This window comes from Ensifer sesbaniae (genome assembly GCF_013283665.1).
Lineage (GTDB): Bacteria > Pseudomonadota > Alphaproteobacteria > Rhizobiales > Rhizobiaceae > Ensifer > Ensifer sesbaniae.
Genome location: NZ_JABEKU010000002.1, coordinates 1,938,346 through 2,051,213 on the forward strand (window position 1 = coordinate 1,938,346; position 112,868 = coordinate 2,051,213).

105 protein-coding genes and 3 pseudogenes (2 of these 108 only partly in view) are annotated in these 112,868 nt (G+C 62.1%); 72 read left to right on the plus strand and 36 right to left on the minus strand.

Going from position 1 to position 112,868, the window contains the following annotated elements:
- The 5 genes from BHMPCIPO_RS26770 to BHMPCIPO_RS26790 all read left to right on the plus strand — a co-directional run.
- Window positions 1-921, plus strand: the 3' portion of a protein-coding gene (locus BHMPCIPO_RS26770; protein WP_210266655.1) for a spermidine synthase family protein. The gene continues 1,590 nt to the left of window position 1, outside the view; the window shows 921 of its 2,511 coding nt (coding positions 1,591-2,511); its start codon lies beyond the left edge, outside the window; it ends in the stop codon at window positions 919-921.
- Between the two features lie 221 nt (window positions 922-1,142).
- Window positions 1,143-1,391: a hypothetical protein gene (locus tag BHMPCIPO_RS26775; protein ID WP_173519760.1), complete on the plus strand. Its 249-nt coding sequence runs from the start codon at window positions 1,143-1,145 to the stop codon at window positions 1,389-1,391.
- 230 nt (window positions 1,392-1,621) lie between these two features.
- Entirely contained in the window at window positions 1,622-2,278 is a 657-nt protein-coding gene (locus BHMPCIPO_RS26780; protein ID WP_173519761.1) for an ABC transporter ATP-binding protein, read from the plus strand.
- A complete protein-coding gene (locus tag BHMPCIPO_RS26785; protein WP_173519762.1) occupies window positions 2,275-4,686 on the plus strand; it encodes an ABC transporter permease in 2,412 nt (803 codons plus the stop codon). Before BHMPCIPO_RS26780 ends, BHMPCIPO_RS26785 begins: the two co-directional genes overlap by 4 nt.
- A complete protein-coding gene (locus BHMPCIPO_RS26790) occupies window positions 4,676-5,749 on the plus strand; it encodes a lipocalin-like domain-containing protein (RefSeq protein WP_173519763.1) in 1,074 nt (357 codons plus the stop codon). Before BHMPCIPO_RS26785 ends, BHMPCIPO_RS26790 begins: the two co-directional genes overlap by 11 nt.
- Window positions 5,750-6,247: 498 nt before the next feature.
- On the opposite strand, the gene BHMPCIPO_RS26795 is transcribed toward BHMPCIPO_RS26790, so the two are convergent.
- Together BHMPCIPO_RS26795 and BHMPCIPO_RS26800 are read right to left on the minus strand one after the other, a co-directional pair.
- Window positions 6,248-6,721 (minus strand): YbhB/YbcL family Raf kinase inhibitor-like protein, encoded by a 474-nt coding sequence (locus BHMPCIPO_RS26795; protein ID WP_173519764.1) that lies wholly within the window; start codon window positions 6,719-6,721, stop codon window positions 6,248-6,250.
- A 759-nt stretch (window positions 6,722-7,480) separates the two neighbouring features.
- The gene (locus BHMPCIPO_RS26800) at window positions 7,481-8,176 is read right to left on the minus strand and encodes a glutathione S-transferase family protein (RefSeq protein WP_173519765.1); all 696 of its coding nucleotides are present in this window, start codon (window positions 8,174-8,176) and stop codon (window positions 7,481-7,483) included.
- Between the two features lie 378 nt (window positions 8,177-8,554).
- On the opposite strand from BHMPCIPO_RS26800, the gene BHMPCIPO_RS26805 reads away from it, so the two are divergent.
- Window positions 8,555-9,589, plus strand: coding sequence for an AraC family transcriptional regulator (locus BHMPCIPO_RS26805; protein ID WP_173519766.1), 1,035 nt, complete (start codon window positions 8,555-8,557; stop codon window positions 9,587-9,589).
- An 87-nt stretch (window positions 9,590-9,676) separates the two neighbouring features.
- On the opposite strand, the gene BHMPCIPO_RS26810 is transcribed toward BHMPCIPO_RS26805, so the two are convergent.
- From BHMPCIPO_RS26810 to BHMPCIPO_RS26815, 3 genes and pseudogenes are all read right to left on the minus strand, one after another.
- Window positions 9,677-10,309 carry a tyrosine-type recombinase/integrase gene (locus tag BHMPCIPO_RS26810; RefSeq protein WP_173519767.1) on the minus strand — a complete coding sequence of 211 codons (633 nt, stop codon included), beginning with the start codon at window positions 10,307-10,309 and terminating at the stop codon, window positions 9,677-9,679.
- A gap of 247 nt (window positions 10,310-10,556) precedes the next feature.
- A pseudogene (locus BHMPCIPO_RS33165) lies at window positions 10,557-10,649 on the minus strand (alpha/beta fold hydrolase); the annotation flags it as partial.
- A 165-nt stretch (window positions 10,650-10,814) separates the two neighbouring features.
- Window positions 10,815-11,465 carry a hydrolase gene (locus BHMPCIPO_RS26815; protein ID WP_173519768.1) on the minus strand — a complete coding sequence of 217 codons (651 nt, stop codon included), beginning with the start codon at window positions 11,463-11,465 and terminating at the stop codon, window positions 10,815-10,817.
- 154 nt (window positions 11,466-11,619) lie between these two features.
- Between BHMPCIPO_RS26815 and BHMPCIPO_RS26820 the strand changes: the two genes are divergently transcribed.
- Window positions 11,620-12,513 carry a LysR family transcriptional regulator gene (locus BHMPCIPO_RS26820; protein WP_173519769.1) on the plus strand — a complete coding sequence of 298 codons (894 nt, stop codon included), beginning with the start codon at window positions 11,620-11,622 and terminating at the stop codon, window positions 12,511-12,513.
- Window positions 12,514-12,861: 348 nt separating this feature from the next.
- On the opposite strand, the gene BHMPCIPO_RS26825 is transcribed toward BHMPCIPO_RS26820, so the two are convergent.
- The 3 genes from BHMPCIPO_RS26825 to BHMPCIPO_RS26835 form a co-directional block, all read right to left on the minus strand.
- On the minus strand, window positions 12,862-13,524 hold the full coding sequence (locus BHMPCIPO_RS26825; protein WP_173519770.1) for a hypothetical protein: 663 nt from the start codon (window positions 13,522-13,524) through the stop codon (window positions 12,862-12,864).
- Between the two features lie 557 nt (window positions 13,525-14,081).
- Entirely contained in the window at window positions 14,082-15,332 is a 1,251-nt protein-coding gene (locus BHMPCIPO_RS26830; RefSeq protein ID WP_173519771.1) for a bifunctional alpha/beta hydrolase/OsmC family protein, read from the minus strand.
- 691 nt (window positions 15,333-16,023) lie between these two features.
- Window positions 16,024-16,782 carry a sulfite exporter TauE/SafE family protein gene (locus BHMPCIPO_RS26835; RefSeq protein ID WP_173519772.1) on the minus strand — a complete coding sequence of 253 codons (759 nt, stop codon included), beginning with the start codon at window positions 16,780-16,782 and terminating at the stop codon, window positions 16,024-16,026.
- A gap of 126 nt (window positions 16,783-16,908) precedes the next feature.
- Between BHMPCIPO_RS26835 and BHMPCIPO_RS26840 the strand changes: the two genes are divergently transcribed.
- The 3 genes and pseudogenes from BHMPCIPO_RS26840 (at window position 16,909) to BHMPCIPO_RS26850 (ending at window position 23,218) form a co-directional block, all read left to right on the plus strand.
- Window positions 16,909-18,252 carry an aminotransferase-like domain-containing protein gene (locus BHMPCIPO_RS26840; RefSeq protein WP_173519773.1) on the plus strand — a complete coding sequence of 448 codons (1,344 nt, stop codon included), beginning with the start codon at window positions 16,909-16,911 and terminating at the stop codon, window positions 18,250-18,252.
- A 692-nt stretch (window positions 18,253-18,944) separates the two neighbouring features.
- Window positions 18,945-19,854: pseudogene (locus tag BHMPCIPO_RS26845) on the plus strand (nucleotidyltransferase and HEPN domain-containing protein).
- Between the two features lie 481 nt (window positions 19,855-20,335).
- Window positions 20,336-23,218: a DNA translocase FtsK gene (locus tag BHMPCIPO_RS26850; RefSeq protein WP_173519774.1), complete on the plus strand. Its 2,883-nt coding sequence runs from the start codon at window positions 20,336-20,338 to the stop codon at window positions 23,216-23,218.
- Between the two features lie 182 nt (window positions 23,219-23,400).
- On the opposite strand, the gene BHMPCIPO_RS26855 is transcribed toward BHMPCIPO_RS26850, so the two are convergent.
- The 6 genes from BHMPCIPO_RS26855 to BHMPCIPO_RS26875 form a co-directional block, all read right to left on the minus strand.
- Window positions 23,401-24,279 carry an SDR family NAD(P)-dependent oxidoreductase gene (locus BHMPCIPO_RS26855; protein ID WP_173519775.1) on the minus strand — a complete coding sequence of 293 codons (879 nt, stop codon included), beginning with the start codon at window positions 24,277-24,279 and terminating at the stop codon, window positions 23,401-23,403.
- Window positions 24,276-25,058, minus strand: coding sequence for a hypothetical protein (locus BHMPCIPO_RS26860; RefSeq protein WP_173520201.1), 783 nt, complete (start codon window positions 25,056-25,058; stop codon window positions 24,276-24,278). The genes BHMPCIPO_RS26855 and BHMPCIPO_RS26860 overlap by 4 nt, the downstream gene beginning before the upstream one ends.
- 10 nt (window positions 25,059-25,068) lie before the next feature.
- Window positions 25,069-25,656, minus strand: a complete 588-nt coding sequence (locus tag BHMPCIPO_RS26865; RefSeq protein ID WP_173520202.1) for a protein-S-isoprenylcysteine O-methyltransferase — start codon at window positions 25,654-25,656, stop codon at window positions 25,069-25,071.
- A gap of 227 nt (window positions 25,657-25,883) precedes the next feature.
- The gene (locus BHMPCIPO_RS26870; protein WP_173519776.1) at window positions 25,884-26,456 is read right to left on the minus strand and encodes a hypothetical protein; all 573 of its coding nucleotides are present in this window, start codon (window positions 26,454-26,456) and stop codon (window positions 25,884-25,886) included.
- Between the two features lie 152 nt (window positions 26,457-26,608).
- Window positions 26,609-26,740: an ABC transporter gene (locus BHMPCIPO_RS33170; RefSeq protein WP_077963089.1), complete on the minus strand. Its 132-nt coding sequence runs from the start codon at window positions 26,738-26,740 to the stop codon at window positions 26,609-26,611.
- A gap of 190 nt (window positions 26,741-26,930) precedes the next feature.
- Entirely contained in the window at window positions 26,931-27,518 is a 588-nt protein-coding gene (locus BHMPCIPO_RS26875) for a L,D-transpeptidase (protein ID WP_173519777.1), read from the minus strand.
- A 338-nt stretch (window positions 27,519-27,856) separates the two neighbouring features.
- On the opposite strand from BHMPCIPO_RS26875, the gene BHMPCIPO_RS26880 reads away from it, so the two are divergent.
- The 18 genes from BHMPCIPO_RS26880 (at window position 27,857) to BHMPCIPO_RS26965 (ending at window position 49,338) form a co-directional block, all read left to right on the plus strand.
- Window positions 27,857-28,612, plus strand: coding sequence for an SDR family NAD(P)-dependent oxidoreductase (locus BHMPCIPO_RS26880; protein WP_173519778.1), 756 nt, complete (start codon window positions 27,857-27,859; stop codon window positions 28,610-28,612).
- 166 nt (window positions 28,613-28,778) lie between these two features.
- Window positions 28,779-29,843 (plus strand): LacI family DNA-binding transcriptional regulator, encoded by a 1,065-nt coding sequence (locus tag BHMPCIPO_RS26885; RefSeq protein WP_246304575.1) that lies wholly within the window; start codon window positions 28,779-28,781, stop codon window positions 29,841-29,843.
- A 25-nt stretch (window positions 29,844-29,868) separates the two neighbouring features.
- Window positions 29,869-30,615, plus strand: coding sequence for a transporter substrate-binding domain-containing protein (locus BHMPCIPO_RS26890; protein ID WP_173519779.1), 747 nt, complete (start codon window positions 29,869-29,871; stop codon window positions 30,613-30,615).
- 80 nt (window positions 30,616-30,695) lie between these two features.
- On the plus strand, window positions 30,696-32,351 hold the full coding sequence (locus tag BHMPCIPO_RS26895) for an amino acid ABC transporter permease (RefSeq protein ID WP_173519780.1): 1,656 nt from the start codon (window positions 30,696-30,698) through the stop codon (window positions 32,349-32,351).
- Between the two features lie 10 nt (window positions 32,352-32,361).
- The gene (locus BHMPCIPO_RS26900) at window positions 32,362-33,021 is read left to right on the plus strand and encodes an SDR family oxidoreductase (RefSeq protein ID WP_173520204.1); all 660 of its coding nucleotides are present in this window, start codon (window positions 32,362-32,364) and stop codon (window positions 33,019-33,021) included.
- Window positions 33,022-33,035: 14 nt separating this feature from the next.
- Window positions 33,036-36,068 carry an aminotransferase class III-fold pyridoxal phosphate-dependent enzyme gene (locus BHMPCIPO_RS26905; RefSeq protein ID WP_173519781.1) on the plus strand — a complete coding sequence of 1,011 codons (3,033 nt, stop codon included), beginning with the start codon at window positions 33,036-33,038 and terminating at the stop codon, window positions 36,066-36,068.
- Between the two features lie 181 nt (window positions 36,069-36,249).
- Entirely contained in the window at window positions 36,250-37,398 is a 1,149-nt protein-coding gene (locus tag BHMPCIPO_RS26910; protein WP_173519782.1) for an ABC transporter ATP-binding protein, read from the plus strand.
- Window positions 37,399-37,418: 20 nt separating this feature from the next.
- Window positions 37,419-38,648 carry an ABC transporter substrate-binding protein gene (locus BHMPCIPO_RS26915; RefSeq protein WP_173519783.1) on the plus strand — a complete coding sequence of 410 codons (1,230 nt, stop codon included), beginning with the start codon at window positions 37,419-37,421 and terminating at the stop codon, window positions 38,646-38,648.
- Window positions 38,649-38,667: 19 nt separating this feature from the next.
- Window positions 38,668-39,624: a carbohydrate ABC transporter permease gene (locus BHMPCIPO_RS26920; RefSeq protein ID WP_173519784.1), complete on the plus strand. Its 957-nt coding sequence runs from the start codon at window positions 38,668-38,670 to the stop codon at window positions 39,622-39,624.
- Window positions 39,617-40,429, plus strand: a complete 813-nt coding sequence (locus tag BHMPCIPO_RS26925; RefSeq protein WP_173519785.1) for a carbohydrate ABC transporter permease — start codon at window positions 39,617-39,619, stop codon at window positions 40,427-40,429. Before BHMPCIPO_RS26920 ends, BHMPCIPO_RS26925 begins: the two co-directional genes overlap by 8 nt.
- 4 nt (window positions 40,430-40,433) lie before the next feature.
- Window positions 40,434-42,137: an amylo-alpha-1,6-glucosidase gene (locus BHMPCIPO_RS26930; RefSeq protein ID WP_173519786.1), complete on the plus strand. Its 1,704-nt coding sequence runs from the start codon at window positions 40,434-40,436 to the stop codon at window positions 42,135-42,137.
- Window positions 42,138-42,221: 84 nt separating this feature from the next.
- Window positions 42,222-43,256, plus strand: a complete 1,035-nt coding sequence (locus tag BHMPCIPO_RS26935; RefSeq protein WP_173519787.1) for a LacI family DNA-binding transcriptional regulator — start codon at window positions 42,222-42,224, stop codon at window positions 43,254-43,256.
- Between the two features lie 120 nt (window positions 43,257-43,376).
- Complete coding sequence (locus BHMPCIPO_RS26940) at window positions 43,377-45,389, plus strand: beta-galactosidase (protein ID WP_173520205.1); 2,013 nt, start codon at window positions 43,377-43,379, stop codon at window positions 45,387-45,389.
- 260 nt (window positions 45,390-45,649) lie between these two features.
- The gene (locus BHMPCIPO_RS26945) at window positions 45,650-46,399 is read left to right on the plus strand and encodes a GntR family transcriptional regulator (RefSeq protein ID WP_173519788.1); all 750 of its coding nucleotides are present in this window, start codon (window positions 45,650-45,652) and stop codon (window positions 46,397-46,399) included.
- A gap of 4 nt (window positions 46,400-46,403) precedes the next feature.
- Window positions 46,404-47,189 (plus strand): transporter substrate-binding domain-containing protein, encoded by a 786-nt coding sequence (locus BHMPCIPO_RS26950; RefSeq protein WP_173519789.1) that lies wholly within the window; start codon window positions 46,404-46,406, stop codon window positions 47,187-47,189.
- Window positions 47,190-47,307: 118 nt separating this feature from the next.
- The gene (locus tag BHMPCIPO_RS26955) at window positions 47,308-47,979 is read left to right on the plus strand and encodes an amino acid ABC transporter permease (protein ID WP_173519790.1); all 672 of its coding nucleotides are present in this window, start codon (window positions 47,308-47,310) and stop codon (window positions 47,977-47,979) included.
- Window positions 47,976-48,635: an amino acid ABC transporter permease gene (locus BHMPCIPO_RS26960; protein WP_173519791.1), complete on the plus strand. Its 660-nt coding sequence runs from the start codon at window positions 47,976-47,978 to the stop codon at window positions 48,633-48,635. Before BHMPCIPO_RS26955 ends, BHMPCIPO_RS26960 begins: the two co-directional genes overlap by 4 nt.
- Window positions 48,613-49,338, plus strand: coding sequence for an amino acid ABC transporter ATP-binding protein (locus BHMPCIPO_RS26965; RefSeq protein ID WP_173519792.1), 726 nt, complete (start codon window positions 48,613-48,615; stop codon window positions 49,336-49,338). The genes BHMPCIPO_RS26960 and BHMPCIPO_RS26965 overlap by 23 nt, the downstream gene beginning before the upstream one ends.
- Window positions 49,339-49,415: 77 nt before the next feature.
- Here the strand turns inward: BHMPCIPO_RS26965 and pcaF are convergent, their stop codons facing one another.
- The 3 genes from pcaF to BHMPCIPO_RS26980 are packed head-to-tail and all read right to left on the minus strand — an operon-like array spanning window position 49,416 to window position 52,276.
- On the minus strand, window positions 49,416-50,621 hold the full coding sequence (pcaF, locus tag BHMPCIPO_RS26970; protein ID WP_173519793.1) for a 3-oxoadipyl-CoA thiolase: 1,206 nt from the start codon (window positions 50,619-50,621) through the stop codon (window positions 49,416-49,418).
- A complete protein-coding gene (locus BHMPCIPO_RS26975) occupies window positions 50,621-51,403 on the minus strand; it encodes a CoA-transferase subunit beta (RefSeq protein WP_173519794.1) in 783 nt (260 codons plus the stop codon). The genes pcaF and BHMPCIPO_RS26975 overlap by 1 nt, the downstream gene beginning before the upstream one ends.
- A gap of 12 nt (window positions 51,404-51,415) precedes the next feature.
- Entirely contained in the window at window positions 51,416-52,276 is an 861-nt protein-coding gene (locus BHMPCIPO_RS26980; RefSeq protein ID WP_173519795.1) for a CoA transferase subunit A, read from the minus strand.
- 177 nt (window positions 52,277-52,453) lie between these two features.
- On the opposite strand from BHMPCIPO_RS26980, the gene BHMPCIPO_RS26985 reads away from it, so the two are divergent.
- Complete coding sequence (locus BHMPCIPO_RS26985) at window positions 52,454-53,209, plus strand: IclR family transcriptional regulator (RefSeq protein WP_173519796.1); 756 nt, start codon at window positions 52,454-52,456, stop codon at window positions 53,207-53,209.
- Window positions 53,210-53,297: 88 nt separating this feature from the next.
- Window positions 53,298-53,960 (plus strand): sulfite oxidase-like oxidoreductase, encoded by a 663-nt coding sequence (locus BHMPCIPO_RS26990; RefSeq protein WP_173519797.1) that lies wholly within the window; start codon window positions 53,298-53,300, stop codon window positions 53,958-53,960.
- A 467-nt stretch (window positions 53,961-54,427) separates the two neighbouring features.
- On the opposite strand, the gene BHMPCIPO_RS26995 is transcribed toward BHMPCIPO_RS26990, so the two are convergent.
- Complete coding sequence (locus BHMPCIPO_RS26995; protein WP_173519798.1) at window positions 54,428-55,876, minus strand: NCS1 family nucleobase:cation symporter-1; 1,449 nt, start codon at window positions 55,874-55,876, stop codon at window positions 54,428-54,430.
- Window positions 55,877-56,086: 210 nt separating this feature from the next.
- Between BHMPCIPO_RS26995 and vapB the strand changes: the two genes are divergently transcribed.
- Together vapB and vapC are read left to right on the plus strand one after the other, a co-directional pair.
- Complete coding sequence (gene vapB / locus BHMPCIPO_RS27000) at window positions 56,087-56,320, plus strand: type II toxin-antitoxin system VapB family antitoxin (RefSeq protein WP_173519799.1); 234 nt, start codon at window positions 56,087-56,089, stop codon at window positions 56,318-56,320.
- On the plus strand, window positions 56,320-56,730 hold the full coding sequence (gene vapC / locus BHMPCIPO_RS27005; protein WP_173519800.1) for a type II toxin-antitoxin system tRNA(fMet)-specific endonuclease VapC: 411 nt from the start codon (window positions 56,320-56,322) through the stop codon (window positions 56,728-56,730). The genes vapB and vapC overlap by 1 nt, the downstream gene beginning before the upstream one ends.
- Window positions 56,731-56,760: 30 nt before the next feature.
- Here vapC and BHMPCIPO_RS27010 read toward each other — a convergent pair whose 3' ends face one another.
- Window positions 56,761-57,648 (minus strand): helix-turn-helix domain-containing protein, encoded by an 888-nt coding sequence (locus BHMPCIPO_RS27010; protein ID WP_173519801.1) that lies wholly within the window; start codon window positions 57,646-57,648, stop codon window positions 56,761-56,763.
- 128 nt (window positions 57,649-57,776) lie between these two features.
- Here BHMPCIPO_RS27010 and pobA point away from each other — a divergent pair, with 128 nt between their 5' ends.
- Window positions 57,777-58,949: a 4-hydroxybenzoate 3-monooxygenase gene (gene pobA / locus BHMPCIPO_RS27015; protein WP_173519802.1), complete on the plus strand. Its 1,173-nt coding sequence runs from the start codon at window positions 57,777-57,779 to the stop codon at window positions 58,947-58,949.
- Here pobA and BHMPCIPO_RS27020 read toward each other — a convergent pair.
- Window positions 58,943-59,485, minus strand: a complete 543-nt coding sequence (locus BHMPCIPO_RS27020; RefSeq protein WP_173519803.1) for a GNAT family N-acetyltransferase — start codon at window positions 59,483-59,485, stop codon at window positions 58,943-58,945. The genes pobA and BHMPCIPO_RS27020 overlap by 7 nt on opposite strands.
- A gap of 73 nt (window positions 59,486-59,558) precedes the next feature.
- The gene (locus BHMPCIPO_RS27025; protein ID WP_173519804.1) at window positions 59,559-60,473 is read right to left on the minus strand and encodes a LysR substrate-binding domain-containing protein; all 915 of its coding nucleotides are present in this window, start codon (window positions 60,471-60,473) and stop codon (window positions 59,559-59,561) included.
- Window positions 60,474-60,773: 300 nt separating this feature from the next.
- Here BHMPCIPO_RS27025 and BHMPCIPO_RS33175 point away from each other — a divergent pair.
- A pseudogene (locus tag BHMPCIPO_RS33175) lies at window positions 60,774-60,839 on the plus strand (twin-arginine translocation signal domain-containing protein); the annotation flags it as partial.
- A gap of 14 nt (window positions 60,840-60,853) precedes the next feature.
- Here BHMPCIPO_RS33175 and BHMPCIPO_RS33180 read toward each other — a convergent pair.
- Entirely contained in the window at window positions 60,854-61,045 is a 192-nt protein-coding gene (locus BHMPCIPO_RS33180) for a hypothetical protein (protein WP_246304713.1), read from the minus strand.
- Between BHMPCIPO_RS33180 and BHMPCIPO_RS27035 the strand changes: the two genes are divergently transcribed.
- From BHMPCIPO_RS27035 to BHMPCIPO_RS27100, 14 genes are all read left to right on the plus strand, one after another.
- On the plus strand, window positions 61,044-61,412 hold the full coding sequence (locus BHMPCIPO_RS27035) for a TOBE domain-containing protein (RefSeq protein WP_173519805.1): 369 nt from the start codon (window positions 61,044-61,046) through the stop codon (window positions 61,410-61,412). The genes BHMPCIPO_RS33180 and BHMPCIPO_RS27035 overlap by 2 nt on opposite strands.
- On the plus strand, window positions 61,403-62,512 hold the full coding sequence (locus BHMPCIPO_RS27040) for an NAD/NADP-dependent octopine/nopaline dehydrogenase family protein (RefSeq protein WP_210266658.1): 1,110 nt from the start codon (window positions 61,403-61,405) through the stop codon (window positions 62,510-62,512). The genes BHMPCIPO_RS27035 and BHMPCIPO_RS27040 overlap by 10 nt, the downstream gene beginning before the upstream one ends.
- On the plus strand, window positions 62,513-63,700 hold the full coding sequence (locus BHMPCIPO_RS27045; protein WP_173519807.1) for a glycine C-acetyltransferase: 1,188 nt from the start codon (window positions 62,513-62,515) through the stop codon (window positions 63,698-63,700). It begins immediately after the preceding gene.
- A gap of 12 nt (window positions 63,701-63,712) precedes the next feature.
- Entirely contained in the window at window positions 63,713-64,747 is a 1,035-nt protein-coding gene (tdh, locus tag BHMPCIPO_RS27050) for an L-threonine 3-dehydrogenase (protein WP_173519808.1), read from the plus strand.
- Window positions 64,748-64,869: 122 nt separating this feature from the next.
- Window positions 64,870-65,865 (plus strand): LysR family transcriptional regulator, encoded by a 996-nt coding sequence (locus BHMPCIPO_RS27055; RefSeq protein ID WP_173519809.1) that lies wholly within the window; start codon window positions 64,870-64,872, stop codon window positions 65,863-65,865.
- Between the two features lie 61 nt (window positions 65,866-65,926).
- Window positions 65,927-67,027: an extracellular solute-binding protein gene (locus tag BHMPCIPO_RS27060; protein WP_173519810.1), complete on the plus strand. Its 1,101-nt coding sequence runs from the start codon at window positions 65,927-65,929 to the stop codon at window positions 67,025-67,027.
- Window positions 67,028-67,103: 76 nt separating this feature from the next.
- A complete protein-coding gene (locus BHMPCIPO_RS27065) occupies window positions 67,104-68,084 on the plus strand; it encodes an ABC transporter permease (protein WP_173519811.1) in 981 nt (326 codons plus the stop codon).
- 10 nt (window positions 68,085-68,094) lie between these two features.
- Window positions 68,095-68,886 carry an ABC transporter permease gene (locus tag BHMPCIPO_RS27070; RefSeq protein WP_173519812.1) on the plus strand — a complete coding sequence of 264 codons (792 nt, stop codon included), beginning with the start codon at window positions 68,095-68,097 and terminating at the stop codon, window positions 68,884-68,886.
- A 5-nt stretch (window positions 68,887-68,891) separates the two neighbouring features.
- Entirely contained in the window at window positions 68,892-69,962 is a 1,071-nt protein-coding gene (locus BHMPCIPO_RS27075) for an ABC transporter ATP-binding protein (RefSeq protein WP_173519813.1), read from the plus strand.
- A gap of 14 nt (window positions 69,963-69,976) precedes the next feature.
- On the plus strand, window positions 69,977-71,446 hold the full coding sequence (locus tag BHMPCIPO_RS27080; RefSeq protein WP_173519814.1) for an NAD(P)-binding domain-containing protein: 1,470 nt from the start codon (window positions 69,977-69,979) through the stop codon (window positions 71,444-71,446).
- 27 nt (window positions 71,447-71,473) lie between these two features.
- A complete protein-coding gene (locus BHMPCIPO_RS27085) occupies window positions 71,474-71,974 on the plus strand; it encodes a CMD domain-containing protein (protein ID WP_173519815.1) in 501 nt (166 codons plus the stop codon).
- Between the two features lies 1 nt (window position 71,975).
- Window positions 71,976-72,554, plus strand: a complete 579-nt coding sequence (locus BHMPCIPO_RS27090; protein WP_173519816.1) for a peroxidase-related enzyme — start codon at window positions 71,976-71,978, stop codon at window positions 72,552-72,554.
- A 30-nt stretch (window positions 72,555-72,584) separates the two neighbouring features.
- Window positions 72,585-73,904, plus strand: a complete 1,320-nt coding sequence (locus BHMPCIPO_RS27095; protein WP_173519817.1) for an MATE family efflux transporter — start codon at window positions 72,585-72,587, stop codon at window positions 73,902-73,904.
- Window positions 73,905-74,507: a hypothetical protein gene (locus BHMPCIPO_RS27100; protein ID WP_173519818.1), complete on the plus strand. Its 603-nt coding sequence runs from the start codon at window positions 73,905-73,907 to the stop codon at window positions 74,505-74,507.
- A gap of 87 nt (window positions 74,508-74,594) precedes the next feature.
- On the opposite strand, the gene pcaQ is transcribed toward BHMPCIPO_RS27100, so the two are convergent.
- A complete protein-coding gene (gene pcaQ / locus BHMPCIPO_RS27105; protein ID WP_173519819.1) occupies window positions 74,595-75,521 on the minus strand; it encodes a pca operon transcription factor PcaQ in 927 nt (308 codons plus the stop codon).
- Window positions 75,522-75,614: 93 nt separating this feature from the next.
- On the opposite strand from pcaQ, the gene pcaD reads away from it, so the two are divergent.
- The 5 genes from pcaD (at window position 75,615) to BHMPCIPO_RS27130 (ending at window position 79,346) form a co-directional block, all read left to right on the plus strand.
- Window positions 75,615-76,427 carry a 3-oxoadipate enol-lactonase gene (gene pcaD, locus BHMPCIPO_RS27110; RefSeq protein WP_173519820.1) on the plus strand — a complete coding sequence of 271 codons (813 nt, stop codon included), beginning with the start codon at window positions 75,615-75,617 and terminating at the stop codon, window positions 76,425-76,427.
- A complete protein-coding gene (pcaC, locus tag BHMPCIPO_RS27115) occupies window positions 76,420-76,824 on the plus strand; it encodes a 4-carboxymuconolactone decarboxylase (RefSeq protein WP_173519821.1) in 405 nt (134 codons plus the stop codon). The genes pcaD and pcaC overlap by 8 nt, the downstream gene beginning before the upstream one ends.
- 12 nt (window positions 76,825-76,836) lie before the next feature.
- On the plus strand, window positions 76,837-77,586 hold the full coding sequence (gene pcaH, locus BHMPCIPO_RS27120; protein ID WP_173519822.1) for a protocatechuate 3,4-dioxygenase subunit beta: 750 nt from the start codon (window positions 76,837-76,839) through the stop codon (window positions 77,584-77,586).
- On the plus strand, window positions 77,586-78,200 hold the full coding sequence (gene pcaG / locus BHMPCIPO_RS27125) for a protocatechuate 3,4-dioxygenase subunit alpha (RefSeq protein ID WP_173519823.1): 615 nt from the start codon (window positions 77,586-77,588) through the stop codon (window positions 78,198-78,200). Before pcaH ends, pcaG begins: the two co-directional genes overlap by 1 nt.
- 90 nt (window positions 78,201-78,290) lie before the next feature.
- A complete protein-coding gene (locus tag BHMPCIPO_RS27130; protein WP_173519824.1) occupies window positions 78,291-79,346 on the plus strand; it encodes a 3-carboxy-cis,cis-muconate cycloisomerase in 1,056 nt (351 codons plus the stop codon).
- Between the two features lie 21 nt (window positions 79,347-79,367).
- Here the strand turns inward: BHMPCIPO_RS27130 and BHMPCIPO_RS27135 are convergent, their stop codons facing one another.
- Window positions 79,368-80,105 carry a FadR/GntR family transcriptional regulator gene (locus BHMPCIPO_RS27135; protein WP_173519825.1) on the minus strand — a complete coding sequence of 246 codons (738 nt, stop codon included), beginning with the start codon at window positions 80,103-80,105 and terminating at the stop codon, window positions 79,368-79,370.
- 87 nt (window positions 80,106-80,192) lie between these two features.
- Entirely contained in the window at window positions 80,193-80,987 is a 795-nt protein-coding gene (locus BHMPCIPO_RS27140; protein WP_173519826.1) for an NAD-dependent epimerase/dehydratase family protein, read from the minus strand.
- 283 nt (window positions 80,988-81,270) lie between these two features.
- Between BHMPCIPO_RS27140 and kdgD the strand changes: the two genes are divergently transcribed.
- The 6 genes from kdgD (at window position 81,271) to BHMPCIPO_RS27170 (ending at window position 87,206) form a co-directional block, all read left to right on the plus strand.
- On the plus strand, window positions 81,271-82,182 hold the full coding sequence (gene kdgD, locus BHMPCIPO_RS27145; RefSeq protein WP_173519827.1) for a 5-dehydro-4-deoxyglucarate dehydratase: 912 nt from the start codon (window positions 81,271-81,273) through the stop codon (window positions 82,180-82,182).
- A 19-nt stretch (window positions 82,183-82,201) separates the two neighbouring features.
- Complete coding sequence (locus BHMPCIPO_RS27150) at window positions 82,202-83,344, plus strand: mandelate racemase/muconate lactonizing enzyme family protein (protein ID WP_173519828.1); 1,143 nt, start codon at window positions 82,202-82,204, stop codon at window positions 83,342-83,344.
- Window positions 83,341-84,213, plus strand: a complete 873-nt coding sequence (locus BHMPCIPO_RS27155) for an amidohydrolase family protein (protein WP_246304577.1) — start codon at window positions 83,341-83,343, stop codon at window positions 84,211-84,213. Before BHMPCIPO_RS27150 ends, BHMPCIPO_RS27155 begins: the two co-directional genes overlap by 4 nt.
- A 129-nt stretch (window positions 84,214-84,342) precedes the next feature.
- Entirely contained in the window at window positions 84,343-85,320 is a 978-nt protein-coding gene (locus BHMPCIPO_RS27160; protein ID WP_173519829.1) for a TRAP transporter substrate-binding protein, read from the plus strand.
- 83 nt (window positions 85,321-85,403) lie between these two features.
- The gene (locus BHMPCIPO_RS27165) at window positions 85,404-85,925 is read left to right on the plus strand and encodes a TRAP transporter small permease (RefSeq protein ID WP_173519830.1); all 522 of its coding nucleotides are present in this window, start codon (window positions 85,404-85,406) and stop codon (window positions 85,923-85,925) included.
- Window positions 85,926-87,206 carry a TRAP transporter large permease gene (locus BHMPCIPO_RS27170; RefSeq protein ID WP_173519831.1) on the plus strand — a complete coding sequence of 427 codons (1,281 nt, stop codon included), beginning with the start codon at window positions 85,926-85,928 and terminating at the stop codon, window positions 87,204-87,206.
- A 168-nt stretch (window positions 87,207-87,374) separates the two neighbouring features.
- Here BHMPCIPO_RS27170 and BHMPCIPO_RS27175 read toward each other — a convergent pair whose 3' ends face one another.
- From BHMPCIPO_RS27175 to BHMPCIPO_RS27185, 3 genes are all read right to left on the minus strand, one after another.
- Window positions 87,375-87,707 carry a hypothetical protein gene (locus BHMPCIPO_RS27175; protein WP_210266659.1) on the minus strand — a complete coding sequence of 111 codons (333 nt, stop codon included), beginning with the start codon at window positions 87,705-87,707 and terminating at the stop codon, window positions 87,375-87,377.
- Window positions 87,708-87,737: 30 nt separating this feature from the next.
- Complete coding sequence (locus tag BHMPCIPO_RS27180; RefSeq protein WP_173519833.1) at window positions 87,738-88,334, minus strand: flavin reductase family protein; 597 nt, start codon at window positions 88,332-88,334, stop codon at window positions 87,738-87,740.
- A gap of 247 nt (window positions 88,335-88,581) precedes the next feature.
- Window positions 88,582-89,190, minus strand: coding sequence for a superoxide dismutase (locus tag BHMPCIPO_RS27185; protein ID WP_173519834.1), 609 nt, complete (start codon window positions 89,188-89,190; stop codon window positions 88,582-88,584).
- A 167-nt stretch (window positions 89,191-89,357) separates the two neighbouring features.
- Here BHMPCIPO_RS27185 and BHMPCIPO_RS27190 point away from each other — a divergent pair, with 167 nt between their 5' ends.
- Window positions 89,358-89,969, plus strand: a complete 612-nt coding sequence (locus BHMPCIPO_RS27190) for a helix-turn-helix transcriptional regulator (protein ID WP_210266660.1) — start codon at window positions 89,358-89,360, stop codon at window positions 89,967-89,969.
- A 66-nt stretch (window positions 89,970-90,035) separates the two neighbouring features.
- Here BHMPCIPO_RS27190 and BHMPCIPO_RS27195 read toward each other — a convergent pair whose 3' ends face one another.
- The 5 genes from BHMPCIPO_RS27195 to BHMPCIPO_RS27215 all read right to left on the minus strand — a co-directional run bounded on the left by BHMPCIPO_RS27195 (window position 90,036) and on the right by BHMPCIPO_RS27215 (window position 93,282).
- Entirely contained in the window at window positions 90,036-90,803 is a 768-nt protein-coding gene (locus tag BHMPCIPO_RS27195; RefSeq protein WP_173519836.1) for a 3-hydroxyacyl-CoA dehydrogenase, read from the minus strand.
- Between the two features lie 289 nt (window positions 90,804-91,092).
- Window positions 91,093-91,413 (minus strand): FliM/FliN family flagellar motor switch protein, encoded by a 321-nt coding sequence (locus BHMPCIPO_RS27200; protein WP_173519837.1) that lies wholly within the window; start codon window positions 91,411-91,413, stop codon window positions 91,093-91,095.
- Between the two features lie 155 nt (window positions 91,414-91,568).
- Complete coding sequence (locus BHMPCIPO_RS27205) at window positions 91,569-92,090, minus strand: hypothetical protein (RefSeq protein ID WP_173519838.1); 522 nt, start codon at window positions 92,088-92,090, stop codon at window positions 91,569-91,571.
- Window positions 92,091-92,221: 131 nt separating this feature from the next.
- Complete coding sequence (locus BHMPCIPO_RS27210) at window positions 92,222-92,491, minus strand: hypothetical protein (RefSeq protein WP_173519839.1); 270 nt, start codon at window positions 92,489-92,491, stop codon at window positions 92,222-92,224.
- Window positions 92,488-93,282, minus strand: coding sequence for a DUF899 domain-containing protein (locus tag BHMPCIPO_RS27215; RefSeq protein ID WP_173519840.1), 795 nt, complete (start codon window positions 93,280-93,282; stop codon window positions 92,488-92,490). Before BHMPCIPO_RS27215 ends, BHMPCIPO_RS27210 begins: the two co-directional genes overlap by 4 nt.
- Before the next feature lie 472 nt (window positions 93,283-93,754).
- Between BHMPCIPO_RS27215 and BHMPCIPO_RS27220 the strand changes: the two genes are divergently transcribed.
- The 5 genes from BHMPCIPO_RS27220 to BHMPCIPO_RS27240 all read left to right on the plus strand — a co-directional run bounded on the left by BHMPCIPO_RS27220 (window position 93,755) and on the right by BHMPCIPO_RS27240 (window position 98,438).
- Window positions 93,755-94,927 (plus strand): ABC transporter substrate-binding protein, encoded by a 1,173-nt coding sequence (locus BHMPCIPO_RS27220; protein ID WP_173519841.1) that lies wholly within the window; start codon window positions 93,755-93,757, stop codon window positions 94,925-94,927.
- A gap of 182 nt (window positions 94,928-95,109) precedes the next feature.
- Window positions 95,110-95,976: a branched-chain amino acid ABC transporter permease gene (locus BHMPCIPO_RS27225; protein ID WP_173519842.1), complete on the plus strand. Its 867-nt coding sequence runs from the start codon at window positions 95,110-95,112 to the stop codon at window positions 95,974-95,976.
- Window positions 95,973-96,977: a branched-chain amino acid ABC transporter permease gene (locus BHMPCIPO_RS27230; RefSeq protein WP_173519843.1), complete on the plus strand. Its 1,005-nt coding sequence runs from the start codon at window positions 95,973-95,975 to the stop codon at window positions 96,975-96,977. Before BHMPCIPO_RS27225 ends, BHMPCIPO_RS27230 begins: the two co-directional genes overlap by 4 nt.
- The gene (locus BHMPCIPO_RS27235; RefSeq protein WP_173519844.1) at window positions 96,977-97,741 is read left to right on the plus strand and encodes an ABC transporter ATP-binding protein; all 765 of its coding nucleotides are present in this window, start codon (window positions 96,977-96,979) and stop codon (window positions 97,739-97,741) included. Before BHMPCIPO_RS27230 ends, BHMPCIPO_RS27235 begins: the two co-directional genes overlap by 1 nt.
- A complete protein-coding gene (locus BHMPCIPO_RS27240) occupies window positions 97,722-98,438 on the plus strand; it encodes an ABC transporter ATP-binding protein (RefSeq protein ID WP_173519845.1) in 717 nt (238 codons plus the stop codon). Before BHMPCIPO_RS27235 ends, BHMPCIPO_RS27240 begins: the two co-directional genes overlap by 20 nt.
- A gap of 8 nt (window positions 98,439-98,446) precedes the next feature.
- Here BHMPCIPO_RS27240 and BHMPCIPO_RS27245 read toward each other — a convergent pair whose 3' ends face one another.
- The 3 genes from BHMPCIPO_RS27245 to BHMPCIPO_RS27255 form a co-directional block, all read right to left on the minus strand.
- A complete protein-coding gene (locus BHMPCIPO_RS27245; protein WP_312033067.1) occupies window positions 98,447-100,435 on the minus strand; it encodes a CHASE2 domain-containing protein in 1,989 nt (662 codons plus the stop codon).
- Between the two features lie 17 nt (window positions 100,436-100,452).
- Window positions 100,453-104,094 carry a FecR domain-containing protein gene (locus tag BHMPCIPO_RS27250; protein ID WP_173519846.1) on the minus strand — a complete coding sequence of 1,214 codons (3,642 nt, stop codon included), beginning with the start codon at window positions 104,092-104,094 and terminating at the stop codon, window positions 100,453-100,455.
- Between the two features lie 338 nt (window positions 104,095-104,432).
- Window positions 104,433-105,119: a GntR family transcriptional regulator gene (locus tag BHMPCIPO_RS27255; RefSeq protein ID WP_173519847.1), complete on the minus strand. Its 687-nt coding sequence runs from the start codon at window positions 105,117-105,119 to the stop codon at window positions 104,433-104,435.
- Between the two features lie 202 nt (window positions 105,120-105,321).
- Between BHMPCIPO_RS27255 and BHMPCIPO_RS27260 the strand changes: the two genes are divergently transcribed.
- From BHMPCIPO_RS27260 to BHMPCIPO_RS27290, 7 genes are all read left to right on the plus strand, one after another.
- Window positions 105,322-106,365, plus strand: a complete 1,044-nt coding sequence (locus tag BHMPCIPO_RS27260; RefSeq protein ID WP_173519848.1) for a 4-hydroxythreonine-4-phosphate dehydrogenase PdxA — start codon at window positions 105,322-105,324, stop codon at window positions 106,363-106,365.
- Window positions 106,366-106,439: 74 nt separating this feature from the next.
- The gene (locus tag BHMPCIPO_RS27265) at window positions 106,440-107,426 is read left to right on the plus strand and encodes a tripartite tricarboxylate transporter substrate binding protein (protein WP_173519849.1); all 987 of its coding nucleotides are present in this window, start codon (window positions 106,440-106,442) and stop codon (window positions 107,424-107,426) included.
- Window positions 107,427-107,585: 159 nt separating this feature from the next.
- Entirely contained in the window at window positions 107,586-108,086 is a 501-nt protein-coding gene (locus tag BHMPCIPO_RS27270) for a tripartite tricarboxylate transporter TctB family protein (protein ID WP_173519850.1), read from the plus strand.
- Window positions 108,087-108,215: 129 nt separating this feature from the next.
- A complete protein-coding gene (locus tag BHMPCIPO_RS27275) occupies window positions 108,216-109,754 on the plus strand; it encodes a tripartite tricarboxylate transporter permease (protein ID WP_173519851.1) in 1,539 nt (512 codons plus the stop codon).
- 46 nt (window positions 109,755-109,800) lie between these two features.
- A complete protein-coding gene (locus BHMPCIPO_RS27280) occupies window positions 109,801-110,736 on the plus strand; it encodes a sugar phosphate isomerase/epimerase family protein (protein ID WP_173519852.1) in 936 nt (311 codons plus the stop codon).
- A gap of 11 nt (window positions 110,737-110,747) precedes the next feature.
- On the plus strand, window positions 110,748-112,466 hold the full coding sequence (locus tag BHMPCIPO_RS27285) for a dihydroxyacetone kinase family protein (RefSeq protein WP_173519853.1): 1,719 nt from the start codon (window positions 110,748-110,750) through the stop codon (window positions 112,464-112,466).
- A 337-nt stretch (window positions 112,467-112,803) separates the two neighbouring features.
- Window positions 112,804-112,868, plus strand: partial view of a DUF992 domain-containing protein gene (locus BHMPCIPO_RS27290; protein ID WP_173519854.1) — the beginning only. 460 nt of this gene lie beyond the right edge of the window; 65 of the gene's 525 nt are visible here — the first part of the coding sequence; its start codon is at window positions 112,804-112,806; its stop codon lies off the right edge, out of view.

Below are 112,868 nucleotides of genomic sequence, written 5' to 3' on the forward strand. Positions count from 1 at the left end.
CTCGCTCTCATCGGCCCTGAGAGAGCCGACTTCACCGAGCGCTACAAGTTCAACATCGTGCCGGCCACTGACAATAAGCCCTATTTCTTCGACTTTTTCCGTTGGCAAGCCCTGCCCGAACTCCTGAAGCTGCGCACTCAAGGAGGGGCAGCGATGCTCGACTGGGGCTACCTGATCCTGGCGGCGACGCTCGTGCAGGCCGCGATCATAAGTGCCGTCCTGATCCTGCTGCCGCTCTGGCTTCGCCGGCGCGCGCTCGGGAGTGCCGTACCCCGGCTGCGCTTCGGGCTTTATTTTTTTGCCTTGGGCCTAGCCTTCCTGTTCATCGAGATCGCCTTCATCCAGCGCTTCGTGCTGTTCCTCGGCCACCCGCTCTACGCCGTCGCTGTTGTGCTTGCGGGTTTCCTTGTCTTCGCAGGTCTCGGTAGCACCCTGGCCGCACGCTGGGTGGTGGCGGTCGGAAGCGGATCGGCAGTGCGCGGCATAACCCTCGCTGTCGTGGTGATCGCATTCCTGGCTGGGAGCTACCTGCTCGCGCTGCCCGTGATATTCGAACGGCTGCTGATACTTCCGGATGCCGCGAAGATCGCAATCGCGCTCCTCCTCATAGCGCCGCTCGCTGTCTTCATGGGCATGCCGTTCCCCCTCGGCCTCGGCCACATCGGCGCATGCTCGGAGGAATTTCTTCCCTGGGCGTGGGGGATCAATGGCTGTGCGTCGGTGCTGAGCGCGATCCTCGCCGCACTGCTTGCAACGCATATCGGGTTCACGGGTGTCGTGACTATAGCCACGATCCTTTATCTTGCCGCGCCGGCTTTACTCGCCGGGTCGTGGTATCGACACGATCAGCGGACGTCGCAAGGCTCTATTTCAAATCTGAACCGTTCGCGAGATAAGCGGAATGGCCCCTCCCGCAACTGATGTTGGCACACCGTTCGATGCCAATCGCGGCGTGCGACGTAAGCTTGTGCAAACAGGTGGAAGGCGCCTCAAGCAGTCGAACGGCGTCCAAGACACGAGGCGAGGGGGCCGTGCACCCCTTTCTTCTCGCCCACCCTCAGCTATTTGTCCAAGAAAGATCCCGCTCGGCTAGCAGAAGGCGTGGTTCATTGCCTTTCGGCCCAGAGAACGGCGAGAGCGCCATGCAAGTTCAGGTCGAAACCTTCGTGGACGAAGGTGGTGTCAAGAAGCTCCGACGATTTTACCTCAACGGCCGGCAGATCGATGTGGTCGAAAACCTCGATCAGTGGCATGGCGCCGATTACCGCTACTTCAAGGTCAGGGGCAGCGAGGGTGACGTTTACATTTTGTATCTGGACGAATTTCTTACGCAGTGGGCGCTGACGATGTATCAACGTTCGCAACCGCCGGACTCCCGCGGCACCCTATGACACATTGTCGGCTTTTCAAGTGGGGCATCAGCCCGGTCCGGGCCCCGGGGTCAAGCTCATCCCCGAACAAGCGGTAAGACGGCCGAAAACAGTTTTGTATCCTTCGGGAGACGAGCCGTTTGCGATGAACCTGACGTACGACTCGGTCAGTATTCGCATCTCCGCACTGTCGGCCTTTCCAAGCGGCCGTGGAGAATTAAATATGTGCTATCGTCCTGATCTTGGCCGCCATGGTGATCGCTCTCCGCAACGTTAGAAAATCCTATGAGACTGCCGAAGGGCGGCTCGAAGTGTTGAGAGGGGTCAATCTCGATCTCGACCAAGGAGACAGCGTTGCCCTGACAGGGGAGTCGGGTAGCGGAAAGAGCACCCTCCTGCATCTCGTAGCCGGTCTCGACCGTCCGGATTCAGGCGAGATCGTGATCGGGGGCCGAGACATCTCCAAGCTGAATGACCGGGAACGCGCTGCTTACAGGCGAACAGAAGTCGGCCTCGTATTTCAGCAGTTCAATCTTGTCCCGTCACTAGACGTGGCCGCGAACATCGCGTTCCATGCCAAGCTAGCGGGGCGCCATGATCCCCCGTGGGAAAATGAACTCGTGGCCCGCCTCGGAATCGGGACATTGCTGACCAGATATCCTGAGCAGCTTTCCATCGGACAACAGCAGCGGGTGGCGGTCGGACGAACCCTTGCCGCGCGTCCCGGCCTAGTCCTGGCGGACGAACCCACAGGAAACCTGGACGAGGCCAATGGAGACGCTGTCCTGGAACTGATGCTCTCGCTGTCGAAGGGAACCGGATCGACACTGCTCCTGGTGACACACTCGCAAAGACTGGCGGATAGGCTCGACCGGCAGCTGCATTTGCGGTCCGGGAAGATCGAATGAAGATGTGGACCGCAGCCACGGCACTTCTGTCCCACTGGCGACGACGACCGCTGCAGCTCGGCACTCTCTTGTCCGGCCTGGCGCTGGCAACGGCCCTGTGGACCGGAGTGCAGGCGATCAACGCAGAAGCCCGCGCGAGCTACAGCCGCGCCGCGGCTGTGCTCGACCAGAACGGATTGGCGAACCTGGTTTCTCCAAACGGCAGCCCGATTCCTCAATCCGCCTTCGTGCGGCTCAGGCGGGCGGGCTGGAACGTATCACCAGTTTTGGAGGGAGACTATCGGTTCGGTGTCACCCGGTTAAAGGTGATCGGCATCGAGCCACTGACGATGCCCGCGCAGACTAACACCGTCGATCTGGGAATTGGCGGAGACTTGCTTTCCTTCATCACGCCGCCGGGCATGTTGGTCGTCTCTCCCGCAACAGCGGAGAAATTGCGCGGACAGACCGACCTCGCGCTGCGTATTTCGGATCGGATGCTGGACGGCGCCGCCTTCATCGATATCGGTATGGCCCAGAGGCTATTGAGAAGAGAGGGCGAACTCAGTCGGATTGTGATCGCCGAAAACCAACGTTCCGGTCTGGAACCACTTGAGAAGGTTGTTCCAACGCTCTCAGTTCGCGAGCCGAATGCAGAAACCGACGTCGAGCATCTAACCGAGAGTTTCCATCTCAATTTGACGGCCTTCGGTTTTCTCGCCTTCGCGGTGGGGCTGTTCATTGTGTATTCGACGATCGGTCTTGCCTTCGAGCAACGGCGGCCGACCTTCAGAACGCTTCGCTGCCTCGGCGTTTCGTTGCGTGCGCTTGCCGTTCTGCTGCTCGCCGAGCTTGTCTTTTTCGCGCTTTCCGCCGGGGCAGTCGGCGTCGCGATCGGATATCTGGTCGCGTCGCTGTTGCTGCCCGGAGTGGCCGCAACCCTGGAAGGACTCTACGGAGCCAGCGTGCCTGGCACGCTTTCCCTGCGTCCGGAGTGGTGGATTTCTGGTTTTGCCATCGCGGTGGCCGGAACATTGGTTTCGTCGGCACAGAGCATGTTGCGCTTGACGAGGGTGCCTTTGCTCGCGGCGGCCCAGCCCCAGACCTGGGGGCGATCGTGGCAAGCGGGGCGGCGGTTTCAGGTACTAGCCGCAGCCGTTTTGCTAGCCCTTTCGGGAACTCTTCTTCTGTGGGCTGAAGGACTCGCGGCGGGCTTTGCCATACTTGGCTGCCTTCTGCTCGGGGCGTCGCTGCTTCTCCCCACCGTGCTCTCTGGATTCTTCACCGTGATGCAGCGGACGTCTTCGTGCGCGCTTGTCAGGTGGTTCTGGGCGGATGCGCGGCAGCAACTCCCCGGACTTTCCCTTGCGCTCATGGCGTTGCTTCTTGCGCTGGCGGCAAACGTCGGCGTTGGAACCATGGTGTCGAGCTTCCGTCTCACGTTCGTCGGCTGGCTCGACCAACGCCTCGCCGCCGAGCTTTACGTCGCGGCCCGGAATGAGGGCGAGGCAGACAGGCTCAGGACATGGCTTGCAACGAAGGTGGATTCGTTGTTGCCGATCTCCAGCGTAGATGCCGAGATCCGGGGGCAACCGATGCAGATCTTCGGTGTCGTTGACGATCCGACCTACAGGAAGCACTGGCCCCTGATCATTGGCATGCCGGACGTCTGGGATCGGGTGGCGTCCGGTCAAGGCGTACTGGTCAACGAACAGTTTTGGAGGCGGGACCAGCTCCGCATCGGCGATCAGCTAGAACTGGCGGGTGACTGGAGGGCGGCGGTTGTCGGGGTCTATTCGGATTACGGAAACCCAAAGGGCCAGGTCATCGCCGGATTAAACGCCCTTACCTCTCGCTACCCGCAAGTCTCGCGCCTGCGCTACGGTCTGCGGATCCAGCCTGATCAGGTCGCGGACCTACGATCAAGGCTCTCGGACGAATTCGGCCTACCACCCGGTAACGTCGTCGATCAAGCGGCACTGAAGGAACAGTCACGGCGGATCTTCGATCGCACATTCCTGGTTACGGGCGCGTTGAACATTTTCACGCTCGGGGTTGCGGCATTGGCTATGTTCTCGAGCCTCTTCACGCTTTCGGAAATGCGCCTCCCGCAGCTTGCGCCCGTGTGGGCCCTGGGGGTCACGAGACGCGATCTCGCTCTTCTTGAAGTTCTAAGGACGCTGGTGCTCTGGCTGGCGACATTTATTGCCGCTCTGCCCCTCGGTCTGGCGCTGGCGTGGGTGCTTCTCGCGGTGGTGAACGTCGAAGCTTTCGGCTGGCGTCTGCCTATGTATATCTTTCCTTACGAGTGGATCAGGCTCGGACTCGTCGCACTCGCCGCTGCGGTCGTTTCCGCGTTGATTCCGCTTCGCCGACTGACAGGACTCGCGCCATCGGAACTTCTGAAGGTATTCGCCAATGAGCGTTAGATCGATTGCGATCGCTTTTGCGGTGACGACCATGGTCAGCTTGTCCGGAAGCCATGCGGCCTCCGAGGGCTTTGGTGACCTCGGCTCGCCGGCGGAAGGATTTTCGGTGCCACGGCCCGGCCTGCTGTTTCGTTTCCCCGCCGACCACGGCCCACATCCGGACTTCCGGATCGAGTGGTGGTACCTGACGGCCAATCTTGAGGCCCCTGACGGAACTCAATACGGAGCGCAGTGGACCCTTTTCCGGTCAGCGCTGGCTCCGGGTGAGGCCAGAGAGTGGTCGAGCCCACAGCTCTGGATGGGGCATGCAGCCGTCACCTCTTCAAAGGACCACTTCGTCTCAGAACGTATGTCCCGCGGGGGAGTGGGGCAGGCTGGAGTTGTCGCGGAGCCGTTTTCCGCCTGGATCGATGACTGGCAGATGAAGGGACAAGCCGCCCCGGGAGCGGACCAATTGGCCGACCTCAGCCTGTCTGCGACGGCAGAGGAATTCGGCTATGAACTCCGCCTTTCGGCGACCGGTCCGCTGGTGCCACAGGGCGACAACGGCTATTCGCTGAAATCAGCGAAGGGACAGGCCAGCTACTACTATTCGCAACCATTCTATGCGGTCACCGGCTCGCTTTCGCTACCGGCCGGCAATGTAGAGGTGACGGGGAAGGCTTGGCTTGACCGCGAGTGGTCGTCACAGCCGCTCGCGGAAGACCAGATCGGTTGGGATTGGTTCTCGCTGCATCTCGATACAGGCGAGAAGCTCATGGGCTTCCGTCTCAGAGATGAAGGAGAGGGATACACCTCCGCCACCTGGGTCACTGCCGACGGGCGACCGGATCCCTTGCCCGCGGCGGCTCTCAAGATCGTTCCCGTGCGAACCGCGAAAGTCGCAGGGCGCCAAATTCCTGTTTCTTGGAATGTCCGGATTCCCAGTCGCGGCTTTGACGTCACAACCCAGCCTCTGAACGATCATGCGTGGATGTCAACGTCGGTACCGTATTGGGAAGGCCCGATCGTCTTCGACGGCAGCGTCAGTGGCAGGGGCTACCTGGAGATGACCGGGTACTAGCCCAAACCACAGGCTACAGCGCCGCGCGTCTTATCAGACGCGCAAAGGTCGCTGTAGGACTTTGATTTGCTGCATGTCTTCGTCCTTAAATCGAGGTCGATTCAAGGAGACATGCAGTAGCAGGAGGGGCAGGAGGCAGTTTCTATCGCACCGCCGGGCCTGCGGAGGGTTGCGGCATGCGCAATGGTTTCATCCCAGGAACGGTGCTTCACGTAGATGGCGATCAGCGCCTGGTCTGACCTCGGAGGTGTTCTCTGGTGATGCAGAGGAAAGCGTGTGTCACCGGGAATTGAATACGGCGGTGCCGCCACTCATCGTCACAGGTGTTGTCCGGCCCATACCACCCATGGAACGACGACACGGGCTGTTGCGTTAGCGATGTATGTCTTCCAGATTTGGAGCTTTGTTTTCAATAACGGATCAAATCATAGAGGCAGCATTTTCCAATAGATCAATCGGCGACAAGGTATGTCGAGTGCATCGGTCGACGCATATCGGTCACTTCCCTGTTTTGCCATAGGTGCCGACCAGCTCGGTTCCGGCAATGACGTGATCGCGCATTTGCGCTTCAATTTGGTCCTTGCTAGCCGCCGCCGATAGGGTGAGCCGGTCATCGAGTGCGTAGAGCTTGAAGAAGTAGCGGTGCACACCGATCGGAGGACAAGGGCCGCCATACGCATTGCTGTTCCACCCATTCCTCGCTGTCTGGGCGCCTGATGGCAGTTGCGAAATCCCTTCCACAAGCCCCTTCAGGTCGGGGGGCAGATTGAAAACAATCCAGTGTATCCATGTCATCTTCGGATGAGCAGGATCCGGTGCGTCCGGGTCGTCGACGATCAATACAAGGCTTTTGGTTCCGTTCGGAACGTCTGTCCATTCGAGAGGCGGGGAAATACCTTGCCCTTCGCAGGTGTAGCGCCTGGGAATGGTTCCGCCATTGTTAAAGGCGGGCGATGCGATAGTGAACGCCATATGGAGCCTCGGCGAATTCACGAAACCGTTTCGTTGCCCCTCACGATATACCCTTGCCCACGTAATCTGTGGGCGTCTCCAGACCAGTAACAGCATCGGCCTATTGGTGCGCGATGTCCAGGGCGTCGACCCGAAACCTATAACGACACGCTTGCCTGCGTCAGCAAAATTAGCGCGAATGTCTGTCGATTATATCGGACATTTTCATAGGATCTTGGATGGACGAGGATGCCAACGCCCAACATATCGTGGGAGCGCAAATAGCTCCTTCGAATTGCGGGTTACGGTTCGAAACGCTTCAAGGCGAGGGATCGGAGAGATCCGAACTGAGCGGCATGTTGCCGGCTTCCAATCATCGCAGGCGGATGGAGTGTTCGCGTTACCGCCTTTGATCTGAACGTCCGTAAGCGGGAAGAACGGATCCTTAGTCGGCACGAATCCGAGCGTCTCAGTTGGGGCCGACTGCTGACTGTCCGCTGTCAGGTAAACTTGAGGGAGAGGGGCCATTCACACGGGTAAGGCTGACGGTATGCTCCGACTCCGGGTCGCCGCTCGCGTGTGCAGCTTCAAACCCTCCACGTGTCAACGGCCGGAGTAAATCCGGAGCCACTTGAGGCGCACGCATGCGGTTGCCCGGAGGAGTAGCTCAAGCGTGGTCTCATGCGTGCGGCGCGGTATTGCCGGATATTTCAGCCTGCCTCTCGGGCGCAGCTATGCTCGAGACGGTATTCTCCGAACCCGGGCGTGAAGGCGACATGCCTATGCGGCACGGGCCGCAGCTTGCGCTATCAATTCCTCGTCCTTGGCCACGCCCCGCTTGAAAGCGTCCCTGTTCACCAGTTTTCCGATATAGTCGAGAAACGTCTGACGCGGAGGTAGGGTCTGGAGGCCGAGGCCCCAGCCGAGATGCGAGCCGATATAGATGTCTGCAGCTGTGAATCGATCGCCTGCGATGAAAGGATGCGCCTGGACCGCGCGTTCCAGTTCATCCAGCGTCCGCTCATAGCTGCCGTAGCCGAAGAAGAACTCCTGCTCCGGTGCTGGCACGAATTTGGCGCGGTGATTGGTGACGGCCTGTTCGATCGGACCGGCGGCGAAGAACATCCAGCGATAATAATCGGCACGCTCTTCCGCGGTAGGCGCCAGACCGGCTTGCGGAAAGGTTTCTGCGAGATAGGCGATGATTGCGCCGCTTTCGGCCACGGCGTGGCCGTCATGCACGATCGCAGGCACCTTGCCCATGGGATTGACCTGCGTGAAGAAGCGGACTCGCTCGTCATTGGGATCGCCAGACACCGGTCGTTCAAGAGCCGCCCCGCCCCACGCGTCGAATGCGCTGGTCTTCTGGTAATCGATGACCACCGTCTCGTAGGGCTGGCCGATTTCCTCCAGCATCCAGCGTACAATGCGGCCGCGGGAATTGGGATTGGTGTAAAATGTGAGCGTCACGTTCAAATCTCCTGATTGATGGCTGTTCCGGATCGGCTCCCTTGCTTGTGATGTTGCAGGGCTGCCGGGTCGACATTTCGCTGTTGCCGGGTGCAGTGTTCAACACCGGCACCACAAGAGCAGAAGATAAGGACAGAACGCAGTGCGCGCACTAGCAGACGGCGCCAACGGACTTGCGAAAAGCGCCAAAAGCGCTACCGTATACGCCAGCCAGTGTGTAGCACTTGCGCCGTCCGTACGCCGGGCGCTAGCCCCGAGATGTGCCTTGAAAAGCGCAATTGCCGCGGTGTGATTTGGCCGATGGCGTCATGCCGCCGCAGGGCAAGGCATGCCGTAGGCCATTCCGCCACCTGCGATCTCCAACTGGAGTAAAGAGAGATAGCCATGACCAAAGTGCCTTCTGACCGATGCAAATTGCCGAGGCCATTCTGGCAATCGCTAGAACAACTGGGACTGCGGCCTTCAGCGGTCCTGCGACATGCCAGGCTTCCTGCGACGCTTCATCTCGACAATTCCGCCGTCATCAGCACGACACAGTTTTTCGCAATCTGGAATGCCATAGAGGCGCTCTCCGAGGACCCCGCCTTCAGCATCAGGATGGTGAGCGAGACCAGCACCGCCAATCACAAGCTTGCATTTCTGGTGGCGTCCTACGCTGCCGACTTTCGGGACGGCATGGCGCGGATCGCCCGCTTCAACCGCCTGTGCAGCCCTGACCGCCTTTGTTTCGAGGAGCGCGACGGCAAAGTGGCCGTGACGATCGAGTGGCCTGGGGGCACCGAACCGGAGCCGCCGCTGTCGGTGGACGCAAGCTTTGCCCTTTTGCTGGAACTCGGCCGACGCGGCACTGGCCGTCACCTGCGGCCAATCTCGGTGGAATTGCGGCGGCCAAATCCCGGAACGGACAAGCACGGCATTTTCTTCGATTGTCCGATCCATTTCGGGGCGAAACGTGATCGCATGGTGCTGAATGCGCCGGACCTCGACCTGCCATTTCCTGGGCACAACCCCGAACTGCTCCTGATGCTAACCCCCGCGCTGGCAAACGCAGTGCGTGAGATTGAGGCGCGGGCCACACTCGGTGACCTAGTAAAAGGCGCATTGAAGCGCGCCATGGCCAGTGGGCGCCCGGACGTTGGAGCCGTGGCGCACGAACTGGGGCTGAGCGAGCGCACCCTCCAGCGGCGTATTACCGCGGAAGGCACGACATTCCGTGCTCTTCTGACCGAAGCCAGACAGGAACTCGGTTCCCAGCTTCTCTCCGATCCCTCGATTGACATAGAGGAAGTGGCCTTCCTGCTCGGATACCAGGACACCAATTCGTTCTATCGTGCGTTCCGTGAGTGGGAAAACATGACGCCCGGCCAGTGGCGTCGGATCATGTCCCCATCGACAATGGCTGTTTCGGACGACAGTTAAGCAGAGATCAGCCGCTCGATCGAACTGCTAAAACGGAAACATTCTCCCCAATAGGTGCGGCCCCGCGGAGTGCGGGGTCGCCCTCGGTCAAATCTCTGTATGCTCCGCTAGTTCTAGCGCATCCTCGATGTCCACACCAAGGTACCTGACTGTGTTCTCGATCTTGGTATGTCCGAGCAGGATCTGGATTGCACGAAGATTGCCCGTCGCTTTGTAGATCATCGCGGCCTTCGTGCGTCGAAGCGAGTGTGTGCCGTAGTCTTCGCGTCTTAGCCCAATTGCAGTCACCCACTCATCGACCAATCGGGCATACTGGCGAGTGCTGAGATGATCGGCATGATCAACTCGACTGGGAAAGGCGTAGTCGTCAATTGTTCCGCCTCTCCGTTCAAGCCATGCAAGCAGGCTTGCCCTGACTTCGGCCGTGATCTCGAACTGTACGGGACGACCGGTCTTTTGCTGGACGACCATGGCGCGGCTTCGAATTTCTTGACCTGTGACGAGGGTTCCGATTTTTATCTTAACAAGATCGCAGCCTCGGAGCTTACTGTCGATTGCGAGATCAAACAGCGCGCGATCTCTCATGCGTCTTTCCCGATCGAGGAAGAAGCGGATCGCCCAAATCTGTCGCTGCTTTAAAGGCCACTTGACGCCGACCTTTCGGCCCGCGTTCCAAGCCGGTCGTCCCAGTGCGTTTGGATCATATTGTGCAACACCCATTTTTGTTCTCCTTTGACCAAACTTGGCCGCGTGAAGAACTCGAGAGAACAGTGAGGGGGCCGATGGCAGACCGTCTGGTTTCGGTCCCAGTAATAAAATTAGCTGACAAACGCGCAGTGAGGCCACTATGAGCGCAGCGCTTCTGTAGTGCGAGATGGAGTTCTTGTGCTCCACCGACGCACGCACACCTTTTCAAGCGTCGACTCGAACTGCGGGACGGGGCCGGGAGCCACGCCCCGCAGCCACTTCAGTTCGTGATGAACTCCAGAAGGTCGGCGTTCAGCACATCAGCGTTCACTGTCAGCATCCCGTGCGAGAAACCGGGATAGGTCTTCAGAGCCGTTTCGGCGGCAGGCTTCACCGGCTGCCGGATCGGCCGGGGCCAGCATCTGCGCCATAGCATTCATCGCTGACATCACATGGCGTCCTGTGAGGTGAGGATGGCGAGGGCCGGCAAACGGATCGATTCCGACCCTCACCGGAATGCTCGCCATGCCGGCCCGGGTCAGCCTTCGCTCGGCACCGGCGTGTTGAGAAGCTGCTGCTCCCAAAGATACGCGATGCCGCTGCCGCCGAAGTGCTGGATGAGAATATCGGTCAGCTCCTCGACATGCTCGGTGCGCGCCCAATCGCGTTGCCATTCGCCAGCGAGCGCCATCACGGTCATCACGTTCGCGCCGGCCGCGGCCATGCGCTGGATGGCAACTTCGTGAGACTCCTTCGAAATCCCGCCCGACGCGTCGGTGATCACGGTCACGTCCCAGCCTTCGCCGGCGGCCTGGATGACAGGCATTGCGACGCAGACCTCGGTCCACAGGCCGGCGATGATCAGTTGCTTGCGGCCGGTCGCCTTGACGACGTTCACCACATTCTCGTCCTGCCAGGTGTTCACCCAGGTGCGATCGATGACTTCCTGGTCCGGAAATACGTCGGTGATCTGCTTAAAGAGAAGTCCACCGCGCGCCGCGATCACGCTGGTGAGAATGGTCGGAACATTGAAGGCTTTTGCTAGCTTCGCCAGCGCGGTCGTGTTGTTGACCACCATATGCGGATCGTGGCTGTTCAGGTTCGCGAGTTGATAAGGTTGGTGATCGATCAGAACGAGGACCGAATCTTCGGGACGAAGAAGCGAATCGAGGCCGTTACGAGGGGTCATCAAGACTTCCTTTCTCTGCCGCTATGGACGGCGATCGGTTCACGGGAGACATGCGCCAGCGGGCGACGTTGCCTGGACGCAATTTGCTGTTCCTTTTGGTGGTGCGGTAGTGCCATAGTCGGGCAAGCTGTGTCGCGAAATAAGGAACGCCGGAATGGACATCGAAGACCTACAGACATTCGTCGCAGTGGCCGATGCCGGGGGCGTATCGGCCGCCGCGCGCCGGCTTGGCGTCTCCAAATCGATCGTCAGCCGGCGACTCTTCCGGGTCGAAGCGGAGCTTGGCGTCCAGCTTCTTGCACGAACGACCCGCGGCGCCGCGCTCACGGAAGCGGGAATCACGTTCAGGGACCATGCGGCCAGAGCCAGCGCCGAGATCGACACCGCCAAGGAAACGATCCTCCCCACCGGTGAGTTGCGCGGCCGCCTGAGGGTTGCCATGCCGCTTACGTTCGGCCCGACCCACTTCGCTCCCGTGCTTGCGGACATGGCGCGCCAGCACCCGCAGCTTCACATCCATACCTCCTACAGCGATCGCTTCGTCGATCTCATCGCAGAGGGTTTTGATTGCGCGATTCGGGGTGCCTACCTCCAAGACTCAAACCTGATCGCGAAGCGCGTCGGGCCGATCCATGGAAAGCTTGTCGCCAGCCCGGATTACATCAAAGCGCACGGGTCACCTGAGACCCTGGACGAACTCGTCACTCATCAGGCCCTCATGCAGGGAACGGAAGCCTGGCAGTTCATGGATGGCGACAAGATCGTCACGGTTCAGCCGCAGGGCAGGTTCAAGGCCGACAGCGCTACGGCGCTTGCCGCTGCGGCGGCGGCAGGTCTCGGCATCGCCTGGCTCCCCGATTGCATCACATATGAATATGTGGCCTCCGGCGCTCTGGTCCCGATCATGACACGCTATCCGGTCCCTCCGGGGGCGGCGTATGTCGTCCGCCCGCCGGGTCAGCATCCCACGCGGAAAGTGCGTGTGCTTACCGAAATGCTGACTGAGTACTTCAAACGGAACCCGGACGTTTGGGGTCTCGACCGTTAAAAAACGAACGGGGCGAAGACTTATCAAAGAATTGCGTTCGACGGTCGCTCTACTGCGAGCCGCCGAGCGTGACGACATTGCCCACACGTTCCACTTACTGCGACACAGCTTTCGCTGGGCTCCGGACCTGAGGCTGCCTTCTTATGCAATGGTTGACTGGCCGTTTTCGGGACGAAACCCAATCGACCTCAACGACTGGCGTGGGGGCGCACACCGGCCGAGGTCGGTGCTCGCGTTCGGCCGAGCTGGTCAAGCGCGAGTGTGCCTCAGTTGTCTTTTCGACCTCGCGAGATGCGGCCGCCGCTGGCGACGGTGAGTTCACCAGGATGACGTGCGTTAAAGAACCCCTCAATCTGCCTGCATGTAATCCGCCACGCTGTAGCAATGGCTCGCCTGATAGGCGTTCCGCCCGCGGTTCATGTGCGTCAGGTTGAACGTGCGAATGGCGCGCACCACGCGGCGGCTCCCGAGGAGTTTGCGGATCGAGACAGAGCCGCGCACATTGATGCCGAAAATGTCCGCACCACGCGGGAAGAAATAACTGACGTCCTCTGGCATCGCGACGCTTTGCTCGAGAAAGGGTTCGTCCACCCGGCTCGGCGTTGCTGAACGATCTGTAGTGAAATCCGAAAGATGCACGATGAATCTGGCGCGGATATCCTCGCCTTGAGCATAGAGCGTGAAAAGCTCCATCCAGCTCGCATTGACGCGTATGAGCGGCTTGTCCGAGGTCGACGGCAGACAGGAAACCGACCAGTAGTAGCGCTCGGTCTTGCGCAGCAAGGGAATGCAGTTTGGACCGTATAGCCCGAGAATCTCCAGCACTTCCCCCGCTTGCGGGCGACTAAGTAGCTTCTCAAATCGAGCGACATATTTGAAGCGCTGTTCCAGGGACCCTGAGCGGTCGCCCGCGTCCGGCAAGTCGATCTTGCCCGCTATCCAATCGCGCTGCTGCTCAAGATCAAGGAATTGCCGCACACCGGTGGTTCTGGGGCGAGAAGGCGTGTCCATGTCAGGCACCCTGCGAAATTCGTGTGCTCGTCATCGGCCGACTCCTGTGTAGTCGCTTGGGCGGTTGCGATTCTAAGCATCGCGCCCAATGCGCCTCCGAATGATACGTCGCGGACGGAGAATTTGGAACGGCTGCGCGACCACGAGGAGAAAGTCGCCTCACCGTTCGCTGCCTTCGCAACGGCTTGACTTCAAGGCTGATGTTGCCGGCTCTGCGGAGCGGCCGCTTCTGGGATCAGAGTTCGATCTACACGATGGCCGCAATGGTGAAGGTTTTTCGATGCGGGCCGCTGCGTGAGGGTGGCGGCTGGGCCTGCGTCGGCCCGCGTTGAAAAACCTCCCAAGGAGGAAGCCGCGGGGGCTGGGTGGAAGGCGGAAGTTGGCGCGCAAGTTGCTGAGCGACGCAATGCGCGCCAAAAAGCCAATGCTGCGAAAAGAGCGGAATCGCCCTCGTTATCCAAGAATCGCTCAAGATATCCTGCAGCCGTTTCGGCTCCCATTCAGAGCCTAATCGTTGAGACACGCGAGGACATGGCCAGCTCAAGAGCCCGTTCATGCTATCGCCCCGTCATTCGGGGCCCTGATTTCACGACGGTTTTTATCTTCGCCACGGCTTCGAGCGTGCGATGGACCGGGCATTTGCCGGCAATTTCGACGATCTTGCCGCGAAGCTCCTCCGATACCTCGCCGTCGACGGAGATGACGCGCTCGAAATGGTCGATCCTGGCGCTGCCGCTGCGCTCCGACTCTGTGCATTCCTCGCAGTCCTTGGCGTGGATCTTGGCATGTGAGACGTCGACGCCGATGCGGCCGAGCGCGAGCCCCTTGTGCTCGGCATAGAGGCGCAGCGTCATCGAGGTGCAGGCGCCAAGCGCGATCGACAGGAAATCATAGGGTGACGGGCCGGAATCGAGACCGCCCACGGTTTCGGGTTCGTCGGCGAAAAGCCGATGGCCGCCGGCCTGAACCGCGTTCTGGAACTTGCCTTCGCCCGTCTCCATCACCCTGACATGTTCGATTGGCTGCGTGCCCTGCGGCGTGTCGGCGGCGAGATAGCGCGTCAGCCATCCCGAAATGATCCGGCCGGCGAAGGCTGCGTCCTCAGGGTCGGTGAGCAGGTGGTCGGCCTTGTCCAGCGAAACGAAGCTCTTGGGATGCTTGGCCGCGAGGAAGATTTCGGTGGCGTTCTCGATCCCGACCGTCTGGTCCAGCGGCGCGTGAAGGACGAGGAGCGGCTTTTTCAGGCTGGCAACGGCATCCTTGATGCGCTGCCCGCGCGCGTCTTCGACGAATTGCTTTTTTATAAGGAACGTGCGCCCGGCAAGATCGACATCTGCCTCGCCGCTCCTCTCGATCTCCTCAAGGCTCGTTCCGAAGTTCTTCAACACGTGGCCGACATCGGCCGGCGCGCCGATGGTGGCCACGGCGCGCACTTCGGGAATGTCCCCGGCGACGGCGAGAACCGCTGCACCGCCGAGCGAGTGGCCGATCAGCAACGACGGTGCCTCATAGTGTTGGCGCAGATAGTCGGCGGCCGAAAGCAGGTCGGCGACATTGGACGAGAAGTTTGTCGAGGCGAATTCGCCCTCGCTCGATCCTAATCCCGTGAAATCGAACCGCAGGACGGCGATGCCTTCGCGCGCAAGCTCGGCCGCAACGCGGCGCGCCGACGCCAGATCCTTGGAACAGGTGAAGCAATGGGCAAATATTGCGTAGGCACGTAATGGCCCGTTGGGCAGATCGAGGCGGGCGGCAAGGATTGCGCCGGAATGACCGGGAAATTGGAGCCGTTGCGTGTTGAAAGACATGGTGCGCTCCTTTGCTGTGAAGGAAATGCTCATTCTACATCCCCAAGGGACCTACAACTTTGCGCGTCTTTTCAGGCGCCACCATACACGACGGCGCCTACCGTTGGACCCCGTGTGACAAGCAAGGGCATGGGAGTCGAAACGCGTCGATCGCAGCTTCCGAGGTAAGCTCTGGAAGTGGCGCAAACCTGCAGCTCGGCGCCATCTATGCATGTCCGCTTCTAGGATACCACCGTGCTCTGCTCAGTGTCCGACTTGAGGGCGCAATGCTGTCGTTTGCAGACCTAAGCGTGGACGCGCCTTACGGGCCGGACAGAACTGTGCTTCCAAGAGCCTTGCAAGCCTTGTTGCTGTGATGTTCGCCCTTTGGGCCACGAAGATCGGATAATGTATCAAGTGGAAGCGCGTCACTTCCGTGTCCCGCTTCACAGCTCCACGTCGACATGAAGACTGAGGGCATTTCCGAAAGGACCTCGTCCCTTATCGAACTGCGTCGAACACGCCAGCCGTCATCCATAGTCCCTGGAATGATTGAGTGATTCTCCGAGAAGGAGGGCTATTTGCTCTGTCGCGCACCTCCGCTTCCCGCTTCCCGCCAGGCTGCCAATCGACGATTGTACCGACAAAACGAGCGTGTGTCGGCGAAACGCATAATTATTATGAGGCACGATGCGACACAGGCGGCCTGAATTCAGGCGACGTATCCAGAAACGCCGTCCCATAACAATTTCAACGCTGTCACGACCAGAAGCCCGTAACAGGCGCGATAGACCTGGCGCTGGTCCAGCACCCCGTGCAGCCGCCAGCCCGACCACACCCCGATCGGAATGGTGAGGAGGCACAGCACCATCAGTTTCCAAGTCGCGGCCGATGGCTGCGCCAGGAGCAACCAGGGCACGAGCTTGGTCGCGTTGCCGACGGTAAAGAACAGGCTCGTGGTTCCCGCATAGATTTCCTTGCTGAGGCCGAGCGGCAGCAGATACATCGCCAGCGGCGGCCCGCCCGAGTGGGCCACCATGGTGGTGATCCCCGAGGTGAAGCCGGCGGCAACGGCCTTTGGCCCCGAACGCGGATGAGGCGTCACCTCGGCGCCCCGGATCAGCCAGAGGCCGACAAAGGCGAGAGTAATCGCCGCCATCAAAATTGCGATGGCCCGATGATCGAGGGCTCGGAACACGAAATAACCAATCCCGATACCGGTCACCAGCCCGGGAACAAGCAGCACAAGGTCCGGCTTCGACCAGGTTGAGGGCTTCCAGTAACGCAGTGCGTAGACGTCCATAGCGATGAACAACGGCGCGAGCAGACCGCCGGCCGCAACCGGATCCATCACGATCGACAGCAGCGGGACGCCGATGATGGCGAAGCCGCCGCCAAATGCGCCGCGCATGAAGCTGATCAGAAACACGCCGGCAAAGGCAACGAGAATGGTCGCAAGGGTCAGCTCCATGGCAATGGCTCCGCGTTAACGCCCGCGACGCTGAGCGTCTGCGTTTTCAATACAAATGGGTTGATAGGAGAAGAATGATCGCAGATAATACTCGGTGCAATCGAAACATTGTACTCGGAGCAATAAATGTCGAACTCCGACTATATCAGGCTGGCCGACGCCATCGCTGCAGAGATCGCGAACGGCACGCTCAAACCGGGCGACCGCCTGCCGCCGCAGCGCCGCTTTGCCTATGAGCACAAGATTGCCGCCTCGACGGCGAGCCGTGTCTTTTCGGAATTGCTGCGTCGCGGCCTTGTTGTGGGGGAAGTGGGCCGAGGCACGTTCGTGTCGGGTGAGCCCCGGCGCGGCGCGGAGGCGCTCGGCGAACCGCGTGGCATCCGGATAGACTTGGAATTCAACTATCCAATTCTGCCCGAACAGACTGCGCTGATCGGGAGGAGCCTCGCGGGCTTGGAAAAGCTCGCGGCCCTCGACGTTGCGTTGCGGCAGGTAACCAGCACCGGAACGGCCGCGGAGCGAAGCGTGGCCGCCGAATTTCTGTCACGAGGCGGATGGTCCCCAACGACCGAGCAGCTCGTTTTTACCGGCAACGGTCGGCAGGCCATTGGCGCGGCGCTCGCCGCCCTCGTTCCGACCGGCGGCCGATGCGGCGTGGAGGCGTTGACCTATCCCTTCATCAAGGGGATTGCCGTCCGGTTGGGCATCATGCTGGTGCCACTAGCGATGGACGAGGACGGCGTGCGGCCGGACTCGGTGCTGAAGGCGCACCAGGAGGCCCGGCTCTCGGCGATTTACGTCCAGCCGGCGGCGCAGAACCCGCTCGGCACGACGATGTCTCCGGCGCGGCGAAGCGATCTGATCCGGGTCGTCGAAGCCCTCGACCTCCCGGTCATCGAGGATCGCGTCTACAGTTTTCTCGAGGACGACCTGCCGCTCGCCGCGCTCGCGCCGGAATCGTGCGTCGTCGTCGACAGCCTGTCCAAGCGGGTCGCGCCGGGCCTGTCGCTCGGATTCATCGTCCCGCCGCTGCGCTTGCGTGAGAGCATGATGGCATCGGTGCGTTCCGGCGGCTGGTCCACGTCGGGCCTTGCCTTCGCCGCAGCGCTGCGGATGATGGGCGATGGCACCGTTGCCGAGCTGGTCAGGTTGAAGCGGCTTGACGCGCGTTCCCGGCAGAAACTCGCGGCCGACCGCCTCTCTGGCTTCGAAGTGCAGGCGAACCGGAACTGCTTCCACCTTTGGCTCACGCTGCCACCCCACTGGCGTTCGCAAAGTTTCGTCGTTGCTGCCGCCAGGCGCGATATCGCATTGACTCCCTCCACGACCTTCGCGGTCATGCCCGGCCATGCGCCAAATGCTGTCAGACTGGCGCTGGCGACCCCTACGATGGACCAACTCGATAGCGGTCTGCGCACGTTGGCCGGATTGTTGAATGCGAGAGAGGAAGACCTCTATTCTACGGAATAGTGGCTCTGAGCTGCCTCCTGTAGATATGCGGCGGTGGCGCAACGTGGGCCCGAAGAACGCATGGGAAAGGGAAGATTTGTCGCACTCTTAGATGAATCCAATGTCATCGAGGCCGATCGATACCATCCGGCCGATGCTCAAAAAGAGCCATTGGACGGACCTTTGCCGATGGCGAAACCGAAATCGCCCCATTTCTTGCATGCCGGGTATTCTGTCGTTTGGCACCCAACCATAAGAATGCGGCCGTTTCTTTCTTGGTTGGCATTTAATTTGAGATTCCGTCGGTGTCACGCTGTTGACCGTTGACGAACTGGTCGGGCAGTATCCGGCCCCCATTCGCTGCGTGCAAAAGTAGCTCGAAGTCGCTGCCCGCCCAATCGGCGCGAGCCGGTGTTGATGACTTCCGGCGTGTTCATGTTTCCCTCGGCTGTGCCGCAGCGTGGGCGCTTCCAGGAGGTTCATTTTACCCTTGCGATTGCACCGAGCTGGGCGCGCGGCGCGATTTTGCGCCCGCGGCGTTACGGCACCCAGACGTTCTGCTTGCTTGGTCACGATGTTCCGGCTGGCTTAAGGTTGAATTGCGCGCGGTCGAGGAGGCTTAAGAGACGCTGACCTGGGCCACCGATCGCAGGCGTGTCTTACTCATAATTCCTGTAGTAGACGACGAGTCGTCTTTATCCTATCGGTTGCATATGAAAGCGAGCCTCGAACATCTGCCCGAGAAGAAGCAGCGCGAGCTTGCCCGCGTTGTGGAGATCATCCACGAGGAGTTTGCCGATACGCTCGAGGGTGGCTCGGCCGACTTCAAGAAGTGTGGGCGGATCCTGAAGATCATCCTCTTCGGCTCCTACGCCCGCGGCACCTTTGTTGACGAACCGCATACGATGAAGGGCTATCGCTCGGATTACGATATCCTCGTCATCGTCAATTCGAAGAAGCTCGCAGAACCGCAATACTGACAAGGCGACCGACCGTCTGATTTGGGACAAGGGCGTCTCGACGCCGGTTGGGCTGATCATCCATGGCGCCCGGGAGGTGAACAACTTCCTTGCGGACGGACAGTATATCTTCGTCGACATTCTGCGCGAGGGCATTGTGCTCTACGAACTCGATGACCGGCCGCTGGCCGAGCCGAAACGACTCTCGCCGGCCGACGCGCTTAGGGTGGCGAACGAGCATTTCGAAAGACAATATGCGAGCGCGAATTACTTTTGTCAGTTGGCTCGATACGCCATCTCTGACAAGCAACGAAATCACGCAGCGTTTAATTTGCACCAAGCAGTAGAGACTGCCTATTCCTGCGTGCTCCTCACCCTTACCAACTACAGCCCGCCGTCGCACAACCTCAAATTTCTCCGCGGTCTCGCCGAGGATCGTGATCGGCGGCTCGTCGAGGCCTGGCCGCGCGATCAGCACCGCTTCAGCGCCTGGTACAACATTTCGAACGAAGCTTATGTGAAGGCACGCTACTCCAAGCACTTCGAGATCACCGAGGAAGGGCTCAGCTGGCTTCTCGAGCGGACCGAGCATCTCCTTCGCCTCGTCGAGACGATCTGTCAGGAGCGGCTGACCGAGCTGGCTCGGGCAGCGGACGCCACCTGAGCCCTCGTCTTGGTCGGATGGTCGGGTCGATGGTTCGACCGCGCGATCATGCAAGGCATCGTCACTCCCGACGATCTTCTCTTCAGGGTAGGCCGCTTCCATCGGCAATCGCAACCGCGATCGGTTTCGGGAAATTCAGCGGCGCAAGGAGGCAGGCGGTGAGAGACTGCAATCCCGCCATTCAACTGCGCGTCGGCCCGATTCGTTTTCCCGGTGGCACTGATAGCGCGCCACCACATGCGCTGGCCCCATGCGCCAGTTTGGCTTTCCTCCAGAAATATTTTTCTTCTCAGTGACCGCGGCGACGGAACGCCGCGGGGCCCATTGGGGCGCCGGGCGTTGAGGACGTTTCTCGCCTCGGGGAAGGCGGCTATAGACCCCGGCTGTCGGCTCGATACGGGGCGTTGGAAGGGACTTGTTAACCTTCATTTCCTATCGCTTAGAAGGCCCCGCGGCGATGTCTCTAGCTCTTCCAGGACCCATGCGTATTCCCAGGACAAACTTCTCACAGGCTGCTTTGCATGATGCAAACCAGGCGGATTATTTCGATGGTCCGCATGACGATGCGTTGAGCGGTATGCCCACCCATGAGGCGGAAACCGCCGACCCCTATCAGTTGTACGAGGCGCCGGCGGCGCCCCGCCGTCCGGCCAACCAGCAGGCCGAAACGTTTGGCCGCGCGACGCGCCTTTATGGTCAGGGCTCGGCCTATGCGCCGGCACAGGTGACCGCGACGACCAGCGAGCCGCTGCCGACGTTGTCGGAGATTGCCGGCCACTATGGCGATTCGACCTGGGAGAGCCATTTCTTCCTGGCGCCGAACGTCCGCTTCACCCGTACGCCGGAGCGCGAATTCATGAAGCGGCGCGCGCCGCAGGTCGGGGAACGCGAAACCGCCACCGGCGAAACGTCGGCGGCCGAAGTCGACGCGGCAACCGTCGAGGTGGTGGTGGAGCCTGTGCCAGCTTCTGCCGAAGTAATCGAGCTCGCCGTGACGGTACCGGCCGAACCGGTGCAGACGGAAGCATCCGCTCCTGCTGTTGGCGCCGGGCCGCGGGCCGAGGTCACACTGCCGTCCTATAGCCCATCCGAACTGTTGCGCATGCTGACCAACCAGCTCCCGACCTGGACCGCGGCACAGAACACGATCGAGCCGGCGATGCTCGAGCGCGCCGAGGCTCCGGCCGATGACAGCGTCTCGCTTGCGCCGGTTCTCACGACGCCGATCGTCGTTTCCGAACCTGTCGCGGAAGTTCAGCCCGCGCCCGCTCCAGAACCGGCCAGCCCGGCTGCCGATCATAGCGCCGTGCGTTCGAGCTTCCTGTCCGACTTCGCTTTCTTCGAATTCGGCCCGGCCGATGATGTCCAAATCGCTGCCGAGGAAGCCACGCACCCAAAGCCCTTCGTCGAGACCCCTGCGCCCGTGCAGATTGCGCCGTTGCCCCCTCCCGTTGCTACTGTCCCGTCTGCACCGGTGCGTCCGGTCGAAATCCGCCGCATGCCGCCGACGGCGATCACTTCGCTGTTTCGCGTCGTCGATGTCCGCGGCGCGAAGGCAGAGGATGTTCCAGCTCCGTTGCAGCCTGCTGTCGCCGCCGAGCCCCTTACGGCGATTGCTCCGGCCCCCGCTGCGATTGCCGAGACACCTGCGGTCGTCGTTACCACCGAACCGGAAATCATCGATGCCGAACCGGTCGAAATCGAGCAGCCGGCGCCGGTCGCCTCCAAGGCGGCGATCACCATGCCGGCCCAGGTCACGCGTGCGCCGAGTGCCTTGCCGCCCATTGGCACCACCGATCGCGCCTCGAGCGCCGACAGCTACGAGTTCCCGTCCGAAGACTTGTTGCAGGAAGCGCCAGTCGGCCAGGGCTTCTTCATGACCCAGGAGCAGCTCGAACAGAATGCTGGTCTGCTCGAAAGCGTGCTAGAGGACTTCGGCGTCAAGGGGGAGATCATCCATGTTCGCCCTGGCCCGGTCGTCACCCTCTATGAATTCGAGCCGGCACCCGGTGTGAAATCGTCCCGCGTCATCAACCTCGCAGACGATATCGCCCGCTCCATGTCGGCGCTTTCGGCCCGCGTCGCGGTTGTCCCCGGGCGCAACGTCATCGGCATCGAACTGCCGAACGCCACCCGCGAGACCGTTTATTTCCGCGAGCTGATCGAATCCGTCGATTTCCGCAAGACTGGCTACAAGCTGGCACTCTGCCTCGGCAAGACCATCGGCGGTGAGCCTGTCATCGCCGAGCTTGCGAAGATGCCGCACCTGCTCGTCGCCGGCACCACCGGCTCGGGCAAGTCGGTGGCGATCAACACGATGATCCTGTCGCTGCTCTACCGGTTGAAGCCTGAAGAGTGCCGTCTGATCATGGTCGATCCGAAGATGCTCGAGCTCTCCGTCTATGACGGCATCCCGCACCTGCTCACCCCCGTCGTTACCGACCCGAAAAAGGCCGTGATGGCGCTGAAATGGGCCGTGCGCGAGATGGAAGACCGGTACCGGAAGATGTCCAGGCTCGGTGTGCGCAACATCGACGGCTACAACCAGCGCGCCGCTGCCGCCCGCGAAAAGGGTGAGCCCGTGATGTGCACGGTTCAGACCGGCTTCGAGAAGGGCACCGGCGAGCCGCTGTTCGAGCAGCAGGAAATGGATCTGGCGCCGATGCCCTATATCGTCGTCATCGTCGACGAGATGGCCGACCTGATGATGGTCGCCGGCAAAGAGATCGAAGGCGCGATCCAGCGCCTGGCGCAGATGGCGCGTGCCGCCGGTATCCACCTGATCATGGCGACGCAGCGTCCGTCGGTCGACGTCATCACCGGCACGATCAAGGCGAACTTCCCGACCCGCATCTCGTTCCAGGTCACCTCGAAGATCGACAGCCGCACGATCCTCGGCGAACAGGGTGCCGAACAACTGCTCGGCCAAGGCGACATGCTGCACATGCAGGGCGGTGGACGCATCGCCCGCGTCCACGGTCCCTTCGTCTCCGACCTGGAGGTCGAACACGTGGTCGCGCATCTGAAGACCCAAGGGCGTCCGGAATACCTCGAGACCGTCACGGCCGACGAGGAGGAAGAGGAGCCCCAGGAAGAGACCCCCATTTTCGACAAGAGCGCGCTTGCCTCCGAAGACGGCAACGAACTCTACGACCAGGCGGTCAAGGTGGTCCTGCGCGACAAGAAGTGCTCGACTTCCTACATTCAGCGCCGCCTCGGCGTCGGCTACAATCGTGCCGCTTCGCTGGTCGAACGCATGGAAAAGGAAGGCCTCGTCGGTCCCGCCAACCATGTCGGCAAGCGCGAGATCATCTACGGCAACCGCGATCACATGAGTGCGCCCGACAACGACGACATGGATTGATTGGGGTTCGCCTTCCGCAACCGGTGTCGATTTGAAGCGCTCCGTGTTCCCGCAGTGCGGCGACACGGAGCGCTTCTTTGTTCTTCTTATACCTTAGATATCCGGTTGGCGGCCTGTCGCGCAAAGGTGCGCGACGGTATTGCGATAGCGACGCGCTTGTCTGCGCGGTCCACACGGACGGATCAAGCCGAGGCTGTCCCGCTTTTGGGGTGGCCTGCGCGGCAGCAGTTCTTGAGCATCCTGCCGGATCCGCAAGGGCAGGGGTCGTTGCCGCGCAATTGCAGCCGGCCGACCAGCGGCAATAACGCCGCAGAGGGAAGTATTCCCGCCGTCAAGATCGCCAGTTTCGCGGAAATGCCGGGAATGACCAGCCGCCGGCGTGCTTTGAAGCCTCGCCAGGCGCATATTGCCACATATTCCGGAGTGACTTTTGGCAAAACCTTGAACAATGCAGCCCTATTGGCGCCAGACTTTTCGAGGAATTCGGTCGATACCGGCCCCGGCGCAACGCAGGTCACCGCTACGCCCGCCTTTCGGGTCTCCTGATGCAGTGCTGCGGAAAAGGAGTGCACGAATGCCTTGCTTGCATAATACATCGCCATGTACGGGCCGGGGACGAAACTGGCAACCGAAGCCAGGTTGATGACGCCACCACGGCGTCGTGCCACCATGCCAGGCAACAGGCGCAATGTCAGGTCAGCCAGGGCGCGAATGTTGACGTCGATCATTCCAATCTGGTCAGCAATTGGCAAAGCAGTCGCCCCGCCGCGCAACCCGTAGCCGGCACTATTGACGAGAACGTCGCAGACGAGGTCTCGGCTTGACAGGAATTCTTCCAGGTCCGTCGTTGCGTCGTCTGAGGTGAGGTCGAGCGCAAGGGCGAATGCCGTGCCGCCCGCCTGCACGATCGTGGTTTCCACCGCTCGCAGGTTTTCCATCGATCGCGCGATCAGGACGACGGGTGAACCGTCCCGTGCGGCAAGCTCGGCAATTGCTCTGCCTATGCCCCTGGACGCTCCGACGACGACGATTGCCGGCTGTGGCTTTTGATCTGACGTCATGCCGACGACTCCGACGCCGCAATTGGCGGGATTCCAACTTCGGACAGGCTCGCCACTTCCTCAGCGACCTCTCCGTTCAGTATTTCTTCGAAACGAACTAAGGCACGCGCCACGTTGGCTCCGTCCATGACGCGATGATCATAGTGAATGCGCACAGTGACCGATCCGTCCTCGCCGATCGGTCCATAGTTGAGGAGCGTCGTGAGCGGCGTCAGCGGATTGAGCGACTCGGCGCCGAGACCGGAATAGACAGACAACTGAAAGGTGCCGAATCGATGACCCCGTTGACGTCCCATGTTCAGACTGAGCCACATCAGCAGCCGTCGCAGCGGCGTCGGCAACCGCGCAATCTTCAGTGCGCGTCGGAACTCCCGGATCTCAAGCACCGGACGTGATCGCGCCTCCTGGAGCAAGACGCTCAACTCGGGAATGGACCGGCGCTCCGGCGTTTTGATCGTACTGAGAAGCACAACCTTTTCACCCTCGTGTTCGCGCTCATGCGCAATGGACGCAATGCTTCCCGGGTATTCATAGAGCTGCGTTTTCGGCAGCTTGACATAAGCCCGACGAAACTCCGGGAGCTCCCTCGAAAGAAGCCCATAACCTTTGAGAAAGAGGACCGTCCATGACGGGCGTTCTGACTGGCTGATCCTGGCGCTCTGCAGCGCGCGGATGTTCATTTGCCTTTGTACCGTAACCCGCGGCACGGCTATCGAAAACCTCATGAGATCCCCGACAAGGCGTCGTCCTGCAGAAAGCTTGACCGGTCGGCCCCGCATCATGCCACCTCTAATAAAGATAGGGTATTATCCGCTTCGTCCTGTCCATGTAGGCGCGATATTCAGGACCGAAGAATTCCAGCATCAGGCGCTCCTCCTTGCCCACGCGCAAGAAAAAAAGCAAAGCGAAGCCGAGGATGCCCGCAAGCCCAACCACCCAGTTTGACAGCAAAAACATCTGGCCGATTCCCATGAGCAGGAAACTCGTATACATCGGGTGGCGCACGAGGGCGTAGGGCCCATTGCTGATCAACTGATGCTTTTCGCGAATCTCCAGCGAGATCGACCAGTTGCGGCCGAGTGCCTTGTGGGTCCGACGGAATGTCCACAGCGCCATGGCAAAGATGAGCGCGCCAAGGCCCACCATCCATGGAAGTGCGGGATAGTCGGCAAATCTCGGGATTCCCGTTGCAACATAAAGCCCAGGCACAATGGCAAGGCCCAGCAGGGCGGCGGCCAGGCCCACAGTATCGGTTGGTGAGCGCCGACTGCTCATCACCCGTACACGCCTTGCGCGGCGCTCGAATGGGTAGCGGACAACATACCAAGCCACAATGCCTATGACCCAGAGGATTTCGCCGATGGAGGCGACGGATATGTTCACGTTGAACCACCTAAGTTCCCGCTGCGGTGCTGAACGCCGCTGCGGTTGTCAAGTACAAACGGCATGATCGCTCCCGCCTGACACGTGCCGGTGCTGCAGTCGCGAGGCACAATGGCTTGGTCGGATTTCGATCGCCGTTTACGGGCATAAAGGGCAACTGTTGGCGGCGCAATCGTTCTTTGGGCATCTGATAAGACGCGCGGCGCTGGGGCAGGTCAAATTCAACCGCCGTTCATTTCGCGAAGCCTTGTAATGAATTGCTGCGGTCTGAGCCAGATGCCGGGAGTCTTGTAGCCCATGGAGCGCGCGATGTCGGCCACAAAGGCATTGCAGTTGTAGAGCGACGCATGCCAGAATTTGGCTTCGCCTTTGAGCTTTCGGATCTTGGCGACGACGTCCCGATACTCCGGTTCGGTCAACATGACGCGCCAACTTGCAGACCGGTACTGTTCCTCCAGGTCCCCGTCGCTCGCGCCGGTTTCAGCCGGGACGGGCAGAACATGGCCGAGAACGTAGGGAGCGGTATCGTTTGTTGCCGGGGCAAGTCCGGCAACCTCCGGATTGACCATTGCCCCCGACTTGCTGAGGCGGCCGAAAACCACATAGGAGTGGCCGTAGCTGAGCGCATAACGAGAGCGAAATTCGATGAAATAGCCCTGTTCGCGCTGCTGTGTCGCGCTGCCCGCAACGCTTGAGACAAACCGTGGCTGAGGACTCTTATCTTGCGATTGACATGCCGTAACCGCCAATGCGGCCAAGACAGCGAACGAAATACGACCTCGTGAACGCTTCATTACTGCGCCATATCTCCCGAATTCTGATGAGCCTTTGGATTTGCCACTTTAGGGGGCGTTCCGATCTCCCGTGCTGCGACGTGTGACCGGGCCGGCCACGATCAGATAGGGCGGGAAGGACCGTGAGGCCCTCCCCGAACTAAGGTCTGTAACTATTTGTAAACGGGCGCTGGTTCTTCGGCCACTGGTGGCGGCGCCTTGCCTTTTCCTTTGCCGATGGTCCCGCAGGCGGCGAGGCTGGCAACCGAAAGCAACGCAACTGTAACGATTAGAATTCTGCTCATCAATAAGTCCTTTCCTCTCTGGTCGGAATGGGTATTCGAAGGCAACATTCATAGTATTAGTGGCAATTCAAGATTCGGCCTAGTGCGGAAAGGGCACACTGGTCATCCGGTTTATCGTTACCGAATTTTAAACAGTGCGCCAAAAGCATGTCGGCCTTACCCCAATACCGCAGTCAGATAGAGTACGCCATCAAATGATCAATACCGGAGTTCCAATTGGCGTTCGGGAATAAAGATCGACGATATCATTATTCGTCAGTCGGATGCAGCCATTGGAAACGGCCTGCCCAATGGTCCAAGGCGCATTCGTGCCGTGGAGGCGGAACTTGGTATCCTGCCCATTGCGATAAAGGTACAACGCTGACGCCCCCAACGGGTTGTGCGGGCCGCCGGAAACGCCACCAGCGTATTGCGCCAGTTCCGGTTTGCGTCGGATCATGCTTGCGGTCGGCGTCCATGATGGCCATTCGGCCTTTCGGCCGACGACGGCCCGTCCCTTGAGTGTAAGCCCCTCTTCACCGACGCCAATGCCATAGCGCATCGCCCAACCACCATCTTCAATCGCATAGAGATAGCGCTGGGTTGTGTCGACGAGGATAGTTCCCGCGGGCTCATCGCCTTCAAAGCGCACGTGCCGTCGTCGGTAGCGAGGGTCCACGCCGGGGGTTCCGCCGTACAAGGATGGAAGGGAAACGCCCTGCCAGCTTGAACTGCACCCGGTCAGCAGAGCAAGGCTGCCGATGACCAGGGCTCTCCGTGTAATGCGGTGATTGTCCATCTTTACCTGCTGAGAAAAATGGTCCCCTCGACTCGCTTTTAACATGACAATATTTTGCAGCCAAGTTCCAATCAGTCAAACCAATAGCGGCGATAGGATAGATGCCTGAACGGTCGTCGCTTTTTGCTTGCGCCGTGGGGAAAATCACTGAAAAGATTGTATATTCTTTAGGAGGACCGAGGCGTTATGGTATGAATTGCCTCAAAGAATATCGCCATTCTGCGTGTTATTTCGGTCGGATAGCTGGAAAGTTGTTGCCTCCCAAATGAAGGTCATGAAATGACTTGCGATGTCGTGCGCGCTCGATTAGTCGGAGCGTGACAGTTAGGAATGATAGAATGAATCTAGGCTTCGCTGGCAAGGTTGCGGTCGTAACCGGCGCAGGTTCCGGAATTGGCGCAGCCGTGTGTCGGCAACTCGCGGCAGAGGGGGCGGAAGTGATCGCTGCCGATGTCGATGCTGACGCTGTGCGTCTGGTCGCCGAGGATATCCGCTCGAAGGGGGGCAAGGCCCATAACGTCGCGGTCGACGTTGCCGATGCGGTCGCTGTGGAGAAGCTGGTGGCGTTTGCCCTGCAGACCTGTGGCGGCTTACATCTGGCGGTCAACAATGCCGGGGTCGAGGGCGTCCGCAAGGCGACAGCCGACTACCCGATTGATGGTTGGCACGCATTGATGAACGTCAATCTGCACGGCGTTTTCTACTGTATGAAGTACGAGCTCGCGGCCATGTCAGGGTGCGGAGGGGGCGCTATCGTCAATACGGCTTCCATTCTCGGCTCGGTTGCTCTGCCGACTGCCGCCGCCTACACGGCCGCCAAGCACGCAGTGGTCGGGCTGACGAAGGCGGCCGCGATCGAGTATGCCCGCGCAGGGATTCGCATCAATGCCGTGGCGCCGGGTTGGATCGACACGCCACTGTCCTCGGACAATGCGGACGTCGCAAGCAGCAGGCGGATGATGTCGCTGCAACCGATGGGGCGTCGCGGTACGCCAGAAGAGGTTGCGGCCCTGATCTGTTTCCTGCTGTCGGAGCAGGCGAGCTTTATTACCGGCAGCGTTCATCTCGTGGACGGCGCCTACACCGCTCACTGAGCAGGCTGAACAACTCACTGATTGCAGCACAATCTATCCGCTGGTCCAGCGGGCGTTCTGGCGCGAAATGCCTTGTTTCAATAAAAACGTTTTTATTTTCCTTGAAAACGTTTTTATTGGCTGCTACGTCTAATCTCCAGGAAAGGCCGACGCCTGGGGAGGGTGCATGGCGACTGAGATGCACAGGGCGCAGCGCGCGCCGACGCCGACGATCAAGACCTTGGCCGAGATGACCGGCTATTCCATCGCCACGATCTCGAAGGCGCTGCGTGAATCTCCCGTGGTCGCCCCGGCGACCCGTGACCTCATCTTCAAGGCGGCGCGTGAAGTCGGCTATCAGGCGAATGCGCGCGGCATGGCGCTTCGCACCGGCAAGAGCTTCCAAGCGGCGGTCCTGATGCCGGTGACCGCAGCGCGCGACTACGAATGGGACGGCGTCGAATATACGCAGACCTTGAGCGGCATCAGTCAGGCGCTTGAAGGTACGGATTATCGTATGTCGGTGCACGTCATCCGCGATGCCGCCGACGGCGCCGAAGCCGCACGCCGGATCGTCGATCAGGGACTGGCTGACGGGCTCATCTTCTCCGGCATTCTCGCGGAAGATCCGCGGATCGATCTGCTCGTTGCCGAGCACTTCCCCTTCGTTTCGATGGGACGCTGCCGCAAGGATCTCGTCTACGCCCATGTCGACATCGACAACGAATGGGCGGCGCATGCGGCGACCGCACGGCTGATTGCCGGCGGCCACAGGCGGATCGCGCTCGTCAACCCGGAGCGGCGGCTTTCCTATGCGCTCGACAGGGTGGACGGATTCGTCAGGGCCTTCCGCGAGGCGGGCCTCGATGCGCCGATGGAGCTGATCGCCGAAGGCGATCTCTCGACCCATTTCGGTCGGCAGACGGTGATCGCCTTCCTGCAGTTGGACGATGCCCCGACCGCTTTCGTCTGCATCAACGAATCCACCACGCTCGGCGTGCTTTCGGGCCTCGGCAGCCTCGGGCGCCAGGTCGGCGTCGACGTCGACGTCATCGCCTATGACGACATCAATGTCAGCGCCTATTTCACCCCGCCGATCACCACCTTCTACCAGCCGATCGAAGTGCTCGGCCGCACGCTCGGACAGTTCCTGCTACGGCGCATGGAGGGCGAGGACCCCAAGGCGTTGCGGCAGGTCTTCAGGCCGACACTGATCGCGCGCCAGCCCGACAATCTCGGCGGCCGCCTTTAAAGTTGATCATCCAAGGAGGAGAACCATGAAAAGACTGATGATTGCCCTGGCCGTTGCGGCCCTTGCTTCGAGCGTTTCCCACGCCGCCGATCTCGGCGGTAAGCTTCTGAAGGTCGGCTCCGACACGACCTCGCCGCCAATGGAGAGCATTGATCCGACAACCGGACAGGTCGTCGGCTTCGACGTCGACGTGGTCAATGCCGTCTGCGCCAAGATCAACTGCCAGGCCGAATTCATCACCACCGGCTGGGACGGCATCTTCGCGGCCCTCGACCAGGGCAATTTCGACCTCGTCGCATCGGGCGTCTCGATCACCGAGGAACGCAAGAAGGCGATGGACTTCTCCGATCCCTATATCGTCAACAGCCAGGCCGTGCTGATGCGGGTTGAAGATCAGGGCATCACCCTCGACCGCTTCAAGGACGCCGGCAGAAAGCTCTCCGCCCAAGCGAACACGACGGACGCGCAGGTTGCCGAGAGTGTCGTCGGCAAGGAGAATGTTGCCGCCTATGATACCTTCAGCGCCGCGATCATCGCGCTCAAGAACAAGGACGTCGACGGCGTCGTGATCAACGGCGCCAACGCTGCCGCCTACGAACGCGAATTCGCCGGCGAACTCGTCGTTGCCATCAAGGACCTCGAATCAGATCCGCTCGGCCTCGTTTTCCGCAAGGGCGATGAAAACGTCGCGGCCTTCAACGAAGGCCTGAAGATGATCAAGGACGACGGCACGCTCGACCAGCTCATCAACAAGTATTGGGGCCTGAAATAAGCGCGCAATGCCAATCGGACCCGGAGTGCGCATCGCGCTCCGGGTCTTCCGTCTGTTTGTCCATGCCCCCGGAGGAATGAATGTCGTTCCTGAGAAGCGTGCGTCCGAGCAATCTGATCATCCTGACCGCGCTGCCTTTCATCATCTATCTCTTCATCTCCTCCGGCGACTACCAGCGCTCGCTCAAGGCGATCCTCGGCGTGGAAAACGGCTCCTCCGTCGTCGTGCCCGGTTTTCTGGCACTGGCAATCGCATTCTGCTCGGGCATTGCCGTGCTCATCTTTTCGCGCGCCAAGGCGCCGCGTCCGCGCCTGGCCAATCTGGCGGCGCTCCTCAATCTCGCTGCGGCCGCAGTGCTCGTCGTTGGCCACAACATCCATCCCTTCGTTGCCTCCGTCGTCGCCAACGGCGTCGATCCGTTCAAGTCGACGCTGATCGTCAAGGGTGTGACGCCCCGGCAACTGACCGAGGCGGCCGACCTTGTGGTGCGCGGCGTCGAGGCCTGGCTGTTTCCGAGCTATTTCGCTGTCACTGTGGTCGGACTTGGTCTCCATTTCCTGAGTAGTCGTTCCGATGCCTCTTCCGACGGAAAGGCGCGGCGTTTTGCCCGCTGGACCACCGGCCTCGTCAACGGCGCGGGTCTCGTCTTCGTCTTCTTTTTCGCCCATATCGCCTTTGCAGCAGGGGTCGCGACCACCATCCGCGCGGCTATCGCCGCCTATATCCTGGCGGCGCTGATGGGCCTCGTCTGGGTCGGGCTGCTGCAGCTCAGATCAACGGCCAGAACCAGCCTCTATTTCGCGCTTGCCACGCTGGTGCTGGCGCTCGCCTCGGGCTGGTTCCTGCTGCAGCCGCGCGACGCCTATGTGCTGGCGGGCACGCTGGACGGCAAGGTCGGCATCGTCACCAACACACCGGCGGGGCTGATCAGCGCCGTGCGCTTCGGCCAATACGATGGCGCCCCGCAGACGGAAACGCCGGTGCGCACCTTCGTCGGCCCGACTGAGGCGCTCGCCTCGATCGCCAAGGGCGAAGGTGTATCCGCGGCCCTGCTGCCGGCGGCCTCCGCACCAACCAACATGCCGGTCCTCTGGAAAAGCGAAGCATTGAATGATGGCGATCGCGCCGCCGGCGTCACCATCGCCGTGCTTGCCATCATTCTCGGCCTCTTGAGCTTTGGCGGCTACCTGCATCAGCGCCATCCGCTGGCGATCGGATCGGAATTCATCGTCGATACGATCCGCGGCATCCCGATGCTGGTGATCGTGCTCTATGTCGGCCTGCCTTTGAGCGGTGCACTGAAAGATGCGACGCAAGGCGTGCTCGACCCGCCAAACCTGATGCGCGGTATTGTCGCCATGGCGCTTGCCTATTCGGCCTATCTCGCCGAGATCTTCCGCTCGGGCATCAACGCCATACCGGTTGGCCAGATCGAGGCGGCGCGCAGCATCGGTCTCAACCGCTGGCAGACGGCGCGGCTCGTCGTATTGCCGCAGGCCTTCCGGATCATCATTCCGCCGCTCGGCAACGAGCTGATCGCGATCCTCAAGGATACGTCGCTGCTGTCGATCCTGTCGATCCGCGATATCACCCAGCGCATGCGCGAGTTCCAGTCGGCAAGCTTCCTGCCGTTTGCACCCTATAACTCGGCGGCGATCTTCTACATCTTCCTGACGCTGGCGGCGGCAAGCCTCGTTAACATGATCGAGCGGAAATATGACATCAAGCACCGCTAGACCTCAGACGGTGCTGATTACAGGCACCTCCCGCGGACTCGGCGCCGAACTGGCGCGGATCTACACCGCGGACGGCTGGCGGGTCATCGCGTGTCAGCGCGGGCCGGTCCCTCCAGATGCAAGGGATCGGTTGGCGCTCGACGTTACCGATCCTGCCTCGATTGATGCGCTTGGACGGGCGCTCCAGGGCGTCGCGATCGACGTGCTGATCAACAACGCGGCCGTACGCGGCGACATTGGTGGCCTCGCGACACTCGATACGAAAGGCTTTCTCGATGTGATGCGGGTGAACGCGCTGGCGCCGCTGCTGGTGACGCGAGCGCTCCTTGCGAACCTGCGCGCCGGCGAGCGCCGGGTGGTCGCCAACATCAGCAGCCGCGCCGGCTCGCTTGCCGAGGGCACGCTCGACGATGACGACGGCGACTATGCCTATCGCTGTTCGAAGGCAGCGCTGAACATGGCGACGGTCAAGCTTGCGCAGGACCTGAACAGCGACGGGATCTCCGTCGTCTCGCTGCATCCCGGCTGGGTGCAGACCGATATGGGCGGCAGCGAGGCCGTCGTTTCGGTCGCAGAGAGCGCGGCTGGACTGAAGGCGATCATCGACAAGACGGTTTTGACTGATAGCGGCAGCTTCCGCGCCTATGAAGGACGGCGGGTTTCGTGGTGACAGGAACAGTGAAAATGGCAGACAGAGATTTGAGAACCGAGCAGGAGTTGGCAACGATCCGCGGCTGGCTCAGCGAGACCTACGGCATCGAGACAAGCCTCTCGCCGCTGCCGGGTGAGCACGATCTCAATTATCGCGTCTCCGCTGCCGATGGCCAGGAGTTCCTTCTGAAGCTGCACGCAGCCGGCGACGCGAATGAACTCGATATGCAGGTGGCGGTGCTCGAGCACCTCGCCGCCAAGGCGTCGGACCTGCCGATTTCCCGGGCCCTTCGCGACCGCTCTGGAGCCGTCACCAGCAAGATCGAACTTCGCGGCGCGCGTACGGCGCGGCTTCTCTCCTGGCTGCCCGGTGACATCTGGGCGAAGGCGCCGATGCGTAGCGCAGCCAGCGTGCAAAGCCTCGGGCACCTGCTGGCAGGCCTTGATCGCAGCCTGGAAGACTTTTCCCACGCCGGCGCCAAGCGGCTCTATGCCTGGGACATCGGCCGGGCCGACATGCATCGCAAACCCGTCGAGCTGATCGATGGCACCGACAAGCGTGCGGCAGTCGACGCGATCCTCGATCATTTCACCTCGGCGGTTCTGCCGCGCCTTACGACCTGCCCGATGCAGGTCATTCACAATGACGCCAATGACTACAACGTGCTGCTCGACGAGACGGGTCAGGTCAGCGGCCTGCTCGATTTCGGCGACATGGTCGAGACCTGGCGCGTGATCGAAGTCGCCGTCGCCTCGGCCTATGCGCTGATCGGATCGGACGATCCGGTTGGGACCATCGCAGCGCTCGCCGGTGCTTACCATCAGGTCAATCGCTTGAGCGAAGCGGAAGTCGAACTGGTTTTCGATCTGGTGCTGACCCGTTACGCTGTCAGCATGTGCATGGCGGCCAAGCAGATCCGCGAGAACCCCGAGAACACCTACCTGCTGGTCAGTCAGGAGGATGTCTGGCGCGAACTCAATCGCCTGCGGAGCGAGAACCGTAAGATCGCCGTGGCGCGCATCCGCGACGCCTGTGGCTTTGCGCCGATCCCGCAGGCGGCCGCGGTCGTCCGCTGGCTGGAAAAGAACGCCCATGACTTCGCATCGATCATACGGCCCTCGGTCAGCAAGCCGAAAGTGACGGTGCTCGATTTCTCCGCCTCCGGTCCGGAGGCTGCGCAATGGGCAAGCCTCGATGCGGCGGAGGCCGAGGCCAGGATCGCGGCTGAGATCGGCAGCGAACATGCCGCCTTCGGCATCGGTCGCTATGGCGAGGACCGCGGGATCTATCAGGGCGAGGCCTACGAAACGGCAGCGAAGGGCGCACGTCGGTCGGTGCATCTCGGCGTCGATATTTTCGCCCCGGCGGGCGAGCCGGTTTCCGCACCTTTTGCCGGCAAGGTTGCCTTCATTCACGATGATGCTGTCGCCTATGGCTTTGGGCCGACCGTGTTGCTCGAACATGAGGTCGACAGCGGCGTGCACTTCTGGACGCTCTACGGTCACCTGTCGCGCGAAAGCGTCGCCAAGCTCTGCGAGGGGCAATCGATCGCCAAGGGCGAGGTCTTCGCCGCCTTCGGCACGGTCGCGGAGAACGGCAACTGGGCGCCGCACCTGCATTTCCAGATCGTCACCGACCATCTCGGCCTTGGCGGCCGCATGCATGGCGTCGGCGTGCGCGATCAATGGCAGGTGTGGCGCGAGGTGAGCCCGGACCCGAGTGTCGTGCTTGGTCTCTCGGTGCCGGTGTCGGTGATCGTCGCGCGCGACAAGGCGTTCCTGGTGCGAGAGCGCCATCGCCGTATCGGCCGGTCGCTGAGCATCGCCTATAGCGCAGCACCGCTGAAGATCGTCAGCGGCGAGGGCGCGCATCTTATCGACGAGGAGGGGACGCGCTGGCTCGACATGGTCAACAATGTCTGTCACGTCGGCCATTGCCACCCGCGCGTCGTCAAAGCCGCGCAGGCGCAGGTGCAGCGGCTGAACACCAATTCACGCTACCTGCACGATAGTCTGGTCGAATATTCCCGAAGGCTTGCCGCGCAGTTTCCGGATCCGCTGAATGTCTGCTTCTTCGTCAATTCCGGCAGCGAGGCGAATGACCTGGCGATCCGGCTGGCGCGTGCCTATACCGGTAACCGCGACATCATCACCGTCGATCACGCCTATCACGGCCATCTGTCGAGCCTGATCGACGTCAGCCCCTACAAGTTCGCCGGCAGGGGCGGGGAGGGGCAGAAGGCGCATGTGAAGGTCGCCGAGATGCCGGATCTCTACCGCGGGCGCTATCGCTACGGGGATGCGGATGCCGGCCGCAAATATGCTGAGGACGTCCGCAATCAGGTGGCAGCGCTTGCCGCCGATGGCCGCCGCCCGGCGCTGTTTTTCAGCGAGGGCATTCTTGGCACCGGCGGGCAGTTGACGCTGCCGGAAGGCTATTTGCGCGAGGCCTATGCGCATGTGCGCGCCGCCGGCGGCCTCTGCCTTGCCGACGAGGTGCAGGTGGGCTTCGGCCGCGTCGGTAGCCACATGTGGGCGCATGAACTGCAGGGCGTGGTGCCCGATATCGTCACCATGGGCAAACCGATCGGCAATGGCCATCCGATGGCGGCCGTCATGACGACGGAGGTAATCGCCGCCTCGTTTGCCAATGGCATGGAGTATTTCAACACCTTCGGCGGCAACCCGGTTTCGGCCGAGATCGGCCTTGCGGTGCTCGACGTCATCCGCGACGAACGGCTGATGCATCATTGCCGTGTGGTCGGCGACCGGTTGATGGATGGCGCGCGGGCGCTTGCCGGAAAGCATGCGATCGTCGGCGACGTCCGCGGCCACGGCCTCTTCAACGGCATCGAATTGGTGCGCGACCGCGAGACGCTGGAGCCGGCCGCGCGCGAACTGGACTTCGTCATCGCCGAGTTGAAGCGCAGGCACCACATTCTCTTGAGCAGCGAGGGGCCGCACCACAATGTGCTGAAGGTAAAGCCGCCGGCGCCCTTCAGCGCCGAGGATTGCGATTACTTCCTCAACGCTTTGGATGAGACGCTCGGGCGTCTAACGCCCTGACAGGAATGACCAAACGGTCGCCGTTCGGCGGCCGTTTTGACCTTCGACAGCAAAATCTGATCAACGCGATTTTTTCCTTTACAAGAAAGTTAAACGTTTTTATCGTTCATATAAACGTTTAACAACGCGCATAGCTCATGCCATTGGCCTCTGCTAAGCGCTGGCCGGCAGGGAGGGCCCGTTGGCAGCGATCCGCATCGAAAATTTGCGCAAAGGCTTCGGTTCGCTCGAAGTCCTGAAGGGTATCAACCTCGATATCGCCGATGGCGAGTTCGTCTGCTTCCTCGGCCCGTCGGGCTGTGGCAAGAGCACCCTGCTTCGCTCGATCGCCGGGCTCGAGGATCTGGATGGCGGCTCCATCCACCTCGGCGAGCGCGACATCACCGAGGTGGCGTCGGCCAAGCGCGACATCGCCATGGTCTTCCAGAACTATGCGCTCTACCCGCATATGAACGTGCGCAAGAACTTGTCTTTCGGTCTGGCGCTGAACGGCATGAAGCGCGACGAGATCGATCGCCGCGTCGAGAATGCCGCCGACATCCTGCGCATCAAGGAACTGCTCGCCCGCAAGCCGCGCCAGCTATCCGGCGGCCAGCGCCAGCGCGTGGCGATCGGTCGTGCGATCGTGCGCGAACCAAAACTCTTCCTGCTCGACGAGCCGCTCTCGAACCTCGATGCGGGTCTCCGCGTCACCATGCGCGTCGAGCTTGCAGCCCTGCACGAGCGCCTGGGCGTCACGATGATCTACGTCACCCACGATCAGGTCGAGGCGATGACGCTCTCCGATCGTGTCGTGGTGCTCGACAAGGGCAAGGTCAGCCAGTTCGGCACCCCACTCGAACTCTTCTACCAACCGGCCAACCTGTTCGTTGCCGGCTTCATCGGTTCGCCACGCATGAACTTCGTGACGACAGAAGTAACCGGGCAGGTCGACGCATCCGTGACGCTTGCCGGCGGTGGTCTCGCCCATCCGCTGACGCTCGAGATGCTTAACGCCGCGCCGATTGCCGGGGCAAAGTCGGTGACGCTCGGGATTCGTCCGGACAAGATCGAGCTGGTTTCGGCTGAGGCGGGGCATCTCGTCGGCGACGTGCGCCTGGTCGAGCGGCTCGGAACAGAAAGCCATGTTCATATCAGCCTGCAAAACGGCGGCGACATGACCGCCGTCGTGCGCGGCACACACCCGGTTTCGGCGCGCGAGCGCGTGCATCTGCGCCTGCCGGCCGAGCACTGCCATCTGTTCGACGGCGATGGTCGGGCGGTCGCGCGACGGCTCGATGTCGAGACGCAGACGCTCATCAATCAGGAAAAGGCAAAGCGGGTCGCGTGACCCGAATGAGGAGGAGAAGCATGCTCAACAGGAAGTCGATCATCGGCTCGCTGATGGTTCTGGCAATGGCCGGAACCACGACAGCCCGGGCAGAAGAAGTACTGCGTTTTGCAACCTGGGATACCGACGAAAGCCTGGCGATCCAGCAGGATATCGCCAAGAAGTTCGAGGAGAAGCACCCGGGCGTGAAGGTCCAGGTCGAGCCCTACGCGGATGGCTACGATCAGAAGTTGATTGCCGCCTTCGGCGCCGGCAATCCGCCGGATGTGATGTATATGTGGAACTTCCCGCAATACTACACGTCGCTGAAGCCGCTGGACGATCTGATCGCCAAGGACGCGGCCGAGATCAAGCCGGACGATTTCCCGAAGGGCCTGATGAATACGACGCGCGTCGAGGGCAAGACCTACGGCATGCCGTCGGGCTTCACCACGCAAGTTGTCTTCTACAACAAGGACATGTTCGCCAAGGCCGGCATTGAGGAGCCAAAGGACGGCTGGACCTGGGACGATCTGCGCGCCAAGGCGGCCAAGTTCCGCGACGAGCCGAACAAGGTCTATGGCTTCGCCGTCGACGCCAAGCCGGATCCTTACGACTTCGAGCAGTTCCTCTGGTCGAACGGTACCAAATACATCTCCGACGACGGCAAAGAGATCGACGGCTACATGAACAGCGATGCGGCCGCGCAGGTGCTCGACATGTTCGCCGACATGGCCAAAAAGCAGGAAGCGATCACGCTGAACCTCGGCGACGACACATCAGGCAGCACGCTCTTCAAGGGCGGCAAGATCGCCATGTTCCAGAGCGCCATGTGGTCGAAGTCCGGCATCGATCAGTCGGGCATCAAGTATGGCGTGGCACCACTGCCGAGGTTCGGCGACAAGACGGCCCATTCGGCGCTCGGCGTTTCGGCGATCTCGATCGCCAAGGATGCGGCCCATCCGGACCTCGCCTGGGAGTTCGTCAAGTTCTTCTCCTCGCCCGAAGCCGTCGCCATGCGCGTCAACGATCTGCCGGTGCGCACCAGCGTCGCCGAAGAGAAGGGCATGATCAAGGACCCAATCTACAAGCCCTTCTTCGACATTCTCGCCACCTCGAACACCGAGATCCATGCGTTCCTGAAGAACGCCAACTGGGGCAAGGTCCAGGACAATCTCGCCCGCGCAATTGAAGCAACGATGATCGATCAGGGCAACGCCAAGCAGCATCTCGACGATGCGGTCAACCGCTCCAAGCGTCTGATCAAGTAAGCGAAGGGAGTATGGGGAGATGGATATGACCTATGCCGGTGCAGAGCCAAAGGTGGCAAGGCGCAAGCGCTCCGCCATCGCGCGCTATGCGGCGCCCTACCTGTTCATCTCCCCGTGGATCCTCGGGTTCCTGTTCTTCACGCTCGGCCCGCTCGTCTTCTCACTGACGATGAGTTTCTACGACTGGCCGGTCGTCGGCGTGCGCAGCTTCGTCGGCCTCGACAACTACCGCTCCATGCTCTTCGAGGACCCGCAGTTTTGGGAGAGCCTCTGGATCACGGTGAAGTTTGCAGCGATCTACGTGCCGTTCAACATCGTCATGTCGTTCCTGCTGGCGCTGATGCTGCACCATATCACCTTCGCCAGCGGCTTCTTCCGCACCGCTTTCTATCTGCCGAGCGTCATTTCCGGCGTGGCCCTCGTGACGATCTGGAGCTGGATCTACAGCAAGGAATACGGCCTCCTGAACTTCATGCTCTCCTTCGTCGGCATCAAGGGGCCGAACTGGCTCGGCGATCCGAACCTGGCGATCGTCGCGATCATCATCGCCAGCCTCTGGGGGCTTGGCGGCACGATGCTGATCCTCCTGACCGGCCTCAAGGCGATCCCGAAGGAACTCTATGAGGCGGCGACGGTTTCCGGCGTTCCTGGCTGGGCGCAGACGCTGTTCATCACGCTCCCGATGCTCGGGCCGATGCTGCTCTTCACCTTTATCACCTCGATCATCTCCGCCTTCCAGCAACTGACGATCGCGCTGCTTCTGACCAAGGGCGGACCGCTCGGCTCCACCTATTTCTTCGCCATGTATATCTACGACAACGCCTTCAAATACTTTGACATGGGCTACGCCGCCGCCGGCTCTTGGGTGATGTTCATCATCGTCCTTCTGCTCAGCATCGCCGTCATGCGCTGGTCGGCCGCCTGGGTCTATTACGAAGGCGAAGTCCGCCAGAACGATGGAGAGCACAATGCGTAAGACGGTGCTCTATTCCGCGCTCATCCTGCTCTCGGCGCTGTTCATTGCGCCGTTCTACTGGACCTTCATGACGGCGATCAAAAGCACCGCCGAACTCTACCAGTTTCCGCCGGTCTTCTGGCCGTCGGAATGGCATTGGGAAAACTTTGCCGCCGCCTGGAACAAGCAGCCCTTCGGCACCTATCTCGCCAACTCGGTGATCGTCGTGGTGCTGTCGACGATCGGCCAGCTCATATCCTCGTCGCTCGTCGCCTATGGCTTTGCCCGCTTCCGCTTCCCCGGCCGCGACCCGCTGTTCATCCTGCTGCTCGCCACCATGATGATCCCGTGGGACGTGAAGATGATCCCGCTCTACATGGAGTTCAACCTTCTTGGCTGGATCAACACGCTGAAGCCGTTGATCGTGCCGGCCTACTTTGCCGACGCCTTCTTCGTCTTTCTTCTGCGCCAGTACATCATGACCGTGCCGATGGAGATCGATGAGGCAGCGCGCATGGACGGCGCCAATGCCTTCGACATCTACTGGCGCATCCACCTGCCGTTGATGATGCCGGCGCTGGTGCTGGTCGGCACCTTCCACTTCATGAACGCCTGGAACGACTATCTCGGCCCTTTGATCTTCCTGAACGACCAATCGAAGTACACGCTGACGCTCGGCCTCTCCATGTTCAAGGGCCTGCACGAGGTGGACGTGACATCAATCGCCGCGATCACCGTCATCCTCTGCCTGCCGCCGCTGGCACTCTTCTTCGTCGCCCAGCGCTACATCATGGATGGCGCGGTCAGCTCGTCGGTGAAGGGATAGCGGCATGCTGTTCGATATCAACTACGTCCCCTTCAGCCGTAGGGGCCGGTTCCTGACGCTCTCGATGATGCGGGTACCGGGCCGCGATGGCGAGCGGGCGCTTTATCTGCGCCACGTTGCCGGTGGCGACGAGCGGCCCTCGCTCGGTCGCCTCTGCCGCGTCGAATTTCTCGATGCGGAGGGCAAGACCGCGACGCCCGAGCCGGTGCTTTCCCCGGAGCGGCTCGACGCCCGCATCGGCGAGGGTATGGTCAGCTTCGTCATCGGCGAAGGAGAAAGGCTGCACATATCCGGCAAGCAGGCCGGCGTCCGCTTCCATTTGGAGGGCTCGCGCTACGACTATGTCTACCGCACGCCCAAGGGCGAGGATTGCCTCGTTGCTGCGGTCGAGAACGTCAAGTTCATCCCTCGGGCGATCACTGGGGAATTGAAGGTCACGGGCGCCTGGCAGCGCGATCATTCCGAAGACGTGTCCTTTTCCTTTTCAGCGCCCGACGTCTTCGAGGGCAATGTGGACTTTTTCCGCACCGTGCCACCTGTCGATCGGCCCGGCCGTTTCGCGGAGGCGCTGTCCGGCGCAACGTCCGAGTTTGCTGAATGGTACGCGCGCGTTCCGAAGGGCGTTCGCGGCCAGGAAGAGGCGCATCGGCTGGCGAGCTATCTGCTCTGGGCGAATGGCGTGCCGGCGGGCGGCGCGCTGACGCGGCCGGCGATCTACATGTCCAAGAACCACATGATCAACATCTGGAGCTGGGACAACGCCTTCTCAGCCCTTGGTGTCGCCGCCTTCGATCAGGACCTCGCCTTCGACCAGTTCGCGGCGATCTTCGACCATCAGGACGCCTCGGGTCTGCTGCCGGACTATATCAACGACCGCGACGTGCTCTACGCTTTCACCAAGCCGCCTGTGCATGGCTGGGCGGTGTCGCTGATCGCGGCTGCCGAGCCAGGCTTCCTCACGGCAGAGCGCAAGTGTTATCTGCGTGATGCCGTTGGCCGCCAGGTCGATTACTGGCTGACCTATGGGCGCAAGGATGCGAAGAGCCTGCCGTCCTATTTCCATGGCAATGACAGCGGCTGGGACAATGCGACCTTCTTTGCCGAAGGCGGCCCGGTGATTTCGCCGGACCTGCCGGTTTTCCTGATCCTTGCCTGCGAGACGCTGGCGGACCTGCTGGAGGACGACGCAGAACGCCAGACGATGTGGCGGCAAAAAGCGGACGAGTTGCAGGCGCTGCTGTTCGAGCGGCTGTGGGCCGGCGAAACTTTTGGCGCGCGCTTGGCGCAAGCCCCGGAGCGCGTTTTGCCCGGAAACAATCTCATCCAGTTCATGCCACTGCTCTTGGGCGCGCGACTGACACCCGACATGCGCGAAAAGCTCGTGGTTCGTCTCGTCGCCGGCGGCTTCATTACCGAATGGGGACCGGCGACCGAGAGCCCGCAGAGTTCCTTCTACGAGGACGACGGCTACTGGCGCGGGCCGATCTGGGCGCCGACGACGCTGCTTCTCTGGGATGGTCTGCGCCGACAAGGGAAGATTGAGCTTGCGTATGCGGTTGCGGAAAAGTTCTGTTCACTTGCAAGCAAAAGCGGTATGGCCGAAAACTTCGATGCGCGCTCGGGGAAGGGCCTTCGCGATCGGGCATTCGCCTGGACATCCGCAGTCTATCTCGTGCTGGCGGCATCGCTCAGCATGAGGGCGGGGTGACGAAAAGTGGTTGCGTTTTTCCGACACACCCCTCTCCAACTTATCATAATCGTGATCTAACAAACCGTGACGAGTCGAGACGCAATGCAGAGACCGACGATCAAGACCATCGCGCAGGAGACGGGGCTTTCCATCGCCACCGTTTCCAAGGCCCTGAAGCATTCGCCTCAGGTTCGCCCGGAAACGCGCGCGATCGTGATCGCGGCGGCGACACGCGTCGGCTATGAACTGAACATGCATGGCGTGCAACTGCGCACCGGCAAGACCTATCAGGTCGCCGCGATCATGACGGCGCCGGGCCCGAAGCAGAACGATTGGGAAGGCGTCGAATACGCCCAGCTCTTGAGCGGTATTTCCTGGGCGCTGGAAGACAGCCCCTATCGCGTCTCGCTCTATGCCGTCCGGAATTTCGAAGAAAGCCAGGCGGTCATCAAGCAGATCGTGTCATTGAAGAAGGCCGACGGCATCATCATCTCAGGCACGCGCGCCGACGATCCGCGCATCCGCACCATGCAGGCGGCGGACTTCCCCTTCGTCACCTACGGCACCAGCATCCACAACGCACCGCATGCCTATGTCGATGCCGACAACGAGCAGATGATCCGGGTGTCGATGGCACGGCTGATCGAGCGCGGCCACCGCCGGATTGCTTTGCTCAACCCGCTCTCGGACCTGAGCTACGGTATCACGCGGCTGGAAGCCTACAAACACGCCCTGGAGGCGGCGGGGCTTCCCTATGATCCGGCGCTCGTTGCCCATGGCCGGCTGACGCCAGCCTTCGGTCGGGAGAACGTGCTGACGATGTCGGAACTCAGCGATGCGCCGACCGCCTATATCTGCGCCAACGAAGCCTCCGCGCTCGGTGCCTTCTCGGGCTTCCATGAGCGCGGACTGGTGCATGGGCGTGACGCCGTGATCAATGCCACCGACGATCTCAATGTCAGCCAATATTTCGCGCCGCCGATCACCACCTACTACCTGCCGATCAGCGAACCGAGCAGCCTGCTCGGCGCCTACATCCTGAGGCGCATGGAAGGTGAACCGCCGGAGGCGCTGCAAACGCTCCTGATGCCCGATCTGATCGAGCGCTGCGACGATCGCTTGAATCCGAACCGTTGATGGAACCGTGGTCCGGAAGGGCCGCTCACTCATGCTTCAGAATATAAACGTTTATATTTGGGCGCCAGACAAACCCCAGGCCGGACCCAACCGGCCGAGAGAATGACGAAGGACCGACCCGTGCACATGCCCTTGACGAGATCGAACCGCTTCAACGCCAAAGAGCAGCAGACGGACATGCTGGAACTCGGCGTCTGCTACTATCCGGAGCAGTGGCCACGCGAGAAATGGGAAGAGGACGCCCGCCGCATGGTCGAGCTCGGCCTTGCCTGGGTGCGCATCGGTGAATTCGCCTGGGCGAAGATTGAGCCGCGGCCGGGCGAGTTCCATTGGGCGTGGCTGGATGATGCCATCGACGTGCTCGGCAATGCCGGCCTCAAGGTGATCTTGGGAACGCCGACCGCCGCGCCACCGAAGTGGCTGATCGATCGCTATCCCGACATTCTGCCCGTCGACGCCAAGGGTGTGGTGCGCAAGTTCGGCGCTCGTCGTCACTATTGCTTTTCCAGTCGCCGCTATCGCATCGAGGCGGCGCGCATCTCCGAAGCCATGGCCGAGCGCTACGGCAAGAATGCCTTCGTGCACGCCTGGCAGACGGACAACGAGTACGGCGACCACGACACGATCTACAGCTATTCCGACGAGGCGCTGCGCGCCTTTCGTGAGTGGCTGGCTGAGCGCTACGGCACCGTCGAGGAACTGAACCGCGCCTGGGGCACGGCCTTCTGGGCGATGAACTATCTGAGCTTCGACGAGGTCGATCTTCCGAACAATCTCGTGGAGGAGCCGAGCCCGACCCATATCGTCGATTACATCCGCTTCTCTTCAGACCAGGTGAAAAGCTTCAACAAGGCGCAGGTCGACATCATCCGCAAGCATTCGCCGGGCCGTCCGGTGACGCACAACTTCATGTCGCAGAATACCGACTTCGACCACTACAAGGTCGGCGAGGATATCGATATCGCGTCCTGGGACGTCTATCCGATGGGCGGGTTGTTGAACGGCCGTCTGTCGTCGGAAGACAAGGGCCGCTACCTCCGCGTCGGCGATCCGGACCAGCCGGCCTTCAACCACGATCTCTACCGTGCCGTCGGCAATGGTCGCGTCTGGGTGATGGAGCAGCAACCGGGTCCGGTGAACTGGGCGTCGCACAACCAGTCGCCGGCCGACGGCATGGTGCGGCTGTGGACCTGGCTCGCCTATGCCCATGGCGTCGACATGGTCTCTTATTTCCGCTGGCGCCAGGTGCCGTTTGCGCAGGAACAATTCCATGCCGGACTGCTCTTGCCAAACAGTGAGGCGGATCAGGGCTATCTCGAAGTCGCGCAGGTGGCAGAAGAGTTGAAGCGGCTTCCCAAGGGGGAACGCCGCCAGAAGGCCAAGGTCGCGATCCTGCTCGATTACAATTCGCGCTGGGCGACACGCGCGCTGCCGCAGGGACGCACCTACCTGGCGTCGGCAATCGCGCTCGACTGGTACTCGACCGTTGCCCGCCTCGGCGTCGACGTCGATTTCATCGGCCAGCATTCGGACCTCGAAGGCTACCGCCTTGTGCTCGCGCCCGACCTTGTGATCCCCGATCAGGCTTTCGTTCAGAAGCTTGCCGCGTCGGGCGCCAGGGTGCTGTTCGGTCCGCGCAGCGGCAGCAAGACCAGGGATATGCACATTCCGGAGGGCCTGCCGCCGGGTCCGCTCGCCTCGCTGATCGACCTCAGCGTGTCACGGGTCGAGTCACTGCCGGAATTTCACGGCGAGAGCGTGCTCTATGGCAACGAGACCTATCCGGCTGGCGTCTGGCGCGAGACCGTCAGGACGAGCGAGATCGTGCTCGCGACCTTTGAAGGCGACTATCGCAACGGCGCGCCGGCGCTCGTCGGCAACGACAAGGCGCGCTATCTCGCAACCGGCGCCCGCGGCGAACTGCTGAAGAAGGTGATCGGCGATGCGCTGGGCTGGGCCTCGGTCGAGGCGCTGGCCGACCTCGGTGACCTGCGCATCACCCGCCGCGGCAAGCTCACCTTCGCCTTCAACTACGGCAAGACGGCCGTGGACGTGCCGGCGCCTGCCAACGCGACCTTCCATGTCGGCGGCCGCAAGCTTGGCCCCGTCGATGTCGCGATCTGGTCGGAGTAATCGGCAAGCGGGAAGGCGCCCGTTTCCAAACGATATCGCTTGTCACAGCGCGCATTGGTCCAGCTGCGCGCTGTGAGCGCGCGTGCACGGAAGGAGTCATTTATTCCGAAAGAACAAGAGCGACGCACCGCAGCTCGAAATGCGGTGCCTAAAAAGCGAGCTGCATGCACCTGAAGAGCCAAAGCTGAGGCTGCATCTCCCGCAAGCCTTTGAAAATGCGGTTATATGAGATTGGCACAGGCTTTGCATTCCTGTCTTGTATGCAAGATAGAGCTGCACCGACCGTCCATAATCCGATCGAGAAATCCATCGTCTCCGGCATCCTCTCGGGCCGCATAAAACCCGGAACGCGGCTCAGCGAGAACCAATTGGCCGCTCTCTTCGGCGTGTCGCGGACCCGGGTGCGCGAAGCGATGATGCGCCTCGAGGCACGCTGCATCGTTCATGTCAGCCCACGGAGAGGCTGGTTCGTCGCGCAACCATCAGCCGAAGAGGCGACGATGGTCTACGACGCCAGGCGCGTTATCGAAGCTGGGCTGCTGCGCAGCATGCGGCCGCTGACGGAGAGCGGCCGCGAACGGTTGCATGCCCATCTTGCCGAAGAAAGGGCAGCGATCGAAGCCGGCGACCGCCAGCGCCTCACCTGCCTGATGGGCGACTTCCATATTCGTGTGGCCGAATTGGCGGACAACGCCGTTCTCATCGAGATCCTTCGCGATCTCACGGCCAGAACCATTCTGATTTCGATGCTTTATCAGTCGGATTTCCACGCTCTGCAATCACACCTCGGGCACTGCCGTATCGTTGAAGCGATGGAGCAGGGGGATTTTTCGAGAGCCGCCGCGCTCTCCGTCGAGCACCTGGACGAGGTGGAAACCGGACTGGACCTGACGAGGCATCCCGATCCTCTGGCCGATCTCCGGCGATCCCTCTCGCTTCCGCCAATGACCGTGACTTCGCCGTCGAGGGCGTCACGCAGCGAAACACCGCAAACCCAAGAAGGAGAATGACTCAATGCTCGCAAGACGACTGTTCATCGCCATGGCGGCGATGGCCGCGACCATCGGCTTCGGCTCGGTTTCCCATGCCGACGCGCTTGGCGACATCACGTCGCGCGGCACGATTCGGGTTGCCGTTCCCCAGGATTTCCCGCCTTTTGGCAGTGTCGGTACGGATATGGCGCCGATGGGCTATGACGTCGACATGGCCAATCTGATCGCAGACAAGCTCGGCGTGAAGGTTGAGCTCGTGCCGGTTACGAGCGCGAACCGGATTCCTTACTTGCAGACCAACAAGGTCGATCTGGTGATCTCGAGCCTTGGCAAGAATCCGGATCGGGAGAAGGTCATCGATTTCTCCGCCGCCTATGCACCCTTCTTCAATGGCGTGTTCGCGCCCGCGGAATTCGCGGCCACCAAGCCGGAGGAACTCACCGGCAAGGTCGTAGGCGTCACCCGCGGCGCGGTCGAAGACCTGGAGCTGACCAAGATCGCGCCGGCAGATACCGTCATCAAGCGTTATGAAGACAACAACGGTACGATCTCCGCCTTCCTGTCGGGGCAGGTCGAGGCTGTCGCGACCGGCAACGTGGTGGCCGCTGCCATTCTCGCCAAGAACCCGCCGAAGCGGCCGGAGCTGAAGTTCCTGATCAAGAACTCGCCCTGCTACATCGGGCTCGGCAAGGAGCAGCCTGCCCTTCTTGAAAAGGTCAATGGCATTATCGCTGCCGCCAAGGCCGACGGCTCGCTGAACGCCATTGCGCAGAAGTGGCTCGGCACAGACCTACCGACCGATCTCTGATCAACCGTAGCCGCGCCGTCTCGCCGCTAGAGCATCCTGATTTCAGGTGGAAACACTGAAAGCAGGGCGCTCCAGGCGGGACGGCGCCGGCGGATACTCGTCAAACCAGGGGTACGCCTTGAATTACCAGTTCGAATTTGGCTGGCTGCTCGAATATTATCCTCAGATCGTCAAAGGGATAGGCATCACCGTCCAACTGATCGCGGTTGGCGCCGTCGCCGGTATTTCGCTCGGAATCTGCTGTGCCTGGGCGAGGGCGCTGGGTCCAGCCTGGCTCAAGCCGGTGGTCGCAGCCTATGTCGAGCTGATCCGCAACACGCCGTTCCTGATCCAGCTCTTCTTCATCTTCTTCGGCCTCCCGTCCCTGGGACTGCAGCTTAGTGAACTGCAAGCCGCCAATATCGCCATGATCGTCAATCTCGGGGCCTATAGCTGCGAGATCATCCGCGCCGGCATCCAGGCGACGCCAAGGGGGCAGTTCGAGGCAGGCGCCAGTCTCGCCATGACTCGCTTCGAGACATTTCGACACGTCGTGCTGGTTCCGTCGCTCCAGCGCATCTGGCCGGCCCTGTCATCGCAAGTCGTCATCGTCATGCTCGGTTCGGCCGTCGTGTCGCAGATCGCCGCCGAAGATCTCACCTTCGCCGCCAACTTCATTCAATCCCGGACTTTCCGGGCCTTCGAGGCCTACATCGTGTCCACGATCATCTACCTCGTCCTGGCGATCCTGCTTCGCCAGGCGCTGGCGATCGTCGGCGGGTTCATTTTCCCACGGAGGACCGCGCGATGATCGAGTTCACCATTTGGGATATCTTGCGCAACCTTCTGCTCGCGACGCGGTGGACAATCGTCCTCTCGTTTGTCTCGTTCCTGGGCGGCGGCATCGTCGGGCTTGGCTTGCTATTCCTGCGCATCAGCAAACGCAAATCGCTGCGATCACTCGCCCGCTATTACATCGAGCTGTTTCAGGGCACGCCGCTGCTGATGCAACTCTTCATCGCCTTCTTCGGGCTGGGCCTATTCGGTGTCGACGTGCCGGCTTGGCTTGCCGCCGGATTGGCGCTGATCCTTTGGACCGCAGCCTTTCTCGGGGAGATTTGGCGCGGATGTGTCGAAGCGGTTGCCAAGGGGCAATGGGAGGCTTCCGCCAGCCTCGGCATGGGCTGGCTGCAACAGATGCGCTACGTCATCCTGCCGCAGGCGATGAAAGTTGCGGTTCCGCCAACCGTCGGGTTTTCCGTTCAGGTCATCAAAGGCACGGCGCTGACCTCGATCATCGGCTTCGTCGAACTGTCGAAGGCCGGCACCGTCGTCACCAATGCCACCTTCCAGCCCTTCACCGTCTATGGCCTCGTTGCCCTGATCTATTTCGCGCTCTGCTGGCCCCTGTCGAAGAGCAGCCAGATCCTCGAAAGGAAGCTCAATGTCGCTCATCGAAATCACTGAAGTCCGCAAGAGTTACGGTGAGAACGAAGTTTTGAAGGGGATCGATCTTGACGTTGCGCCGGGCGAAGTCATCGCCATCATCGGCAAGAGCGGTTCTGGCAAATCGACGCTGCTTCGTTGCATCAATGGCCTCGAGACGATCAACAAAGGCTCGATCTCAGTTGCCGGTGCGCAGCTCCTCGACGACGAGGTGCATCTGAAGGCACTGCGACTGAAGGTCGGAATGATCTTTCAACAGTTCAATCTTTTTCCGCATCTGACGGTCGGTGGCAACGTCATGCTGTCGCAGATGGTCGTGAAGAAGACGCCGAAGCCGGAGGCGGAGACGATCGCTCGCAAGATGCTGGAACGAGTCGGTCTTGCACACAAGTTCGACGCTTATCCCGATGAGCTTTCAGGCGGGCAGCAGCAGCGCGTGGCCATCGCGCGTGCGCTTGCCATGCAGCCGATCGCGCTGCTCTGCGACGAGATCACCTCGGCGCTTGACCCGGAGCTGGTCGCCGAGGTGCTTGCCGTCGTGCGCGAGCTTGCCGCAGAAGGCATGACGCTGCTGATGGTGACGCATGAGATGAAATTCGCTCGCGACGTCTGCTCGCGGGTCGTGTTCATGCATCAGGGCCGTGTCCATGAGGTGGGGCCGCCGGAAGAGGTTTTCGCCCGTCCGCAGACACCGGAACTGAAGCAGTTTCTCGGCCTCCATTGAGAGGCCGAGACCGGCCCGGTCCAAGCGAGATTGGCGCTATGCCAAACCGTGGTCTTACGTCGCGGTGTCGTGGAGCGCTAGACGCGCTCCAGCGCCACCGCGATGCCTTGGCCGACGCCGATGCACATGGTCGAGAGCGAATAGCGCCCGCCGGTTTCGTGCAGTTCGCGCGCGGCGGTGCCGGTGATGCGGGCGCCGGACATGCCGAGCGGATGGCCGAGTGCGATGGCGCCGCCGTTGCGGTTGACACGCGGATCGTCGTCGGCAATGCCGAGGTCGCGCAGGACGGCAAGCCCCTGCGAGGCGAAGGCTTCGTTGAGTTCGATGACCTCGAACTGCTCCTGCTTGAGGCCCAGGCGCGCCATCAGTTTCTTCGACGCCGGCGCTGGCCCGATACCCATGATGCGCGGCGGAACGCCGGCGGTCGCGCCGCCGAGGATGCGGGCAATCGGTCGCAGGCCATACTTCTTCGCCGCCGCTTCCGATGCAATGATCAGGGCGGTTGCGCCGTCGTTGACACCGGAGGCGTTGCCGGCGGTCACTGTGCCGCCTTCCTTCTTGAAGGGCGTGCCGAGCTTGGCAAGCGCTTCCATCGTGGTTGCGCGCGGGTGTTCGTCGCGATCGACGACGACGGGCTCGCCCTTCCGCTGCGGGATCGTCACGGCAACGATCTCCTTCGCCAGTCGTCCATTCGCCTGCGCCGCCGCCGCCTTCGCCTGGCTGCGGACGGCAAAGGCGTCCTGATCCTCGCGGCTCACGCGGAAGTCTTCGGCGACATTTTCGCCGGTCTCCGGCATGGAATCGACGCCGTATTGCTTCTTCATGACAGGATTGACGAAGCGCCAGCCGATCGTCGTGTCGTAGATCTCGGCGTTGCGCGAGAAGGCGGTGTCGGCCTTTGGCAACACGAAGGGCGCGCGCGACATGCTCTCGACGCCGCCGGCGATCATCAGTTCGGCTTCGCCCGAGCGGATCGCGCGGGCCGCGGTAATCACCGCATCCATGCCGGAGCCGCAGAGCCGGTTGATCGTCGTGCCCGACACGCCGACCGGCAGACCGGCGAGCAGAAGCGACATGCGCGCGACGTTGCGGTTGTCCTCGCCCGCCTGGTTGGCGCAGCCGAAGATGACGTCGTCGACCGCGTCCCAGTCGACATTGGCGTTTCGCTCCATCAGGGCGCGAAGCGGGATCGCGCCGAGATCGTCGGCCCGTACCGAGGAAAGCGAACCGCCGAAGCGGCCAATCGGGGTGCGCACGTAGTCGCAGATGAATGCCTCGGCCATCACGCAGCCTCCTTGTCGCCCTGATGCGCCTTCTTGGTGCGGGCATTGATATCGCGAAGGGTCGCAAGTTCCAGTTCCGTTGGCGCCGGCGTTTCGATCACCTGCTCGGCGAACTTGATCGCCCAGCCGCAATTGTCGACGATCTGCTCGCGCGTCACGCCAGGGTGGACCGAAACGACGGTCAGTTCCTTGGTCTCGGGATCCGGCTCCAGGATGCAGAGATCGGTGATGACCCGGGTCGGTCCCTTGGTCTTCATGCCGAGCCGTTCGCGATGATTGCCGCCTTCACCATGGCCCATGGAGGTGATGAAGGGCAGTTTTTCGACGAAGCCGCGCTTCGACAGCGCCATGGTGATGAAGATGCGGCCGCAATTGGAGGCGATTTCCGGGGCGCCGCCGCCGCCGGGAAGTCGCACCTTCGGGTGATCGTAGGGGCCGACGACCGTGGTGTTGAGATTGGCGAATTTGTCGATCTGGGCGCCGCCGAGGAAACCGGTGGTGATGCGCCCGCCCTGCAGCCAATAGCGGAACATCTCGGGCACGGAGACCGTGAAAAGCGCTGTATCGCAGAGTTCGCCGTCGCCGATCGAAAGCGGCAGCACGTCCGGCTTGGTTCCGACCGTGCCGCTCTCGTAGATCAGCGTGATATCCGGCGCATGCGTCAGCCGCGCGACGTTGCAGGCAGCCGATGGGGCGCCGATGCCGACGAAGCAGACGTCGTCGTTGGAAAGGGCCCGGGCGGCGGCGATCGTCATCATTTCGGTGGGGGTGAAGTCGCTCATCTTATCCTCCCTTTAGGCCGCCTTTGCCGGCTTGTTGCCGGCATGCTTGGCGAAGTCTTCCGGCTTGGCGTTCAAAACATTTTCCTTGATCCAGGCGGTGAAGCTGTCGCGGTCGCGGGCGATCTCGTCCCAGCCGATGTAGAAGGCGTTGGAGCGCGGATAATAGCCGTGCGCATAAGATGGGAAGGCGCCGCCCGGAACATGGGCAACAGCCGTGATTGCCCAGCTCGGCAGAACAAGCGAATTGGGCGACGGCGGGTTGAGTTCGTCAACGATCTCCTCGACCGTGACGATCGAGCGCCTAGCGGCGAGAACCGCCTCCTTCTGCACGCCGACGATGCCTTCGATCAGCACATTGCCCTTCCGGTCGGCGCGCTGGGCATGGATGATCGTGACATCTGGGCGAATCGCCGGCACGGCGGCCAGCACTTCGCCGGTGAAGGGGCAGGTGACCGACTTGATGTTGGGGTTCACCTTCGGCAGGTCGGCGCCAATGTAGCCGCGCAGCGTCGCAAAGGGCAGGTTGGCGGCGCCCGCCTCATAGGCATTGGCCATCGCCGCATGGGAGTGCTCCTCGATTTCGAGCGGTTGCGGCCACTGGTTTTCGACGGCATCGCGGAACCGGTGCAGCGAGCCGACGCCGGGATTGCCGCCCCAGGAAAACTTCATGCCCCGCGCCGCGCCCACGCCGATCAACTGGTCGTAGAGAATGTCCGGCGTCATGCGCACGAGAAAGAGATCCTTGCGGCCCTGGCGGATCACCTCATGGCCCGCGGCATAGGGGATCAGATGGGTGAAGCCTTCCATGGCGACGGTGTCGCCATCCCTGACATTGTCGCCGACGGCCTCGGCGAGCGAAACGATCTTCGCCATGTTTCCTCTCTCTGATGCTTTTCTGTTTGCGGCCCCGGCAATTTTTCGGCGGCGAGGCGGCTTGCTCTTCCGCATGCCAATAAGCGCCGATCAGAAAGCGCGGTCAAATATTTTGTGCGTTATTTGACTTTTGTTCGTATATCGCACAAAGTCACTGTCGTGATTTGGGAGGCGACAATGCGAGAGACCGATTTCGTCAGCGGCTTTGCCAGAGGGCTGGCGGTGATCGAAGCCTTTGATGAAACACGGCCGAAGCTGTCGATCGCCGAGGCGTCGAAGATCACCGGTCTCGACCGGGCGACGGTGCGTCGCTCGCTGCTGACCCTCTCCGAACTCGGCTACGCGGACTATGACGGCAAGTTTTTCGCGCTGACGCCGAAGATCCTAAGGCTCGGCCATGCCTATCTTTCGGCAACGCCGCTACCGACAATCATCCAGCCCTATCTCGACCAGCTTTCGGACCGCGCCGGGCAGAGCGCCTCGGCCTCGGTGCTGGATGGCACCGAAATCGTCTATATCGCCCGGGCCTCGCAGAAGCGGGTGATGTCGATCAACCTGACGACGGGTTCGCGACTGCCTGCCTATTGCGCCTCCATGGGGCGGGTGTGGCTCGCTGCTTTGCCGGAGCAAGAGGCGCGCGAGATCCTTTCGCGCTCGAACCTCAAGGCAAACACGCCCTATACGAAAACCGATCCGGAGGAATTGATCGCCGAGTTCCGCCGCGTGCGCGAGCAAGGCTACGCGCTTATCGATCAGGAACTGGAACTCGGTCTTTGTTCGATTGCCGTGCCGCTTGAAAATGATCGCGGCCGGATTGTCGCGGCGCTGAACATCGGCGCACCGGCCGCGCATGTAGCTGCGGCGGAGATGGTGGAGCGCTATCTGCCGTTGCTCAAGGAAACGCAGGCCGCCCTGCGTGTGGTCCTGCGATAGCAACTTTACCCGCCTGTGCTTGACGTTCCGCGGCTGCGCCCTTCTTACTTTCACTTGGCGAGGAACCCGGGCTGGGGAGTAGAGATTCATGACCGACGACACGCATCCGCCGGAAACCAAGCTCACGACGACGAAGCGGCGCTGGGCCGCGGACGGCAAGTTCCTGACCGGACGGATCGCCCGACCGGAAGACGAACGCCTGCCGCCCGGTCAGCATCTGGTCAAGGATTGGCCGGTGCTCGACCTCGGTCAGCAGCCGATCATTCCGACGGAAAGCTGGCGGCTCGAAATCACCGGCCTTGCCGAGCATCCCTTATCGCTCGCCTGGGCCGACTTCAAGGCGTTGCCGCAGAGTGACAGGCTCTCGGACATGCACTGCGTCACCACCTGGTCGCGCTATGACAACCGCTGGCAGGGTGTCGCGACGCGTGATCTGCTGGATCATGTCATGCCGAAGCCCGAAGCGAGCCATGTCATGCTCACGAGCTATGACGGCTATACGACCAACCTGCCGCTCGAAGACTTCGCCGCCGAGGATGCGATCCTGGCGACGGACTGGGAGGGGCAGCCGATCAGCCGCACCCATGGCGGGCCGATGCGGCTCATAGTTCCGCACCTCTATTTGTGGAAGAGCGCCAAATGGCTGACGCGCATCGATTTTCGCGCCAGAGACGCCGCAGGGTTCTGGGAGAAGAACGGCTACCACATGCGCGGCGACCCGTGGCGCGAGGAGCGCTATTCCGACGACTGATATCTTCGCCGCCTCCCAAGGCTTTTCCGGATCCATCAGCGACTGCAGGCCCGCGGGCTGGTAGCGCCAGAAGAGCTCGATGCCGTCTGAATGGACGGCCCATCCTTCCGGCCTTCCGCAATGCTCCCGTAATCCGCTCCCCCCAAAGTTCGGCAACAACGTTTTCAAACAAGCGCGGTTGTCGATGCGATTGGTCGTCTTGCCAATGTGGATGATGCTGTTCGGCGCGGGTGCAGGCCATGCCGACGACAAAGGACTGTGGATTGCGAACGATCCGCAACGCAGCACACAGCATCTGTACGATCCCTGTCGTGATGGTCGGCTCTGCTCGAACGCTACATCTCCCTACAAGCGACGCTGGTCGATGTCGGAGGAAGGTGTTCGCCCAATTCTCGGCTGCCCAAGCCGAGGCTCGTGATCGCATGGATGCCGTACCCAGTCGTTCGGCTAGGTACGGCGTTGGACAGCTAGGAGGCAAAGGCCGGCTTGCGCGCGCCGATCCTCAGTACGTAGTAGATAGCCCCACCGATCGCGACACCGAAGAACCAGCCATAGGTTCCCCACCAGGCCGGAAGGACATTCGTGAATGTCGGCAGGATCGACGAAAACAGGGCGCCGAACGCAAAGGCGATAAAGGCGTTGCTATGCCATCCGCTCTTGAAGCGGAATTCGCCATCCTCATGGTAGAGCGCTTCGACGTTGAGCTGGGCTCTGCGGATCAGATAGTAGTCGACCATCATCACCCCGAAGATCGGCCCCATTGTCGAACCGATGAAGTTGACGAAATGCGCGGCTCCCGTTTCCCACGGCGCGAAGGGATAAAGGATGAGGGCGATCAGGGCCGCAATGTAGCCGCCGCGCTTGAAGGTGATCTGCCGCGGAAAGACATTGGCGAAGTCGAAGGCGGGCGATACGAAATTCGCCACGACGTTGATGCCGAGCGTTGCCACGGCAAAGGTCAAGGCCGCGAGCAATGCCAGGAACCAGCTTTCGAATTTCGCCGAGATCTGATCCGGATGCAGCAGCACCTCGCCATAGACGGCAAAGGCCGCCGTCGTCGTCACGCCCGCGACCAGGCAGAAGGCGAGGAGGTTGATCGGCAAGCCCCAGAGATTGCCCTTGCGCAGCGTCTTCTCGTCCGTCGCATAGCGCGAGAAGTCGCAGAAGTTCAGATAGAGCGCGGCGAAATAGGTGATCCAGGTGGCAGCGACCGCCGCAAGCGCCGGGAAGGTGCCGGGCTCCCAGGGTACGCCCGCATCCTTGGTCTTTTCGATGAGCACATCGCGCGGGATTTCCGAGCCGAAGGAGAAGGTTCCGGATTTGACGATTAGATAGACGGCGAGGATCAGCATCATCACCCAGACGGCGGGGCCGGCCCAGTCCTGGAATTTTCGAACGGTCTCCATGCCGCGCTGGATGATCAGCAATTGCAGCGACCAGACGACGACATAGCAGATGACCTCGAGCGTCGAGTGGCCGAGCATGTGGCTGTTCTGGTGAAACGCCAGCATACTTTCGTTGCGGACGAGAAGCGCGACGATCGCGCCTGAGGCGGCGGCCGTCTGCGCGCCATACCAGAAGCAGGCGACGACCGCGCGTACGAGTGCCGGAACGTTGGCACCGAACGTCCCGAAGGAGGCGCGGGCGAGCACGGGGAAGGGCACGCCGGTGCGCACGCCCGCATTGCCGACGAGGCTCATCAGGAAGAAGATCACCAGCGACCCGATGCCGATCGCGATGACGAAGTTTATGAAGCTGCCGCAGAGCAGGAACAGGCTCGCTGCGAGGTAATAGCCCCACAGGCTATGTACGTCGGATGTCCACACATTGAAGATGCTGAAAGCGCCCCACCGGCGCTCCTCGGCCGGTGCCAGATCCTCGTTGTACAACGAGGGCGACGGATCGCGTACTGCCATGTCTTCCTCCGTATATCCTCCGGGTCCCCCTCGGACCCGAGCATTGATTCTGCTCCCGTTTTGAGTCGTTGCAAAAGTCTTTTTGCCGTCGCCCGGTCGCGTGGCAGCTACGGCAACGGCGCGGGCGCGGCAGCGAAATCTGTATACTCTTGATATATCCCGAAGCGGCAATCATATTGGATATACACGAGGTATATCCCGGAGGCGGTTATGGCGGAACAAGGTGCCGTTTTTCGGAGCAATCGTAGTCAGGCGGTTCGGCTGCCCAAGGCCGTCGCGCTGCCTGATGATGTTAAACGTGTCGATATTGTTGCGGTAGGGCGAGCGCGGATCATAACGCCTGCCGGCGAGTCGTGGGACAGTTGGTTCGACGGTCAGGCTGCAACGGCCGATTTCATGTCAGCGAGAGAGCAGCCGGCACCCCAGGAGCGCGAGGCTCTCTGATGCTGAAATATATGCTCGACACCAATATCTGCATTTTTACGGTCAAGAACCGGCCGCAGCCGGTGCGAGAGGCGTTCAACAGGCACCACGGCCAACTATGCATCAGCTCGATCACGCTCATGGAATTGATCTATGGCGCGGAGAGATCGGCGATGCCTGAACAGAACCTGCCCGTAATCGAAGGCCTTTCGGCACGTCTGGAGGTCCTCAGCTATGATCAGGCAGCAGCGAGCCACAGCGGCCAGTTGCGCGCCGAGCTTGCGCGCACCAGCACGCCGATCGGTCCTTACGATCAATTGATTGCCGGCCACGCGCGATCGCAGGGGCTGATACTGGTGACAAACAACCGACGCGAATTCGATCGGGTGCCAGGCCTTCGCGTCGAGGATTGGACTGTTCCGGCGCCGTGACGCGAAACCCGACGAAACTGCGTCGCGTTACTACGCACCAAGTCTCTCCCGCTCGGCGAGCCGCCATGCACGCGGCGTCATGCCGGTGTGGCGCAGGAAGAAGCGGGAGAAATAGGCAGGATCGGCAAAGCCGAGGCGGAAGCTGATTTCCTGCACGCTGGCGCGGGTAAAGACCAGCTCGCGCCGCGCCTCGCCGACAAGCTTTCGCGAGATGATCTCGTGGGCGCTGAGGCCGATGATGGCGCGCGTGATGCGGTTGAGATGGGTCGGCGACAGACCAAGTTCGCGGGCATAGGCTGCGGCTGGCCAGTGCGAGCGGTGGTGTTGCTGCAGGAGCGCCTGGAAGCGCTGGACCCGCTGTTCGTTTTCGCTATCGGCCGTATCGTCCCGCTCGTCGCTTGCCTCGTCGAGACGCGCCGTCAGCGTCAGGGCCGAGGTCAGATAGGCATCCAAAAGGTCGGCGCGATTGCTGCGGTTGGTTTCCCATTCCCTGGCCAGGCGGGTGAGGGTTGCTGCGATGTAGGCCGCATCCTCGCGGTCGTCGAGCCGGGTCAGATGCGGGCTGGCCAGCCATGCACCGAGACGGCTGCGTTCGCCGGGAGATGTCTTGAGATGCGAGGCCGGGATGGTGAAGACGAAGCCGTCGATGTCGCGTGAGAAGCGGAAGCCGTGGCTGAGCGCCGGTGGAACCATGATCACGGCCGGAGGCTCTATGGCATGCACCGCGTCGCCAAAGACGGCGTCGCCGGAACCGGCGGCAATGTACAAGATCTGGAAGAAGCTCTCGTGGCGATGGAGCCCGATCTCCCAATGATAGAGGCTGCTGCGTGACGGAATCGTCTCGCAATGCAGCCAGAAATCCGGCCGCTCGCCGATCCTTTCGCCATAGAGGTCATAGGTCGGAACCGTCCTCTTCATCTCACGTATCCCAAAGCCATGTTCGATTTGTGCAATTTCATGGCGGATTTGTCCATTGAGAGCGAAGTCCGCTCGGCGCAGATTTTGCCAAAAGACAATTGTGCCAAAAGACAATTCTGGAGGAGAGCATGCGCACCAAGGTCGTCATCATCGGGTCGGGCCCATCCGGGCTCTTGCTTGGGCAATTGCTGAGGGAAGCCGGCATCGACAACGTCATTCTCGACCGCGTCAGCAAGGAATACATCCTTGGGCGCGTGCGCGCCGGCGTGCTGGAGGAGGGGACGGTCGGCTTGATGGATCGCGCCAGGGCAGGCGCACGAATGCACAAGGAGGGACTTCCGCACGACGGTTTCTCGCTTGCCTTCGACGGTCGCGACCACCGCATCGATCTCAAGCATCTGACCGGCGGCAAGCGCGTCATGGTCTATGGCCAGACGGAACTGACGCGTGACCTGATGGAACATCGCGAGCGATCGGGTGCGACGACCATCTATGAGGCCGGCCATGTCGAGCCGCATGATTTCGACGGCCAACGGCCCTACGTCACTTTCGAGAAGGATGGCACGACGCAGCGCATCGATTGCGACTTCATTGCCGGCTGCGACGGCTTTCACGGCGTCAGCCGCAAGTCGGTCCCCGAAAAGGCGCTCCGTACCTTCGAGAAAGTCTATCCCTTCGGCTGGCTCGGCATTCTGGCCGACGTGCCGCCCGTCGATCATGAACTCATCTACGCCAACCATCCCCGCGGTTTCGCACTCTGCTCGATGCGCTCGCAGACGCGCAGCCGCTACTACATTCAATGCTCCGTGAGCGAAAGGATCGAGGACTGGTCCGACGAACGTTTCTGGGACGAGTTGCGCCGGCGGCTGCCGCAGCACCATGCCGAGGCGATGGTGACCGGTCCTTCCTTCGAAAAGTCGATCGCGCCGCTGCGCTCCTTCGTCGCCGAGCCGATGCGCTTCGGTCGTCTGTTCCTGGTCGGGGATGCCGCCCATATCGTGCCGCCGACCGGGGCGAAAGGGCTGAACCTCGCGGCCAGCGACGTGCACTATCTCTTCGAAGGCCTGCTCGAGCATTATCAGGATCACTCGAATGCAGGGATCGATGCCTATTCGGCACGGGCGCTCGCGCGTGTCTGGAAGGCGGTGCGGTTCTCCTGGTGGATGACCACCATGCTGCATCGTTTCCCGGGCACCGGCGATTTCGACCAGCGGATCCAGGAAGCCGAGCTCGACTACCTCACCCACTCGGTTGCCGCCGAGACGGTGCTGGCCGAGAACTATGTCGGATTGCCTTACTGAGAGCAGAGGGCGCGCTCGAGCCATTCGCCCCTGAGCAGTCCGTAGATTGCTGTGTCCCAACGGGCATCCCCGACCTTGGCCGAGCAACGCCGCACGCCTTCCTCACGAAAGCCGAGGCTACGGTACGTGCGGATCGCTGCCTCGTTGAAGGTGTAGACGTTGAGTTCCAGCCGCTCGAAAGAGCGGTTGGCGAAGAACCGCTCGGTCACCTCACGCAGAAACGGCCGGGCGAGGCCGCGACCGCGCATGGCAGGGTTAATGGCAACCCGGCTGAGGCGGCCGACACCGTTCTGCCAATCAAGCGCGACCTGTGCATGGCCGGCGAGCTTGCCGCCGACCAGGCCGGCGAACATCAACCGTTCAGGCTCGGCAGCTTTGGTTCCCGCAAGCATCGCCTCGATGTGTGCGGCTTGCAGTGGAAAGGAGAGACCAGGGCCGCCCCATTGCACCAGCGCTTCCAGGCTCGAAAACCAATCGAGCATCTCGGGAATGTGCGCTTCGGAAAATGCGTCAACGAGGAGGGGAGCGGTCGGCATGGATCACCAATTCTGTCGGGACAGCAATCTGGGTTGCAGACCGAAGCTTGTAAAGCCGCAGCCGCGCGCAGTCTCAGATTGCATCCATCGCCAGCCGCATATCCTGGACCGTGGCGCGGGTCGCCTCGACATAGGCGTCGACTAGGTGACGGTTTCTCGTATCGCGCAGCCAGCAGAGGCTGAGATCCGATGCGATGCTGGGGAGGAAGGGTTTGATCGTCAGCCGGTCGCGCTGGCCAAAGGCGAATACCGGATCGACGATGGCGATCCCCAATCCATTGGCGACCATTTCACACACCGCCGGCGCAAGGGTCGCGTCCATGATGTAGTTCAGGCGGGTGCCGTAGCTATCGAGTGTGCTTTCGATCTTCTGCCGGATGCGGTTGTCCGCGGCAAAGCCGATATAGGGTTCGCCGTGGATGTCGCCGGGCACGATCTCCTGTTTCGCAGCGAAGCGATGATCGCGCGGCGCGATGCAGACGAGGTCTCCGCCGCGGAGCGGAACGCACTCGATATAGGGGTTGTCCGTATTGCGGTTGATCAGGCCGATATCCACCTGCTTGGACAGAAGCCATTCGACGATGAACTGCGAACTGCGGATCACCACCGAGATGTAGGCATCGCCGTGCCGGGCGAGAAAGCGCTTGTTGGTGTGGCTGATGAAGAGGCCGGAAAGCGCCGGCATCACGCCGAGCGAGATCTGCCCGAGTTCCTCGCGCCGGATCAGGTCGACGGCACGCTCGATCTGCTTGATGCCGGCAAACACTCGATCGATTTCCTTGTAGAGCCGCATCCCATGCTCCGAAGGAATGAGCCGCCCCTTGATGCGATCGAACAGTTCAAGTTCCGTATCTTCTTCGAGATGCGCCAGGAGCTTGCTCACCGCGGGCTGCGAGATATGCAGGACTTCCGCGGCACGGCTGACAGTGCCGCATTCGATCACGGCTTTGAGAGCCTCGATTTGTCGCAGGTTCGGTGCGCGCTTCATCCCATAACTTCTCACAGGGCCGACCTGCCTTCACCCTAGCTTTGCGCGCAGAGGTTGACAATCCAGCTCGCGAGGCCTCTGCAAAATATAGCCCTTCGCGGTTCCGGCTTAGATGTCTAGCTATAACCTTTTGGAATGGGCGCAGGCTTAAAAACAATTAGACGGGTCAAATTTGCTGCGCCTATCTATAGGCAGGCTGCAACCGGATCGATCCGGTTGCGCGATTGGCGACAGGACCGGAAGAGCGCGCATGCGCGCACCGGCGCCATCAAGTCACGCTGGGAGGCGAGCGGAGGAACAATGGTATTCGGGCAGAAAATCAATCGCAGGAACGCGCTCAAGCTGCTGGGCGCAGGTGGCGCTACGGTGCTCGCCGCGCCCTACATCATTCGATCGGCGCGCGCTGAGGGCTCGGTTCTCAAATCACCACCTATGACAAGTTCCTGCCGCAGGATTTCATCGAGCAGTTCCAGAAGGACAGCGGCATTGAGGTTCGCGTCCGCCTGACGGACCACCAGGGCAAACAGCACAACCTGCTGACGGCGGAAGGCGCAAATCCGATGGAACGGCATGACTTTCAAGGCGTCCGCGGGCGCGCTGTCGCCCAAGGCCTGTGACGCGATCTACGTCGTGCTGCGGCCGGAAGCGATCCAATGTTCGGCAGGCGAACCGGGTGTCGTCAACCGGGTGAAGGGGCGCATCCGCCAGCGCGTTTTCAAGGGCAACCATACATCGCTCAAGGTCGAATTCGGCGAGGGGCATCTACTCAACGCGCTCGTTTGTCCGAGCGAAGTGGAAAGGCTCGGCCGCGACGACATCTGGGTTGGCTGGTCCTCGGAGGCGACCACGCTCATCCGTCCCGCAACGCTTCATGGAAACGACGTCTCGACGGCGCACGTCGGCGACTATCAAATGAAATGGAAAACGACATGCGTGTAGGTATTGCGGGTGCTGGCTCTATTGCCTTTGGCACTGCCGCCCTTCTGGAAAAGCTCGGACACAAGGCAACGCTCTGGTCGCCGTCTGGCACGGGAACCCTGGCACTTGCCGAGGGGGAAAGCCTGACGGCCGAAGGTGCCGTCAAAGGCACTTTCCTTCCGGCCGTTGCGAAAGGCGCGGAAGATCTGGTCATCGATGCGGATGCGGTCCTCATCGCGCTGCCGGCCTACGGCCACCGCTTCGTGCTGGATGCGATCGCACCGCATCTGACGGCCGGGCAGGTCGTGATCTTCAGTTCGCATACCTCGTTCGGAGCGCTTTATCTTTCGTCGCTGCTTGCGGCGCGCGGTATCACCGTGCCGATCGTTGCCTGGGGCACGACGATCGTCAGCGGCCGGAAGCTCGGCCCGGCGGTCGTGCACGTAAATACGATCCGCAAGCAGGTCGACCTGGCGACCGTTCCCACATCGGAGAGTGCGCGCGGGCATGCGGTCTGCACGGCGCTGTTCGGCGAACATTTCGTCGACCGCGGCGGCCTGCTGGCCATCGCCCTTTCGAACCTGAACCCGCAAAACCACCTCGGCATCGCGCTCGGCAACATGTCGCGCATGGAGCGCGGCGAAAGCTGGGTGCAGGCGCAAAACGTCACCCCCAATATCGGCCGCCTTCTGGAGACGCTCGATCGCGAGCGCCTGGCCATAGCCGAGAAGCTGGACCTGAAGGTGCGCGACATCTTCCAGCATTTCCACCTGTCGTTCCATGTGCCCGTCAGTACCATCTCGCAGATGAACCAGGAAATGTACCAGGCCGGAAACAACGGCACCGGCCCTGCGACAGCGGACAGCCGCTACGTGACGGAAGATGTCCCCTTCGGCCTGGTAGTCACGGCGCAGCTCGCGCGCCTCGCTGGCTGCCCGGCGATCCTGCATGAATCAGGCATCCGCATCTTCTCGGCCATGTATGGCCGGGACTTCGAAGGCGAGAACGATCTCTTGCCCGAACTGGGCCTCGAGCGACTGGGTCTCGAAGGTCTCGACGCCCTGTGTCGCACCGGCTTTCCGCCCATTGCCGCTGCCGATCGAGCCGAGGGACGTGCCTGAATGACCGAACGCTTCCTGTCTCATCTTCGTTCCGAACTCGAGGGCCTGAAGACGGCCGGGCTCTACAAGTCCGAGCGTGTCATCACGTCGAAGCAGGCGGGCGAAATCGAGGTCGCCTCGGGCGACCGGGTGCTCAACTTCTGCGCCAACAACTATCTCGGCCTTGCCGACAACGAGGAACTCGCCGAAGCCGGCAAGAAGGCGCTCGACCGCTACGGCTACGGCATGGCGTCCGTGCGCTTCATCTGCGGCACGCAGGAGGAGCATAAGGCACTTGAGGCGCGCATCTCCTCCTTCCTCGGGATGGAAGATACGATCCTCTATTCCTCCTGTTTCGATGCCAATGGTGGCCTGTTCGAGACGCTGCTCGGCGAAGAGGACGCGATCATCTCCGACGCGCTCAACCATGCCTCGATCATCGACGGCGTGCGCCTCTCCAAGGCCAAGCGTTTCCGCTATGCCAACAACGACATGGCGGCGCTGGAGGAGGAACTGAAGAAGGCCGAAGGCAGCCGTTTCAAGCTGATCGCCACCGACGGCGTGTTCTCGATGGACGGCATCATCGCCAATCTCAGAGGGGTCTGCGACCTCGCCGACAAATACGGCGCCATGGTCATGGTCGACGACAGCCATGCGGTCGGTTTCGTCGGCAGGAACGGTCGCGGCTCGGCGGAGCACTGCGGCGTCGAGGGCCGGATCGACATCATCACCGGCACGCTCGGCAAGGCGCTCGGCGGCGCCTCCGGCGGCTATACCTCCGCGAAGGCCGAGATCGTCGACTGGCTCCGGCAGCGTTCACGCCCCTATCTGTTCTCCAACACGCTGGCACCGGTGATCGCGGCAGCTTCGCTCAAGGTCTTCGACCTGATCGAGAACGGCGATGCGCTGCGCGAGCGGCTCTATGCCAATGCGGCGCTGTTCCGCAACGAGATGTCGACGCTCGGCTTCACGCTCGCCGGCGAGGGGCATCCGATCATCCCGGTCATGCTCGGCGATGCGGCACTCGCCCAGGAGATGGCGGCACGCATGCTGAAGAAGGGCGTCTATGTCATCGGCTTCTCCTTCCCGGTGGTGCCCAAGGGGCAGGCGCGCATCCGCACGCAGATGTCGGCGGCGCACAGCGAGAACGACGTGCGCCGGGCAATCGCCGCCTTCGAAGAGGTCGGCCGCGAGCTCGGGGTGATCTGAGGGGAGAGACTGATGACGAACATGATGAAGGCGCTGGTCAAGTCGAAGCCGGAAGAAGGTCTCTGGATGGAGCGCGTGCCGGTGCCGGAGATCGGCCCGAACGACGTGCTGATCAAGGTCAAGAAATCGGCGATCTGTGGCACCGACGTGCACATCTGGAACTGGGACCAGTGGGCGCAGAAGACGATACCGGTGCCGATGGTCGTCGGCCACGAGTTCATGGGCGAGATCGCCGAGGTCGGCTCGGCCGTCACCAAGTACCATGTCGGCGAACGGGTCTCGGGCGAGGGGCATATCGTCTGCGGCAAGTGCCGCAACTGCCGCGCCGGCCGCGGGCATCTGTGCCGCAACACGCTCGGCGTCGGCGTCAACCGGCCGGGCTCCTTCGGCGAGTTCCTTTGCCTGCCGGAATACAACGTCGTGCCGATCCCGGACGACGTGCCCGATGAGATCGCCGCGATCTTCGACCCGTTCGGCAATGCCGTGCACACGGCGCTTTCCTTCGACCTCGTCGGCGAGGACGTGCTCGTGACCGGCGCCGGGCCGATCGGCATCATGGGGGCGCTGGTCGCCAAGCGCTCGGGCGCCCGCAAGGTGGTGATCACCGACATCAACCCGACACGGCTGGCGCTCGCGAAAAGCGTCGGCATCGACTACGTCGTCGACGCGTCGAAGGAAAACCTTGCCGACGTGATGAAGGCGATCGGCATGACCGAGGGTTTCGACGTCGGGCTGGAAATGTCCGGCGCGGCACCGGCCTTCCGCGACATGATCGACAAGATGAACAATGGCGGCAAGATCGCCATCCTCGGCATCGCGCCGGCCGGCTTCGAGATCGACTGGAACAAGGTGATCTTCAAGATGCTGAACCTCAAGGGCATCTACGGCCGCGAGATGTTCGAGACCTGGTACAAGATGATCGCCTTCGTCCAGGGCGGGCTCGACCTTTCCCCGGTCATCACCCACCGCATCAAGATCGACGAGTTCCGCGACGGTTTCGCGGCCATGCGCTCCGGCAATTCCGGCAAGGTCGTGATGGACTGGTAAGGCTCACGGGGCCGGTCGATCTCAGATCGGGTCGTTGAGAAAAATTGTCTTTTGTCACTAGAACTAAGAATGCGTTTTATGCACTATTGAATATCTACAATGCAAGGAGCGCATGATAGCTTATGGAAGTTCGCGATCTCGAGGCCTTTCTCGCCGTTATGTCGACGGGCAGCATCACCGGTGCCGCACGGCTGCTCGACCGCTCGCAATCGCAGGTGACGCGCCTGATCCAGGACCTGGAGACGTCGCTCGGCTTTGCGCTGTTCGAGCGAAATGGCCCGAGGATCGCGCCGACCGACAAGGGCATTGCCTTTCACGAAGATGCGGAGCGTTTCGTCAGCGGCATCGGGCACCTGCGCAACCGCGCCAAGGCGATCGCCGGCAAGGAGCCCGAGCCGATCGAGATTGCCGCGACCCCGGCATTCGCGAGCGGCATCATCCCGATCGCGCTCGCAGAACTGCCGGAGCATCTGCTGCCGCACACGATCAATCTCCGCAGCATGCCGGCAGAAGCTGCCGTTCAGTCGGTGTTCGCCCGCACGGCGGATTTCTGCGTGACCTCGCTGCCGGCAGACCAGCCCGGCCTGGAGGTACAAGGGTTCTTCGAAGGTCGTTGCGTGGCTGCAGTTGCGCTGCACGATCCGCTGGCTGCCAAGGACGTGATCTCGATCGCCGATCTTGCCGGGCGCACGCTCGTCACGATGTCCAATCCGTTTCGGCTCCGCCATAGCGTCGATGAAGCGCTCGATGCAGCCGGGGTGCGGCCCAATCGGATCATCGCGACGAACGCGGCCAACAACGCCGTGCAGATCGCATCACTCGGCCTTGGCGTGGCGATCATCGAGCCGGCGACGGCCTACGGCCTGCAATCGGCGCCGATCGTCGTTCGGCCGCTCGATGTCGAGATCCCCTTCCTGTGGGCGATCCTGTCGGCCGGTTCGCGCCCGCTCGCTGCCGGCGTACGGGAACTCATTCAACTGATAGCGCGGATCGCCTCGGAGCGGATACCGGATCTTAGCGTCCACGATCCCAAGCAGATGGCGCGTATCGCCGAAAGGAGCTTTGCCGGCAGGAAGGCCGGCATCGGTGCGCTGCCGGACAACCCGGCAGCGGAATAAAGGGGAGCAAAAGCTCTAAACGCTCACACGGAAATTGAGCCTGCTAAATGAGGAGAACGAGATGAACAATTTTGACGCAACCCGCCGATCGGCAATGAAGCTGCTGGCGGCTGGGGCTGGCGTGCTTGCTGCGCCTTCGATCCTTCGCCCGGCTTTCGCACAGAGCAAGGTCGTCAACATCACGACCTATGACAAGTTCGTACCGCAGTCCTTCATCGATCAGTTCCAGAAGGATACCGGTATCGAGGTGCGCATTCGGCTGACCGACGACCAGGGAAAGCAGTACAACCTCCTGACCGCTGAGGGGGCCGCACCCTCCACCGACATCGTGACCGTGACCGGACATCGCCTCTCACAGTTCATGAAGTCGAACCTCTTGGCGACGCTCGACACCGGGCGACTGAAGAACTGGGACAAGCTCGCCGCCGCCTACAAGGGCGCGCCGCAGTTGACCGTCGGCGGTAAGACCTTCGGCGTGCCGCTGCTTGCGGGCTTCGAGGGCCTCGTGCGCAACACCGAATACGCCAAGGCCTCCGACAGCTGGAGCATCATGTTCGATGACGAGAACAAGAACCTGACGTCCTATATCGTCAGCGACTTCCTCTCGATCGTCATGCGCTACCAGGGCAACGACGGCGACTACGTGACCTATGGCGACAAGCCGGATGTCGCGCAGGCGGCGACGAACCAGGCCCGCGATTTCCTCATCCAGCACAAGGACAAGGTTCGCAAGTATTACGATGCCGGCTCCGAGCTGCAGCAGATGTTCGTCAACGAGGACATCTACCTGGCGCAGGCCTGGTCCGGGCCGGCCGCCAAGCTCGTCATGGACGGACATCCGATCGAGATCTCGGTGCCGAAGGAAGGCACTTTCGGCTTCCTCTATTCGTTCAACATCGTCAACAACGCACCGAACGCGGACGCGGCCTACACCTTCCTCGACGCCATCCTGTCTTCGCCGGAGATCGGCGCTGCGATGACTCGCCAGTCCGGCTTCTCGTCGGCCTTCGAAGGCGTCGACAAGGTGCTGGACGACAAGGAGCGCGCCGCGCTGTCGCTGCCGCCCGAGCAGGTCGAACGCATCCAGTTCTTCAGTTCGGTCAACCGCGACATGAAGAACGAGATGATCGACAAGGCCGCCGCCGAGATCAAGGCAGCCTGACGTCTGAAATCCGGGCGATCGGCTGCGGCCGGTCGCCTTTAAAAAATGGACTCTTCCAGAGCCGGGAACAAAGAGAATGCTGGATACGACAACACAACCGCCATCCGTCGGTTTGTCGATGGTGCCGCACTATGCCGGTTGGATCGGCAGGACGGCGCGTTCGGGGCTTTATCGCCATACAATCGGACTTCTCGTCGAAAGCCGGCGCGTGCGTCTCGCCGTGCTCGCCGGCGTGCCACTTGTCTGGATCGCCATGCTGCATATCGGCCCGATCCTGCAGATGGCCAATATCAGCCTTCTTGCCAACTACCCACCTCAGCCGGACAAAAGCAGCGAATATACGCTTGCGAACTATGCGCTGTTCTTTTCTGACCGGCTCTATTTCCTGCCCTTCGTCCGCAGCCTGATCTTTGCCGCTGTGGTGACGATCTCGACGTTGGTGATCGTCTACCCCGTTGCCTACTACGTGGCGAAGGTGGTGCAGCCGAAGAACCGGATGCGGGCCCTGTTGTTGCTGCTCATACCCTTCTGGGCCGGTGAACTGATCCGCACCTTCTCCGTCATCATGCTGCTTGCCAACCGCGGGGCGCTGAACGTGCTCCTGCGCGAGTTCGGCTTCATCGACCGGCCGATCCCGATGCTCTACACCTTCTTCTCGCTGAGCTTCGGCGTCATCTATCTGCTCGCGCTCTACATGCTCCTGCCGCTCTATTCGGCGATCGAGAAGATCCCGACGCCGCTGATCCATGCAGCCGCCGACCTCGGTGCCGGACCCCTCCAGCGGTTCCGCCGGGTCATCCTGCCGCTTTCCAAGGACGGCATCGTCTCCGGCTGCAGCCTCGTCTACCTGACGGCCGTCGGCGTCTTCGCAGCACCGCTGCTGCTCGGTGGCCCCAATGCGGTGATCTTTCCCGAGGTCATCGCGACCCTCTTCCACGGGTCGAACGACAAATGGCCGGAAGGTGCCGCCTTCTCGATGATCATGCTGGTGGTGTCGCTGACGACCGTCGGGCTGTTCATGCGGGTCGTCGGCGGTCGCTCCGTCCGGCTGATGTGAGGGCGGACCGATGCGGAATTATTTCAATGACCTTCCGAAATCCGCGCTCGGCGCCTCCTACTGGATCTTCGCCGTCTATCTGGTCTTGCCGCTGGCGCTGATGACGGCGATGAGTTTCAAGGACGCGAACTTCATCGCCTTCCCGATCGGCAACTGGACGCTTTCCTGGTATAGCAAGGTGGTCCAGGACAAGCAGTTCCTCGAAGCCTCGCTCTATTCGATCGGCATCGCGCTCGCCACCACGGTCTCGGCGACGATCATCGGCGTCTGGATCGCGCTTCTCGTGTCGGCGGAAAACATCTGGGGCAAGGCGGTGATCTTCGCGCTTGCCTGTCTGCCCGCCGTCGTGCCGGGGCTGATCAACGCGATCTCGATGCGCATCTTCATCCGTGCCGTTGACATTCCGACCGGAACCTTCGCAATCATCCTCGCGCATACGGTTCATGCCGTCCCCTTTGTCGTCATCATGGTTCTGACGCGGCTGCGTTCGATGCCTGCCAATTTGGTGGACGCGGCGCGCGATCTCGGGGCCGACCCCTTCATCGCCTTCCTGCGCGTCACCATCCCCTATCTGATGCCGGCGCTCTTCGGCGGCATGATCTTCTGCGTGCTGACCAGCATCGACGACTTCGTCCGCACTTTCTTCCTCGGCGGCTACCAGCCGACGCTGCCCATGCTGATCTTCGCCAAGGTGCAAGGTGGCATGTCGCCGGAAATCAACGCCATGGCGACCATCGTGCTCGTCGTTACCACCGCCATCGGCCTTTACGCCGAGCATTTCACCCGCCGTTCCAGGAGCTGACGCGAATGCAACCTGTCGTCCATTTCAAGAACGTCAACAAGTCCTATGGAGCGCTTACCGCTGTCGATGATCTCGATCTTTCGATCGCGCCGGGCCAGTTCGTCACGCTGCTCGGCCCTTCAGGCTGCGGCAAGTCGACGACGCTGCGCATGCTCGGCGGTTTCGACAGCCCGACGTCGGGGGAAATCTACCTTGAAGGCAAGCCGATTTCGCACCTGCCGCCGAACAAGCGCAACGTCAACATCGTCTTCCAGGATTATGCGCTCTTCCCGCACCTGACGGTCGGCCGCAACATCGCCTTCGGTCTGGAGCTGAAGGGCATGGAAAGTGCCGCGATCCACAGGCGGGTCACCGAGCTTCTCTCTCTTGTCTCGCTTGAGGACCATGCCGAGCGCATGCCGGCGCAGCTCTCCGGCGGACAGCGCCAGCGCGTAGCGTTGATGCGGGCGTTGGCGCCCGATCCGAACGTGCTGCTCCTCGACGAGCCGCTTTCGGCGCTCGACGCCAAGCTGCGCCAGCAGATGCAGATCGAGCTCAAATCGATCCAAAAGAAGACCGGCAAGACCTTCATCTTCGTCACCCATGACCAGGAAGAGGCGCTCACCATGTCCGATGTCATCGTTGTGATGAACAAGGGCAGGATCGAGCAGATGGGCGGACCGGACGAGCTTTATGCCCGGCCACGCAGCCGCTTCGTCGCGAACTTCATTGGCCAGAGCAATTTTCTCGAGAGCACGGTCGTATCGGTGTCGGGCGGGATCGCCGCGGTCCAGTGGCGCGGCAACGTCGTGAACGCGGACGTGAACGGCACGGCGCCGATCCCGGGACACCATGTCACCCTGGCGCTGCGTCCGGAGGCGGTTTTCTGCCTGTCGCGCAAGCCCGAAGATCGCCCGTCGCTGAAGGCGCGTATCAACCAGCGCGTCTTCAAGGGCGCCCACACGTCGCTGACCGTCACGCTCGACAACGGGAGCACGCTCTTGGCGCAGATCGACCCGGTGGCACTTTCACATGTCGAAGGAGACGACGTCTGGGTGGGTTGGCGCGACAGCGACGCCGTCCTGCTGGCGCAATGAATGGGAGACCGGGGATGACCGACAGTCAACACAAGCAGCGGCTTGCCGAGCTCAATGCGCGGGTAAGGCAGGATCTGAGCTATCTCAACTATCCGCCGGCCAACTGGTCGAAGCCTGTGACGACGGCGGCGGGCGATGCCGTGAGCGACGTGGTGGTGATCGGCGGCGGTATGTGCGGGCTCGTTGCCTGGCATGCGCTTACGCGCGCCGGCATTGCCAATCTGCGCATCGTCGATCGTGCGCCGAAGGGTTTCGAGGGGCCCTGGGTTACCTATGCGCGCATGGAGACGCTGCGCTCGCCGAAGATCCTTCTCGGCCCGGCGCTGGGCATTGCCTCGCTCAGCTTTCGCGCCTGGTTCACAGCACTTAATGGCGAAGCGGAATGGGACGAACTGTTCCGTATCCCGCGGCCGATGTGGATGGATTACCTGCGCTGGTATCGCGAGGTCATGGATGTTCCGGTCGAAAACGATACCCATGTCACCCGCATCGTGCCGCGCACCGACGGTCTGCTGGAGCTTGAAATCGCCGGCGGCGCGAAGCCTGCGATCATCACCCGCAAGCTGGTGATGGCGACCGGCCGCGACGGGCTCGGCGAGCCGACCATTCCCGACTTCGTCAAGGGAATGGAGCGGCACAGGTCCTGGGCGCATTCGGCCGACGACATCGACTTCATTCGTCTGAAGGGCAAGCGTGTCGTCGTCATCGGCGTCGGCGCTTCGGCGGTGGATAATGCGGCCGAGGCCCTGGAGCAGGGGGCAGGAGAGGTGCGGCTTCTCGCCCGCCGCAAGGAAATGCCGACCGTCAACAAGCTGATGGGCATCGGCTCCTATGGCGTCACCGCAGGCTTTGCCGAGATTTCTCCGGAATGGCGCTGGCGGCTGATGGACTATGCGGCCAAGCAGCAGACGCCGGCGCCGCACAATTCGACGCTGCGTGTCAGCCGGCATCCGAACGCCTACTTCCATTTCGGCTGTGGCATCCGCTCGATGAAGGAGGAGAGCGGCGAGGTCGTGATCACCACCACCAACGGTCGCATCTTCCGCACTGATTTCGTCATCCTCGGCACCGGTTTCTCGATCGATCCGCTGAGCCGTAGCGAGCTTGCCCCCTATCAGGACCGGATCGCCTGCTGGGAGGATCGCTATGCGCCGCCGCCGGGCGAAGAAAACCCTGGACTCGGGCGCTTCCCCTGGCTGAACGCGGATTTCTCCTTCACCGAGAAGGAGCCCGGAACGGCACCCTGGCTGAAGGACATCCATTGCTTCAACTACGGTGCCTCCGTCAGCGTCGGCAAGGTCAGCGGCGACATCCCCGCCATCAGCGAAGGCGCTCTCTGGCTGGCGCGCGGGGTTGCCGCCTCGCTCTTCATTCGCGACGTCGACTACCATTGGGAAGCGCTGATCGCCTACGAAAAGCCGGAGCTCGACGGGACCGAATGGGTGGATGCGGATGCGCCGAGGCCGGCACAGAAGACGGCATGAACCTCATTTCAGAGGACTGGAAAAACAATGACCTCACCATCGACAAATGACGTGATCGACACCGTGCTCGGGCTCGATCGCTTTCCCGATCTGCAGGCGCTGCGCGAGCAACGGGCGAAACTGAAACACTTGAGCCAGACGAGCTATCAGGCAGCCCTTCGCCCCGCCGAGCCGCGCAACTTCTCCTATGCGCTGAGGGCGGCACTTGCCGCGCGTATGGCGGCACTCTGGAAGTCGCAGGAACTTGCCGCGCATTTCCGGGCGCTGCTCGAACGCGAGGAGGAGGGCTCGGGGTTGGCGTCGATTGCCGATCCTGGCAACGGCACCGAAGATCCCCGCCTTCAGGCGATTCTCGCCCATGTCGACCTGGTCACGCTTTCACCAAAGGAGGCGACGCGCGCCCATATCGAAAAGCTTCTTGCAGCCGGCCTCGACGACCGGGACATCGTCACACTCGCCGGGCTTATCGCCTTCGTGAACTATCAGGTGCTGGTGGTGGCTGGCCTCAAGATGCTGAGGGATAACTGACATGTCTCAAGCCGTGCACGAATTCACCGTCGAAGCGCTCGACTGGAAGCCCTATGTCAAGCCGGTCGATGTCGATACGGCGACCGCCGAACAGCTCGACGCGCTGAAGATTACGCCTTCCAACAAGAAAATCTCGGACTATGTGCTGGTTCTTGCCAACGAGCCGGAAACCTTGAAGGAGCGCACGCCGCTCTTCAACGACATCATGTATAGCGAGGGCGGTCTCTCCCGCGGCGGTCGCGAGATTGGTGCGCTTGCCGCGTCCTTCGTCAACCGCTGTATCTACTGCGCTTCGGTCCATGCCGCGCGCTACATCCAGCTCGAAAAGCGGCCGGAGGTGGTGGACGAGATCTATGGCAGCGGCCTCGACGCGAACCTGCCGGAGTTCGAGCAGGCGCTGTTCAATTTCGGCGTCGACCTGACGGCTCACCCGGACAATGTCGGCGCCTACCAGTTCTACCATCTGCGCGAGATAGGCCTCGACGACCTCCAGATCCTCGATCTCATCCATGCGGTTGCGATCTTCGGCTGGGCCAACCGCCTAATGCATACGCTCGGCGAACCACACCGGCTGGATTGAGTGAAACACGCGCCCTGCCACCATACTGCGATGACGATCCGCCCCTTCGACATCGCGCATCGCGACGTGCTCCGCATCGCGCTGCCGATGATGGTCGCCTATCTGTCGAGCCCGCTGGTCGGGCTCGTCGCAACCGGCGTTATCGGCCAACTGCGTGACGAGACCCTGATCGGCGGCGTGGCGCTTTCCACCGTCATCTTCGACGTCATCTTCGTCACTTTCAATTTCCTGCGCGGCGCGACCACGGGCTTTACCGCCCAGGCGCTCGGCGCCGGTGATCGACGCGAAGAGCAGCGCATGCTCGCAAGCGGGCTCATCATCGCGCTGGTGGCGGGGTTGGCGTTGCTTCTGCTTCAAAAGCCGATCGGCGCACTCGGTCTTGCCGTCATGGGAGCAGAGGGGAAAATGGCCGAGGCGGCCGCCACCTATTTCGCCTGGCGCGTGTGGTCTGCGCCCTTCGTTCTGTTCAATTTCGTGGTCTTCGGCTGGATCATCGGGCGCGGCGATGCGCTCTGGGGCATGATCCTGCAAACCCTGCTCAATGCATTGAACGCCGGCTTGAGTGTCCATTGGGCCCTCGTCCTTGGCTGGGGCGTGGCGGGCGTTGCGGCGGCTTCGTTGGTGGCGGAGGCTGTCACGGCGCTGGCGGGGCTCTATCTCATCTGGACAAAGACCGACCGGACCGCCTGGAACCCGCCGGATCTTACCGCCTTTCGTCGCGCCTTCTCGGTTAACGGCGACATGATGATCCGGTCCTTCGCGCTTCTGATCGGTCTCTCCTTCTTCACCCGCCAGAGCGGCATGCTCGGCATCGAGATCCTCGCGGCCAATACGATCCTGCTGCGGTTCTATTTCTTCGGTGTCGCCTTTCTCGACGGGGTGGCAACGGCGGCAGAGCAACTGGCCGGCCGGGCCGTCGGCGCGCGCTACCGGCCGGCCTTCGACCGGGCTGTCGGCTTGACCACGATGTGGGGCTTGATCTTTGCCGGGATCGTCGCGCTATCACTGCTTGCGGCCGGCGACTGGGTGATCGGCATCACCGCCCCGACGGAGAGCGTGTCCGCGCTTGCGCATACTTACCTGCCCTATGTCGCAGCTCTCCCGATCTTCGGCATCGTCGCCTTCCAGATGGACGGCGTCTATATCGGCGCTACGTGGTCGAAACAGATGCGAAACCTGATGGTCGCGTCACTGGCGATCTATTTTGCCGCCTGGGCGATCCTGCAGCCCGTGTTCGGCAATGACGGCTTGTGGATCGCACTGATCCTGTTCCAAAGCGCCCGCAGCGTCGCCTTCCGGCTGATGCTGCCGCGGCTCGCCGACCGCACGTTTTCGACGGCGCGGCAATGATTGGGCTTCATTGTAGCCGACTACAAACTCGGTGAAGCGCGAGACGTCGACCATGTCGTCGCCCTGGTAGCGGATCGTGTAGCTATCGGTGCGTTCGACGCCCTTGAGATAGGAAAGATACTCGGCCGGAAGGCGATTTCGGAACACGATCTCCGGGACGACTTCATTGACTCCTCCCTCGTGCGCAGCTTCGCACGCATTGATCGCGGTGTCGGTCATCCAGCGGCGCGCGCTCACACCCGAAACCTTCCGGCATCAACTGAGCGCGAGTCGATCGACGCGCTTTCGGAGGTAATCGTGGTCTCGTTGACATTGCTGCCTGCGGCACTCTCGTTCAAGGATGTTGCGGCTGCATCGCGGCTGGCGGCACAAAAGGACCGATTCCGCGAGCTTGAAGATGAGATTGTGCGCCGGCGTCTTGGCGGCGAGCATGCGGACACGGCGGCCGGCGCCAGAGACAACGCCCCATTCATTGATCTCGTGCGCGATCTCCACCGGACCAACTCCGATATCGCAGCCGCCGGCTATCCGCTGGTGCAGGCCGCCGGGTTGCGGAGCAGCAGCCGTATAATGAATGTCGGAGCGGTTGCCGGCGCGAGATGATGGCAAGCGGGCTTGTCGGCCCGTCGCTTGGATCAGGAAACGGCTCGCTGCTGTCGCCTCCGTGGTGCAGCCGCCGCCGCCGGACCGCTAGAGCTTGGCCGAGACCGCCGTCGCCGCTTCGCGAATGGTCTGCATCAGCAGCGAGAGGGCGAGCGTTGGCGCCGCGTCGGCACGCATGGTAAGGCCAACCGGCCCCTTCGTTTCGCTGGTATCGATCGGAAGGATCGCGATTGTGCCGTCGTCGACATCGGCCGCGACGACGCCGGCGGAGATGATCCAGATCGCGTCGCTTGCCCGGACGAAGGCGCGGCCGAAGGCATCGGAGACGGTCTCGATCTGGTTCGGCAGGTTGGCGATGCCATTGGTGATGAGGAAGCGCTCGACGAAGGGGCGGATGATCGAGGCGCGTGTCGGCATCAGTACCGGGAAATCGGCGAGCCGCACAAAGGCGGAGTGGGTTCCGGACAGCAACGGATGCCCGGCTCGGACGGCAAAGACCACCTGCTCCGAATAGAGATGCTCGAAGGAAAAGCCGGTCATCTTGTCCGGTGCCGCAAGTCGCCCGACGACGAGATCGAGATCGCCGACGCGCAACTGTTCGAGAAGCACGGCGTTGTCGCCGGTGACGATCTTGATGCGCGCACCGGTATCCTCTTTGAGGAAGAGCGTCATGGCGTGCGGCATGATCCGTGTCGAGACCGTCGGCAGCGCCCCGACCCGGACGGGTACTCCGTCGCCAGCGCGCTCCTGCGAAACGGAATCGAGCCCTTGCCGCAGCGCCGTCAGTGCCGCACCGGCGTGGCGCAGGAATACCTCGCCGTAACGTGTTATCTTGATGCCGCGCCCATCACGCTCGAAAACCGCGACGCCAAGCACCTCTTCGAGCTCACGGATCGTCTTGGTTACGGCCGGCTGGCTGACATGCAGCAGTTCCGCCGCCTTCATCACGCTCTTCTGCCGGGAGACCTCGACAAAAGTCTGCAGATGGCGAAACTTGACCCGGGCGTCGATCATGGAATTCATAACCCTCAAGTTAATGAAAGGCCATGAAATATCATTTTACCTAACCAGATTAAATATCCAATTTGGTGACGGAGGAGAGAGCCCGTGCAATTTGCCCGCATCAACGACATCACGATTCACTGCCAGGTGATCGGCGCGACCGGCGACCGGCCGGTGCTGGTTTTTGCCAATTCGCTCGGCACGGATTTTCGCATCTGGCGCGACGTCGTCGTTCGGCTCGCCGGAGACTATGCCATTGTCCTCTATGACAAGCGCGGCCATGGCCTTTCGGATATCGGGCCGACGCCCTATGCGATCGAGGATCATGCCAACGACCTTGCCGGCCTGCTCGACATGCTTTCGGTCAAGCAGGCGATCGTCTGCGGCCTCTCCGTCGGCGGCCTGATTGCGCAGTCGCTCTACCAGCGCCGACCCGATCTCGTGCGTGCGCTGGTTCTCTGTGACACGGCGCACAAGATCGGTACCGCCGAGATGTGGGCGGCGCGCATCGCCGCCATCGAGGAACATGGTATCGAAGGGATCGCCGACAGTGTGCTCGAACGCTGGTTCACGCCGGCCTTCCGCCGGCCCGAAAACACCGCCTATGCCGGCTATCGCAACATGCTGGTGCGCCAGCCGGTGACCGGATACTTGGCCACTTGTGCCGCGATCCGCGACGCCGACTACACGGAGGCCGCCGCCCGCATCGCGGTGCCGACGCTCTGCGTCGTTGGCGACCAGGACGGTTCGACGCCGCCGGATGTCGTGCTCGCCACAGCTCGCCTCATTCCCGGTGCGCGATACGAAGTCATTCGCGATGCAGGTCATATTCCCTGCGTCGAAAACCCGGAGGCGCTGACCGCGGTGTTGCGCGCCTTCTTCGAAATCGCAATGCATGGAGACAAGACCCATGAATGACGCCTCTGCGCCCTCCGATCGCTATCGCCAGGGCATGGCCACGCGCCGGGCCGTGCTCGGCGACGATCACGTGGATCGGACGCAGTCGGTTTCCACCGAATTCGACCGCCCCTTTCAGGAACTGATCACCGAAGCGGCCTGGGGTCATGTCTGGTCGCGTCCGACTTGGACGAAGCGCGAGCGCTCGATCGTAACGATCGCGCTGCTCGCAGCCCTCGGCCAGGATGACGAGGTGGCGATGCATGTGCGGGCGACGAGTAATACGGGCGCAAGCCGCGAGGATATCTGCGAAGCGCTGCTGCATGTGGCGATTTATGCCGGCGTGCCGGCGGCCAATCACGCAATCAAGATCGCCAAGCAGGTCTTTGCCGAGATCGATGGCGGCAAGGCTGCCTGACGGGAGAAGATGATGCCTGACAGAACGAACAGGAAGCCGGAGACCGGCGCCTTTTTCCCGCGTGACCGCCAATGGCACGCGCCGGCGCTGACACCGGGCTACAAAACCTCGGTTTTGCGCTCGCCGCAAAAGGCACTCCTGTCGCTCGACGGTACGATCTCGGAAATCACCGGCCCGGTCTTCGGCCATTCTGTCATCGGCGAGCTCGACAACGACTTGATCCACAATTTCGCCAGGCCAGGGGAAAGCGCCATCGGCGAGCGCATCATCGTGCATGGCCGCGTGCTCGACGAGCGCGGGTGCGCAGTGCCGGGGGCGCTGCTCGAATTCTGGCAGGCCAATGCCGGTGGCCGTTATCGCCATAAGAAGGAAAGCTACCTTGCGCCGCTCGACCCGAATTTCGGCGGCTGCGGCCGCACGATCACCGACGACGAGGGCTTTTATTCCTTCCGCACGATCAAGCCTGGCCCCTATCCCTGGCCGAACGGCGTCAACGACTGGCGTCCGGCCCACATCCATTTCTCGGTCTTCGGCCACGGCTTCGCGCAGCGCCTGATTACTCAGATGTACTTCGAGGGCGACCCGATGATCTGGAAGTGTCCGATCGTCAATACGATTCCCGATCGCCAGGCGATCGAACAATTGATCGCGCCGCTCGACTGGGCGAACACGATCCCGTTCGACGCGCGTGCCTACAAGTTCGACATCGTGCTGCGCGGACGCCGCTCGACGCTGTTCGAGAACCGGCTGGAGGGCAACTGATGGTTCAGCAACTCGGCTACCTCAAGGAAACGCCGTCACAGACGGCCGGCCCCTATGTGCATATCGGCCTGACCCCGAACTTCTGCGGCATCGGCGGCGTTTATGAAACGGATCTCGGCGCACGGATGGTGAACGAGCAGACGCTTGGCGAGCGTATCACCATTACTGGCCGCGTGATTGATGGCGCGGGCACGCCGCTGAAGGACGCGCTCGTCGAGATCTGGCAGGCGGATGCGGTGGGTCTCTATAACTCGCCAACCGAGCTGCGCGGTTCGGCAGATCCGAATTTTACCGGCTGGGGACGCTGTCCGACCGCCGCGGACGACGGTGTCTTCACCTTCGAGACCGTAAAGCCGGGGCGCGTGCCTTTCAAGGACGGCCGGCCGATGGCGCCGCACATCACCTTCTGGATCGTTGCGCGCGGCATCAATGTCGGGCTGCACACACGCATGTATTTTCCCGAAGAAGCCGAGGCCAATGCCGCCGATCCGTTGCTTGCGCGAATAGAACATCGCCATCGTGTTGCGACGCTTGTCGCGACCGGAGCGGCGCCTAATTATGTTTTTGACATTCACCTGCAAGGTGAGAAGGAAACGGTGTTCCTCGACATCTGAACAGGAATGTCACGCCTGGACATGGGGCGAAGAATAGCGCGCGCCATGCAGCAGGTGGCATTTCGTTCGGCAAACAGAAACGGGGAAACCATGACCTATTCCGCCTTCGACCATCCTTATCTTTCCGGTCTCCTGGGTGATGAGGCGGTTGCCGCCGAGTTTTCGGCCTCCGCCGATATCCGTGCGATGCTCGCCTTCGAGGCGGCGCTTGCACGGGCGGAAGCCGTGCACGGCATCATCCCGGCAAGCGCCGCCGACCGGATCACCGGGGCCTGTCGCGCTTTCTCGCCCGATGTCATCGCGCTCAAACGCGCCATGGGTGTGGATGGGGTGGTTGTGCCGGAACTCGTCCGGCAATTGCGCGCCGCCGTCGGTGGCGAGGTTGCGGACTATGTGCATTACGGCGCCACCAGCCAGGATGTCGTCGATACCAGCCTGATGTTGCGCATGAAGGCGATCGCCGAGCTTTTCGCCGTGCGCCTCGGCAATGTCGTTTCGGTGCTCGAGGAGTGCGACAACGAGTGGGGTGAGCGTTCGCTGATGGGGCGGACCCGGATGCAGGCGGCGATCCCGATCACCGTATCCGACCGGCTGCGCAGCTGGATCGAGCCGCTGCTTGACCACAAGGACCGGCTGGAAGCGATGGACCGCGACCTCTTCGCCGTTCAGTTCGGCGGTGCTGCAGGAACGCTCGAAAAACTCGATGACCGGGCAGATGACGTGCGCGCCACGCTTGCGGAAGAACTGGGACTCGCCGATTTTCCGCAATGGCACAGTCAGCGCTCGGAAGTGGCGGATTTTGCCAATGCGCTATCGCTGATGACCGGCAGCCTGGGTAAGTTCGGCCAGGATATCGCGCTGATGGCGCAGCAGGGTGACGAGATCGAACTTGCCGGTGGCGGTGGTTCCTCGGCGATGCCGCACAAGCAGAACCCCGTGGCGGCGGAGGTTCTGGTGTCCTTGGCGCGTTTCAACGCGACCCAGCTCTCCGGCATGCACCAGGCGTTGATCCACGAGCAGGAACGCTCCGGTGCCGCCTGGACGCTCGAATGGCTGATCATGCCGCAGATGGCCGGTGCGACGGCGGCAGCGCTTCGCCTGGCGGCCGAGCTTGCAAGCAACATACGCCGGCTTGGTCGTGCCTGAGCGCGGCCGCCGCCCGGCCGCTCAGCGGGCCGCGCGCAACATCGAGCGATATCGCACCTGGCTGTTCTTGAGGTGCTGGCGCATGGCGCTGCGCGCCTGTTCCTCGTCGCCATCCTGAATTGCGATGAGGATGGCCTCGTGCTCAGAGATCAATCGGCTCAGCTCTGCCGACGCCAGTACGGTCTCCTCGCCACTCTCGGAAACCGCGCGGCGGGGAATAAGCGCCGGACCCAACATCTGCAGGAACTCGCTGAAGCGCGGATTGTTGGTCGCCTGGGCAATCGCGAGATGGAAACTGAAATCGGCTTCGGCGGTTGGACGTCCCTCGGCGGCGCTCGCACAGAAGCTGTCGAAGGCTTCGACGATCTTCTCCTCCTGCGCCGGCGAGCGGCGAAGGGCGGCGAGGGCGGCGGCATCGCCTTCGACTGCGGTTCTGAGCTCCAGCATTTCGATTAGCGAGGAGACGCGCGCGAGGTCGACGCCATGGAAAGGCAAGGGAGCGACCGGGGTCGGCTCCAGCACGAAGACGCCAATGCCGTGTCTCGCCTCGACCAGTCCGCCGGAGCGGAGTGCCGCAATCGCCTCACGCACCACGGTGCGGCTGACGCCGAACTCTTGGGTCAGTTGGGCCTCGGACGGCAGGCGGTCTCCCGGCTTGTAATGGCCGCCGGCGATCTGGCTGCTGAGTGCATCCGTCACCTTCGCCACCAGTGTCTTGCCTGGAGGGGCGGCGGTCTCGGATGCGGTTGCATTGGTCATGGGGCCAATTCCGTAATTTAACGAAGGCTTCTGGATACGCCATTGGCGATCGGCAGTGCAATCCATGGGGCGGCAAAGCACATCCGCTTAGTCCTTGAAAATCGGATCATCGACAAAGGCGCCGCCCTGAAACCGCGCCAGGGAATCCTCCGGTCTCGGTTTCGGCGTGTTTGCGGCAATCTTCTCGCGGAAAACCTCCGCGTTATCCTTCGGTCGCCAGCCGAGCCAGGAAACATGGGCGTTGTCCCACCATCCGGCGTCGTTTGCGGAAGCGCCCCAGATGACCGGGCAGCCAAGGACCGGCACGCGGAACACCGCTTCGATCATCGAGGCGAAGTCGTCATGCGAGAGCCAGGTGGAGAGCATGCGGTAGTTGGTCGGTTCAGGCATGCAGGAACCGATGCGGACAAGTGCCGTCTCCTGCCCGAACTTCTCGAAATACATGCGGGCAAGCGCTTCACCGAAACACTTCGAGACGCCGTAGAGCCCATCAGGGCGGTAGGGCGCGTTCGGACCCAGCCGCTCGTTTTGCGGGTAAAAGCCGATCGTGTGGTTGGTGCTGGCGAAGAGAATGCGTGGTCTGCCGTTCGCACGGGCCGCCTCGTAGAGATTGTAGAGGCCGAGGATGTTGCCGTCGAGGATTTCGGAGAACGGCCGCTCGACCGAGATGCCGCCGAGATGCAGGATGGCGTCGCAACCGGCGACCAGGTCATGGACGCCCGCGGCATCGGCGAGATCGCATTGAATGCACTCTTCGTTTTCGCTTGGCGGATCGAGCGGCGACCGGTCGGAAAGTCGGATCAAGGTCGCCAGCGGCGCAAGTTTCTTGCGCATGACGCGGCCGAGCTGCCCCGCCGCGCCGGTGATCAGAAGCCGTTCCATTTCCTCTTTCCTCCAGAAGGCCAGCCGGTGTTGCGGCATTGCCATATGCCGTCATACAATAGGGGCTAACACATAATATGTGGTTGACGCAATATGGACGAGCCGCGTCAATGTTGCCTCTGCGTCGGGCTGAGGAATGCCCTGAGAGCCGATAGAAAGACCTGCTTTCAAGCGCGATTGCCGGAAATTTTGCTTGTATGATCACTTGTATTATGACCTATTGACACGAATGCCGTGACTTGCTTAGTAGGATGCATCGCGTTTTGAGGAGGACCCGCACGAAATGACCCCCGCGCAGATCAAGGCCGCTCTTGGATCAGGCCTGCTTTCTTTCCCGGTGACGCATTTTGATGCCGAGGGCCGTTTCGCGCCGGACAGCTATCGGGCGCATGTCGAGTGGCTGGCCGGCTACAAGGCGCCGGTGCTGTTTGCTGCCGGCGGCACCGGCGAATTCTTCTCGCTGAAGCCCGATGAAATTCCCGGCATCGTCCAGGCCGCCAAGGAGGTTGCAGGCGACACGGCGATCGTTTCCGGTTGCGGTTACGGTACGGAGATGGCCATCGATATCGCCCGGTCGGTCGAGCGCGTTGGCGCGGATGGTATCCTGCTTCTGCCGCACTATCTGATCGACGCGCCGCAGGAAGGGCTCTACGCCCATGTGAAGAAGGTCTGCCAGTCGGTCGGCATCGGCGTCATGGTCTATAACCGCGACAACTCGGTGCTGCAGGCCGACACGCTGGCCAGGCTCTGTGACGCGTGCCCGAACCTGATCGGCTTCAAGGATGGCACCGGCGACATCGGTCTCGTGCGTCAGGTCACGGCCAAGATGGGTGACCGCCTGATGTATCTCGGCGGGATGCCGACCGCCGAGCTCTTTGCCGAGGCCTATCTCGGCGCCGGTTTCACCACCTATTCTTCGGCCGTCTTCAACTTCGTGCCGGGCCTTGCCAACGAATTTTACGCCGCCCTTCGCGGCGGCGATCGCGCCACCTGCGAGCGCCTCCTCAAGGACTTCTTCTATCCGTTCATGGCGATCCGCAACCGGGGCAAGGGCTATGCGGTTTCGGCGATCAAGGCCGGTGTGCGCCTGCAGGGCTTCAATGCCGGTCCGGTCCGCACGCCGCTGACAGACCTCACCGATGACGAAGTTGCGATGCTCGATGCCCTGATCGGTGCGAACAAGCGCAAGAATTGAACCGCAGCGAGGGCAACCGATGAAAATCACCGCCGTCCGCACCCATCTCCTCGAGCACCGGCTGGCCGTGCCCTTCGAAAGCGCGTCCATGCGCTTTGATCGTCGCGCCCATGTGCTGGTGGAGATCGAATGCGACGATGGCAGCATCGGCTGGGGCGAGTGCCTTGGGCCGGCGCGGCCGAACGCGGCCGTGGTCGCGGCCTATGCCCCCTGGCTGATCGGCCAGGATCCGCGCCAGACCGAAAAGCTCTGGGCAGTCCTCTATAACGCGCTTCGCGACCAGGGGCAGCGCGGTCTCGCGATCACGGCGCTGTCCGGCATCGACATCGCGCTCTGGGACATCAAGGGCAAGCACTACGGCGCCTCCGTCTCGATGCTGCTTGGCGGTCGCTGGCGCGAGAGCGTTCGCGCCTATGCGACCGGCAGCTTCAAGCGTGACGGCGTCGACCGTGTGTCTGACAACGCGATGGAGATGGCGGAGCGCCGGGCGCAGGGGTTTCACGCCTGCAAGATCAAGATCGGCTTCGGCATCGAGGAAGACCTTTCCGTCATCCGCGCGGTGCGCGAGGCGATCGGTGACGAGATGCGGCTGATGATCGACGCCAACCACGGCTACACCGTCACCGAAGCGATCCGCCTCGGCAAGGCTGCGGCGGACTATGACATCGATTGGTTCGAGGAGCCGGTCGTGCCCGAGCAGCTCTCGGCCTATCGCGAGGTCAGGGCAGGGCAGCCTATTCCCGTCGCAGGCGGCGAGACCTGGCACACGCGCTATGGCATGTCGCCGGCGATCGAGAGCCGCGCCGTCGACATCCTGCAGCCGGACCTGTGCGGTTGCGGCGGTTTTTCCGAAATGGTGAAGATCGCCAGCCTCGCGACGTTGCATGGCGTTCGCATCGTGCCCCATGTCTGGGGCACGGGCGTTCACATTGCCGCGGCGCTGCAATTCATGGCGGCGATGACGCCGGATCCGGTGCGGGTGAAGCCGATCGAGCCGATCCTGGAGTTCGACCGGACGGAGAACCCGTTCCGCCAGGCCGTGTTGACGGCGCCGATCGAGGCCGTCAACGGCGTCGTCGCAATACCGGACGCCCCGGGGCTCGGCATCGAGATCAATCGCGATGCGCTCGTCGAATTCAAGATGCCCGAGACTGCAAGATGATCGAGCGCATCCTGACCGGCCGCCCGCCCGAACCGCGCCTGCCGAAGGGCGCCATCGATTCGCAGATGCACATGTATCTGCCAGGCTTCCCGTCGCTTCCCGGCGGTCCGCCTTTGCCTGTTGAACCTTTGCCGGATGCTGCGGCCTATCGCCAGGTCATGGCCTGGCTCGGCATCGACAGGGTGATCATCACCCAAGGCAATGCCCATCAGCGGGACAATGCCAACACGCTTGCCTGTGTTGCAGCAATGGGTGCCGCCGCGCACGCCGTCGTCGTCATCGACGAGGACACTTCGGATGCGCAGATGCGCGCGTTGAGCGAAACCGGCGCTGTCGGCGCACGCATCATGGATTTGCCGGGTGGCGCGGTAGGGCTCGACGCGCTGGAAGCAGTGGACGCGCGGGCACAGGCGGCGGATTGGATGATTGCCGTGCAATTCGACGGCAACAGGCTGCTCGACCATCTGCCGCGGTTGGAGCGCATCAGGTCGCGCTGGGTGTTGGATCACCACGGCAAGTTCTTCGCCGGCGTCGATCCGGATGGGCCGGAGATCGCGGCGCTGCTGAAGCTGATCGACCGCGGCAATGTCTGGTTCAAATTTGCCGGCGTCTACGAAAGTTCGCGGCAGGGATGGCCGTACGAGGACGTGGCCGCCTTTTCGCGCCGGATCGCCAGACATGCGCCGGAACGCATCGTCTGGGGCTCGAACTGGCCGCACAACATGATCCGCAAGACGGAAGACTATCCCGAGGACGCGCGGCTCGCGGAACTGGTGCTCGGCTGGCTTGCCGACGACCGGGCGCGGCATCTCGCCCTCGTCGAGAACCCGGAACACCTGTTCAAGCTGCCGGCCTTCGCCGTGGCGTGACTTCAGTCCGCAATGGGAGCTGGGAGGCTCCCTGCCGGGCCTGACGACAAGAGGATTTTGCATGCCGGCCCGGACGGGCAGACACCCGGCCTTCGGAGAGGCCGAAGCACGATCAGAGGAGGAGAAAACATGAGGAAAACTGCAGGCATGCTTTGCGTCGCCATGGGGCTGGCGTTTGCTGGCACAGCGGCGCAAGCGCAGGAAATCACTCTGCGCTCGGCGGATATCCACCCGGATGGCTACCCGACGGTCGAGGCCGTCAAATACATGGGGCAACTGCTTTCCGAGCGTAGCAACGGGCGGATCAAGGTCGAGGTCATGAACAGTGGCGTGCTCGGCGGCGAGAAGGACACGATCGAGCAGACGCGCTTCGGTGTCATCGACATGAACCGCGTCAATGCCGCGCCCTTCAACAACCTCGTCAAGGAGACGATGGTGCTTGGCATGCCGTTCCTGTTCCGCTCGACCGAGCACATGCACAAGACGGTCGACGGCCCGATCGGCGACGAGGTGCTGGCGGCCTTCGAGCCGCACGGCCTGATCGGTCTCGCCTTCTATGATTCCGGCGCGCGTTCCTTCTACAGCACCAAAAAGCCGATCGAGAATCTGGCGGACCTCAAGGGCCTGAAAATCCGGGTGCAGCAGTCCGATCTCTGGATCGCCATGATGCAGGCCTTCGGTGCCAACCCGACGCCGATGCCGATGGGCGAGGTCTATTCGTCGCTCGAGACCGGTGTCGTCGATGGCGCCGAGAACAATTGGCCGTCCTACGAATCCGCCCGTCATTTCGAGGTCGCCAAGAACTATTCGCTCACCGAACATTCCCTCAATCCGGAAATCCTGGTCATTTCCAAGATGACCTGGGACAAGCTTTCCCCCGAGGATCAGGCCCTGGTTCGTCAGGCGGCCAAGGACTCCGTTGGCAAGATGCGCGAACTCTGGAGCGCGCGCGAGAAGGTCTCGGAAGAGAAGGTTCGTGCCGCCGGCGCAAACGTCATCAAGGTCAACAAGGAGGAGTTCGCCGCCGCAATGGCGCCGGTCTACGACCAGTTCGTCAGCGACCCGAAACTCAAGGACCTTCTCGAGCGGGTGAAGGCGGTCAAGTGACGGCAGATGAAAGGCCGGGTCCCGGGAAAGGAACCGGCCTTCGCAACTGTGCATAGGATTGCTTTCGCGGAGGAGGAAGAAAGATGCGTCGTTTCATGCGGGCGATACGCCCGCTTCTCGGGGCGCTAAGCCGCGCGTCGCTCTATATCGCCGGCACCGGCATGGTCGCCATGACACTGATCGTCGGCTGGCAGGTGTTTGCCCGCTATGTTCTGAACGACTCGCCAAGCTGGTCGGAGCCCTTGTCTCTCCACCTGATGGCCTGGTTCATCATGCTTGGCGCGGCGGTCGGCGTGCGCGAGAGCGTGCATCTCGGCCTCGATGTCATCCGCCACGTGATGAAGCCTTCGGTCCAGCTTGCCATGGATCTGACGAGCCTTGGCCTGATCGTCATCTTCGGGGCATCCATGGCCTATTACGGACTGCTTCTTTGCATCGGCACATGGAGCGCCACTATTCCGGTCCTTGGATGGCCGGGAGGGGTCGACTTTTTTCCGCTCATCGTCGGCGGCGTGATGATTGCCCTCTTCGCTGCCGAGCGTTTCGTTGATCTGGTTCTGGGTGTCGATGTCGCCGCCGATATCGTCGTGCAGGAGATGGCCTGAATGGCTTACACTATTCTCTTCGGGGTCTTCACCCTGCTGATGCTCATCGGCACGCCGATCGCGTTTTGCCTCGGTATCGCTTCCTTCGCCACCGTGCTCTATCTCGGCCTGCCGCCGGTGGTGGTGTTCCAGCAGTTGAATTCCGGCATGAACGTCTTTGCCATGATGGCGATCCCGTTTTTCATCTTTGCCGGCGACCTGATGGTGCGCGGCGGCATCGCCAACAGGCTGATCCAGTTCGCCGCCGGCCTCGTCGGGCATCTGCGTGGCGGCCTTGGCCAGGTCAACATCGTGGCCTCGACGCTCTTCGGCGGCATCTCCGGCTCGGCAGTCGCGGATGCTTCGGCCGTCGGCGGCCTGATGATCCCGCAGATGGCAAAGCGCGGCTATGACCGTGACTACGCCGTCAACGTTACCGTCAACGCAGCCATCATCGCGCTGATGGTCCCCCCATCGCACAACATGATCCTTTATTCGATCGCCGCCGGCGGCAATGTCTCGGTCGCCGATCTCTTCACCGCCGGCATCATTCCCGGCCTGCTGCTTGCGCTTTCGCTGATGGTGACCGCCTATGTCGTCGCAAGGCGCAGAGGCTATCCGGCCGAGCCGTTCCCGGGTTTTTCCAGGCTCTTCTACTATCTGCTCGCCTCGTTTCCGGGCATCGTCCTGATCGGCATCATCTTCGGCGGCGTGCGCTCCGGCGTGTTCACCGCCACCGAAAGCTCCTGCATCGCCGTGCTCTATGCCTTCCTCGTCGCGATGCTGGTTTATCGCGAACTGGATTGGACAGGCTTCGTCGAAGCGGTCATGGGGGCGGTGCGCACCACCGCCATGGTTCTCCTCGTCATCGGCATGGCGGCATCCTTCGGCTGGCTGATGGCCTTCCTGCAGGTGCAGGCGCTGATGATCGGCGCGATCGGTGCGATTTCGGAGAACCCGATCATCGTGCTGCTCGTCATCAACATCATCCTCTTGTTCCTCGGCACCTTCATGGACATGGCGCCGATGGTGATCATCTGCACGCCGGTGCTGCTTCCGGTCGTCAAGGCGTTCGGCATCGATCCGGTGCATTTCGGGGTGGTGATGATCCTGAATGCCGGCATCGGGCTCAACACGCCGCCGGTGGGCACGGTGCTCTTCGTCGGCTGCGCCGTCGGCGGAATTTCCATTCGCGAGGCGATGCGCACGATCTGGCCGTTCTTCGGCGCCAGCATCGCAGTGCTGATGGCTGTCACCTACATCCCGGCGCTGTCGCTCTGGTTGCCGTCGGTCTTCAAGTGAGCTGACCCCCTGCATGTCTCCTTAATCGACCTCGATTTAAGGACAAAGACATGCAGCAAATCAAAGTCCTACAGCGACGTTTGCACGTCTGAAAAGACGCGCGGCGCTGTAGGTGGTCCTGCGGAACTCGGCATCTCTGCCGGACCGCCCACCTTGAAGGTGGGCCGGCTAATCGTTTCTGTTGGCGGCGATGCACTGGCGTTCCAGGCGCTTGAGGAAAACGCCGATCTCCCTTGCCGCCTGCAGATCGCCCTTCCGCTCGGCGACGGCGCGGCCTTCGCGCCAGACCTGGAGCGCCTCTTCGAACCGGCCGACCTTGTGTAGAATGGCACCACGCAGTTTCCACGCAGCGGAATAGTCCCGGTCGAAGGCGATTGCGCGCTCGACATGGGCAAGCGCGGTATCGAGGTCCGCTTCCTGAAGGCAGATGCTGGCGAGCGTGAAGCGCAGCAGGGCGTCGTCCTTGCCGGTTTCTAAGAGCTTTTCGAGCGCTTGCCGCATTGCTGGCATTCCTCCTACGCGATCGCCGGTTCAGGCCGCAGGCTTGCTTGGGTGCAACGTCGCGGGCCCGCTGCTCGGCTGAGCCGGCAACGATCTCGTCCCGTTGAGAGACTGATACCGCCGGCGGCTCCAGATCAAGGGGCCGGCATGGGTGGAAGTCTCGGTTGCGACAATTGTTCCTACGAATAACGTGTGGTCGCCGACCTGCACCGAAGCGCTCAGCAGGCAGTCGAGCGCGGCGGCAGCGCCGAGAAGCCTCGGCCGTCCGCTCGGCCAGTCAGCCCAGATGCCGACGAGGTAACGCCTGGACGCTTCAATCTTGCCGGCGAAGGCGTCCGCGATCAATTCTTGCCCCTCGGCCAGCATGGCGAGCGAGAAACCTTGCTCGGCGACAATCCGCATGGCAAGCGGGCTGTTAGCCTTGATCGAAACGACGATCGATGGCGGGTTCGCGGTCAGTGAAAAGGTGGCGGTCACGGTCCGGCCAAGACTATTGGCGCCCTTGCCGGCGCTTGCCACGCAGACGGTGGCAGCGAGATGCGACAGGGTGTCGGCGAACTCCGGTTTCGACACGGCCAGATCGGCGTGGGCGTCGATGTCGACGGAAAGCGGAGGTGACTGGCGCATGGGTCTTGTTCCAACTGAGGATAGCCCGTGGCGGCGGGGAGACGCCACGGGGTTTGCGGAAGCCAGGCTCAGGCGGGGGCAAGAGGGCTGCCGCAAATTCTCTGACTTGCTGCCCACAGCGCCGCGCGTCGACGCGCAAAGGTCGCTGTAGCACTTTGAATTGCCACATGCCTTTGTCCTTTAACCGGCTACGATCAAAGGAGACATGCAGTAGAGCTGCTTCCAGCTCAGGGCGATCCTCAGCCGGTCAGGCGGACTTCAATTCCGCTTCGGCAAACTCGTAGTTGGCGAGCTTGTCGAGGAAGTTCGACGCGTAGTCCGGCCGGCGGTTGCGGTAGTCGATGTAATAGGCGTGTTCCCAGACATCGAGGCCGAGCAGAGCCTTGCCTTCGTTGATGGCGACAGGGTTGGAGCCGTTGGCGGTCTTCGTCACCTTGAGTTTACCGTCCGGGCCAAGCACGAGCCAGGCCCAGCCGGAGCCGAACTGGCTGGTGGCGGCCGCCTTGAAGGCGTCCTTGAAGCCTTGAACGCTGCCGAAGTCTTCGATGAGCTTCTTTTCGAGCGCACCGGGGATCTGCCCGCCCTTGGGCGAAAGGTTCTTCCAGAACAGGATGTGGTTCCAATGCTGGCCGGCATTGTTGAAGACCGGCGCCAGTTCCGCCTTGCCGTGGCTGTGGCGAATGATCTCTTCGAGCGACAGGTCGGCGAGCGATACATCCTTCTCGACGAAACCGTTCAGCGCCGTGACATAGGCCTGGTGATGCTTGCCGTGGTGGAACTCGATCGTCTCGGCGCTCATGCCGTTTTCAGCGAGCGCACCGGGTGCATAGGGAAGGGCGGGAAGTTCGAAGGCCATGATCAAATCCTTTGCGGGCGGGACACTCTCGAGGGATCACTTGTCTGCGGTTGGATGAGAGTGTATTTAGCAAGAGACTTCTTTGTAAATCTGTGTGCAGGAATATGTCAAGCGATCCCTTGTTAAATTCAGAGCGGAGCAGCGGCCGCACGCCGGGCGAGCGCATCATGCTGGCGCTCAAGCTGCATGGCCCGCAGACGGCGACGGCACTCGGAAAGCGTCTGGCGATTACCGGCGAGGCCGTGCGACAGCAGCTTGTCCGTCTTGCCGAGGATGGTTTGGTCCTATCGTGGTCGGAGGCGAAAGGCGTCGGCCGCCCTTCGCAGTTCTGGGGGCTGACCGCCGCCGGCCATGCGGAGTTTCCCGATACCCATGCGGAGCTTACCGTCCAGCTCTTGAGGACGATCCGCCAGACGCTCGGCGAGGCGGCGATCGAGCGGCTGATCGCGGCGCGGGAGGACGAGACCCGGCAGAACTATGGCGCAGCGATGACGGACAAGAAGGACCTGCGCGAGCGGGTGGACGAACTGGTGCGGCTGCGATCGCGGGAAGGCTATATGGCGGCCTGCGAGGATCCTGGCGACGGCACGCTGCTCTTCGTCGAGAACCACTGTCCGATCTGCGCTGCCGCAACGAGCTGCCAGGGCTTCTGCCGGGCGGAATTGAGTGTGTTCCGTGCGGTGCTCGGCCCCGGTGTCGAGGTCGAGCGCGCCGAGCACATTCTCGCCGGTGCTCGGCGCTGCGCCTACGTCGTCAAAATGGTGGATCAAGCCGCCTGATCGGCGGCGGTAGGAGCACGACGCCGCGCCGGCTGAATGCAGGCGCGGCGTCGGAAGCTGATCCTATCAGCGCGCGCCCATGCGCAGCGCGCCGTCGAGGCGGATAACTTCGCCGTTCAGCATGCGGTTCTCGCAGATATGCTGCACGAGTGCGGCAAACTCGTCGGGTTTACCGAGGCGCTGCGGGAAGGGAACGCTCTTGCCGAGCGAATCCTGTACCTCCTGCGGCATGCCGGCCATCATCGGCGTTTCAAAGATGCCCGGAGCGATGGCGACGACGCGAATGCCGTGGCGGGCAAGTTCGCGGGCGATCGGCAACGTCATCGAGACGACGCCGCCCTTGGAGGCAGCATAGGCCGCCTGGCCGATCTGGCCGTCGAAGGCGGCGACCGATGCGGTGTTGACGATCACGCCCCGCTCGCCGTCGTCGCCCGGCTCTTCTCGCTCGATCGCCTCGGAGGCAAGCCGCAGCATGTTGAAGGTGCCGATCAGGTTGATCGTGACCGCGCGCGAAAAGCTCTCCAGCCGATGCGGCCCGTCGCGGCCGAGCACCTTCTCGCCGGGTGCAATGCCGGCACAGTTTACAAGCCCGTGGAGATGACCAAAGCGGTCCAAGGCCGCTGCAACGGCGGCGGCGGCATCCGTCTCGCTGGTGACATCCGTCTTGTGGAAGAGGGCGTTGCTGCCGAGCTCGTCGGCCATTTTCTGGCCGGCCTCGGCGTTGACGTCGGCAAGAACCACACGGGCGCCTTCGCCATGCAGCCGCCGCGCGACGGCTGCGCCAAGGCCCGAACCGCCGCCGGTCACGATAAAGACTTTTCCATCGATCAGCATCTGAGGCTCCTCCCGTACCGGATCGTGTCGATAGGCATGGACATAGCCTTGCGGCGGCACGAAGCCAAGGGCGGCGTTGTGCCCGTTCCTGGCTTATGTTTCCCTGCCTTCCGCAAGCCGTGTCTAGACGTTCGCCACCAGATGTGGTTCGGTTCGGGTCCAAAGCGGGGCTGGACGCCGAGGAAGAAACCGACTCGACTGATGATATCTCCCGGCGGGCGGGCGCTGCCGTGTGCGCCGCCTGACGTCCATCTCTCTCGCTGGTCAGCTGCGCATCCTGGCGAGGAATCTAGCGTCGTGCGATCGGCGACGTCTCGATGATCTTGATGCCGACGGCGTTGCTGGATTCGTCATAGACGATCTCGCCTCTGCCGATGATCATGCCGTTGACCTTGAGTTCCACCGGTTCGCCGAAATTGCGGTCGAGATGGATCGTGTCTTCAGGATGGAGTTTTGAAATCTGGGAAACTGTCAGCTTGGCGCGCCCGATGACGGCTTCGATCGCCAGGGGAATGCCCTGGACCGCACGCTCGCTCATCACCGAGCGGCTCTCAAGCGCAGGGCTCTCGTCGAGTTCGACCAGCTCATCCTGTAGCTTCTTGTTAATCATTCTGCACCATCCAAAGCACTGATTCACGACTCTTTAACAAAGAGTTGCGCCAGTTCGCCCTGGGTGGCAACCGTGGCTAAATGGGGGTTCTCCCTGCCTCGTAGGCGAGCGTTAACAAACGGTTAACATCCACAACGCCGGGCCGGCAGATGGCCTCAAAGCGTCACTGCGTTCCAGTTTCCGTCCCGTTTTTGGAAACCGATCATGCGCCGGCCGTTCGGTAACTTGTCGCCGAGTCGCACGACATAGACGTAGCCTTCGTAAACCATCAGCCCCTGATCACCGTTGCTGTAGAGAATCTCGAAGCTTGGCGGTTTGTTCGGGGAAGCGCCTGCATCTGTCGGCGTCCCCGACAGATCGATCGCGGCGACTTCCGCGGGAATGCTTTGCGGACCAACGAGATAGTATAGCGACGACGTAAGGGCGGCGACGCTCAGGAGGGCGCCGACCAGTGACGGCACCAGGCGTAGCTTGAAACGTGTCGGCGTCGGCTGGGATGTTGCAACACTCAAGTTCGTTTTCCCGATTCGATCAAATATTTCCACCGGAACCGTTCTCACGCGGCATTGCCCGGCAACCATTACGGACAATGCTGTTCGCGGGCGGCCGGATTTACCTGCGGAAGCCGTTTCCTGCTTCAATCCCAAGAGGTCACAGCCTCTCAGAATCAACAGCATGCCCATTCGCCGGTATCACGGACATATGGTTCCGGTCGTTTCCACACCTTTTGCGTGTCGCGAAGACCGGCCCCGCTTTGCCTTCAAGTAGGGCCGGTATGGTGTATTGCCAGGCGGATATACGGACGGCTTTAGGCTGCCTCGGGCTTGGTGGCGTGAAGGAGCCGCAGCCATGGGGCGAGGTGAAAGATGCTCATCAAGAGGTACATCACGGTCATCCCCCCGATCTGCGGGCCCGGCTCGCCGGCGCACAACATCTGCCCGACCTCTGTGCCCCATGCGCCAGTCGAAATCGCCATGAGCGCGAAGGTTGGCGACGCCGCAAGGGCGAGCCCGTCGGCCGCCCCCCGCGCTACCGTCCGGTGAAGTTCTCGCGCGCCGGCAGAGAGGCTGGCGCTCATCGCACCGAGCTCGCGTCCTGGCTTCGCATCGCTGCCTCGCCGGCGTCCGAGACTTCGACCCAGCGCCGATCGGGCGCGGCGCCTTCGATGTAGCTGTCGTTCCAGTTCCACCACTTGTAGGTCGGGGTTTGGGGATAGCCCTCGGGAGAGTCCTCCCAGACCTCCTGGCGGCCGAGCGGCGTGATGTCGAGATAGTTCCAGGTGCCGCCCATCTGTTCGTCGCCGCGGTTGTTGATGAAATAGGTCCGGAACAGCCGGTCGCCGTCGCGGAAGAACACGTTGTGTCCGTGCCACTCGTCGACGCCGAAATCGAGGTCGAAGTTGTCGGTGATGGTGTACCAGGGCATCGTCCAGCCCATGCGCGCCTTCAGCCTGGCGATATCCGCCTGCGGTGCCCGCGAAGCGAAGACCAGGGTGGTGTCGCGGGCGTTGAGGTGGGAAAGGTGGGCAACCTGATCGGCGACCATCGAGCAACCGCGACAGGCGTGCTCGGGCCAGCCATAGACACCCGGCTCATAAAAGGCGCGGTAGACGATCAACTGGTGCCGACCGGCGAAGAGATCGAGGAGGCTCGCCTTGCCGTCCGGGCCCTCGAAGACATATTCCTTCGTGACCGCCATCCACGGCATGCGCCGGCGCTCGGCGGCGAGCGCATCGCGAGCCCGCGTGTGGGCCTTTTCCTTTACGAGCAGGTTCTGGCGTGCCGCTTCCCAGGCCTGCGCAGAGACGACCTCCGGCTTTTGCATGGTTGGCTGGTCGGTTGCCTGCCCATTGTCGACTGTCTTGGTCATGGCTTTCAATCTCCTCGTTTGAGACGAAGCCTGCGTCGTGCGGCTGGAGCGCCGGGATGCAGGTCGTCGCGCCGTCATCGAGGGGAGTTTGGCACCACGTATCAAATGTCGGGAGTAACAACTGTGACGGAATTAAATCGGGCGACGCGATGGGGGCGTGTGGGCCGGCGGGGGCGGCGGGCGTCTCCACGTCGGCACGGCCCCGCTTGGGCTTCCTCGTCTATGCTACCCATGTCTCGGCCCCCTGCCGGCGGTCGTCATTCGGTTGTCGTTGACGTAGCACGCATCACCGTTAAATACGCTTCGGATGGTTGTCCGATCCTTCCGGATACATAACTTCCTGATTATGATTTTGGCCCCATATTTCATTTTTACATCACCGTTTGGCATGGCAAGTTGATGCCTATCAAATCCAACGGGGTTTGCGAGGACGATGTCGGTTCGGGAGCGATCGGCATCTCAGGGAGGAAACATGAAACGGATGATTCTGGCTGCGGTCGCGGCTTTGGCAATGAGCGGCGCGGCCTATGCCGACACGATCAAGATCGGTGTCGTCGGGCCATTTTCCGGTCCGTTCGCGCTACAGGGCAAGAATTTCAAGGCCGGCATCGACGCCTATATGGCGCTGAACGGCAGCAAGGTCGGCGACGACGATATCGAGATCATCTATCGCGACGTGCCGCAGGCCGATCCCGCCCAGTCCAAGGCGCTGGCGCAGGAACTGGTGGTGAAGGAAGGCGTGCAATATCTTGCCGGCTTCTACTTCACGCCGGATGCCATGGCGGTAACGCCGCTCCTTACCCAGGCGAACGTGCCGCTCGTCGTCATGAATGCGGCGACCTCTGCGATCGTCACCAAGAGCCCACTCGTCGTGCGCACTTCGTTCACTACCTGGCAGACCTCCACGCCGATCGCCAAGGTCGCCAAGGACGCCGGTGTCACCAAGGTGATCTCCGTCGTCAGCGATTACGGCCCGGGCGTCGATGCCGAGAACGCCTTCAAGGCGGGATTTGAAGCGGCCGGCGGCCAGGTGGTCGAGGCGATCCGCATGCCGCTCGCGACCAATGATTTCTCGCCGATCATGCAGCGCATCAAGGATTCCGGTGCCGAGGGCGTCTTCGCCTTCCTGCCGTCCGGCCCGACGACGCTCGGTTTCGTCAAGGCCTTCAAGGAGAACGGCCTGAAGGACGGTGGCATCAAGTTCTTTGCCCCCGGCGATCTGACGCAGGAATCCGACCTGCCGGCTCTCGGCGAGGCAGCGCTTGGCATCCAGACGACGTTCCACTACGCGGTCTCCCATGACTCGCCGGAGAACAAGGCCTTCGTCGAAGCGGCCGGCAAGGCGATCGGCAATCCGGCCGAGCTCTCCTTCCCCTCGGTTGGCGCCTATGACGGCATGCACGTGATCTACAAGATGATCGAGGCGACCGGTGGCGAGCAGGACGCGGCCAAGGCCGTCGATGCGGTCAAGGGTCTCTCCTGGACGAGTCCGCGCGGCCCGGTCGCCATCGATCCGGAATCGCGCCACATCACCCAGAACATCTATCTGCGCGAAGTCGCCAAGGCCGATGACGGCACCTACTACAACAAGGAAATCCAGACCTTCGAGAAGCAGGGCGACCCCGGTCTCGCTGCGCTGAAGTAGGCAGGTTGGGGCGGGCGCCTAGCGCCCGCCAGCACCGAGGACGCGCAGATCGGCTGCGCCCGTGAGCGGAGCCGCGTGCACCGCGACGTCACAGGCGCTGGCGCAGGAATGGTGGTGCGCGCATATAATGCGTCCCGAATCCGGCGCGGCAAAAACTGGAAGAAAGGGCAACGGATAGCCCCATGCAAACCGTCCTCAGCATTGCGATCGATGCCCTTGCCTATGGCATGGTGCTCTTCGTCATCTCCATCGGCCTTTCGGTTACCATGGGCCTCATGCGCGTGGTCAACCTGGCGCATGGCGCCTTTGCCATGATCGGTGGCTACATCGCCTCCTATGCGGCGCGGGATCTCGGCCTTGCCTATGGCTTCGCCATCCTCCTTGCGATCTTTGGCACCATCGCCATCGCTGTTCCGATCGAAAGGCTGCTCTATCGGCGGATTTACGGCGCGCCGGAACTGACCCAGGTGCTGATGACCATCGGCATCACCTTCTGCATCATTGGTATCGCCAACTACGTTTTCGGTCCGACGCTGAAGACCGTGCCGTTGCCAAGCGAATTGCAGGGATCGGTCGACCTTGGCTTCCGGGCGATTGCCACGCACCGCATTTTCGCGATCCTTTGCGGCCTCGCGGTTGCCGCCGGTCTCTGGTACGCGATCGAAAAGACCGCCTTTGGCGTGAAGTTGCGCGCCTCGGTCGACAATGCGGCGATGGCTGCCGCCCTCGGGGTGCGCACGGAGATCGTCTATGCCGTGAGCTTTGCGGTTGCCGTTGGGCTCGCCGCTTTCGGTGGGGTCGTCGGCGCCGAGTTGCTTCCGGTCGAACCCTATTATGCGCTGCGCTACATGGTGACCTTCCTCGTCGTCGTCTCCGTCGGCGGCGCCGGCTCGATCCCCGGCGCTCTGATCGCCTGCCTGCTGCTCGGCGCGATCGATACGACCGGCCGCTACCTCATGCCGGAATTCGGCGAGTTCTTCTTCTATCTGGCGGTGATCGCGATCATCTGCATCTATCCGCGCGGGCTCGCCGGGAGGGCCAAGGGATGACCATGACGACGACGAACGACATGATTGCGGCCTCGCCCGTGCGCCGGCGCTTCGGCGGTGGAGACCTCATTGGCCTGGGCATCATCCTGCTGGTCGCGCTGATCGGCTATTTCCTCTTTCCCAACAATCTGGCGCTTCTGACCCGGATCATTGCGGTAGCTCTTCTGGTGCTGTCGCTCGATCTCGTCACCGGCTATTGCGGTGTTGCGACGCTCGGTCACGCCGCCCTCTTCGGCGCCGGCGCCTATGCGGCGGGCATCGCCTCGGCGCATTACGGCATCAACGATCCGCTTGCCATGCTGGCGTTCGGTATTGTGGCTGGCGCGGCGGCCGGGCTCGTCTGCGGTGTCGTCATCCTGCGCGCCCACGGTCTGCCGCAACTGGTGCTGTCGATCGCGCTCATTCATCTCTTTCATGAGTTCGCCAACAAGGCATCGTCCTGGACCGGCGGCAGCGACGGCCTTTCCGGGATCGCACCGACGGCGCTCCTCGGTCTCTACGAGTTCGACCTATGGGGACGCACGGCTTACGTCTTCGGCGTTGCGTTGCTCGCGATCGTCTTCGTTTTGTTGCGGCTGATTGTGCGCTCGCCTTTCGGCATGCTGTGCCGCGGCATCAAGGAGGATCCGATCCGCATCCGCTCCATGGGTGCTTCGCCGAAGATCGCGCTGACGAAGATGTATGTCATATCCGGCGCCGTTGCCGGCGTCGGCGGCGCGCTGAACGCGATCACGACCCAGGTCGTCGGTCTCGACAGCCTTTCCTTCACGATGTCGGCCGAAAGCCTTGTCATGCTGGTGCTCGGCGGTACGGGCTCGCTTTTCGGCGCGCTGACGGGGACGGTCGTCTTCATGTTCTTCGAGGACGTCGTCTCGGCGGCAAACCCCTTTCATTGGCTGACGATGGTCGGGGCGCTGTTGATCGCCGTCGTGCTGTTCGCGCCGAGGGGCATCTACGGTACCGTCGCCAGTTTCGTTACCCGTCGGCGGGAGGCCAAGTGATGCAGCCGATCTTTGAAGTCCGCAACTTGAAGCGCGCCTTTGGCGGGCTTGCGGTCACCAACGATGTCAGCCTCAGCATGGCGCCGGGAGACCGGGTGGCGCTGATCGGCCCGAACGGCGCCGGCAAGACCACCTTCGTCAACCTGGTCACCGGCAACCTCCGGCCTGACTCCGGCGAGGTGCGCATCGGTGGCGAAGCCGTGACCGGCGTCGATGCGATCGGCCGCGTGCGGCGGGGGCTCGTCCGCTCGTTCCAGGTGACCCGCCTCTTTGCCGACATGACACCCGCCGAGCACGTTGCACTGGCCGTGCTGCAACGAAGCGGCCGCGCTGGCCGCCTCTTCGGCAATTTTCGGGGCATGTCCGATGTCATGGCCGAGGTCCAGGAGCTTCTCGCCAAGCTCGGCCTCAAGGAGTTGATGCACCGCAAGGTGAGCGAGATTGCCTATGGCCAGCAGCGCCTGCTGGAGATTGCCGTCGCACTGGCGCTGAAACCGAGGGTGCTGCTCCTCGACGAGCCCGCCGCCGGCGTGCCGCAGAGCGACACTGGCCGCATCGAGCAGGCGCTGGCCGATCTGCCTGATGATCTCGCCGTGTTGATGATCGAGCACGACATGGACCTCGTCTTCCGCTTCGCCAAGCGTGTGATTGTTCTGGCTGCGGGCGCGATCATCTTCGACGGGTCGCCGTCGGAGGTGACGAAGGATCCGCGCGTACGGGAAGCCTATCTGGGGAGCTATGCCAATGCCAGCCACGCCGCTTGAGGTCGAAAACCTGTCCGCGGGCTACGGCCCGACGCGCGTGCTCGAAGGTGTGTCTTTCGCCGTTCCGGCAGGCGCCCGCCTCGCCGTTCTTGGCCGCAACGGCATGGGCAAGACGACACTGCTTGCCACTCTTGCCGGCCAGACGCGGCGATATGACGGGCGCATCCGAATGGGTGGCACGGACGTGACGGCGCTGCCGAGCGCCGCACGCGCCATGCAGGGGCTTGGTTTCGTGCCGCAGGCGCGTTGCGTTTTTCCGACACTGACCGTCGAGGAGAACCTTTTCGTCGGGCTCAAGAACCGTCCCAAGAGCGCAATCCAGGAAGCCTACGACATGTTCCCGCGTCTCCATGAACGGCGACGCAATCTCGGCAGTCAGCTATCCGGCGGCGAGCAGCAGATGCTGTCGACGGCGCGCTCGATTCTCGGGCGACCTTCGATCCTGCTTCTCGACGAACCGCTGGAGGGCCTGGCGCCGGTTATCTGCGAGGAACTGATGAAGGCCTTCGCCGAACTGGCAAAGACCGGCGACATGACCATCCTGCTGGTCGAACAACGCATCCAGAGCGCGCTCGACTTTGCCGATCACGTGATCGTGCTCGAGCGCGGCCGCATCGCCTGGACAGGAACACCTGAGGCGCTCGCCAAGGACCACGGTGCGGTCGAGCGGCTGCTGGGAGTCGGCGGCTTGCATTGAGCCTGGGTTCAACCCGGTTCGTGCCGCGGCGGATCGAGACGGCTGCGCTCACGCTCGTAGTAGCGCGCAAGTGGCGGCAGGACTTTCTGCAATTGGTCGAACACCACGTCATGCGCCTGAAGCACGCCGTCATACTTGGCTTGCACGAAAGACCGGTGGCGCTCGAGCGCTTCCTTGTTGGCGCCGACCGCGACGGTGAAGACAGGCGACACGGTGCTGCGTCCCTTGACGGTGATGCGGTCGAGCTCCGCGATCGGGAAGGTCTTTTCCACGAGACGCGCGGTCTCCTCGCCGAGGAGCAGCGAGATACCGTAATCCTTGGACGCTCCTTCGAGACGCGAGGCGAGATTGACCGCATCGCCGAGGGCGGAGTAGTCAAAGCGCTGATGCGAGCCCATGTTGCCGACGACGCATTCGCCGGTGTTGATGCCGATGCCGATCCGCAGCGTCTGCGCGGGCCCGCGCTCCCGCTTCGCCTCGGCCTCCAGCTCCTCGTTGACCCGTGCGAGCGCCGCAAGCATGTCGAGCGCTGCACGCACCGCATGGACCGCATGGTCGGGGTCGTCGAGCGGCGCATTCCAGAAGGCCATCAGGCAGTCGCCGATATATTTATCGATAGTACCGCCCTGCTTCAGCACCGCGTCCGACAGCGGCGTCAGCAATCGGTTGACGAGCGTCGTCAATCGCTCCGGATCGTCCTTCATCTCTTCGGCAATGGTGGTGAAACCGCGGATGTCGCAGAAGAGAATCGAAAGCGTGCGTCGCTCGCCGCCGAGCTTCAGATGCGACGGGTCCTTGGCCAGTCGTTCGACAAGGGCAGGGGATAGGTACTGCTGAAAGGCCCGGGTGATTTCGCGGCGCCGTCGACGTTCGTCGGCATAGTCCAGCCCAGCCTGGCCGGCGGCCACCGCAAGGAAGGCGAGCCCCGGGCCGAGAGGCGAGAGGAAGACATGGCCAAGACGCATCGTCGCGTAGCTTGAAAGAACAATGAGACTGAGTGCGACAGTGGCGTAACCGAGCGTGCGCCACCCCGTTGTCCTGAGCACGGCGAAAGCGGCCAGGATCGCCGCAAATGCGATCGCAGCAATCACAACGGGTCGTGGAGCCCGCTGGATGAAGAGGTCGTGCGCAAGATTGTCGTAGATCGTTGCCTGCATCTCGACGCCGGAAACGAGCTTGTTCGAATGGACGGTATCGGACGTTGCAAAAGCATCCGCGCCGCCATCGGCAATCGAAGGTGCGTTCTGCAAGCTGAGGCCGACGAGCACGACACGATCGCGAAAGGTGCCCTCGGGCAGAAAATTGTCTGGATCGAGCGCCTGGTAATAGGAAACGGTCGGATAGGTTCGCGCCGGTCCGAAGACCTGGATGAGCGCGTCCGTCGGGGGAGGTTGCCTCCGCGTGCCGGCGATCCCGGCGAGAGCGGCGGCAAAACCGTCCGGATAATCGGGGATAGAGCGTAGCGTGCCGTCGCCGCCAAGATTGACCGAGGCAATGCCGGTTACGGCACCCCTGGCGGTGAAGCGGGCAAGTGGCTCGGTGCGCACGAACTGATCGGCCTGTGGTGCTTCCACCAGCGTCTGGTCGCCGGCGAGGACGACGTCGGTACCAAGCGCATTTTCCAGCTCATCATCATGCGCGGGATCTGCAGACGGCTCGGCAAAAATGACGTCCATTCCGATCGCACGGGCACCGGCCTTGCGTAGCGCCTCGATGAGACGGGCGTGCAGGGCACGTGGCCACGGCCACTGCCGGCCGATCTCGGCCATCGATGGCTCGTCGATGGCAACGACGACGGGGCTGTTGTCGGGCAGCGGCGGTGTGCCGACGGTCGACAGATAGTCGAAGCTGCGCAATTCGTTGAGCAGCCAGGCATTGGTCAGGGTCGCAAGCGAAAGCGCGATGCTGACGAAGGCGGCAAGCCCCAGAAGCTTCAGCCGCCGCAGTGCGAAGCCACGCGCATCCAACTGTCCGTATCGGCTGCCCGATGCCTGCACGGCGACGTGCTCCTTGATCAGAACCGCACCTTGACCGTGCCCTTGAACGTCGGCCCCCAGCCGGGAATGCCGCTTCTGAGCTCGAAGTCTTCGTCAAGCAGATTGAAGGCCGCGAGGTCGACTTCGATCTGCTTGTCAAATGGTTCCCATTGCAGCGATGCGTCGAGCGTCCAGAAGTCGTCGAGCGTCGTCCCGCCTGCCGGCCGCGAGCCGATGTAGTTTGCAGCGATTGTCGCTTTGACGTTGGCGGTGTTGACCCAGGTCAGTGCCACCTGGCCGGTGTTTTCCGGCACGAAGAGAAGTTCGTCCAACTGGTTGGCGGTGTGCTCCTTGACGTCGGCCTCCGTATGGGCAGCCGTCAAGGAAAGACCGAAGCCGTGGCCGATCGCAAAGTTTGCCGTTGCAGCCACCCGATCGAGCTCGACCTTGGCGTAGTCCAAGTCGATTGTGGAGAGCGGGACATTGAGTGAGAGCTCGCGCACTTCCTGATGCTGATAATCGAGCGCCGTGAACAGCCAGTTGTTCCATTCCGCGTCCCAGCGGAATGCCAGTGTGTCGGTGTAGCCTTCCGCGCCGAAGCGAAGCTGGTTTGGCTGCAGGGCGACGACGCCGATCGGGGCAAGGGTAGGGACATCGAAATTCAAGCCGTCGCGCATCGCGGCCGCCCGCAGCCAATGGCCTTCTGCCGGCGCCCAGGCGATGCCGAGTTTCGGCTCCAGGCGCACGTCATTGTCGTTGGCGTCTTCGATGTAACGGGCGAACAGCGCGCCTTCCGCCTTCAGGTCCGGCGTGATTTCGTAGATCGTGTCGAGATAGGCCTTCGCGACAGTCTGCGTCACAGATGTCGAGCCGGACCCGATGAAGGGGGTGTTGTTGCTGCCGACCCTCATCGCAAACGGATCGAAGATGTCGAACGAACTGTTGGAGCGAACGACCCCGCCTTCGATCCCGTACCGCCAAGTGAAATCACCATCACCATAGAGGTGATTGATGGCAGCAATATATGTTTTCTGCTTGTCCTCGCTGCGGCTCGTCGCGGGGTCCGGGAAGCTTACGCGGGAGCCGCTGACTTTCTCGTTTTCCACGACATCCTGGTCAGAAAAGAAAAAGGCCGCATTGGCGATGTTGCGATAGCCGAAGGTGTGGCTCCAGGCGACGCCGGACAAAAGTCGGTCAGCCTTGTCATCAGCGAAGTTGTCGAAACCCGTGGACGGATAGTCGAGGATGCTCTTGTCATCATCGAACTTGCCGTAGTTGGCATAGGCGATGATCCGGTCGTCGGGGGTGGGCGATGCCGTCAGGTAGCCGTTGCCGCCGAGCAGGCGCGTCTCACGTTCGATCGCCAGGCCCTGACCAAGGTCCACCGTATCGCGTGGCTCCTCCCAATGGAGGTTGCCAAAGACGCTGATCGGGAACGGCGAGAAGGTGAGCCCGCGCACCTCCGCTTCGCCGATCCAGCCCGTGTGATCGTCGTCGGCGATGATGCCGCCGCCGAGGGCTGCCTCGAAGAACGGTCGCTGGACGATGTTCGCAGTGCGCTCGCGGCTCGCCAGCATATGGGGTTCGATCAGCAAGCCTTGAAAGAAGGCGGAGAAGCTTTGCGGGTTGGCGGTGTTGACGACCGGGCTGCCGTCGAAATCGTAGTCATTGAACAGCGGATTGACGCTGCCGCGCACCGCCTGGTCGACATAGCTCGATCCCGTGAATGGATCGAAGACCACATCGCCGTAGTATTGGCCCCAGGCATTCAGCCCCTGAAGGCGGAAGGCATCATTGAGCGTCGAGCCGGCGTCCTGATTGGCGCCAAGCGGCGCACTTTCGCCACCGCGCGCCCGGGTTCGCCGCATCAGTTCCTGCGCATAGCGGATTGCAGCATCGGAATCGTATTCGTCGATCGCAATGGCGGTTCGCATCTGCATGATGACCGGATCGTTCTGATCGAGGCGATCGGCATTGTCGAGTGCTTGCGCGGCGGGGATGCGGTCGCCTTTTTCGTAGTAGGCGCCTGCCAGCAGCAATTGGGCATTGGAATAGGCGGGATTGGCGGTCGAGCCGGCGAGCAGGTCGTTCAGGGCCTTGTCCAGTTCGCCGGTCTGCATGTGGTAGCGCCCGCGGGCGACCAGGGTGATGTCAAAGGACGGGTCGGCGGCGAGCGCGGCGTCGATCTCAGCCTTCGCCTCCGTCATCCGGTTTTCGTCGAGGTAGAGGATCGAGAGATTGGCGTGGTAGAGCGGATCTGCCGGATCAAGTTCGATTGCCTTCTTGAACGCTCTTTCGGCGCCGCGATTGTCGCCCCGATCGCTCTTCGCCAGGCCTATCCAGTTCCAGATGGATGGGTCGCCCGGCGTGATTTCGACAGCGCGCTCAAGATCCGCCAGCGCACCGCGCCGATCATTTTCAATGAGCAAACGATACTTGGCACGAGACTCAAGCGCGGTTGGATCGTCGGGATCGTTCGCAAGAGCCCTTTCGATGCCGTCGCGGATTTCGTCGCGATCGTCAAGCAACATGGCAAATTGCGCGCGCGCCGCCGGAAGGAACGGGTCATCCGGATATTGCCGTTCCGCTTTCTTGATCGTTTCAATCGCCGCGCGAATGTCGGTGCGGAACCCCGCGGTCCAGGCGGCGGCAAAAGCCCCATAGGCCCCCGCTGCCTGAGACGGCGGTTCCTCGATACGATCCGGATCTGCCAGGGCGCGGGCAAAATAGCCGCCGTAAGCGGCGACTGAGCGGCGCTTGGCATCGAGCCCAGGGGCCGCCTTTTCAAAGAGCCGCGCCGCATCGCTATATCGGTTCTCGGAACCGGCAATGAGTGCTTCGATGAGGTCTGCGCGTGCGTTTTGCGATCGATTGAGACCGAGCCGCCGGGCCCGTTCCAGTGCCGCTGACGCCTTCGTCCGTCCGTCGAACCGCAGGTAGATTTCGGCGATCGTCAGCCAGTCTTCGGCCGAGCGAGATGATTCAGGCTGCGCTTCGATCCGCTCGCGCTCGCGGCGCATGTCACGCACCTTGAGCGGCGTCGGCGGCATCAAGGCGAATGCATCACGGAGCGACAGATGGAACAGCATCTGCTCGCGGTCTTTCGGCGTGACGATCACGATTTTGGTTGGCGCCTTGCCAATCGCGGCCACGGCACCTTCGCCCTGCTTTACCGTCACGCTACCATAGGCGTTCTTAAGTTCCACGACGCCTTCGAGAACGGTCAGTGAGGTCGTGTCACCAGCGACGGTCAACGTCCAGTCCGTGCCGCGAATGGCCGCCGTTGCCGCAGGCGTGTCGATTTGGAGACCCTGGCCGCCGCGTTCGGCGCGCGCCCAGATCGTGCCGGACTGCAGTTCGAGGCTCGTGTCGCCGCCGGCTCCCATGCGCTTGACGCGCAGCGCCGTATTGCGGCCGAGCCGGATTTGCGTGTGGTCGGAGAAGAGAACCGCGAGCGCCCCGGTTGCATTGGTGCGCAGGACGTCGCCAGACAGCAGATCCTGCGCGAGGTCGACGAAGCGCCAGTTCGAGACATCGACGAAACGAACTTCCTCGCCGGATTTGCGCGCGATTACCGACCCGGCGACGGGCGGCGTTCGCTTAACCGGTTCCGCGAATACTAAGCTTGGACAGAGTATCGCTGCTATCGCAGGCAGTACCCCAAGTCTTTGCCGCCCCATCTCAATTCCCGTCTCCACTCCACCGTGGATTCAGTGAATTTCGAGTGAGTCAAAGTCAAGAGCGTTCGAATATTCGAAGTTGTTTTCCAAGCTGTGTGTCTTATTCCGGAAACAGGTTGTGCCGTGCGGCGCGTAACGTTCGGGGGAGTTGCAAACCAGCGCCGTGCGCAGCTTCGTCGACGACTACCCAGGTAGCGCTGCGAACTCGTCTAAAATAAAACCTTCGCGTAGGCGAAACACGAAGGCCGTTACGAACGCCTACTCGAAGTTTTGATGGAGGGCGCGTGAACTGGACGAGCCCCGCAGAGGGCTCGCTTGCGCCGGGTCTGCCGCGATGCTTACACCGCGTCGCGCACGCGCTCCCAGGCGTTCATCAGGTGGCGACCGAGGACCTCGGAGAGCTTTGCCTTGTCGCGGGCTTCGAGCGCCGCGATCATTTCCTCATGCTCGGCGACGGCTGCCGCCCACTTCTCGGGCCCCTCGTGGCCGATGAAGCGGATGCGTTTGAGCCGCGTCTGCAGCACCCCATGCATGTCCGCCAGCGCGGCGTTTGCCGCGAGCTGGACGATGGCCGAATGGATCTGTTGGTTGAGCTTGTAATATTGCAGCCGGTCGCCGGCCTTGTAGCGCCGGACCATCTCGTCATGGAGCGCGCGCACTTCGGCAATACCGGCATCGCTCGCAGCCTCGCAGGCGAGCTTGCCGGCAAGCTCCTCCAGCGTCTGTAGCACCGTCAGCATATCGTGCACGTCCTTGGCGCTGAAGCGCTTGACGACGGCGCCGCGGCTCGGAACGAGCTCCACCAGACCCTCGCTGGCGAGATATTTGATGGCTTCGCGCAGCGGCGTGCGGGACACCCCGAGCTGCTCGCCGAGTTGGCCTTCGTGCAGGCGGGTACCGGGCGATAGGTCGCCCTCGATGATCATGTCGCGCAGGTGGCTGACCAGCGTGTCGTGCAGGGCCGTGCGTCGGATCGGGCCTGGGCCGCCATCCGGCCGTCTCTCAAGAGATGTGATTTCGTTCATGGTCTTGCTTCTGCGTCTGGCGGCTGGGCGTCGGCCGCCTGTTCCCGTTCGCGCCGATTGAATCAGCGCTGTCGCATCAAAGCATGGAGACCGGCTCCTCTATCGTCAACAAAAAATGCTGCATACAGAATACAAAACACTTGATGCAGAATTTTGAATAACGTATGACGGCAGCCGAAGAATGAAGCGGAGGACATCTCACATGACGACCAACGGTGCTGCCGGTAACGGCGCGCGTCCTGTCATTGCGCTCGCCATGGGCGATCCGGCGGGCATCAGCCCGGAACTGACCGCAAAGCTGCTGACGCTTGCGGACATCCGCGAAGCCGCGCACATCATCGCCATCGGCGATCGCCGGATTTTGGATGAAGGTGCCAAGGCTGCCGGCGTGACGCTCGACCTCGAGTCGTCGACGCTCGCAGATCTCAACAAGGCCGGAACGTCGCGTCACTTTTTCGTCGATCTCGCTCATCTCGATCCTTCCGACGTCGTTCGCGGCGAGGCGACGCTTGCTGGCGGCACCTTTGCGACACGCAACTTCCGCACGGCGCTTGAGCTGGCGCATGCGGGAAAGGCCGATGCCGTCTGCTTCACGCCCTTTAACAAGAAGGCCATGCGCTTCGCCTATCCGGGCTATGACGACGAAATCCGCTTCGTTGCCGATGTTCTCGGCTTCACCGGCAAGGTTCGCGAGTTCAACGTCCTAGAAAAGGTCTGGAACGCCCGCGTCACCTCGCACATCCCGCTCAAGGACGTGGCCGACAATCTCTCGGTCGATGGCATCATCGCCGAACTCGAGCTGACCCAGGCCTGCCTCAAGGAGGCGGGTTACGACGAAGCAAGGATTGCCGTCGCGGGTCTCAACCCGCATGCCGGCGACGGCGGCAGCTTCGGCATGGAAGAAATCGACATCATCGAGCCCGCGGTCGAGATGGCGAAGTCGCTCGGCTTCAACGTCGAGGGTCCGTTCCCGGCGGATACCGTTTTCGGTCGGGCGCTGAAGGAGGGCTACAACGCCGTCCTCACCATGTATCACGACCAGGGCCAGATCGCGATGAAGCTGATGGGCTTCGACAAGGGTGTGACCATGATGGGCGGCCTGCCGTTCCCGCTCTGCACGCCGGCCCATGGCACAGCCTACGACATCGCCGGCAGGGGCATTGCCGATGTCGGCGCCAGCCGCGAAGCGTTGCTGCTTGCGGTGCGCATGGCGAAGAAAAAGGCGGCGCTTGAAGTCGCTGCCTGATTTCGCGCGCTTTCAGGCAATAACGGCGCAGGAGGAGGTCTTGCGCCGCAACTCAAATAACGGGAGGACTAGACATGAAGAAATCCGTTTCCATCGCATGCATCATCGCAGCCGCCTTCGGCCTTGCCGCTCCGGCCGCCGCTTTCGAGCCCGATCGCCCGGTTGAATTCGTCGTTACCGCCGGTCCGGGCGGCGGCACCGACATCTTCGCCCGCACGATCCAGGCGATCATCGGCAAGTACGAGCTGATGAAGGCGCCGGTGGTCGTCACCAACAAGGGCAGCGCCGGCGGCGCCGAAGGCTTCGTCTATACCGCGACCAACAAGGGCGACGCCTACAAGCTGGCATTCGGCACCAACAACGCCTACCTGCTGCCGGTTCGCGCCAAGGTTCCCTACAAGACCGAAGACCTGACGCCGGTGGCGGCGCTTGCTTCCGACGAGTTCGTTCTCTGGGTGAACGGCAAGGCCTCCTACAACACCGCTGCCGACTTTGCGGCGAAGGCGAAAGAAGGCGACCTGAAGATTGGCGGCAGCCAGTCGAAGGACGTCGACCAGATCCTGACCTCGATGATCAACGAGGCGACTGGTGCTGCGATCAACTACATCCCGTTCAAGAGCGGCGGAGAAGCGGCTGTCCAACTCGCCGGCGAGCACCTCGACGCCAACGTCAACAATCCGAGCGAGAACCTCGGCCAGTGGCAAGCCGGCATGGTCAAGCCGCTCTGCGTCTTCAAGAGCGTCAAGCTTTCGAACGACGCCAAGGTCGCCGGCGACAAGGCTTGGAGCGATATCCCGACCTGCAAGGAATCGGGCATCGCCATCGACAACTACTCCATGCCGCGCACCGTCTGGCTGCCGGCCGGCGTTGACCAGGATGTGGTCAAGTTCTACGCCGACCTGATGCGCAAGGTCTCGGAAACGCCGGAATGGGCGAAGTACCTCGCCGACACCTCGCAGTCACCGTCCTATATTGCCGGCGACGACTTCAAGGCCGCCATCGAGATGGATGGCGCGGCTGTCGGCGAAGTGCTGAAGCGCGAAGGTTGGCTCGCCAACTAACAGGCGCGATATCGGGACGGGTGCCTCTGCAGCGCCGCGCGTTACGCCTGACGCGCCATGGACGCTGTAGCACTTAAAATTGCAGCATAATTCCTTAGATCGATCTCGATTCAGGAAACATGCGGAGGCGCCCGTCATCCGCTTTGAAAGGTCACGATCATGAGCGAGAACGGTGCGAATGGGGTCTCCCGCTTCGCGGTTGAGCTTGGCGTTGCTGCGCTGACCGGCGCCTTTGGCGCGGCGGTCTGCTACGGATCCCTCGATGTCGGTGCGGGATGGACCGAATTCGGGCCGGAAGCCGGTTATTTCCCCTTCTATGTCGGCCTGCTGATCCTTCTCGGAAGCGTCGCCAACGGCATCCACGCTTTCTTCAAGCATCGCGGCACGGGCGAGATCTTCATCGAGGGTCAGCGCGCCAAGGTGGTCGCGTCGTTCCTGTTGCCGCTGATTGCCTTTGCCGGCGTTTCCGCCTGGCTCGGCCTCTATCTCGGCACGGCGCTCTACATCGCCGGCACGATGCTCTTCCAGGGGCGTTACAAATGGTGGATCGCGTTGCCTTCAGGCGTCGCCGTTTCACTGTTCTTCTTCGTCGTATTCGAGATCGGCTTCAAGGTTCCGCTGCTCAAGGGACCGGTCGAGGCCTGGTTCGGGATCTACTGATCCCGACGCCTAAGGCATGTCGAGCAAAAGTGCACAGCGGTTTTGCGAAAACGACATGCAGAAAATCAAAGACTTAAAGCGCAAAGAGCAAATCTGAAAGATCGCGCTTTAAGCCCCGGGAGGAATGACATGGAAAATATCGGTCTTCTGATCGATGGCTTCGGCCACATCCTCAGCTGGAACCACATCCTGCTGATGATGGTCGGCGTCACGCTCGGCATTCTGGTCGGCGTACTGCCGGGACTCGGCGCGCCGAACGGCGTGTCGCTGTTGCTGCCGCTGACCTTCTCGATGGACCCGATCTCCGCCATCATCCTGCTCTCCTGCATGTATTGGGGCGCACTCTTTGGCGGATCGACCACGTCGATCCTCTTCAACATTCCTGGTGAGCCCTCGTCGGTAGCGACGACCTTCGATGGTTATCCGATGGCGAAAGCCGGTCAAGCGAGCCGGGCTCTGACGCTTGCCTTCGTATCCGCCGGTATCGGCGCGCTCGCCGGCGTCGTCATGATCACGCTGCTCTCCGGCTGGGTCGCAAACTTTGCGTTGCGCTTCTCGTCGCCCGAATATTTCGCCGTCTATTTCCTCGCCTTCGCAAGCTTCATCTCCATGGGCGCGCAATCGCCCTTCAAGACGCTCGTCTCGATGATGCTCGGCTTTGCGCTTGCTTCCGTCGGCATGGACACGATTTCCGGCGATCTCAGGCTGACCTTCGACATCCCGACCCTGATCAAGGGCGTCAGCTTCCTGATCGCCGTCATGGGCCTCTTCGGTATCGGCGAGCTTTTGCTGACGACCGAGGAGGGACTGCGCTTCGAGGGTATCAAGGCGCGCGTCAAGCTCGTCGAGATCGGCCGCACGCTGGTCGAGATCCCGCGCTACTGGTTTACGATCCTGCGTTCGACGATCATCGGCATATGGATGGGCATCACGCCCGCCGGCCCGACGGCCGCCTCCTTCATGAGCTACGGCGTTGCCCGCCGCTCGGCGCGCGACAAGTCGAAGTTCGGCAAGGGCGATCCGCGTGGCGTCGTGGCCCCGGAAACCGCCGATCATTCCGCCGGTACCTCGGCGCTGCTGCCGATGCTGGCGCTCGGCGTCCCGGGTTCGGCGACGGCTGCGGTGATGATGGGTGGCCTGATGATCTGGGGTCTGACCCCGGGTCCGATGCTCTTTACCGAGCGGCCGGATTTCGTCTGGGGCCTGATTGCCTCGATGTATCTCGGCAACGTCGTTGCGGTGTTCCTGGTGATTGCCACCGTGCCGCTCTACGCCTCGATCCTGCGCGTGCCCTTCGCGATCATCGGCCCGGTTATCGTCGCGGTGATCTTCTCCGGCGCCTACCAGGTGGCAAACTCGGTTTCCGATATCTTCCTCGTCATCGGCTTCGGCGTGCTCGGCTACGTGTTCAAGAAGCTCGAGTACCCGCTGGCGCCGCTGGTTCTCGCCATGGTGCTCGGCGACAAGGCGGAAGACGCCTTCCGCCAGTCGATGCTGCTCTCCGGCGGCAGCCTGAACATCTTCTGGTCGAACCCGCTGGTCTCCTCTCTGATGGCGCTCGGCGTTGCGCTCTTGCTGTCGCCGCTCGTCTTCGGACTGATCTGCCTGGCGCGTAAGCGCAAGGCAGATGCCGAGGCCTCGCATAGTGACGGCAGCGCGGCGGCTTGACAGAGCCGCCCTGTCCCAGAAAGTCCAATTAACCGTGAGGAGAGCCATGCCGGACGCGCGCAAATGGACCCGTAAAACCTGGCCGATCGCGGCCGCGATGATCCAGTATCCGAACGTGCTCGCCGACGGCAGTTCGGCGCAGGAGCAATCGGTCGAGCAATGGGCCGAAACCTTGGCCGACGTGGTCGACGCCGGCTTCACCGAACTCGACCCGACCGATAGCTGGATCCGCCTAGCCGATCTCTCGCCAGAGCGGCTCGACAGCTTCGTCAACCTCGCCCGCGACCTCGGCCTTATCATGCCGGCTATCTCGACCTCGCGGCGCAGCGTGATCGACCCCGAGCATGGCGACGAATATCTCGCCTACAGTCATCGCGTCATCGAAACCGCGGCGGCGATCGGTGCGGGCTCCGTATCCTTTGGCCTTTTCGGCCCGCTGACCGAGGCACAGAAGAAGGCGCTCTGGTTCTGGACGGTCGATGGCGTCAAGAACCCCGACGACCCGGCCGTCTGGCAGAAGGCGGTTCAACGCATTCGTGAACTCGGCCGCCATGCGGAGGAACTCGGCATCGAGCTGGCGCTCGAGATGTACGAGGATACCTATATCGGCTCGGCCGACAGTGCCGTGCGCTTCATCACCGATGTCGGGATGGCCAATGTCGGCATCAACGCCGACCTCGGCAACCTCGTGCGTCTGCATCGCCCGGTCGAGCACTGGCAGCAGATGATGGCCAAGGTCGCTCCATTCGCAAAATACTGGCACGTCAAGAACTACTACCGCACCGAGGACGAGACATCGAGGCTGGTCGTCACCCATCCGGCGCCGCTGGAGTTCGGTGTGATCAACTACCGTGCTGCCATCCGCATGGCGCTGGCCCACGGCTTTAACAGCCCGTTCCTCTGCGAGCACTACGGCGGCGACGGCCTCTCCGTCAGTGCGGCCAATCGGGACTATCTGAGGCGCATTCTGCCTCGCGACTAAGGGAAGACGCGATGACCACCATCTTTGACGCACCGGAAGAGTTCGCCACGACCGCGCTTGCCGGCTTCGGTTCGATCTATGCGCGCAACGTCCGTCTCGTGAAGGGCGGCGTCGTTCGCTCGACCAAGGTGCCGAAGGGCAAGGTCGCCGTCGTCATCGGCGGCGGCTCCGGGCACTATCCCGCTTTTGCCGGCTATGTCGGTCCGGGCATGGCGGATGCGGCCGTTGCCGGCGATGTCTTCGCTTCGCCCTCGACGGCGGCCGTGGCCCGTGTCTGCCGCCAGGCCGATCAGGGCGGTGGTATCCTGCTCGGCTTCGGCAACTATGCCGGCGACGTGCTGAACTTCGGCGTTGCAGCCGAACGCCTGCGCGCCGAAGGCATCGACGTGCGCATCGTGCCGGTGACGGACGACGTCGCCAGTGCATCCGCCGAAACGCCCGAGAAGCGCCGCGGCATCGCCGGTGACCTCGTCGTCTTCAAGATCGCCGGCGCGGCCGCCGAAGCGGGCCTCGCCCTCGACGAGGTCGAGCGCATCACCCGCCTTGCCAATGACCGCACCGTTTCCTTCGGGGTAGCCTTTGGCGGCTGCACGCTTCCGGGCGCCAAGGCGCCGCTCTTCACCGTGGCGAAGGGCGAGATGGCGCTTGGCCTTGGCATACACGGCGAGCCGGGCATCAGCGAAGAAAAGATGGTGTCGGCGAGCGAATTCGCCAAGCTTCTCGTCGGCAAGCTTTTGGCCGAGCGGCCGGCTGATGCCCGCAAGGTCGCACCGCTCCTGAACGGTCTCGGTGCGACGAAGTACGAAGAACTCTTCGTCCTCTGGGTGGCGATCGAGAAGGAACTGAAGGCGGCCGGCCTCGAAATCGTCGATCCCGAATGCGGCGAGTTCGTCACCAGCCTGGACATGCAGGGCTGCTCGCTGACGCTGATGTGGCTGAACGACGAGCTTGAGACCTACTGGCGCGCTCCTTGCGATGCGCCGGTGCTGCGCAAGGGTACGATCATCGCCGCCGAGCCCGCGACCGATGAGCTCAAGGACGAAGACGGCGCGATTGCGTTTGCACCCGCCTCGGATGCATCCCGGGAAAGCGGCAAGTGCATTGCCCGGCTGATTGATGAAATCGCCGAAGCGTTGAAGCAGGCTGAAGACGAACTCGGCCGCATCGACGCCTTCGCCGGCGATGGCGACCATGGCCAGGGCATGCGCCGTGGTTCGGCCGCCGCCGCCGAGGCGGCAAAGACGGCAGTCGCGGCCGGCGCCGGAGCGGCAAGCGTCCTGGCGGTGGCGGGTGATGCCTGGGCGGATCGCGCCGGGGGCACCTCGGGCGCGATCTGGGGTCTGTTGTTGCGTTCGTGGAGCAATGCCTTCGACGACGAGACGGCGCCTTCGGACGCCGCCATCGTCGATGGCGCCCGCCGTGCGCTCGATGGCGTCACCCGCCTCGGCCGTGCGCGCGTTGGCGACAAGACGCTCGTCGACGCGCTGGTGCCGTTTGTCGAGACCCTGGAGCGTGAATTTGCCAGTGGCAAGCGTCTGACCGAGGCGTGGAAGGCTGCTGCAAGGGCAGCGACCGAAGAGGCCGAGGCAACCTCCGGCCTGACGCCGAAGCTTGGCCGCGCACGCCCACTTGCCGAAAAAAGCATCGGCCATCCGGATGCGGGCGCCGTGTCGCTGGCGCTGACGGTGCGTGTTGCCGACGGGTTCCTGGCGCAAGTCGCAAGGGCCTGACGCTTTAAGTGCCGGGATCGGGCGGCGGCAATGCCGTCCGATCGCAATCTGCAGCGCGTGATGGCCGCCTTTCTTGAGTCGAACCTTCATCTCTGGACACCCCCAGTCCTCCACTCTTGCGGAAACAATCCGGGCCGGGTGCGCCGTGGCTTTTTTAACACAATCTCTGGTCATTGTTGGGGAAACCCAAACAATTTTCTCGGCCGACGACAGCCTGCCACGGAATTGCCCGAAGCCGGGCTACGGCTTCGATTTCCTGCAGCGTGCGCTATGTGCTCGAGTTCGTGTGCCGCCGGTCATTGCAAATCATTTCTGACGTTCCGAGAAGGAGACAAGAATGAAAAAGAGTTTTGCCGTGAAGGTATCCGCAGCGTCTCTGGTTCTCGCTGGCGCGATGGCCGC

Coding starts and splice junctions, on each gene's coding strand:
- BHMPCIPO_RS26775 (WP_173519760.1), top strand. CDS start 1,143: ATGCAAGTTCAGGTCGAAACCTTCGTGGACGAAGGTGGTGTCAAGAAG.
- BHMPCIPO_RS26780 (WP_173519761.1), top strand. CDS start 1,622: ATGGTGATCGCTCTCCGCAACGTTAGAAAATCCTATGAGACTGCCGAA.
- BHMPCIPO_RS26785 (WP_173519762.1), top strand. CDS start 2,275: ATGAAGATGTGGACCGCAGCCACGGCACTTCTGTCCCACTGGCGACGA.
- BHMPCIPO_RS26790 (WP_173519763.1), top strand. CDS start 4,676: ATGAGCGTTAGATCGATTGCGATCGCTTTTGCGGTGACGACCATGGTC.
- BHMPCIPO_RS26795 (WP_173519764.1), bottom strand. CDS start 6,721: ATGGCGTTCACTATCGCATCGCCCGCCTTTAACAATGGCGGAACCATT.
- BHMPCIPO_RS26805 (WP_173519766.1), top strand. CDS start 8,555: ATGACCAAAGTGCCTTCTGACCGATGCAAATTGCCGAGGCCATTCTGG.
- BHMPCIPO_RS26810 (WP_173519767.1), bottom strand. CDS start 10,309: ATGGGTGTTGCACAATATGATCCAAACGCACTGGGACGACCGGCTTGG.
- BHMPCIPO_RS26815 (WP_173519768.1), bottom strand. CDS start 11,465: ATGACCCCTCGTAACGGCCTCGATTCGCTTCTTCGTCCCGAAGATTCG.
- BHMPCIPO_RS26820 (WP_173519769.1), top strand. CDS start 11,620: ATGGACATCGAAGACCTACAGACATTCGTCGCAGTGGCCGATGCCGGG.
- BHMPCIPO_RS26825 (WP_173519770.1), bottom strand. CDS start 13,524: ATGGACACGCCTTCTCGCCCCAGAACCACCGGTGTGCGGCAATTCCTT.
- BHMPCIPO_RS26830 (WP_173519771.1), bottom strand. CDS start 15,332: ATGTCTTTCAACACGCAACGGCTCCAATTTCCCGGTCATTCCGGCGCA.
- BHMPCIPO_RS26835 (WP_173519772.1), bottom strand. CDS start 16,782: ATGGAGCTGACCCTTGCGACCATTCTCGTTGCCTTTGCCGGCGTGTTT.
- BHMPCIPO_RS26840 (WP_173519773.1), top strand. CDS start 16,909: ATGTCGAACTCCGACTATATCAGGCTGGCCGACGCCATCGCTGCAGAG.
- BHMPCIPO_RS26850 (WP_173519774.1), top strand. CDS start 20,336: ATGCGTATTCCCAGGACAAACTTCTCACAGGCTGCTTTGCATGATGCA.
- BHMPCIPO_RS26855 (WP_173519775.1), bottom strand. CDS start 24,279: ATGACGTCAGATCAAAAGCCACAGCCGGCAATCGTCGTCGTCGGAGCG.
- BHMPCIPO_RS26860 (WP_173520201.1), bottom strand. CDS start 25,058: ATGCGGGGCCGACCGGTCAAGCTTTCTGCAGGACGACGCCTTGTCGGG.
- BHMPCIPO_RS26870 (WP_173519776.1), bottom strand. CDS start 26,456: ATGAAGCGTTCACGAGGTCGTATTTCGTTCGCTGTCTTGGCCGCATTG.
- BHMPCIPO_RS33170 (WP_077963089.1), bottom strand. CDS start 26,740: ATGAGCAGAATTCTAATCGTTACAGTTGCGTTGCTTTCGGTTGCCAGC.
- BHMPCIPO_RS26875 (WP_173519777.1), bottom strand. CDS start 27,518: ATGGACAATCACCGCATTACACGGAGAGCCCTGGTCATCGGCAGCCTT.
- BHMPCIPO_RS26880 (WP_173519778.1), top strand. CDS start 27,857: ATGAATCTAGGCTTCGCTGGCAAGGTTGCGGTCGTAACCGGCGCAGGT.
- BHMPCIPO_RS26885 (WP_246304575.1), top strand. CDS start 28,779: ATGGCGACTGAGATGCACAGGGCGCAGCGCGCGCCGACGCCGACGATC.
- BHMPCIPO_RS26890 (WP_173519779.1), top strand. CDS start 29,869: ATGAAAAGACTGATGATTGCCCTGGCCGTTGCGGCCCTTGCTTCGAGC.
- BHMPCIPO_RS26895 (WP_173519780.1), top strand. CDS start 30,696: ATGTCGTTCCTGAGAAGCGTGCGTCCGAGCAATCTGATCATCCTGACC.
- BHMPCIPO_RS26905 (WP_173519781.1), top strand. CDS start 33,036: ATGGCAGACAGAGATTTGAGAACCGAGCAGGAGTTGGCAACGATCCGC.
- BHMPCIPO_RS26915 (WP_173519783.1), top strand. CDS start 37,419: ATGCTCAACAGGAAGTCGATCATCGGCTCGCTGATGGTTCTGGCAATG.
- BHMPCIPO_RS26920 (WP_173519784.1), top strand. CDS start 38,668: ATGGATATGACCTATGCCGGTGCAGAGCCAAAGGTGGCAAGGCGCAAG.
- BHMPCIPO_RS26925 (WP_173519785.1), top strand. CDS start 39,617: ATGCGTAAGACGGTGCTCTATTCCGCGCTCATCCTGCTCTCGGCGCTG.
- BHMPCIPO_RS26930 (WP_173519786.1), top strand. CDS start 40,434: ATGCTGTTCGATATCAACTACGTCCCCTTCAGCCGTAGGGGCCGGTTC.
- BHMPCIPO_RS26935 (WP_173519787.1), top strand. CDS start 42,222: ATGCAGAGACCGACGATCAAGACCATCGCGCAGGAGACGGGGCTTTCC.
- BHMPCIPO_RS26945 (WP_173519788.1), top strand. CDS start 45,650: ATGCAAGATAGAGCTGCACCGACCGTCCATAATCCGATCGAGAAATCC.
- BHMPCIPO_RS26950 (WP_173519789.1), top strand. CDS start 46,404: ATGCTCGCAAGACGACTGTTCATCGCCATGGCGGCGATGGCCGCGACC.
- BHMPCIPO_RS26960 (WP_173519791.1), top strand. CDS start 47,976: ATGATCGAGTTCACCATTTGGGATATCTTGCGCAACCTTCTGCTCGCG.
- BHMPCIPO_RS26965 (WP_173519792.1), top strand. CDS start 48,613: ATGTCGCTCATCGAAATCACTGAAGTCCGCAAGAGTTACGGTGAGAAC.
- pcaF (WP_173519793.1), bottom strand. CDS start 50,621: ATGGCCGAGGCATTCATCTGCGACTACGTGCGCACCCCGATTGGCCGC.
- BHMPCIPO_RS26975 (WP_173519794.1), bottom strand. CDS start 51,403: ATGAGCGACTTCACCCCCACCGAAATGATGACGATCGCCGCCGCCCGG.
- BHMPCIPO_RS26980 (WP_173519795.1), bottom strand. CDS start 52,276: ATGGCGAAGATCGTTTCGCTCGCCGAGGCCGTCGGCGACAATGTCAGG.
- BHMPCIPO_RS26985 (WP_173519796.1), top strand. CDS start 52,454: ATGCGAGAGACCGATTTCGTCAGCGGCTTTGCCAGAGGGCTGGCGGTG.
- BHMPCIPO_RS26990 (WP_173519797.1), top strand. CDS start 53,298: ATGACCGACGACACGCATCCGCCGGAAACCAAGCTCACGACGACGAAG.
- BHMPCIPO_RS26995 (WP_173519798.1), bottom strand. CDS start 55,876: ATGGCAGTACGCGATCCGTCGCCCTCGTTGTACAACGAGGATCTGGCA.
- vapB (WP_173519799.1), top strand. CDS start 56,087: ATGGCGGAACAAGGTGCCGTTTTTCGGAGCAATCGTAGTCAGGCGGTT.
- vapC (WP_173519800.1), top strand. CDS start 56,320: ATGCTGAAATATATGCTCGACACCAATATCTGCATTTTTACGGTCAAG.
- BHMPCIPO_RS27010 (WP_173519801.1), bottom strand. CDS start 57,648: ATGAAGAGGACGGTTCCGACCTATGACCTCTATGGCGAAAGGATCGGC.
- pobA (WP_173519802.1), top strand. CDS start 57,777: ATGCGCACCAAGGTCGTCATCATCGGGTCGGGCCCATCCGGGCTCTTG.
- BHMPCIPO_RS27020 (WP_173519803.1), bottom strand. CDS start 59,485: ATGCCGACCGCTCCCCTCCTCGTTGACGCATTTTCCGAAGCGCACATT.
- BHMPCIPO_RS27025 (WP_173519804.1), bottom strand. CDS start 60,473: ATGAAGCGCGCACCGAACCTGCGACAAATCGAGGCTCTCAAAGCCGTG.
- BHMPCIPO_RS27035 (WP_173519805.1), top strand. CDS start 61,044: ATGACTTTCAAGGCGTCCGCGGGCGCGCTGTCGCCCAAGGCCTGTGAC.
- BHMPCIPO_RS33180 (WP_246304713.1), bottom strand. CDS start 61,045: ATGCCGTTCCATCGGATTTGCGCCTTCCGCCGTCAGCAGGTTGTGCTG.
- BHMPCIPO_RS27040 (WP_210266658.1), top strand. CDS start 61,403: ATGCGTGTAGGTATTGCGGGTGCTGGCTCTATTGCCTTTGGCACTGCC.
- BHMPCIPO_RS27045 (WP_173519807.1), top strand. CDS start 62,513: ATGACCGAACGCTTCCTGTCTCATCTTCGTTCCGAACTCGAGGGCCTG.
- tdh (WP_173519808.1), top strand. CDS start 63,713: ATGACGAACATGATGAAGGCGCTGGTCAAGTCGAAGCCGGAAGAAGGT.
- BHMPCIPO_RS27055 (WP_173519809.1), top strand. CDS start 64,870: ATGGAAGTTCGCGATCTCGAGGCCTTTCTCGCCGTTATGTCGACGGGC.
- BHMPCIPO_RS27060 (WP_173519810.1), top strand. CDS start 65,927: ATGAACAATTTTGACGCAACCCGCCGATCGGCAATGAAGCTGCTGGCG.
- BHMPCIPO_RS27065 (WP_173519811.1), top strand. CDS start 67,104: ATGCTGGATACGACAACACAACCGCCATCCGTCGGTTTGTCGATGGTG.
- BHMPCIPO_RS27070 (WP_173519812.1), top strand. CDS start 68,095: ATGCGGAATTATTTCAATGACCTTCCGAAATCCGCGCTCGGCGCCTCC.
- BHMPCIPO_RS27075 (WP_173519813.1), top strand. CDS start 68,892: ATGCAACCTGTCGTCCATTTCAAGAACGTCAACAAGTCCTATGGAGCG.
- BHMPCIPO_RS27080 (WP_173519814.1), top strand. CDS start 69,977: ATGACCGACAGTCAACACAAGCAGCGGCTTGCCGAGCTCAATGCGCGG.
- BHMPCIPO_RS27085 (WP_173519815.1), top strand. CDS start 71,474: ATGACCTCACCATCGACAAATGACGTGATCGACACCGTGCTCGGGCTC.
- BHMPCIPO_RS27090 (WP_173519816.1), top strand. CDS start 71,976: ATGTCTCAAGCCGTGCACGAATTCACCGTCGAAGCGCTCGACTGGAAG.
- BHMPCIPO_RS27095 (WP_173519817.1), top strand. CDS start 72,585: ATGACGATCCGCCCCTTCGACATCGCGCATCGCGACGTGCTCCGCATC.
- pcaQ (WP_173519819.1), bottom strand. CDS start 75,521: ATGATCGACGCCCGGGTCAAGTTTCGCCATCTGCAGACTTTTGTCGAG.
- pcaC (WP_173519821.1), top strand. CDS start 76,420: ATGAATGACGCCTCTGCGCCCTCCGATCGCTATCGCCAGGGCATGGCC.
- pcaH (WP_173519822.1), top strand. CDS start 76,837: ATGCCTGACAGAACGAACAGGAAGCCGGAGACCGGCGCCTTTTTCCCG.
- pcaG (WP_173519823.1), top strand. CDS start 77,586: ATGGTTCAGCAACTCGGCTACCTCAAGGAAACGCCGTCACAGACGGCC.
- BHMPCIPO_RS27130 (WP_173519824.1), top strand. CDS start 78,291: ATGACCTATTCCGCCTTCGACCATCCTTATCTTTCCGGTCTCCTGGGT.
- BHMPCIPO_RS27135 (WP_173519825.1), bottom strand. CDS start 80,105: ATGACCAATGCAACCGCATCCGAGACCGCCGCCCCTCCAGGCAAGACA.
- BHMPCIPO_RS27140 (WP_173519826.1), bottom strand. CDS start 80,987: ATGGAACGGCTTCTGATCACCGGCGCGGCGGGGCAGCTCGGCCGCGTC.
- kdgD (WP_173519827.1), top strand. CDS start 81,271: ATGACCCCCGCGCAGATCAAGGCCGCTCTTGGATCAGGCCTGCTTTCT.
- BHMPCIPO_RS27150 (WP_173519828.1), top strand. CDS start 82,202: ATGAAAATCACCGCCGTCCGCACCCATCTCCTCGAGCACCGGCTGGCC.
- BHMPCIPO_RS27155 (WP_246304577.1), top strand. CDS start 83,341: ATGATCGAGCGCATCCTGACCGGCCGCCCGCCCGAACCGCGCCTGCCG.
- BHMPCIPO_RS27160 (WP_173519829.1), top strand. CDS start 84,343: ATGAGGAAAACTGCAGGCATGCTTTGCGTCGCCATGGGGCTGGCGTTT.
- BHMPCIPO_RS27165 (WP_173519830.1), top strand. CDS start 85,404: ATGCGTCGTTTCATGCGGGCGATACGCCCGCTTCTCGGGGCGCTAAGC.
- BHMPCIPO_RS27170 (WP_173519831.1), top strand. CDS start 85,926: ATGGCTTACACTATTCTCTTCGGGGTCTTCACCCTGCTGATGCTCATC.
- BHMPCIPO_RS27175 (WP_210266659.1), bottom strand. CDS start 87,707: ATGCGGCAAGCGCTCGAAAAGCTCTTAGAAACCGGCAAGGACGACGCC.
- BHMPCIPO_RS27180 (WP_173519833.1), bottom strand. CDS start 88,334: ATGCGCCAGTCACCTCCGCTTTCCGTCGACATCGACGCCCACGCCGAT.
- BHMPCIPO_RS27185 (WP_173519834.1), bottom strand. CDS start 89,190: ATGGCCTTCGAACTTCCCGCCCTTCCCTATGCACCCGGTGCGCTCGCT.
- BHMPCIPO_RS27190 (WP_210266660.1), top strand. CDS start 89,358: ATGCTGGCGCTCAAGCTGCATGGCCCGCAGACGGCGACGGCACTCGGA.
- BHMPCIPO_RS27195 (WP_173519836.1), bottom strand. CDS start 90,803: ATGCTGATCGATGGAAAAGTCTTTATCGTGACCGGCGGCGGTTCGGGC.
- BHMPCIPO_RS27200 (WP_173519837.1), bottom strand. CDS start 91,413: ATGATTAACAAGAAGCTACAGGATGAGCTGGTCGAACTCGACGAGAGC.
- BHMPCIPO_RS27205 (WP_173519838.1), bottom strand. CDS start 92,090: ATGCTGTTGATTCTGAGAGGCTGTGACCTCTTGGGATTGAAGCAGGAA.
- BHMPCIPO_RS27210 (WP_173519839.1), bottom strand. CDS start 92,491: ATGAGCGCCAGCCTCTCTGCCGGCGCGCGAGAACTTCACCGGACGGTA.
- BHMPCIPO_RS27215 (WP_173519840.1), bottom strand. CDS start 93,282: ATGACCAAGACAGTCGACAATGGGCAGGCAACCGACCAGCCAACCATG.
- BHMPCIPO_RS27220 (WP_173519841.1), top strand. CDS start 93,755: ATGAAACGGATGATTCTGGCTGCGGTCGCGGCTTTGGCAATGAGCGGC.
- BHMPCIPO_RS27225 (WP_173519842.1), top strand. CDS start 95,110: ATGCAAACCGTCCTCAGCATTGCGATCGATGCCCTTGCCTATGGCATG.
- BHMPCIPO_RS27230 (WP_173519843.1), top strand. CDS start 95,973: ATGACCATGACGACGACGAACGACATGATTGCGGCCTCGCCCGTGCGC.
- BHMPCIPO_RS27235 (WP_173519844.1), top strand. CDS start 96,977: ATGCAGCCGATCTTTGAAGTCCGCAACTTGAAGCGCGCCTTTGGCGGG.
- BHMPCIPO_RS27240 (WP_173519845.1), top strand. CDS start 97,722: ATGCCAGCCACGCCGCTTGAGGTCGAAAACCTGTCCGCGGGCTACGGC.
- BHMPCIPO_RS27250 (WP_173519846.1), bottom strand. CDS start 104,094: ATGGGGCGGCAAAGACTTGGGGTACTGCCTGCGATAGCAGCGATACTC.
- BHMPCIPO_RS27255 (WP_173519847.1), bottom strand. CDS start 105,119: ATGAACGAAATCACATCTCTTGAGAGACGGCCGGATGGCGGCCCAGGC.
- BHMPCIPO_RS27260 (WP_173519848.1), top strand. CDS start 105,322: ATGACGACCAACGGTGCTGCCGGTAACGGCGCGCGTCCTGTCATTGCG.
- BHMPCIPO_RS27265 (WP_173519849.1), top strand. CDS start 106,440: ATGAAGAAATCCGTTTCCATCGCATGCATCATCGCAGCCGCCTTCGGC.
- BHMPCIPO_RS27270 (WP_173519850.1), top strand. CDS start 107,586: ATGAGCGAGAACGGTGCGAATGGGGTCTCCCGCTTCGCGGTTGAGCTT.
- BHMPCIPO_RS27275 (WP_173519851.1), top strand. CDS start 108,216: ATGGAAAATATCGGTCTTCTGATCGATGGCTTCGGCCACATCCTCAGC.
- BHMPCIPO_RS27280 (WP_173519852.1), top strand. CDS start 109,801: ATGCCGGACGCGCGCAAATGGACCCGTAAAACCTGGCCGATCGCGGCC.
- BHMPCIPO_RS27285 (WP_173519853.1), top strand. CDS start 110,748: ATGACCACCATCTTTGACGCACCGGAAGAGTTCGCCACGACCGCGCTT.